This is a genomic window from Myxococcus sp. XM-1-1-1 (assembly GCF_020037095.1).
GTDB classification, from domain to species: Bacteria; Myxococcota; Myxococcia; order Myxococcales; family Myxococcaceae; genus Myxococcus; species Myxococcus fulvus.
The window spans coordinates 114,389-229,731 of record NZ_JAIQDH010000005.1 but is presented as its reverse complement, the minus strand read 5'-3'; the positions used below and the strand labels follow the sequence as shown (position 1 = coordinate 229,731).

Genomic DNA, 115,343 nt, shown 5'->3' with positions numbered 1-115,343 from the left:
TCCTTGTGTGGGAGGTACACCTGTCTGCCTATTCCTGGGCGGCCGCCTGCGGCGCGGGCTTGGGGCCGTTCTTGGCCGCCTCGAGGATCTTGCGCAGGCGCGTCTGTGCGTCGTCCTCGGGGAGGATGCCGGCCTGCTCCTCGATGGTGGCCACCTTCTTCTGCATCCGCGCCTTCTGCAGCCCGGCCACGGCCTCGCGTGAAGGCAGGTTGGGCCCGAGCTGGTCGAGGACCACGGAGCGGGTCTTCGCCGCCGTGCTCTTCACGACCTGTTCGTTCTGGAAGAGGGTGCCCTTGTCCTCGGCCTGCGACGTACCGGTGCCGTATGCGGAGATGACCTCGCCGCGCACGGTGAAGGCCTTCATGGTGACGAGCTTGCCGCCGCTCGTGCCCACCGCGTCGGAGAGGAAGACCGCCGGGAAGACCCACACGTCCGGGGAGATTCCCTTCCCACGGGCCGCGTCGATGCGCTCCTCGGCGGAGGCCCCCGGGCGCAGGCTCGTCGAGGACAGGCCCTTCACGGGGACGATGCGCAGCCGCGAGTCATGGGACAGCTCGCCCAGGAGCATGGCCTCCAGCTTCTTGCGGTCCACCGACTGGGAGAGCTCCTCGGAGACGGAGGTCTCGAACACGGCGACCTCGATGACGTCCTGGGGCGCGCGAAGACATGTCAGCTCCGGGGGATGTGGCCGGGGGGACTCGTGGCCAGTGAGTGCGCTGAAGACGCGCTCTCCCTGGAAATATTCAGGGGCGCTTGTCTGCCTCGCTCAGGGCGGTGGTACCGTGGACCGTCGCGCCCACGAAGCGCTCGGAGGTCCGCGTCATGCGAGGACGAGGTAGATGGATTGCCGTCACCGGGCTGGCGGTCTCGCTCTGCGCGGCGGCGTTGGTGCGACAGGAGTTGACCCGCGCCTCGCCTCCGCCCGTGTCCACCACCACCCCGGCGCCGCTCCCCGAGCCGGTAAAGCCCGCCGTCCCCAGAGAGTCCCCACCCCGCCTTCCTCCCTCCCTGGACGGCAGGGGAAGGGCGCAGGTCCGGGTGGTCTCGGCGAAGGATCAGCGGCCGCTCCCAGGCGCCACGGTGGCGCTGCTGAGAGATCCCATCGACGTCTCAATGCCAATGGAGACGGCCGTCACCGACGCCCAGGGCGTCGCGCTCTTCTCCGAGGCGCCGACGGGTGTTGTCCATCTCTGCGCCCGGGGTGTCGGACACGGCGAGGCCTGTGAGCACGACCTCGGGCTCGTCGCGGGCGGGAGCATCTCCACGGTGCTGGCCTTGCCTCCTGGGGCGACGTTCAGCGGACAGGTGCGCAACCTGGATGGCACGCCCGCGGTGGGCGTGAGGCTGATGGCGCTCAGCGTTCCATCCCACCCCCGGCAGATGCCCACCCAGGCGGTGACGGATGCGAATGGCCGCTACATCCTGGACGGCGTCACTCCAGGCATGGTGCGAATCCATCCATTCACGGCCGAGGCCCAGGCCCATCCGCGTGAGGCGGAGGTCCAGGCCGAGGCGTGGGCGACGCTGGACATCCAGCTCGCGGGCTTCACCCCGGTGACGGTGAAGCCCCGGCGCAGCCGCAGCGCCAGGTGGCGCCACTTCCAGCCGGCCGCTGACGACGCCATCGATGCCGTGTCGGTGGGCGTTCCCCTGCGACGACAGGACGACGGCACGTGGACAGGCCTGGTCGAGGCCGGGAACCACACCGTCGCCGTCACGGGCTACCACGGGTGGCGCGACTTCCACGGCGGGAAGGAGGTGGCGCTGAAACCCGGAGAGCCCGCGGTCGTGCAGGTTCCCTACGACCCGAGTTCATTCCACGTCATCGGCCCACCGCATGCGCCCACGCCCCGGTACTTCGAATTCGCCGGACACGTCCTCTTGCCCGACGGCACGCCGGCGCAGGGAGCGCGCATCGCGGTCGCGCAGCCGCCGACGTACTGGCTCCGCTGCGGGAACACGACTCCGACCTACCATCACGTCCGGTTCGAGGGCTCCGGCTTCGCGGTGAAGCCCGCCGCCGGACATCGGACCGTCCATGCGTGGCTCGACGATGGTCGCTCCGGAAGCGTGACGGTGGAGGGCAAGGAGGGCGAGCGCATCGTCGCCGACATCCGCCTGGAGGACACGGGCGCCGTCGTGGGCAGCCTCGACCCGCCGGCCGAACCCTACTTCGCACAGTGGCCCTCCATTCGTGTCTGGGATGACGACGACCGCCCGCTCAAGCGCATCACCGGGGACGGACGCTTCATCATCGCGGGGCTTCCGCCGGGCGACCACGCGTTGAGCCTGGAGCAGGACCCCAAGCGGCATGCCTTCGTCATCCATCCCGGGCAGCGAACGGACCTGGGACACCTGCGGTACGAGGTCTCCCAGTAGGGGCCGTCGCGTTACTTCGACTTCGTCAGGACCCCGTGCGTCGCATGGGCGGTGGCCACGTGCTCGGTGCATTGGTAGCCGAGGGCCACCGTGTCGATGCCGAGGAGCACGGGGAGATGGCCAGGTACTCCGGGCCTCACGCGGCGCGCTCCAGCACCCAGACGCCATAGGTCACCTTCCCGAGCAACAGGAAGATGTTCCACTCGTCATAGGCACACAGCACATCGAGCGCGTCGGCCCCCAGCCGGGACTCCATCTGCTTGCGCGCCCGCCGCACCTTCGCCAGCCGGAGCGCGTGGCGAGCCATCCCCTCGTCGAGTTCCTCCAGGTACGGCGAGCCCTCGTCCGTCGTCGTGCCGAACTCCACGATACGCAGCCCGGCGGCAGCGCAGGCCGCCGACATCCGCTCACGTGACAGCGTCGCGGGGTTCAAACCCAACCGCCAGGTGACGCGCTCCGCCTCGCGAGGCTCCAGCAGCTCCGTGGCCAGCGCGCTGCAATTCATCATCGAACCACCCGGGCGAAGGACACGCGCGCACTCCTTCATCGCGCCCTCCAGGTCCTCGGCGTGGTTGAGCATGTCCAGACACCAGACGAAGTCGACCGAAGACGTCTCCAGCGGCAGCCGCTCGATTCCGCCCCGCGCGAAGCTCACCCGCCCCTCCACCCCTTCCCGTCGGGCCCGCTCCGCCGCGAGCGACAGGTTCTGCTCCAACGGGTCCACCCCGACGACGTGCCCCTCCAGCCGTCGCGCCAGCGCCACCACCTGACGCCCCTTGCCACACCCGACGTCCACCACGCGCGAGCCCTTCCCCACGCCCCGCCGCGAGGGAATCGCATCGAGGAGCTCCGACATCGGCCGTCCACCGGGCGACGCGTCCAGATACGCATACCGCGTCCCCTCCTCCTCCAGGAATGGCCAGAGGAAGTCATAGAACGCGGCGATCCGCTCTTGCAGGGTCGACATAAGACAGACACCCCAGCAGACCTCCGCCACACAGACAAGCCCCATCCCCAAAGACATCGCGGGAACAACAACAGCCCCGCGCGTCAAGAGGTGAAGCCTGTCCCGGAAAGATGCCCCACGCCGTGATGACCATGTGGCTCGCACCTAGGAACCCCATCCCATCCACCGCGCGGCTCGGCGACACTGGCCGGGGGCCACGTGAGGTCGTACGTGCAACCGAAGGACGAGGACGTCGAACGGACCGAAGGCTACTACCACCGCTATGGCGAGGCCGTGTACCGGCGCTGCCAGCGATTGCTCGGGGACGACGCGCAAGCCTGGGACGTGACACAGGAGGTCTTCCTGCGGGTCCACGTCCACCTGAAACAGGTGCGCGAGGCCACCTCCGCGCTCTCGTGGCTGCTCACCGTGGCGGACCGCCAGTGCTTCTCGCTGCTGCGCCGTCGTCGCACCGAGCGCACCTCCGCCATCACCCTGCGCGCCCTCGTGGACGACGAGCTGGACACCTCGATGGAGCGGTTCGTCACTGACGCGGACCTCCTGAGACACGTGCTCGCCCACTGTCCCGAGGACGTCCAGCGCATCGTCGCGCACCGGTTCCTCGATGAGCTGGAACAGGAGCAGATCGCCGCCCTGCTCGACGTCTCACGCAAGACCGTGCAACGAAAGCTCCAGACCTTCTTCGAGACCGCCCGGCGCCTCCTCGAGGTCTCTGAGAGCGCCGTCTCGTGGAAAGGACCCGCCTCCGCATGAGCCCCTCACCCCTGCCCCGCTTCCCGGGCGTCCCGGATCTCCTGATTGAACGCTACCTCTGCGGTGAAGTGACCCCCGAGGAGGCCCGGTCCATGGAGGAGGCCGCGCGCGAGATGCCCCTGCTCGCGGCCCACCTGGAGGAGCGTCGCGCCGCCCAGAGTGCCTTCGTGCGGCGGCGCCCCTTCACCGTCATCGCGGCACGCCTGCATGAGCTCGAGCCCGCCCCCGTCCACCCCTGGGCAAGGCCGCTGCGCTGGGCCCAGCCAGCGCTCGCGCTCTGTGCGCTGCTCGCCCTGGGCCTGCCGCTCCTGCGCCCCGCGCCGGACGTCGAGGAGCGGATCCGCGTGCGCGGAGGACTGACCACGCGCCTGCATGTCAAACGCGGCGACGCCGTCTTCGAGCAGGCCCTGGATGTGGCGCTGCGCCCCGGAGACCGCGTGCGCCTGGAGGTCGAGGACCCGGTGGGCGGCGCGCTGTACGTGCTCGCCGTCGACAGCCGGGGCCAGGTCACTCCGCTGCATGGCTTCGCGGAGACCGGCGGCGCGCTCCGGCTGGAGCCTGGACGGATGGCGCTCCCCGGGAGCCTGGAGCTGGATGCGGGCCCGGAGCGCGAGGCGCTCGTCTTCGTGCTGACGGCACCCTCCCCCGAGGCCCCCTCACCGACAGCCGTGCGGCGGTGGCTGGAGCAGGCGGCCCGGACCACCCGCTTCCCTCCCACCCTCGAGCCACTCCCGTCCCTGCGCCACGTGGTGCGTGAGCTGCGCCGGGAGCAGCCCTGACCTCTCGTCGCTTCGACATGTCCCACGCCACACCCGTGCCGCGTCTTCCGGGATGAACCCACCACGGGAGCGAAGCATGACGAGACGATGGCGACACGGAGTGTTGTGCCTGGGACTGCTGGCCGGCGCATCGATGGGCTGCGGCGGCCTCCTCGGAGAAGAGGGCGAGGACGACGCCTTGTTCAGTGTGGAGGGCACGCTGGTCTCGGCCGAGTCACTCGACGACGCGCGCCGCGAGAAGCTGCGCGTCGCCCTCCATTGGGAGCACTGGCCCGAGGCCACGGCCGAATGCATGAAGACCATCACCACCCTGAAGGACTACAACAAGTGCCTGCGCCTCAGCCCGTCCTCCGCCTACTCGCGGCAAGGCGTGGACGTGAAGGTGAAGGGCCGCTTCCCCAACACCTTCGACATGCCCGTGCGCAAGCTGCCCGAACCGGGCCTCCTCAACGGAGACGAAGGCGCGAAGTTCGGGCTCGCCTACGTGCTGGCCTACGTCGACGGCAATGGCAACGGCAGGCTGGACCCCGTGAGCCGGACCGCGACGAGCAGTCCGGACGAGGTCATCGGACACCAGGAGGGCTACACCCTCGACGCGCTCGTCTACCACTACGTGGTGTATCGCGAGGGCGCGCTCCACCCCTTCTACAACGCCATGTTCCCGCAGTGCCCCGAGCCGCCGCAGGGCTACTCCCTGGTCTCGTATCGATACAAGGAAGACCCGGCGCTGCCACCGGGTCAGACCTACTTCGACGGCTGCGACGTCGACAGCGGCCGCGTGAAGATGGACCTCTTCATCGAACTGGACGGGAGATTCCGCGGGTACGTCTGCGAGCACAACACGAGCGCCCTGCGCACACAGGTGCGCGCCGCCACCGCGACGCCGCCTCCGTCGGGCAGCGAGACGTATTGCAGGAACTTCAGCTTCAACATCCAGGAGCCGGCCCTCTACGTGAACAGGCATCCGGAGCGCTATTGCGTCTCCGCGAACACGGAGGTCTACACGCTGCGTGATGACTGGGACGGAACCTGGGATGACCGCGCCACGCCGCCCGCCTGGTGGCCCTGCGCGACCTCGACCGTCCCCTGATACCCGCCCTGCGTCCCCGTGCAACGCGCCTGCGTCCCGGGGGCAAGCAGCGGGCCTCCACCAGGGTCCTCCTCGCTCCAGAAGCCCGCGGGCTCCCACTGGTACGTGCCTTGCTCAGTGGGAGCCCGCCTCGTGACTCATCCCTGACGAAGTCCCTCCGCGAGAGGTCTCCGGGAAAGCCCCCCCGGAAGCGCCGTCCTGTCACCCGCCGTTCTCCGCGGCCATGTCCTCGTCAGGGCTCGGTCTCGAGGTCCCCCTCGAGGAAGGTCCATGCCCCCGACCCAGAACAACACGGCCGTGTTCCTGATGGACGGCGAAGAGTACTTCGACATGTTCCGCGACTGCCTCTACGAGGTGCGGGACGCGCAGCCCCACGCGAAGACCTATGTGCGCCTGGGCTGGTGGTGCCTCCAGCACGACACCCTGCTCGACCGCCACGCGAACCGGAACTTCGGAGAGGTCCTCAAGGAGGTCGCGGACGCGGGCCACCCCATCGACATCTGCCTCTGGCAACCCGACGACCTCACCGTCAAGGGGCTCGAGCTCGCGAAGATGTCGGACCACTTCTCCCTGCAGACGCTGGCCAAGAACAAGGCCACCCAGGCCCTGCTGCACAACCACAACCAGCGCATCCAGGTGTACCTGGAGAAGCACAGCGGCGCCGGCGTGGGCTACTCGCTCCACCAGAAGATCGCCATCTTCTCCATCGCCGGCACGCTGAAGGTGCTCGTGGGCGGCTTCAACATCGAGCATGAGTACTGGGACAACATCGCGCACTCCCGGCCCTACGGACACTCCTGCCACGACACCGGCGTGCTGCTCCAGGGCCCCGTCACGCTCGACATCGAGTCGGAGTGGCTGCGCCGCTGGAGGAAGCAGCTCCCCACGCTCAGCCTGTTCGGCAAGCCGCACCCCGCCGCCGCCCGCTCCACCCTCCAGGCCACCGCGAATGACCAGGTCATCCAGGGCGGCAACCTCACCATCACCGCGCTGACCACCAACAGCGAGTCGTTCTCGAACCAGACACACATCCGAGACAAGCTGGTGGAGCTCATCTCACACGCGAACAAATACATCTACATCGAGAACTTCCAGTTCTTCAATCCGGAGCTGGTGAAGGCGGTGCGCACGCGCATCAAGCAGATGGGCGCCAAGCAGCTCAAGGTGGTGCTGGTCATCCCGGATCCCCTCCATGACTCCGACAAGGGCGTCACGTACCTGACGCGCATCACGTACGCGATGATGGCCATCGAGAGCGGCTACCTGGACGAGAACTGCCTGGCCGTGGAGGTCATCGACGGCGAGATCACGACACACGTCGACCCGCGAACCCAGGGGACGAAGACGTACTCCAAGGACGACTACGTCTGGGAGGTGTACGAGCCCTCCATCAACCTGCATGACTGGCCCCAGCAGGACTACCGCCTGCGGCTGACGCACAAGAAGACCCAGGCGAGGACGGAGGTGCGGCTCGACGCCGTCCTGAGGTTCATCCACAAGGGGACGGGCCAGAAGAGCAAGGCCCAGCCCAAGCACGACGACGTGGCGCCCAAGATCCAGGTCTACTTCCCCTACCGCTACGGGGGCATCAACCAGGCACCGGAGACCGTCTACCTGCACACCAAGCTGATGATCATCGACAGCCAGCACGTGGTGCTGGGGAGCGCGAACTTCGACTGCCGGGCCATGGACTACGACGGTGAGCTGGACGTGCACATCGACGACGCCGCCTTCGCGACCACCGTCAAGGCGAGGCTCGTCAACCACTACGGCATCCACGGGATGTATGAAGTCCCGCGCGCGTGCTGGAATGACTCGGCCGAGGAGCGCCACCAGGCGAACTGCGTGGGGCTCGCGCGCAGGGACCCCAAGGACCTCTGGGCCATGTTCGAGAACGTGGGCAGTTCGAAGAAGTTGAAGTTCACCTGGCTCTGAAGCCAGTCACGCCAGGAGCCACACATGACCCTCATCGGACAGTTCAACAACAACGGCACGCGGCTGAACCTCCTCCAGAAGAAGCCGCTGTTCCTCCACCACACCCACCGGCCCGCGCCCGGCTGGTACAACCGCACCAAGCCCCTGGCCGGGAACGCCCCGTTCGTGCACCTGCTCGCGACCGACGTCGCGGCGATGGTCGTCGGGGGCGTCGTCGGGGCGCCCAACAACGCCGTCATCGAACAGAACAACATCGACATCTACCTGGACATCACGGCGGGGAAACAGGCCTTCTTCAGCAACGCGCCAGCCAACGAGCTCCACGCCTATCAAGTCAATCCAGGAGGGGCGCTGGCCTGCCAGTACTTGAGCTGGGAGGACTCCTGCATCGTCTCGATGGACCTCTCCAACGTGGGGCCGCCCCTGATGATGTCGGGCCCGTTCAACGGCTGTCATTTCTATGTGACGCAGGACACCGTCACGAACCAGGTCCGGGTTCATCACGCGAACGCCAACAAGATTGGCATGTCGACCGACCACAATCGGCCGGACCTGGCCGAGGCCTACATGGACGGGTTGATGGCGGCGGCGCAGGGCCCCAACGAGGTCATCACCCACCAGATGCGCAAGGACGACTACCTGGCCAGGGTCTGGGACCCCATCGCGGGCGCGAAGGTCGAATCCCCGGTGACGCTGGCCTACCGCAACTACAAGCAGGGACAGGGCCGCACGAACGTCGCGCTCCATGAGACGATGTGCCTGGTCTTCGGCATCCGCACCGCCGTGAACACCTGGGACTTCTTCTTCCACGTCGCGGGCGTCACCGACTACAACCGCTCCGGGCTGCGCTCGAACCGTCAGGGCTACCTGAAGACCGTCATACCGTGGCAGGCGATTTGAGCGGGGCCCCGCCTCCTCCGTCATCCGCCCGAGGCGCGAGGCCCGGCTCGAGCAGTGCCAGCGCCCGGGCGCGCGTCCGCTGGATGCACTCGCGGGTCCAGTGCCCCAGCTCCGCCTGGGATAGCAGGCCGTGCCGCGCCAGGAAGTCCTCGTCCACGCCCGGGATGGGCGGGAGCGAAGGCGTGCTCCGCGCGTCCAGCTCCGACAGGGCCCGCCGCAGGCCGGCCTCCGCGCTCCCGGCGCCTCGCTCCAGCGCGAAGTCGAGGACTTCCCAGCCCAGCTCGGCGTGCCGCGCCTCGTCCTCGGCGATGACCGACAGCGTCTCGCGCACCACGGGGTCCGCGGCACGCCGCGCGCCCTCCGCGGCCACCAGGGAGGCCACGCCCTCCGCGAGGCACCCGTCCAGCAACGAGCCGCGCGCCAGCCGCGCCCAGGCCTCCTCGGAGCCCGTCGCCATGGGCTTCACGCCCTCCTGCTCCAGCTCCGGAATGGGCCCCGCCGTCCAGTCCACTCCCGAGAAGGCCCGGGCGAGCGCGAAACACCTGCGTGCGTGGCGGACCTCGTCCAGCGCCGCCAGGTGGCAGTCCTCCAGCAGCGCCGACGGCGCCCCCATCGCGGAGAGCCGGAGCGACAGCTTCGCGAAGGCTGGCACCGACGCATGCTCCATCCGCGCCGAGGTCATCCACGCCTCCCCGAGCACCGTCCGCTGCCACGTCGTGAGCCCCGAGACCTCCGGCACGGCGTCATCCGCCCAGCCCGCCCCCAGCGCCCGGCGAGCCACGCGGGCACGCCCGCGCAGGCGCAGCACCCGCCCCTTGGAGAAGTTGGTGTTGGAGAAGAAGTCGACGACGCTCCAGACGAGCCACGCCATCCCGCCAGCCGACAACACCCCGCCCGCGATCAGCAGCCCGGCTCCGAGCCGACGCGTCTTCTTCGAGTGGGTCCTGGGGAGCGCGAAGACAATCCCCAGGATGAAGGACACGGCAATCGCACAACCGAGGATTACCGCCAGCTCCAAGGCCATCACATCCCCTTTCCTGGAAGTCAGCCCAGGATGTCATGCACTCCGGATGCCCACCAGGGTGTCAGGGCGTCCGCGCGTGAAGCAGGGGCACCACCGTGCAGGGGACGGCACGCCGGACGGGCGAAGCTGTGCAACCGGCTGCACGGTGGAAGGGGCGGCTCAGTCCTCCACTTCCGCCTCGTCCCACTGCTGGTGGTTGAGGTGGGGGTCGCGGTTCGGGTCGTAGTTGGGGTCGTTCGACGGGACGTATTGGCCGTTGCCGTTCATCCAGTACTGATTGGCGCCCGTCTGGACTTGGTGGCGCGTGCCGGTGGCGGTGTTGCGCACCGTCTCCTCGTCCTTGATGTAGTTCACGAAGCGGTGGTGCATGCGGTCCGACGCGGCGTCGCGGCTGGCGTAGGTCTCCGCGATGGACCTGTTGATGGCGTCGTTCTTCTCGTGGAAGGCACGCTGCTGCGCCTCGAAGGCGGCCTTGTTGGCCTGCATGCGCTGGTGGTGCGCCGCCCAGCTCGCGCGCTCCCGGGCCATCTCGCCCTGGTTGTAGGCCTGGACGTACTGCGGATTGTAGCGCGTGCCCGCGAGCGCCTGGAGGACGACCTTCTTGCTCTCCTCGTAGCGCTCCTTGGGCGCGTCGAGCGCGTGCGTGTAGTAGTTCCAGGACACCATGTTGCCCAGGTCCGTGGCGCTCAGGTGGACGACCATCATGTACGGCTCACCGCGCTTGTCGGTCCACTCCGTCACCTTCGCCAGGAAGAGCTGGCGCATGGGGGCGACCTTGTAGAGCAGGTCCGAGAAGCCCTTGTCGGACGCGGCGATGTCCGGCGCGTCGTATTGCTTCACCAGCTTCGCGCCCTCCTTGCGTGCAATGGGAACCAGGTCCTGCTGGATGACCTGGTCGATGGACTCGAAGCGCCGCATCGGCTGGCCGCTGCGCGCCGCCACCTGCTGCATCATCGGGTCGCCCGAGAACATGAACGTCTTCATGGGGACCATGTAGACATTCACGTTGCCCGGTCCGCTGATGACCGCCTTGCCGTTGTTGACGATCCAGTTGTCCGGCAGCGGCATCGCCGCCATCTCCATGAACTTGTCGTCGAACACCCGGTGCATGACGACCTTGCCGTTGGGTGGCACCTCGAGTCGCTTCTCGACTTCGGGTGCCCCAGGACCCGATGTGTCACCCTCGACCTTGTTCTCGCGACAGCCGCCCACCACGACACACGACGTCACGAGCGGAATCATCAGCGCCTTCATCGGAGTTCCCCCTCCTGGACTGCATTGCCATCCAGGCTACCAGAGGCCCGGTGCGGGGGACACCCGGGCCCCTGGCGGGCTCACAGCTCCGGGAAGACGAGCAGGCCTCGCTGCGAGTCGACCGCGTAGACATAGCCGTCCCCTGGGACGCGGATGCCGACGGCGCCCTCCCAGGAGGAGACGTTGAGGAACACGGGGTCGTGCTCCCGCCAGGTGTGGTGATAGGCGATCTCCCGGGGACGGCTCGGAACGGTGACATCCAGGACGCGCACGCCCTGCTGGAAGTGCGCCAGATAGAGCCGGTTGCCGACGAGCTCCATGTTGTGGATGGAGACCTCCGGCGACAGCTTGTACTCGCCGATGAGGGTGGGGTTCGCCGGGTCGTTCAGGTTGAGCACCCGCAGGTGGGCGCCCCACCCCTCGCCGCCCTCGAACGCGATGAGGTTGTTCTGGAAGTACGCCACGCGCGAGTAGTGGCTCATCGCGTTGGGATACTCGTACGCGCCCAGCTTCTTCACGTTCGCGGGGTCGCGCGCGTCGAGGATGAGCAGGCCCGCGCCCCAATGGTTGACGAAGAGCAGGTGGTTCAGGGAGGTGGCGTCGTGGGGATAGGAGTTGCGCCCCGGCATCCGGGAGCTCTCGTCCCGGTAGCTACCCAGCAACACGGGCTCGCGCGCGTGGGTGACGTCGAAGATGAGGACGTCCCCGTTGTCCATGGCATACAGCCGATTGCCATTCACGAAGAGGGTATGGGTGCTGCGCCGCATGCCGCCCGACAGGTCCTGGATGAGCCTGGGGGACGCGGGGTCGGAGATGTCGAACACCAGGACGCCCCGGGCCGCGCTGGCGACATAGAGCGCGTCGTCCTTCGCCCAGACCCCGTTCCAATAGGCATCATCGGGGTGCGTGATGGACGCCACCAGACGCGGCGCGGTGCGGTCCGCGAGGTCGAAGACGAACAGACCTCCCTCGCCCGGGAAGCCCGCCTCGATGTTCACCACGTAGGCGTGCCCCTTGGTGACGTAGACATCCACCCCCATGCCCGTGTTCGCCCCCGTGGAGGCCTCGCCGATGAGTCGCAGCCCGCCCGAGGACTCTGCTTCCCCGGGCCGGCGGCGGGTCCGGACGCTCTCGAAGCTGAGCACCCGGGGCGGCTTCCCCGCCTCGCAGTAGACGTCACAGCCCAGCACGCGGTCCGTCCCCACCGCCCGGCACCCCAGCTCCGCCGTCACGCTGTAGGGACGGCCGGGAATATTGGCGGTCGACACCAGGAACATCGGGTGGGCCGCCTCCGGTTCGAGGAAGTAGTACCGGCCCAGCAGCTGATCGGTGGCGCGCCCCGGCCCCGTCGAGGTGTCGTGGAAGCGCGCGTTGAAGGGGCCCGAGGTGTCCACGCCCTTCAGGCTCTCCAGATCACAGCCCGTCAGGTCGTAGGACTCCAGCTTGCCGCAGTCATCCGGGGTGCTGACGGAGACCCGGAGCGCGCAGCTCACGGCCGGCGGTGGCCCCAGGTCTCCCGGGTCCGGCAGCGGCGTGCCGGGAGACAGATCCACCGGCACCTCGATGACCTCACGGTCCGGGCTGTCGCACCCGCCCGCGCCAGCGAGCCACCACACCATTGCGACGACGACCCACGTCCACTTCACCATGTCTGCCCCCGGGGATGGGGCCGGCGCGAGCGGGATGGACGTGCACGGAGGAAGGCCGACCCGGAATCCCTCGAACGAACAGGGGCCCTCCCCATATCGCGGGTCCGCGGACGCCGTTCAATCCCTGACATCCGCGCGGGCCCTTGGGCGTCAGAAGATGGTCCGCACGCTCCGGTCCCCGGCGATGTACTGGTTCAGCGTGTAGCCGAAGTCGGACGTGCACGCGTGGTTGAGCTTCCGGACCAGGCCATACAACACCCGCCCCAGAGGCGAGGAGTCGAGCACGGAGCGGACGCTGCAGATCTCCTCGTGCTCGGTGACCTTCAGGTCCTGGTCGAGCACGACCTTGTGCACGGCGTGGTACGTGAAGGTATCCCCCACCAGCGCCTGCCAGGGCCGCAGGGCGAGGAAGTGCTTGAAGACGAGCGAGGTCTTCACCTCGGCCATCACGACGTGGGAGCCATCCGGACGCCGCGACTCGGTGACGTCGCCGAAGGCCATGCGACAATCCGAGAGGAAGGTCCTGTTGACATACACGAGCCGCCGGGCGCGCTCCAGCCCCTGCACCGTGACGAGTGGGTCATGGAACGTGGTGTCCGGGTGATAGTGCCTCGACGCGGCGGCGCGGGGACGGTGCTCATCACAACCATAGAGGATGGGCAGGAAGCTGCGGACGAGCTCGGCGGGCCCCCGGGGCTCCGAATGCAGCGGGGTGGTGTGCGCGACTTCCCTCATGTGGAACTCCTCCAACGACGATGTGAAACCAGACGGCCCGCGGCCGCTCAGCAGGCGCGAGCCAGCGGGCCGCTTCGCGGCGAGAGTCCCGCTCCACCTCGTGCCCCGCCCGCTGGCACTCGGCCGCGGACACGACGCCGCCGACTCCCGCGCCAAGGACAGCCACTCGGAATCGCCGGTCGAAAGCGCGGCCTCTGGGAATGACTCTCATGGGGGTGGCCGATGGTGTCCGCTCGGGCCGGGGCTCGTAATCGCCTGCCGGTCCCGGATGGCTGTCGCCTGCACGACCAAGGCGCGTCCCCGTCCTCCCACGAAGAAGGCCCCGGCGCGCTGGACGCACCGGGGCCCTTGGACTTCAGGGTGTCAGGGACTTCACGGCAGCGGCGGCAGCGTCAGCACGCCGTTGCACTGGCCGGGCGTCGAGGGCACGCCGGTGCCGCCCCAGGGCGCGCCGGTGTTCACCACCACGCTGCCCCCAGGAGGCGGCGGGCAGCCGTAGCCCTGGGCCTGGCGCACGACGATGTTGGCGTTGGCCGGCAGGTTGTAGAGGACGTCCGTGCCCGCGCCCACGCAGATGTTGCGCGTCTGGCTGCCACCGGTGGGGAGCGGAATCTCCAGCTCCAGGCAGATGGGCAGCGTGGTGCCCGGCGGCAGTGAGGCCGCGTTCACGTCGATGCGCAGACAGGCGGGGTTGGTCTTCTCGATGTCGGCGTTGATGAAGCCGACCTCATTGGTGTTGGCCGTGAAGCCGCTGTTGGAGATGCGCGCGCAGTCATCCGCGTTGCAGCTCACCGTCTCGCGGTTGTTGCACTGCACGGGGTTGCTCGTGCGGGTGCCGCTGGTGGGCTGCTGCCGCCACTGGTTGGAGCCCACGGGCATGGACCAGAAGGCGATGTTCGCCGGGGCCGTGGGGGCCAGGTCATTCGTCAGCGGGATGAAGACACGCGCGGTGGCGCCCGGGGCCAGCTTGAGCAGCTGCCCCCTGCCGTCGCGGACCTCCGTGTAGATGGCGCCGCGCGACTCCAGGAACACCTGCTGGCCCGACAGGTTGACGGCGCCGTCGGTGCCCGGCATCGACAACAGGCCCGTGTCGATGTGACGCACGCCCACCGTGAACGGGCCCTGCACCTGCTCACCCGAGGGGCCGCGCAGCGCGGACAGGTTCACCTGGATGGAGGCGCCGTTGCGCGGGTCCGTCACCACGACGGTGCCCGACGCGCTGAACGTCTGCCGGTGCAGCGAGTGCAACACGAAGCGCGCCCCGAGCACGTTGCGTGTGACGGCGCCCACGTAGGGCATGTAGCCCGGAACATCGATGGTCACCGGCGTGCCCATGGGCACCGCCGCCGTCACCGAGAACGAGCCGTCCGAGGCCGACGTCCCCGCGGCGCTGCCGACGCTCACCCTCGCCCCGGCGAGCGGGGCTCCGGCCGCGTTGGTGACGACGCCACAGATGGTGGTGCCGGAGCTGGCGGGCGTACACGTCACCAGCGGCTGTACGTGCTCCACCGCCGCGGGAGCCTCCGCCTCACCCTCGGGCGCACCACAGGCCGCGCCCAGCAGCATCGTGCCGCTCAGCGCGCCACACAGCCACATCCACCGCTTGCTGACCATTGCCGACAGAGACATCACATACCTCCCCGTTGAAGAAAGGCGACACCCCGAGAGCGTCACCTCCTCGCATGGTATGTGATTCATCTGACATTGACACGGCAGCGCCGGATGTTTCAATCCCAGCACCAATGTTCATCAAACACAGACACGTCACGAAAGACCCGAGGCGACGGCGACCACACGTGTGACACCCCGCGCTACAAATCAAAGGCTCTCGACCCACCCATGTAGCCTGGAATGTCACAGGAGGGTGCGAAACACATACGGGGTTCCCGCATGGCCCGGTGTGCCATGGCGTCGACACACGAGGATTTCAGAGCGCGAGCGGCTCCTCGGCCGGTGCGGGCGTGGCGGGCTTCTCCGACACGGACTCGGCGCAGAGGGTGGAGCCGTTCATGGCGCACCGGCCTCCGTCCTCCAGGTCGAACTGCCAGCGGTGGCGCGGGCAGACCAGGTACCTGCCCTCCTCCACCCACCCCTCGGACAGGTCCGCGCCCTGATGCGGACAGAAGCGCTGCACGGAGAAGCGCCGGTGGCCCACCGTCACCACGGTGCGCTCGCGCTGGGACTCGGTGGAGCGCACGCCCTCGCAGAAGGCCCGCATGTCCTCGATTTCGACGCCCAGGAAGCCGTGGAGGATGGGCTCGTAGACGTCCGGGAAGCGGCTGAGCCGCAGGCGGAACGACAAGAGGAAGTCCTCCCACGTCAGCTTCCGGTCCAGCACGCGCACCATGTCCGCGGCGCTCACCTTCATGGTGTAGCGCGTCGTCTCGCGAATCTCCGCCACCTCGTCCACGCGCCGGCCCTTGAAGTCCACGCGCAAGAGGCGCTCGGGCAGCTCCGTCAGCTCCACGTACAGCGGCATCCCCACCCGCTCGTGCAGGTCCAACAGGTCCAGCTTGCGCTGCAGCTCCACGCGCAGCCGGGCGTGGATCTCATCCACCTCCGCGCGCAGCATGTTGCGCCGCCGCTCCCGGAACAGGTGCGCCATGTCCGCCGCGTAGGTGCGCAGGTAGGACTCGAAGCCCTCCTCCGTCAGCCGCGCGCCGTCCAGCGAGACGTACTCCAGCGAGGCCGCGTCCAGCACGTCCCCCGGCATGGGCTCCAGGAAGCGGGTGTCGGCGCCGGGCAGCCGCTGCTCGAGGAAGCGGAACAGCGTGGTGGCGTTGGGGAAGATGTTCACCTTCTCCAGGTTGAGCGCGAACAGGGCCGGGTCCAGGAAGCACGCGGGGCCGGCCGAGGCCAGGTAGGCCCGCGGCTTCACCACCTCCAGCGCGCGCGCCACCGCCTCGAACTTGCTCTCGCGCTTCTTCAGCGAGATGGCCGCGTACGTCTCCGGCGTGTACTCGTAGCAGGTGGGGTGCCAGATGGCGCCGGAGAACTGGGCGGTGAAGAGGTCGATGGGCCCCTCCTCCTCGCTGATGCGCGCCAGCCGGTCATGCAGCTTGCAGTCGTTGAGGTTGACGAAGCACTGGCCGTCGCCGCGCACCATGATGGCGGAGTCGCGGTTGGTGCCCTGCTCGGACACGAAGAGCTTGAGGTAGCCGCCCTTGATGGGCACCTCGCGTCCGTCCTCGCAGGCGATGACGCGCTTGCAGCCGTAGCGGGCGAAGATGTCCTGCAGCTCCGAGCGCTGGAAGCGGGGAATCACCACCGTGAAGTCCCGGGTGCGGAGGCTGGCCAGGAACTCCGGGTCGAAGTGGTCCTTGTGCTCGTGGCTGACGTACAGGTAGCGCTCGCGGCCGGGCGTCTCCAACAGCTCGCGCACGCGCGGGGCCAGGTGGTGGTTGCGGGGCAGCTGCATCCACGCCGAGTCGAACGCCCCGCGCGGGGACAGCCACGGGTCCATGACGACGACGCTCCCCGCGCACTCCACGGCGAAGCCTGCATGGCCCAGGAAAGTGATTCGCATGTCCCCGCCCCCCACCGAAGCGGCCCGACGACGCGCCGAGGCCGCACACACCCGAGTCGCCGCCCGCTCTCACGGCCGGCGTGAAGTAGGCTGCGAACGGGGTGTCACCTGGACCAGGGGCCTTCCAGTCCCGGCTCGCGTCCGCGTCCCGACACGGCCCCGGGCGGGAGACACGAAGGGCGCGGAAGGAGGACCTCCCGCGCCCCGGTGTCGTCGTCGGTGGAGACGGCTCAGCGACTACGGCTGGATTTCACGGACGGACAGCCACTTGAAGTCGACGTCCTCCGCGTTGTCCCAGCGGAACGTGGCGATGGGGCCACCCCAGGTGATCGGCATGGCGCCCACGGAGCCGCCGCAGTGCCCGGCGTCCCCGCCCCAGTCCCCAGCGTCCACCCAGTCGTAGACCTTCTTCCACGTCACCTTGTCGGCGTTCTCGTTGACGTACATCTCCAGCCGCACGGCCTCCTTGCCGCTGACGGTGGTGTTGCGCATCACCGCCTTGAAGCCCACCCAGCGCCCCTTGAGCGCGGAGGTGGCGGGCTTGTACGGCGCCTGGTCGTAGGAGACATGCCACGTCTCCTTCTGCCAGCGGGCGCGGCCGTCGTAGTGCAGGCCGCCCTTGTAGCTGCTGCCCTCGCAGCCGGAGTTGTTGTTGTTGTGCTTGCCGCCGCGCGCGTACCAGTCGAAGTTGTCCGAGCCGTCCGACGCGGCGTTGAGCTTCACGAAGCCCGTCATCTCGACGTTCTTCCAGTCGTTGGGCGCCTGCATGTAGCCCCGGCTGGCCAGCACATCCCGGTCATACGTCGGAATCTTCGCGGCGGAGTAGCCGGTGGAGGTGGTGACGCCCATGCGCACCTGGCTGTGCTTCATCTTCCACGAGCCGTCCGCGTTGCGGGTGATGGCGCGCTGCGGGTCGAACCGGGGGTCCGACGTGGGGTCGTCCGCCAGCGCCCAGGACTCGCCGCCCGCCTTGGACGGGTACAGCCGCGTCACGCCGAACTTGTCCACGGAGGGCTGCTCGGGAGTCGGCTCCGGGGTGGGCTCGGGCGTCGGCTCGGGCGTCGGCTCAGGTGTCGGAGTCACCCCGGGCGTGGGCTCCGGCGCGGGGTTGCCCGGCGTGGGGTCGGGGCTCGGGACCTGGGGTTGCTCGGACGGCGACTCGGTGCCGCCGGGCGTCTGGGCTCCGGGAGCGCCCGGGTCGGCGCCGCACGCGGAGGCGGACAGGAGGAACAAGGCGCCACACAGGGATGAGAGAACACGGTTCCGGATCAAATGGCGGTCCTTCTGCGAGGGGCCGCGAGAGTGGCGGAGGAGCCGCGGACGCCTATCGCCCTGCGGGCCCTCGCCGCGCCGCTCCCCCGAGGCCAGGATTGCCTCGGGGCGTCGACGCCTGGCTGGTCTCAGCGGCCCGGTGACTGTCGTTTTTCCAACCGGACGGCCCGAAACCCACCACGTCCCGCAACCCTTCCCCAGCCAGTGACGCCCGCTCCGGCCCTCCCCGGGCCGCCCCCTCCCGGGACAGCCCTGGAGCGCTTGCGGGAGCCATCCTTCGGTTTTTCCGAAGGAGTGAGTCTGTAATCCCTATTTGTCGAAGAGAACGGCGGCTCTTATCTGAACCCCACCTATGGAACCTCTACAAACCGTCGGCAGTCCCGTCCTGTGGGGCGGCTTCATTGCCTTCGTCATCGCGATGCTCGCCCTGGACCTCGGCGTCTTCCACCGGAAGGCCCACACGGTCAGCTTCAAGGAAGCGCTGGGCTGGAGCACGGTGTGGATCAGCCTGGCGCTGCTGTTCAACGCGGGGCTCTGGTGGAAGTTCGGAGGCAAGCCCGGGCTGGAGTTCCTCACCGGCTACCTCATCGAGAAGTCGCTCTCCGTCGACAACATCTTCGTCTTCGTCGTCATCTTCTCGGCGATGCGCATCCCCGCGCTGTACCAGCACCGGGTGCTCTTCTGGGGCATCCTGAGCGCGCTCGTGCTCCGGGCCATCATGATCTTCGCCGGCGTGGCCATGCTGGAGCGCTTCCACTGGCTCATCTACGTCTTCGGCGGCTTCCTCATCATCACCGGCCTGAAGCTGTTCGTGCAGCGCAACAAGGAGGACCACCCGGAGGACGGGTGGATGATGCGGATGCTGCGCAAGAGCATCCCGTCCACCACGCGCTTCGACGGGCACCACTTCTTCACCATGGAGAACGGCCGCCGGCTGGCCACGCCGCTGCTGATGGCGCTCATCCTGGTGGAGGCGTCGGACATCCTCTTCGCCCTGGACTCCATCCCCGCCATCTTCGCGGTGACGCGAGATCCGTTCATCGTCTTCACGTCCAACATCTTCGCCATCCTGGGCCTGCGCTCGCTGTTCTTCCTGCTGGCCGGCGCGGTGGAGAAGTTCAGCTACCTGAAGGTGGGCCTGTCGGGCGTGCTGGTGTTCGTGGGCGCGAAGATGGCGCTCATCGACTTCGTGAAGATCCACCCGGCCGTCTCGCTGGGCGTCATCGCCACGCTGCTGGGCGCCAGCATCGTCGCCTCGCTCATCAAGGCGAAGAACCTGCCGCCGCACACGCCGGAGACGGGCGCCGACACGCTCGTCAAACCGTCGGAGAGCTGAAGCAGCCCGCAGCACATCCCCCGAAGCCAGGGCGCGTCCGGACCTCATGCCGGGCGCGCCGGAGCCGGGCGCCGCCAAAGTCATGCGCCGGAAAGCGAAGAGGCCGTGAACCCTTGGGTTTCCCCTTGGATTCACGGCCTCTTCTTGTTGGGCGCAGCAGGGTTTGAACCTGCGACCCCTGCCGTGTGAAGGCAGTGCTCTACCGCTGAGCTATACGCCCGCGCTGCGTGTTGCCACCGCGTCGCGACGGGGAGCTAGATGCCATCTGCTCCCTCGGGTGTCAACGCAATTTCTACGAGAGCCCATCCAGCTTCTCTTCCAGCTCACGCAGCCGACGCTTGAGGCCGGACAGCTGCTTGCCCACGGCCTTGAACTCGCTCTTCGGCGCGAAGTGGAACGCCTTGAGCAGCTCCTCCTGGCCGCGGTCCAGGGCCTGCTTGCCCCGCTGGGCCTTGCCGATGGCGTTGGCGATGGCCATGGCGCGCTTCTCGTCGGCCATGAGCTTCTCCACGGCCTTGCTGGAGAGCTCCAGCGCCTGCTTCTTCAAGTCGTCACGGATACCCATGGCTCGTTGCCCCCCGGCCTACGGCTCGTCGATGTACTGCGTCTGCAGCTTCGCGAAGACGCGGTCCGCGATGCCCTTGTACTTCATGCGCTCGATGAGCGGCTGCAGGTCACCCTTCATGGAGATGCGGCGCTTGAGCACCGCCTCCACGGGGTCCAGCGTCCCCTGCAGCAGCTGCTTCCAGACGGTGTACGGGGCGCGGGCCAGGTAGACGGGCTCGAGCTCGTCCAGGTCATCCGGGTCCGCGAGCACGCGGGCCTTCTCGATGCGGCAGTCGCCCGGGACGACATGCACCACGAAGGACTTCGCCAGCTTGCCGGGCTCGGCCTCGATGATGGCCCCGAAGTCGCCCTTCCATCCCTTGCCGGCGACGGCGCACTCGGGGTCCTCGTTCGTGAGCCGGACCGCTTCGTCCAGCCACTCCTTCGACGGGAACTTCGCCATGAGCTGCTACCTATCCTCTTCGGAAGACTCTCTTGATGCTGGAGAGCAGGCCCCGCTCGTCATCGCTGGCGCCGTTGGAGCCGCTCGCCACGGGCTGATGGTCGACGTTGTTGCGCAGGACATCCGAGAGCGCCCGCTTGAGCTGCTCCGGGGTATCGCGCGTGGCCAGGTCCACCCGGCGCGGAGTACCACTGGCCTCCTCCACCGTCACCTGGAGCAGACACTCCTCGGTGAGGCGGAAGTCGATCTTCCTGCCGGCCGCGGCGGACGGGACCCGGACGGTGCCCAGGTACTCGTTGTCCACCATCAGGTCGCTGTCCCCCTGGAAGATGTCCAGCTCGATGTAGGCCGAGCCCGGCTCCTTCGGCGGAGGCAGGCGGAAGCTCTTCACCATGGGGATGAGCGAGTTCTTCTCGATGATGCGCTTCACGCGGCCGTTGGGCAGCGCGTAGCCGATGGGCATGGACACCGCGTCCAGCAGCGTCACCGCGTCGATGCTGCCCAGCGAGTCGCCCAGCAGCGCCGCGCCCAGGGCCACGCACTCGTCGGGGTGCACGCCCTTCCTGGGCGGCTTGCCGAAGTGCGCTTGGATCTTCTGCTGCACGAGCGGCATGCGGCTCTGGCCGCCGACGAGGATGATCTCGTCGATGTCCGAGCGGGCGATGCCCTTCTCCTCGAGCACGCGGTCGCAGATCTCGAAGGTGCGGTCCACCAGGTCGCCGGTGAGGCTGTTGAGGAACTCGCGCGTCAGGGGGATGCGCAGGTCCACCGGCTTGCCCTTGCGCTCGTCGATGAAGGGCAGGTCGATGACGACGTTGGGGATGAGCGTCAGGTCGATCTTCGCCGCCTCGGCGGCGTTCTTGATGCGCTGCAGGGCGATGGGGTTCTCGGTGAGGTCGACCTTGGTCTCCTCCCGGAAGCGCTCCAGCACGTACTCCATGATGCGCGTGTCGAAGTCCGCGCCGCCCAGGAAGGTGTCGCCGCCCGTGGCCAGGACCTCGAAGACGTTGCCGGCCAGGTGCAGCACGGAGACGTCGAAGGTGCCGCCGCCCAGGTCGTAGACGAGGACCTTCTGGTCCAGGCCCCGGTTGAAGCCGTACGCGAGCGCCGCCGCGGTGGGCTCGTTGACGATGCGCTTGACGTCGAAGCCGGCGAGCCGGCCCGCCTCCTTCACCGCCTGGCGCTGGTTGTCGTTGTAGTAGGCCGGGACGGAGATGACGGCCGCGTCGATGGGGCCGCCCAGGAACTGCTCCGCGATGGTCTTCAGCTGCGAGAGCACGAAGCTGGAGACCTGGGGCAGCGTGTAGAGCTTGCCGCCCATCATCACCGCGGCGTCCCCGTTGGGGCCCTCGACGATGTCGTACGGGAAGGAGCCGCGCAGGTCCTCCACCGACTTGGAGTGGTACTTGCGGCCGATGAGGCGCTTGGTCCCCCACAGCGTGTTGCGGGGGTTGGTGACCATCTGGTCCTTGGCCACCCCGCCCACCAGGAGGTCTCCCTTGGCCGACAGGGCGACGACGGTGGGGAGGATGAGGTTGCCGCGATCCGTGGGGACGATCTTCGGGATGCGGTTGCGCACGGACGCCACCAGCGTGTTGGTGGTGCCCAGGTCAATCCCGACGATGCGAGGTCTGTCCGCCATGAAGTTCACGGGCGCGGGCCACCAGACGCGCGCCCCCGTCCCACTCTGTATCACGTCGCGACTTCGCGCGCGCGTTTCTGGGCGAAGCCCTCAGTCCTCCACCTCGGAGCCCTCCGGACCCGGCTCGTTCCACCCCAGGGGGGGTGGGAGCACCCCTCGGACCGCCTCGGTGGAGGGCAGGACCAGGCGATCATACGGCCCCCCCTCCCCCGTCGGCAGCTCGTCCAGGAAGCGGGACGGGCGCAGGACGATGCGCTCGCCCTCCCGGGGCAGCACCGACAGGGGGTACACCAGCGCCAGGAGGTCCCGGGCCCGGGTGGTGGCCACGTAGAACAGGCGCCGCTCCTCCTCTTCCTCCTCGGCCGAGCGAGTCGCCTGGGACATGGGGAAGCGCCCGTCCACCAGCCAGAGGACGAAGACGCTCCGCCACTCCAGCCCCTTGGCCTGATGGACGGAGCTGAGCGTCAGGACGTCCCCGGGGGCATCGCCCTCCAGGGCCTCCTTGGCGGCGAACTCCGCCACCAGCGCCAGCTCCGACAGGAAGCGCGGCAGGTCCTCGAACCGCCGGGCCAGATCCGCCAGCCGCCGCAGGTCGTCCTCCCGGCTGTCCTCGGGCGTGGCCTCCAGGGCGAGCCGGGCGGCGTACCCACCCGCCAGCACGTCCTCGATGAGCCCCCCCGGGTCGCGCGTGGCCTCCGGGCGTCCCAGCCGCCCCATCAGCGCCGTGAGCCGCTCGAAGGCCGGAAGCGACTTCTTCGACACGTGGCGCCGCACGTCCTCGTGGACCAGCCGCTCCCCCAGGGGCAGGCCCTCCGGCAGGGCGCGCAGCGAGGTCCACAGGCGCTCCGCCGTGGTGGGTCCCACGCCCGGCACCGCGCGCACCACCCGGCGGAACGCCAGCTCGTCCCGGGGGTTGTTCACCCAGCGCAGGTGGGCCAGCACGTCCTTGACGTGGGGCTGCTCGAAGAAGCGCACCCCGGAGCGCACCCGGAACGGCAGGCCCCGGCGCGTCAGCTCCAGTTGGAGCTCCAGGCCGTGGTTGTGGGCGCGGTAGAGGACGGCCATCGACTCCAGGGGTTCGCCCCGCGCGCGGAGCGTCTGGATGTGCTCGGCCACCCAGGTCGCCTGTTCGGCCGCGTCCAGCGTGGGGACGACGAGGGGTCGGGGCCCGGAGGCGCGCTCGGAGATGAGCGCCTTGGGGAACTGCCGCGTGTTCTGGGCGATGGCGGCGTTGGCGAGCTGGAGGACCTCCGGGGTCGAGCGGTAGTTGCGCGTCAGGGTGAAGACGGCGCAGCCGGGGTGCCGCTCCGGGAAGCCCATGATGTTGGAGAAGTCCGCGCCCCGGAAGCTGTAGATGGACTGGCAGTCGTCCCCCACGACGGTGAGGTCCTGACGCTCCCTGGCGAGCAGATCCACCAGCTCGCCCTGGAGGCTGTTGGTGTCCTGGTACTCGTCCACGAGCACGGCGTGGAAGCGCTCGGCGAGCAGGGCGCGGACGCGGGGGTGTTCGACGAGCAGCCGCTTCAGGTTGAGGAGCAGATCATCGAAGTCCATCAGGTGCAGCCGCGTCTTGCGCTGGCGGTAGAGCGCCGCCGTGGCGAGCACCTCCGGCGCCAGCGGGACGAACTGCGGCCGGCGGTCCACCAGCACCTCCGACACGGCCTGCTGCAGGTTGGTGGCGAGCGACACCAGCTCCAGCACCAGCTCCGGCCGGGGGAAGCGCTTGTCGCTCTTGAGCTTGCGCTCGGCCAGACAGCTCACCATGAGGTCCCGCGCGTCCTGCCGGTCCAGCACGGTGAAGCGCTCCGAGTAGCCCAGCGCCGTCGCGTGCTCGCGCAGGAGCGCATGCGCCACGTGGTGGAACGTGCCGCCCGTCACGCGCCCCACGTCCACGAAGCCGCCCACCAGCTCCGCCAGGCGGCGGGTCATCTCGCGCGCGGCCTTGTTGGTGAACGTCAAGAGCAGGAGGTGGTCGGGCGAGAGGCCCAGCTCCAGCCTGCGCGCCGCGCGGAAGGTGAGCGTGCGCGTCTTGCCGGAGCCCGCGCCGGCGATGACCAGCACCGGCCCCGCGTCCGCCTCCACCGCGCGCAGCTGCTCCTCGTTGAGGAGCCGGGCGTAGTCGATGCGCGACGGGCCACTCGGCGGACCGAGCGGCCTGGGGGTGGGCGGGGAGACCATGGGGCGCGGAACTCTAACCGCCCCGCCCGCCCGGGACGAACGGATCAGCCGGACTTCACGGCACGGGCTTGTGCGCCGTCAGCCGCGCCGAGGCCGCCTCGCGGACCTGGGCGGACGGGTCCCGCTCCCGGGCCAGCTCCAGCAGCACCCGGCCCACCTGGGGCAGCTTCGTGCTCACCGTGGCGAGGGCGGCGGTGCGCTCCTTCACCCCGCCCTCCAGCCGCTCGGTGACGCCGCGGTCCGCGCAGGTGCGCACCCCGGGCGACTGCTCGCGGAGGATCAGCTCCGCGTCCGCCAGCCGGGCCTCGGTGAGGCGGCGGGCCTCCTCGGCGCGGCGCTCGAACTCAGCCAGGTCCTCGGGGAACTCGGTGGAGACGGCGCGCGCGCGGGCGATGGCCTCCTGGGCGAATCTCGCGTTGACGGCCGCCGCGCACAGCTGCCGCGCCGAGGCCAGGGGCACGCGGCCCTCTGTCGTCACCGTCTCGTCGCGGGCCACGTTCAGCGCCCACACCGCGAGCTGGCGCGCGGCCACCGCGGCGGAGAAGGGCTGCTTGCGCCCCTCGCGGATGTCCACCCAGCGGCGCAGCACCACGGGGTCCGGCACGCCGGAGTCGAAGGCGCGCTGGTACTCGGTGGAGGCCTGCGGCAGCTGCCCGGAGAGGTCCAGGAGGACGGCCACGGTGAGGTACATCTCCGCGCTGCTGGCCCGCTCGCGCAGGGCGTCCAGCCGGGAGGCCACCTCGTACTCCGCCACCGGGCGCGGCAGCGACGTGAGCACCGTGCGCAGCGACTCCAGCGCGTTCTGGCGGATCAACGGGTTGCGCGCCGAGCGCAGCGCGTCCAGGAGCGGATCCACCGCGCGCACGGAGACGTGCTGGCCCAGCTCCTCCGCCGCCTGCCAGCGGTCCAGCGCGTCCGGCGCCAGCAGCGAGCGCTTCAGGTCCTCCAGGTCGCGCAGGTAGTGGCCCACGTGCGCGGCGCGCACGAGCGGATCCGGATGCGCCAGCGCGGCCTGCTCGGCGCGGGCGCGCGTCAGTCGCGCCGGGAAGTCCGTGAGCTTGGGCCCCAGCGGATGCGCCTTCACCCGCGCCTCGGCCTCGTCCACCAGCCCCGAGACGAGCAGCCCCTCCACCTCCAGCCCCAGCAGCAGGACGCGCGCCTCCTCGCGGTGCACGCCGGCCGGGAAGTCCTTGAGGTAGGCGAACAGCTTCGTCGCGCCGGAGCCCCTGGCCTGCTCGAAGGCCTGCGCGTCCAGCCGCGACTCGACCTGGAGTCGGCGTGGATCATCCGGCTTCTCGCGCAGGTACTCGGCCAGCCGCTTCGGGTCCTCCGTCGTCGCCAGCTCGCGCGACTCCGCCTCCAGCATCAGCCGCTTCGCCTCGTCGCGCTGGGCGCCGTCCGGGTGCTCCTGGAGGAACTGCTTCCAGGCGGCCACGGAGTCGGCCTCCTTCGCGGCGTTGAAGCGCAGGCCCTCCAGCAGCGTCCTCGCGGTGCGCGTGTGCGGCGCCTCCGGGTACGCCTCCAGGAAGCGCTTGTAGGCGAGCACCGTGTGCAGCCGCTTCGCCTCCTCGAACTCCAGCTCCTCCAGCCGGGCCTCGGCGGCGTCACCATCCGGGTGCGTCGGGTTCTCCCGCAGGAAGGCGCGATAGCCCTCCACGGTGTCCGTGCTGGCGGCGCGGTCATACGGATTGGGCAGGCACCCGGTGGCCAGCAGGAGGACGGGGAAGGCTCGGCGGAGTGAAAACATTCTCCTGGAGCAATACCGCACCCCGCTCCCCCCGGAAACACGCGCCGCCACGGACGGTTGCCTGGGTAGGTTTTTTGACGACACACGAAGCCGGGGCCAGCATGGTGCCCCAGGACGCTACAGGGAGGTCGCGCATGCGGTGGCTCACGCTGATGGGAATGCTCTCGATGCTCGCGACGGGCTGCGCCACCCCGTCCGGCCGGCTGGAGCCCTGGCTGGACTCGTACGCGGTCCGCTACCACTCGGCCTCGCCGCCGGCCTTCCCGCGCGAGTCGCTCTCCACGCCCGTGGCGACGGCGCAAGCGGAGAAGAAGCCCGCGCCGGACAGGGCGAAGACGCCCGCGCGCGCCGCCGCGTCCCGGCCCGCGAAGGGCAAGCCGGCCACCACGAAGGTGAGCACCCAGGGCGCGCGCCCCGTCTCGGCCGATGCGCGCGAGAAGGTCCTGGCCGCGGCGCGCTCGGTGGTGGGCAAGCCGCAGGTGACCTTCGACGGCCGCAAATACCCGTCCGACTGCACGGGCCTCATCGAGGGCGTCTACGCGCAGGCGGGCCTGTCCTTCCGCGGGACGCTCAAGCCTGGGGACAACGGCGTCACCGCGCTGTACCGCTACGCCCGCGCCCATGGCCGCGTGTACGAGGACGGCCGGCCCGTGCCCGGGGACCTGGTGTTCTTCCACGAGACGTACGACCAGAACCGGGACGGCCGCCGCAACGATGGCCTCACCCACGTGGGCATCGTCGACAGCGTGGACGCGCAGGGCACCGTCACCGTCATCCACCGGGTCAACCGGGGCGTGGTGCGCTACCGGATGAACCTGGCACGCCCCCACCTGCCGAGGGATCCGAAGACGGGCGAGGTGCTCAACGACCTCTTGCGCCACCCCGGCCCGAACAAGGCCCCGGTGCTCACCGGGCAGCTCTTCGCGGCCTACGGCAGCGTGCTCCCCGCGAGCGCCCCGGCGAAGAAGAAGCCCGCGCCCATCCCCGTGGCCCTGCGCTGAAACGAACGGCGCCCGACTCCAGGAAGAGCCGGGCGCCGGTGAAGCGGCGAGGACTTCGTCTCAGGACGCGCGCGCGGTGCGGTCCCACGCGGCGCGCTGCGAGTTGCGCAGGAAGCGCCAGAAGCCCACGACGATGGCCAGGTTCATGGTGACGAAGTAGTAGGCCACCGAGGCCACCCGCTTCGCCGCGCCGCGCTTGAGCACGCCCACCTTCCCCAGGTACGCCAGCGCGTAGAACAGGCCCTGGGCGAAGAGCGTGGCGCGGTAGAACATGCTGTCGAGCAGGAACAGGTTCGCCAGCAGCGCCACGCCCATCAGCGCGGGCGCGCACCAGCGCAAGAGCTTGTGCGACCAGAACGCGAACGCGGGGAAGCCCGCGGTGGGCAGCAGGAGGCCCGGCACCATGCGCAGGCTCTGGAAGTTGCCGGCGGCGATGCGCGCGCGGCGGCCGAACTCCTTGCCGTAGTCCTCCGTCGTCTCCTCGTGCGCGACGGCCTTCTCCTCGTACGCGACCTTGTAGCCCTTCTCGAGGATGCGCAGCGGGATGACGAAGTCATCCACGATGGTGGACGGCGGCAGCTGCGTGTAGAGCGTGCGGCGGATGGCGTACAGGCCCCCGTTGGCCCCCACCACCGCGCCCCGGCGCCCCTCGTACATCTTGATGAGGGACTCGTAGCTCCAGTACGCGCTCTCCTCGTAGTCCTTCTTCGTCGGGTTGTAGAGGCGCAGCTTGCCGCAGACCGCCCCCACCTCCGGGTCATCGAAGTGGCGCACCAGCTTCTCGATGGCGTCGGGCTCGATCATCGTGTTCGCGTCCGAGAGGACCACGATGTCGCCCTTGGCCATGGGGATGCAGCGGTTGAGCACCGTCGTCTTGCCCGCGCGGGGCGCGGGGGACAGGCGCACGCGCTCGTCCCGGCACTCCAGCACGCGCTCGTTGGTGCCGTCGGTGGAGCCGTCCGAGCCGATGAGCACCTCGAAGCGGTCGGCCGGGTAGTCGAGCGCGAGGCTGTTCTCGAGCTTCTGCCCGATGCAGGACGCCTCGTTGTACGCCGCGACCACCAGGCTCACCGATGGAGCCGCCCCACGCCTGCCCGGCAGCTCACGGCGCGCGTCCCCGCCTCGCATCGCCCGGATGTTCTGCGCCACCTGCGCCGCCCCATCCAGCACGAACAGGCTCAATGGGTAGAGAAAATACGTGTGCGCCAGCAGCAGCGCGGCACACCAGAAGAAGACCTCCGCCATCGACCATGCCTCCCAAGACCCAGTCCTCGAATCGGCCCTGGGTTCAGCAAGAGGCATGCCCCGCGCGAGCACCCCGCTCCGCTCGGAGCGCGGAGGCAGGCGTGGGGATCAGCGCCGGGTGGGACTGGACTTTCTCCAGTCCTCCGCCCGGGTGGGACGCACGTCGTTTCAGGGCCGCGGGGCGCTCGTGGAGACCTGCTCGAGCAGCTTTCGCGCCAGCTCGTGGTTCTTGTTGAGCGCCAGCACGTCGTCCAGCAGTGAACGCGCCGCCGCCGGGTCCTTCTGGCGCAGGGCCAGCCGGGCACCCAGGACGTAGGGGCGCAGCAGGGTGCCATCCGCCTGACGGAGCGCCTCCAGCTCCGACACGGACTGGGCCACCGACTCCGGCGGAGAGCCGGAGCTGAGCACGTACTCGGCGCGGGCCACGGTGCTCCACGCCTTCGGGGCGCCCTCCACGTTGCGCAGGCGCTCGGCCAGCGCGAGGGCATCCGGCGCCGCCGTCACCCCCGCGTGGAGGGCCCGGGCCTTCACCCGCGCGGCCAGGGCCGGCGTGGGCTCCACCTCGGGCGCGGCCTCGAGGGCCTCGGCCAGGACGTCCACTTCCTTGCGCAGGCGGTCGATCTCGATGCGCAGCGGTCCGCCGAGCTTGATGACGTCCTCGCGCTGCGCCTTCAGCGCGTTGACGCGGCTCTCCCAGTCGACGGTGGCCTGGGCGGCGGCGCGCTCGTCGATGTCTCGCTGGAGGAGTTCGCCCTGGGTTCGCAGCCGCTCGGCCTCGGCCTGGAGCTCGCCCAGGCGCAGCGAGAGCGCCACGACGAGCTCGGCCTGGGCCTCGGTGTATTTGGGATACGTGGCCGTGAGGGCCTTGAGGCTCTGGATGGCCTGGTCCCTGGAGACGGAGTCGTCCCTGCGCAGCAGGACCGAGGCCCGTTCCTTCTCCGTCACCGCGGTGGCCGGCATGTCCGCGTCACGGTTCTTCCACGCGGGATAGGCGAGCACTCCGGCCAGCAGCACCCCGGCCGCCACGACCAGGCCCAGCCAGAGCCGCGAGGAAGAGCTCGAAGGGGTCGAGGCCACGAGGTCCGCGGACTCGCGGTTCGCGGACAGCAGCTCCGGTGGGAGGGAGACGGCGCCTCGGCGGTAGGCGGGCTCCGAGGTGCTGGGTCCCTGGCCACCGGCGGCGCCCAGGGCGCCGAGTCCCGGCAGCTCCATGGGCGGCAGGTTCACGCCGTGCGACCCGGCGTCGGTGGCCGCGCCGTACGCGGAGGTCTTGCGATTGACCGGAGACCCGGGCGCGTTGGCGGCACCGAAGAGCTCGGTGGACGACGAGGCCTCGCCGTAGAGGCTCGTGGACCTCTCGGCAGGGAGCTCGGGGACGGCTCCCGCATCGGCCGGGGCAGACACGGCTCCGTACGTGAGCGTGCGCCCGATGTGGCCGGGAGCCCCGCTCGCGGGAGTGGACGGGCTCGCGCCCGACGTGCCCGAAGCTCCGAGCGTCACGGGGGCAATCGAGGGAGGCGACGGAGGGGGGCCTGACGTGGCCGCACCGAAGACCTGCGTGGTCTGGCGAGGACTTCCGCCCGTGTGGCTGGGGAATATCGGGCTTCCTGAAGTGGGGGCCGGGCCCGACGGAGGGACAGCGCCGAAGGTCTGCGTCGAGCCGTGAGCCCCCGCCGAGGCCTGCGTCGGGCCGTGAGCCCCCGCCGAGGCCTGCGTCATTCCAGACGTGCCCACCGCGCCGAAGGTCTGCGTTGAGCCGTGAGTGCCCGCCACCGAAGGCTGCGTCATGCCAGGGGCACCCACAGCTCCGAACGTCTGCGTCGAACCCTGAGCCCCCACGCCGGAGGCCTGCGTCATTCCGGGAGCGCCGACTGCGCCGAAGGTCTGCGTCGCCCCGTAGGCGCCCGCACCCTCGGTCGATGGCGCGCCCTGGGAGCCGACCGCGCCGAAGGTCTGCGTGGCCCCATGAGCACCCGCGGCCTGCGTCCCGCCCTGCTCGCTCACCGCATCGTGCGCCCCGCCCACCGCGCCGAAGCGCTGTGTCGTCCCCTGCACGCCCGAGGCACCCGCGACCTGCGCACCGCCAGCGCCTTCCGACGCCTTCCCGGAGCCGAAGATCTGCGTGCGCATCAAGCTGGGATTGCCACCGGGCGCCGTACCCCACGAGCCACTCGGCGTCTTGGGGCCAGCGCCCTCCGCAGCGACGGGGCGCGGAGTCTGCGCCTGCGGCGAGGCCAGGAACACATGGCTGCAGCGAGTACACTGGACCGACGCCCCTCCCGGCGGAAGCAGGCGGGGATCCAAGGCATACTGCATCGAGCACTGAGGGCAGGCGATCTGCACGCCGCGTGCTTACCACACGGGCCCGGCATCCGGAGGCGAGCCCAACACCGTGGCCGCCTGGAGGGTCTTCAACCGGGCTTCACCCACCCCGGGGACCTCGTCCACCGCCTCCCAGCTCCGGAAACCGCCCGCCAGGTCCCGAGCCTCCACCAGCGCCCGCGCCAGCGAAGCCCCCACGCCCGGCAACAACGCCAGCTCCTCCGCCGTGGCGACGTTCAGGTCCAGCCTGCGCCCCAACGCCAGCGCCGCCGCCCCCGTGGGCTCCTCGCCCCCACCACACGTCGCCACGCCGTCCTCCCGGATGCGCACCGCCTCCGGAGGACAATCCAACGCTGACCGGGAATCCGGCCAGCGCCAGCGGGCCACCGCCCCGACGCCCATCACCGCCAACGCGACGACGGCGAGCGCGGCCGTCCGCCCCGCCACCGGCTCAGACCTTCTCGCCCTTGAGCGCCGCCGTCTCCGACACCGTCGTCGCGCCCTCGGGCGGCAGCGGCTGATCCAACCCGAACGCCGTGTGCAGCGCCCGCACCGCCAGCTCCGTGTACTTGGAGTGGACCACGCACGACACCTTGATCTCCGACGTGGAGATCATCTGGATGTTGATGCCCTCGGCCGACAGCGCCGTGAACATCCGCGCCGCCACGCCCGAGTGGTTGCGCATGCCCACGCCGACGATGGACACCTTGGCCACGTTGTCGTCCGTCTCGATGCCGGAGACGGGAATGTCCTTCACCGCCTCGCGCACCACCTCCTGCGCCTTGAGGAAGTCCGACTTGCCCACCGTGAAGGTCAGGTCCGTGCGCCCCTCGCGGGACTGGTTCTGGACGATGAGGTCCACCACGATGTGCTTCTCGTCGAGCGGGCCGAAGATCTTCGCCGCCACGCCCGGCACGTCCGGCACGCCGCAGATGGTGATCTTCGCCTCGTTGCGGTCATACGCCACGCCGCGGACCAGCACGTCCTCCATGGACTTGTCCTCCTCACACACGAGTGTGCCCGGGTCCTGGGTGAACGACGACTTCACCCAGAGCGGCACCTTGTACTTCATGGCGAATTCGACGGAGCGGATCTGCAACACCTTCGCGCCCACGCTCGCCAGCTCCAGCATCTCCTCGTAGGCGATGCGCTCCAGCTTGCGCGCGGCGGGGACCATGTTCGGGTCCGTGGTGTAGACGCCGTCGACGTCCGTATAGATTTCACACGCATCCGCGCTCAGCGCCGCGGCCACCGCCACCGCCGTGGTGTCCGAGCCTCCGCGCCCCAGCGTCGTGACGCTCCCCTCCTCGTCCACGCCCTGGAAGCCCGCCACCACCACGATGTGCCCCTTGGACAGGGCCTGTCGGATGGGCTGCGCGTCGATGCTCTTGATGCGCGCTTTCGAGAAGGTGCTGTCGGTGACGATGCGCACCTGGTGCCCCAGGAAGCTCGTCGCCTTGCCACCCTGGGCCTGGATGGCCATCGCCACCAACCCGATGGAGACCTGCTCCCCGGTGGCCACGACGACGTCCTGCTCACGCTCGTCCGGCCGGTCGGTGATCTGCGCCACCAGCTTGAGCAGCCGGTTCGTCTCACCCGACATCGCCGAGACCACCACCACCACGTCATGGCCCGCCTGCTGGGCGGCCAGACAGCGGCGGGCGACGTTCTTCATCCGCTCGGTGTCACCAACGGAGGTACCGCCGTACTTCTGGACGATCAGCGCCACGAGGACCGTGACCTCCCTCTTCAGTCGCGCGGACCTATACGAGCCCCACTCCCCGGTGTAAAGCCCCGCTGCCGCTGTCTCGCATTCCACCACCCCTTGGAGCCCCCAATGTCGCGCCCCCGTATCCTCATCGACGGTGACACCCTGACGCTGGAGCAGATCCTCCAGGTCGCCCGCAACGAGGTGACCGTGGAGCTGGCCCCCGAGGCCGCCGCCCGGGTCCGCGCCTCGCGAGCCCTGGTGGACCGGGTCGCCGCGGGCGACACCCCGTCCTACGGCATCAACACCGGCTTCGGCACCCTGGCCGAGGTCCGCATCGACAAGAAGGACCTGCGCGACCTGCAGCGCAACCTCATCCTCTCCCACGCCTGTGGTGTCGGCACGCCCCTGCCCCACGGTGAAGCGCGCGCGCTGCTGCTGCTGCGCTGCAACGTGCTCGCCAAGGGCTACTCGGGCATCCGTCCGGAGACGCTGACGCTGGCGCTGGACATGCTCAACCGCGACGTCGTCCCCGTCGTCCCCGAGCGCGGCAGCGTGGGCGCGTCCGGTGACCTGGCCCCCCTGGCGCACCTGGCGCTCGTGTTCATCGGCGAGGGCGAGGCGTTCCACCAGGGCCAGCGGCTGCCGGCGCGCAAGGCGCTGGAGATGGCGGGCCTGCAGCCGGTCATCCTCGAGGCCAAGGAGGGCCTGGCGCTGGTCAACGGCACCCAGGCGATGTGCGCGGTGGGCACCCTGCTCCAGCTGCGCGCCGAGTCCCTGGCGGAGCTGGCCGACGTCGCCGGCGCGATGACGCTGGAAGGTCTGCTCGGCAGCCACAAGCCGTTCATCCCGGAGATTCACGACGTCCGAGCCCATCCGGGCCAGAAGGCGTGCGCGGCGCACCTGCGGCGCATCCTGGTGAACAGCGAGCTGGTGGAGACACACGTCAACTGCAGCAAGGTGCAGGACCCCTACTCGCTGCGCTGCATGCCGCAGGTGCACGGCGCGGCGCGCGAGGGCCTGTCCTTCGCGCGGCGAATCCTCGAGGTGGAGGTCAACAGCGCCACGGACAACCCGCTGGTCTTCACGGAGACCGAGCGCATCGTGTCGGGCGGCAACTTCCACGGCCAGCCCATCTCCCTGGCGATGGACGTGGTGGCGATGGCGCTCACGCAGCTGTCCTCCATCAGCGAGCGGCGGGTGGAGCAGCTGGTGAACCCGGCGCTGTCGGGGCTGCCGGCGTTCCTGGCGAAGAACTCCGGGCTCAACTCGGGCTTCATGATCGCGCAGGTGACGAGCGCGGCGCTGGTGGCCGAGTCGCGCGTGCTCAGCCACCCCGCGTCGGTGGACTCGATTCCGTCGTCCGCGGGCCGTGAGGACCATGTGTCCATGGGCATGACGGCGGCGCTCAAGGGCCGGCAGGTGGGGGACTTCGCCCGCTCGTGTCTGGCCATCGAGATGCTGGTGGCGGCGCAGGCGCTGGACTTCCGGCTGCCCGTCAAGCCCGGCAAGGGCGCGCTGGCGGCCTACGAGCTCATCCGCTCCAAGGTGCCGCACATGGAGAAGGACCGCGAGCTGCACAAGGACATCCAGGCCGTGAGCGACATGGTCGACTCCGGCGAGCTGCTCGCGGCGGTGCGCGCGGCCACGGCCTGAGCCTGTCATTCACAGACACCGCGGCCCGCTCCGGAAGCACTCCGGGGCGGGCCGTCGTCGTTTCAGCAAGACGTGCTAACGACACGTCCCGTAGTAGGACTCGACGAACGCCGAGGTCCGGCCGTAGTTCAACCAGAAAGCACAGTCACAGCCACGGAAGCCCACGACCGTCGAGTAGGTGGCGTCGCTGTAGTACGTGTGCTCGTAGAACACCCCATTGCAATTGGGGGCGGCATCCTCGCGCGACGCGAGATCCTGCGCCTCGGCGTCCTCCACCACGGGACCACCGCAGCCCACCAGCATCAACCCCACCGCAAGCAACGCACCGCTGACGAACCTTCCAGCCTGCATTTGTGCCTCCAGGGAACTTCCACGGGTTGTACGGCCCTCCCAGGCTACCAGCCTGAGAGGGATTTGCCCATGGACACCCCTGAGAGGGAATGCCACCAGCGTCAGGGGCGAGGCAGTCCGCTGTCCTCCCGGTATGACAGCGAAAAGACGGAGGCGCCCAGCTGGGCCAGGCCAGCGGGGGCATCCAGCGGCGCCAGCCGGACCTCCACGAACACCAGACGTCCCTCGTGCTGGGCACGCACGGCCTCCGCCAGCACCGGCGCCAGTTGCTCGGGCTTCTCGATGAGCAGGGTCAGCGCTTGCCCCGGCGTCCCCAGCGCATCGCAGATGGCCGGGTAGTTCCACTTCGGGATGTCATTGTAGACGGACCGCGGACCGACGATGAGGCGCTCCACGGTGTAGCCCGCGTTGTTGAGGAGGAACACCAGCGGCTTGAGCTTCAGGTGCAGCAACGTGGACAGCTCTTGCGCCGTCATCAGGAACGAGCCGTCCCCGATGAAGAGCAGCTGACGCCGCTCCGGGGCCGCCAGGCTGGTGCCCAGCACCGCCGGCAGCGTGTAACCGATGGAGCACCACAGCGGCTGGGCCACCCAGCTCGCTCCCCGTGGCAGCTGCGCGGAGGCGAAGCCCACCATGGGGCTGCCCGCCTCGACGACGAGCACATCCTCCGGCTCCAGCAGCGCGGACAGCGCGGGCCACAGCTGCGCGTGCGTCAGGGGCCCCTCGCTCCTCGCCGCCGGGGCCGCTGCTTTGGCGGCCGCCTGGGACTGGAGTCGCAGCGAGCGGGGCACGAAGTCCTGCCGCTTCCGGCTGCCCACCGCCTCGCGCAACGCCTCCAGCACCTCGCCCAGCACCAGCCCGCTGTACAGCGAGGGCAGCCACGGAGACTCCGCCCGCCCCAACGCCGCCGTGGTGGGCTGAAGGTCCACGAACCGCGAGGGCTCCAGCCGCTGGGTGAAGGAGTGCGTGTTGAGGTCCATGAAGCGCGTGGACAGGCCCACCACGCAGTCGGCCCCGTCCACCCACTCCCGCACGTACGGGTCCGACAGCCGCCCCCCGTAGAAGCCCAGGAAGGCCCCGTGAGCTTCGTCGAGGAGGCCTCGCCCCGAACCCAGCGACGCGATGGGCATCCCCGCGGACTCCGCCAGCGCCGCCACCTGGGGCTCCAGCCCGAAGCGCTGGGCGTCGCTGTCCACCAGCAGCACGCTGCGCCGTGCCCCTCGCAGCCGGGGCACCAGCTCCTCCAGCAGCGCGCGCAGGCTGGCCCTGTCACTGACAGCCGCCTCCCGCTCGAGCGGCGCCTCTGGCGCGGGCACCTGCTGGAAGCACACGTCGGTGGGGAGCTGGAGGTACACGGGCCGCCGCTCACGCAGGCACGTGCGCAGCACCCGGTCGATCTCCATCGCCGCGTTGGCCTGTGTCAGCACCGCCCGCGCCGCGGTGAACGGCGCGATGCTGGCGAGCGTATTGCCATACTCACCGTCCCCCAGCGTGTGGTGTATCCAGCTGCGCCGCTGCATATGGGACAACGGTGGTGCCCCGGTGATGGCCACCACCGGCACCCGCTCCGCATATGCGCCCGCCAGCCCGTTGACGGCGCTCAGTTCGCCCACGCCATACGCCGTCGCGAGCGCGGCAATGCCTTTCAATCGCGCATACCCATCCGCGGCATAGGCGGCGTTGAGCTCGTTGCAGCACCCCACCCAGGTCAGCCCGGGTTGTTTCAACAGCTGCTCCAGCATCCCCAGGTTGAAGTCTCCGGGCACGCCGAAGACATGACGGACTCCCAGCTCCTGGAGACGGAGCCACAGATAATCCCCCACGGAAACCGTCTTCTCCTGGACCTTGGCACAAGTAAGGCTCACGGCGACTCCCCCGCATGCGGACCTCTCCGGGCGGCGACAACCGCCCCGGGCCGGCACGCAAGCAATTACACCGAATGCCTCACAGCACAATCCAAACACAACCAGTCCCCCTCGCCCGTCGGCTTCCCCTCAGTCCGAGCGGCGACTCACGGGAGGTTGGCATGTCTGTCCAGGGTTCGAACAACTCGCGGGCCACCGGAATCCCCGCAGACGCGAGACGCCTGCGGGGCCCGCGAGCCCCGTCCTGCGGGGCACGTCAGGGATAGCGGGGCACGCTCGGCTCGGGCTCCGGCAGCGGAATGAACTCCGACTCACCGGGGACCTGACCGATGCGCTGGGCCATCCAGTCCTCCTTCGCCTGCTCGATGCGCTCCTTCGAGCTGGAGACGAAGTTCCACCAGATGTGCCGGGGCCCATCCATCGGCTCGCCGCCGAAGAGCAGCAGCCTGGAGCGCGTGGTCCCGCCGCCCCGCGCCACCACCTCCTTGCCCGGACGCAGCACCAGGAGCTGACCGGGGCCGAAGCTCTCGCCGCCCACCTCCACCTGTCCCTCGGCGACGAAGAGGCCGCGCTCCTCGTGCACCGCGGGCACGGGAATCCGCGCCCCCGCGTCCAGCTTCACGTCCGCGTAGAAGAGCGCCGACTGCGTCGTCACCGGCGAGCGCGCACCGGCCAGCTCCCCCGCGATGAGCTTGAGCTCGACGCCACCATCCTGCACGACGGGCAGCGCCTCCGACGGCGTATGGACGAACGACGGCGCGTCCTCCTCGTGCTTGCCGGGCAGCGCCACCCAGAACTGGATGCCGAACATGCGGTTGGACGCGACTCGCAGCTCCGGAGGCGTACGCTCCGAGTGGACGATTCCGCGCCCGGCCACCATCCAGTTCACCGCGCCGGGGCGGATGCGCTGCACCACGCCCAGCGAGTCGCGGTGGAGCACCTCGCCCTCGAACAGGTACGTCACCGTGGCCAGGCCGATGTGCGGATGGGGCCGCACGTCCAGCCCCTTGCCGGCCTGGAGCACCGCGGGGCCCATCTGGTCCATGAAGATGAACGGGCCCACCATCCGCCGCCGCGACGACGGCAGCGCGCGGCGCACCTCGAAGCCGTCTCCCAGATCCCGGGTGCGTGGGACGATGACGGTCTCCAGCAGGGAGTCAGGCTCCGCGTCGACAAAGGGTTCCTCGGGCATCTTCCAGGCCATCCGCTCACACTCCTGTCAAGGTCCTGCGCGTCCACACATGCCATGGGTCGGTCCGGACGCTCCAGTCCCAACCACCCGCCCCCTTCGCGACTCAACGAATGGCGTCTGTCAAGCGCGGCCCGCCCGCGTGTCAAACCTTCACGCGTCGTGATGTCAGCATTTACGTCACGGTGCGGAACCACGGAAGATTGCCCATTCCCACCCGGCCGTCACTCCCCTGTCGGAGGGAGGGAAGCGTCACCCATCCCCTGGAGCGCATCATCGTGAAAGCCTCGTGTACGGCTGTTCGAGCTGGTGCCGTAAGAAGCGTCGTCGCGCTGTTGTTGGTGGCGGGAGTCGTGGTGGGCCCCCGAGCCCAGGCCTCGTCCTTCACGCTGTTCGAGAGCGGGCAGGTGCGGCCGCTCGCGCTGTCCCCCGATGGCAAGCTGCTCTTCGCCGTCAACACGCCGGACAACCGGCTGGAGATCTTCCGCGTCGCGAACAACGGCCTCACCCACCGAGGCTCAGTGCCCGTGGGCCTGGAGCCCGTGGCGGTGGCCGCGCGGACGAACGACGAGGTCTGGGTCGTCAACCACCTGTCGGACAGCGTGAGCGTGGTGCGCGTGGACGCGGACGGACAGGGCGGCGTGGTGACGCGCACGCTGCTCGTGGGCGACGAGCCCCGGGACCTGGTCTTCGCCGGTCCTGGGCGTCGGCGCGCGTTCATCACCGCGGCGCACCGCGGCCAGAACGCGCCGTTCGACCCGAAGCTCACCACGCCGGGCATCGGCCGCGCGGACGTGTGGGTGTTCGACTCGGAGCAGCTGGGGTCCACGCTGGGTGGCACGCCGCTCACCATCGTCTCCCTGTTCGCGGACACGCCCCGGGCGCTGGCGGTGACGCCGGACGGCTCGCGGGTGTACGCGGCGGCCTTCCACTCCGGCAACCGCACCACGGTGATGCATGAGCTGGCGGTGCCGGACGGCGGCGAGGCCGTGGGCGGAGTCCCCGGCCCCAACACCAACTTCGCGGGCGTCCGCGCCCCGGAGGTCGGGGTCCTGCTCAAGCACAACGGCCAGGACTGGGTGGACGTGCTGAACCGCTCCTGGACGTCGTCGGTGCGCTTCTCGCTGCCGGACAAGGACGTCTTCACCCTCAACGCCAACGCCAACCCTCCCGCGCCCATCCACGGCCCCGGGAGCGTGTACTCGGGCGTGGGCACCATCCTGTTCAACATGGCCGTCAACCCGGTCAACGGGAAGGTGTACGTCAGCAACACCGAGGCGCGGAACGACCTGCGCTTCGAGGGCCCGGGCACCTTCGCGGGCAGCTCGCTGCGCGGCCACCTGCACGAGAGCCGCATCACCGTGCTCGGAAACTCGAGCGTGACGCCGCGCCACCTCAACAAGCACATTGACTACGACGTGTGCTGCGCGCCCACGCCCAACGCGGAGAGTGAGAAGAGCCTGGCGCAGCCGCTGGGCATGGCGGTGACGGCGGACGGCTCGACGCTGTTCGTGGCGGCGTTCGGCTCGTCGAAGCTGGGCGTCTACTCCACGGCCGCGCTGGAGAACGGGACGTTCGTGCCGAGCACGGCGAATCAAATCCTCCTCTCCGGCGGCGGGCCCACGGGCATGGTGCTGGACGAGGCCCGGCGGCGCATCTACGTGCTGACGCGCTTCGACAACGCCATCTCCGTCATCAACACGACGACGCGCCAGGAGATCGCGCACCTGCCCATGTACAACCCGGAGCCCGCGAGCGTCGTCGAAGGCCGGCCCTTCCTCTACGACGCGCGGCTGAGCTCCAGCCATGGTGACTCGTCGTGCGGCAGCTGCCACATCTTCGGCGACTTCGACAGCCTGGCGTGGGACCTGGGCAACCCGGACGGTGCGGTGAAGGCCAACCCGAGCCCCATCGTCCCCATCCTCCCGGAGTTCGGCGACGACCCGACGTTCGGCCAGTCCACCGCGTTCCATCCGCTCAAGGGCCCCATGGCGACGCAGAGCCTGCGCGGCATGGCGAACCAGGGCCCCATGCACTGGCGAGGCGACCGCAACGGCGGCTTCGACGCGGCCACCGCGCAACCCAACTCGGGCTCCCATGACGAGGCGGCGGCCTTCAAGCAGTTCAACCCGGCCTTCGTGGACCTGCTGGGCCGCGACACGACGCTCACGCCGGCGCAGATGCAGAAGTTCACCGACTTCGTGCTCCAGGTCGTCTATCCGCCCAACCCCATCCGCCACCTGGACAACTCGCTGACGCCCGCGCAGGCGGCGGGGCGGGACTTCTTCCTGAACACGACGACGTTCTTCCACGGCTCCTGCGGCGCGTGCCACGTCATCGACCCGGAGGCGAACCCGTCCGAGGGTGCGTTCAAGGGCTTCTTCGGCACGGCGGGCCAGTCCTCCTTCGACGTGGAGCCGCAGTTCCCGAAGGTGCCGCACCTGCGCAACGCGTACCAGAAGGTGGGCATGTTCGGCGCGCCGTTCGTCAGCGGCAACGCTCCCATCGACCCCTTCCTGGGAGACCAGGTCCGGGGCTTCGGCTTCCTGAGCGACGGCAGCGTCCCCACGCTGCTCACCTTCAACAGCGGCTTCGACTTCCACCCCATCTTCAACTCCGTGGGCATCCCGAACACGCCCGAGGGCCACACGGCGAAGCTGAACATGGAGCAGTTCATGCTCGCGTTCGACACGAACCTGGCGCCCATCGTCGGGCAGCAGGTGACGCTGACGGCCGCGCGCGCGGCCGTGGCGGGGCCGCGCATCGACCTGCTGCTGGCGCGCGCCAACGCGGGCGAGTGTGACCTGGTGGCCAAGGGCCGGGTGGGCTCGCACGAGGTGGGCCTGCTCTACGTGGGAGGTGGGAAGTTCACGTCGGACCGGCAGGCCCTGCCGGCGGTGACGGATGCGACGGTGCGTACGGCCACCACCGCGAGCGGCGGCGTGTTGACGTACACCTGCGTGCCACTCGGCTCGGGCACGCGCATCGGCATCGACCGGGACCTCGACGGCGCGCGGGACGGGGACGAGCGCGCGGCCGGGACGAATCCAGCGGACCCGACGAGTCACCCGTGAGAACAACGGCCTGAAACACAACTCAGTTTCAGATCCGCCTCACCAGGGCGGGGAGGGCCAGCCAATCTTGCGTCTGTCTGGCCAGGCCTCCTAGATATGTCTCACGCGTGACGCCCTGTCCCATCGGCTGCCGTGTCGCACGCGGCAGCCACCGTCTCTCATCTCCTGGGGGCGACGCGTTGACATGCTCGACGCCCCCTCCTTGTCGACCCTCCCGCAGGATTCCTCTCCGACCAGCATCGCGGAGGCCTTCGAAGCCCAGGTCGCCCTGCGGCCCCAGTCCCTGGCGCTCACCAGTGACGGCGAGAGCCTGACGTACGCGGAGCTGGAGCGGCGGGCCAACCAGCTCGCGTGGCGGCTGCGCGCGGAGGGTGTCGGACGCGAGAACCCCCGGGTGGGCGTCTGCCTGCCGCGCTCGGCGGAGCTGCTCGTCACGCTCCTGGCCATCCTCAAGGCCGGTGGTGCCTACGTGCCGCTCGACCCGGACTATCCCTCCGAGCGACTGGCGCTGATGGCCCTGGACGCGGACGTGCGGGTCATCATCACGCGCACGTCGCTGCTGCCACGACTGCCCTCGGAGGGCGTGCGCCTGTGTCTGGATGTCCTCGGCGACGCGCTGGCCGTGCTCCCCCACCATCCTCCCGCGCGAGACGTGTGCCCGGATGATCTGGCGTATGTCGTCTTCACCTCGGGCTCCACGGGCAGGCCCAAGGGCGTCTGCGTGCCGCATCGCGGAGTGCTGCGGTTGGTGTTGGGGACCAATCATGTCGACGTGACGCCCGAGGACGTGCTGCTGCAACTCGCGCCCGTCGCCTTCGATGCGTCGACGTTCGAAATCTGGGGTTCGCTGCTCAACGGGGCGCGGCTGGCGGTGTTCACCCAGGGCGCCGCGGGCCTGGATGAGCTGGGGCCGTTCCTCGAAGCGCAGGGGGTGACGATTGTCTGGATGACCACGGGCTTGTTCCATCAGCTCGTGGAGCTGGGGTTGCCCGGCACGGCGAAGGTGCGCGAGCTGCTCACCGGCGGCGAGGTCCTCTCCGTGCCCCATGCGCGCAAGGCCCTGGCGCAGCTTCCCCACGTGCGACTGGTCAACTTCTACGGCCCCACGGAGAACACGACCTTCACCAGCTTCCACCCCATGCGGGGCGCGCTGGCGGAGGAGGACTCGACGGCCGTGGCCATCGGCCGGTCCATCTCGGGGACTCGGATGTACGTGCTGGACGAGTCGCTCCGCGCCGTCCCGGATGGAGAGGTGGGCGAGCTGTACACGGGAGGACTGGGGCTCGCGTGGGGCTACTGGCGGCGCGCGGACCTGACGGGTGAGCGATTCCTGCCGGACCCGTGGAGCGACACGCCTGGAGGCCGCATGTACCGCACGGGGGACCTCGCCCGCGTGCGACCCGATGGCGCGGTGGAGTTCATCGGACGGCGCGACCATCAGGTGAAGCTGCGAGGCTTCCGCATCGAGCTGGGTGAGGTGGAGAGCGCGCTGCGCCAGCACGCACGTGTGACGGAGGCGCTCGCGTTCGTTCGTGAGGACTCGCCCGGAGACCGCCGACTGGTCGCGTATGTCGTCGCGAGGGCTTCGTCGTCGGAGCTGCGGGAGCACGTCCAGCGCCAGCTCCCCGGTCACATGGTCCCATCCGCCATCGTGGTGATGGAGGAGCTGCCGCTCACGCCCAATGGCAAGGTGGACCGCGCGCGGCTGCCCGCGCCCCAGGCGGCCTCGGAGCTCGTCGCGCCGGAGACAGGGCTCGAGCAGACCGTCGCGCGCATCTGGGCGGAGGTGCTGGGGATGGACGCGGTGAGCGCCACCGCGAACTTCTTCGACCTGGGAGGCCACTCGCTGCTCGCGACCCAGGCGGTCACCCGCATGCGCGAGGCGACGCGGCGGCACATCCCGCTGCGTGCCCTCTTCGACCAGCCCGTCCTGCGCGAGCTGTGCGCGGGACTCGAGGAGGCCCAGGCGGGCACCGAGGACGAAGGCCTCATCCCACGTGCCGTGGGTGCCGAGCGTCGAGTCCCTTCGTTCGCCCAGCAGCGACTGTGGTTCCTCGACCGATGGATGCCGGGCAGCGCGGTCTACTCGCTCCCGATGGCGTTCCAGGTGGACGGGCCACTCGAGGCCTCCCTGCTGGAGCAGAGCCTGCGGGCCCTGGTGGCCCGGCACGAATCCCTGCGCACGTGCTTCCCCGGCGAAGGAGCGCCCGAGCAAGTGGTCCTGGAGTCATGGTCCATCACATTGGAGCGGCGGTCCGCTGCGTCCCTGGAGGAGGCGCGAGGACGGGTGCAGGCGGAGGCGGAACGACCCTTCGACCTGGCCCGGGGTCCGCTCTTTCGAGCGATGCTCGTGACGTGGGCCGAGCAGCGACACCTGTTGTTGCTCAACCTGCACCACATCATCTCCGACGGTTGGTCCTTCGGAGTGCTCTTCCGGGAGCTGTCCACCGAGTACGCCGCGCGAGTCGGGGGCACGCCCCCGGTGCTGCCTCCGCTCTCCATCCAGTACGCCGACTACTCATCGTGGCAGCGGGTGCGGCTCGCGGGTGAGGCCCTCGCGACGCGGCAGACGTTCTGGAAGCGACTGCTGGACGGTGTGCCTCACGTCCTCGCGCTGCCCACCGATTTCCCTCGCCCGCCACGTCAACGCATCGAGGGCGCGCTCCACCGCTTCTCGCTTCCGCTGCCGCTGGTCGAGGCCCTCGAAGGACTCGCGCAGGATGAAGGCGCCACGCTCTTCATGGCCTTGCTGGCCACCTTCCAGGTTCTCCTCTCCCGTTACTCCGGCCAGCTCGAGTTCCTCGTCGGCTCGCCCATCGCCAATCGCACGCGGCCCCAGCTCGAATCGCTCATCGGCTTCTTCGTCAACACCCTTCCCCTCCCCGCCCGTCTCTCCGGCAACCCGTCCTTCCGCGACGTCCTCCATCGCACCCGTGACGCGTGCCTCGGCGCCTACGCACATCAGGAGCATCCCTTCGAGCGGCTCGTCGACGAGCTCCAAGTCGAACGGGAGCCGGGACGCAGCCCGCTGGTCCAGGTGCTGTTCGCGCTCCAGAACGCACCGGGGGGACAGCTTCGCCTTCCAGGTGTCCAGGTCGCGCCGCTGGAGGTGGACACCGGCACGGCGCGCTTCGAGCTCTTCCTCTCGGTGGAGCCCTCGTCCAACGGATGGCGAGGCACCCTCGAGTACTCCACCGCGTTGTTCTCCGAGCCCACCGTCGCGCGGATGGCGGAGCACTTCGTCCGGCTCGCCGAGACCTTCGTCCGTGCGCCGGAACATGCCTGCGCCCGGGCTTCGTTGCTCTCCGAGGATGAGCAGCAACGGTGGTTGGTCGAGTGGAACGACACGACGCGCGCGTACCCGTCGCAGACACCGCTCGGAGCGCTCTTCGACGCGCAGGTGGCGCGCAACCCCGACGCCGTGGCCGTGCGGCACGGAGTGTCCGAGCTGACATATGCCCAGCTCGATGCCCGCGCCAATGCGCTCGCCCGGGTGCTGCGCGCGCGAGGCGTCGACCGTCGGAGTCCGCAGGTCGGCGTGTGCCTGCCCCGGTCCGCGGACCTCATCGTCGCGTTCCTGGCGACCATCAAGGCGGGCGGGGCCTACGTCCCGCTCGACCCGGAGCACCCCACCGAACGGCTGGCCTTCATGGCCCACGACGCACGCCTCACGGCCCTCGTCTCCCATGGCGCGTTGAGTGAGCGGCTGCCCGAGGGTCCGTGGCGCACGGTGAAGCTCGACACGTTGGAGTGCACCGAGGCCACGCCGCTGCCGACCGACAGCACCGCGGAGGACCTGGCCCACATCATCTACACCTCGGGCTCCACGGGGCGCCCCAAGGGCGTCTGCATTCCACATCGAGGCGTCGTGCGCATGGCGCTGGACCCGGACCAGGTCCGCCTGGGGCCCGACGACCGGGTGGCCCAGGTCACCACCGTGACGTTCGACCTCTCCACGTTGGAGATCTGGGGCGCGCTGCTCAACGGGGCCACGCTGGTCATCATCGACAAGGACGAGCTCATCCAGCCCTCGGTCTTCGCTCGCCGGCTGAGGGAGGAGCGCATCTCCGCGCTCGTCGTGGCCACCGCCATCTTCCACCACACTGCGCGCGTGCACCCGGATGCGTTCTCCGGCCTGCGCTGGATCATCTTCGGTGGCGAGGCCGCGGATGCCACGTGTCTCCAGAGCGTGCTGACGCATGGCGCCCCTGGTGCGCTCGTGAACGGGTATGGCCCCACCGAGAACAGCACCTACAGCACGTGGTATCGGGCGCGGCCATCCTCGGAGCTCTCGGTGCCCATCGGGCGACCTGTGTCCAACAGCACGGCCTATGTCCTGGACGCCAACGGGCAACCCGTCCCCGTCGGTGTCACCGGTGAGCTGCATGTCGGTGGTGACGGCCTCGCGTGGGGTTACTGGGACAGGCCCGACCTCACCGCGGAGCGCTTCGTTCCCCATCCGTTCTCCTCGGTGCCGGGGGCTCGGCTCTATCGCACGGGAGACCTCGTCCGACTCCGCCAGGATGGAGAGCTGGAGTTCATCGGCCGCGCCGACAACCAGGTGAAGCTGCGCGGCTTCCGCATCGAGCTGGGCGAGATTGAAGCCGCGCTGCGTGCGCATCCCGAGGTCCGTGACGCCGCCGTCCTCGTCCGGGAGGACACTCCGGGGGACAGACGCCTCGTGGCCTATGCCGTGACGCAGGTGGCGGGGACCCGGCTTCGCGAGGAGCTGGGACGCCGACTCCCCAGCTACATGGTCCCCTCGACGGTCGTCGTCCTCGACTCGCTTCCGCTGACGCCCAACGGGAAGGTGGACCGACGCGCGCTTCCGCCTCCGATCCTCGGCCTGCTCGACGCCGAGGACTTCGTCGCGCCTCGCACGGAGCTGGAGTCGCGACTCGTCGACATCTGGAGCACGGTGCTGTCCTTGGAGCGCGTCAGTGTCACCGCGAGCTTCTTCGACCTCGGTGGGCATTCACTGCTCGCGACCCAGGTCGTCTCGCGCATCCAGGACACGCTCGGTGTCCACGTCCCCGTCCGAGCCCTCTTCGAGTCACCCACCATCGAGTCCCTGGCGCGCGTGCTGGAGCAACTCCTCGGCGAACCCCAGCCCACCGGGTCCACGCTCATTCCCACGGTGAGCCGGGACTCGGCGCTGCCCCTGTCGTTCGCGCAAGAGCGACTCTGGTTCTTCAGCCAGCTCCATGACCAGAAGGGCGTCTACAACATGCCCTTCGGGCTGAGACTCGAAGGTGAGCTCGATGTCCCTGCGCTACGTGAGCGTCTTCGAGCCGTCGTCCTTCGTCACGAGTCTCTGCGCACGCGCTTTCCTGGGGGCAGCACTCCCACGCAGGTCATCTCCGACGACATGGAGCTCGACTGGCGGGTCGTCGACCTGACCTCGTCTCCTGACGACCTCCAGGAGTGCCTCCAACGCGAGGCCGCGGCGCCGTTCGACCTCGAGAAGGGTCCGCTCTTCCGCGCTCGCCTCTTCCGCCTGGCTCCCCAGCGCCACGTCCTCCTCCTCAACCTCCACCACATCATCTCCGACGGCTGGTCCTTCGGCGTCCTCTACCGCGAGCTCTCATCCCCCTCGCTGCCTCCCCTCTCCCTCCAGTACGCCGACTTCTCCTCCTGGCAGCGCTCTCTCCTCTCCGGCCACCTCCTCTCCTCCCAGCTCTCCTTCTGGACTCGCCTCCTCGACGGCGTCCCCCACCTCCTCTCGCTGCCCACCGACTTCCCTCGCCCCTCCCTCCAGCGCTTCGACGGCGCCCTCCACCGCTTCTCCCTCCCCCTCTCCCTCCGCTCCTCTCTCGACTCCCTCGCTCGTCACCACGGCGCCTCCCTCTTCATGGCGCTCCTCTCCTCCTTCCAGCTCCTCCTCTCCCGCTACTCCGGCCAGCTCGACTTCCTCGTCGGCTCTCCCATCGCCAATCGCACTCGCCCCCAGCTCGAATCCCTCATCGGCTTCTTCGTCAACACGCTCCCCCTCCCCGCTCGCCTCTCCGGCAACCCTTCCTTCCTCGACGTCCTCCTCCGCACCCGCGACGTCTGCCTCTCCGCCTACTCCCACCAGGAGCTTCCCTTCGAGAAGCTCGTCGATGAGCTCCGCGTCGAGCGCTCCCTCTCTCATGGCCCTCTCCTTCAGGTCATGTTCGCTCTCCAGAACGCGCCCGGTGTCCCGCCCACCTTGCCGGGCGTCACGGTCGAGCACCTCGAGCTGCATCCCGGGACGTCGAAGTTCGACCTCACGCTCTTCGTCGAGGAGACGCCGCACGGACTGAACGGCGTCTTCGAGTACGCCACGGCGCTGTTCTCGCCGGACACCGTGGCGCGGATGGCCGAGCATCTCCGGAACCTGATGGAGCAGGTCGCGCGAAACCCTCACGCGCCCATCCACTCTCTCGACGTGCTCTCCGCGAAGGAGCGCGCTCGGTGGCTCGTCGAGTGGAATGACACGGCCCGCGCCTTCCCGGCCGGTGCGTCCATCATCGACCTGTTCGCGGAGCAGGTGTCCCTGCGTCCCCACGCCATCGCCGTGCGGCACGGGTCGACGAGCCTCACCTATGGAGAACTCGACGCTCGCGCCAATCGTCTCGCGCGACGCCTGCGTGGCCAGGGGGTGAGCCGTGCGCGTCCTCAGGTCGGCGTCTGCCTGCCTCGCACGCCCGAACTGGTCGTCACGCTGCTCGCCATCCTCAAGGCCGGTGGCGCCTACGTGCCGCTCGACCCGGACTATCCCTCCGAGCGACTCGACTTCATGGTCCGTGACGCTCGGGTCGTCGCCATCGTGAGCCTCGACGCGCTCCGCTCGACGTTCTCCTCGGACATCACGGTGCTGAGTCTCGAGTCACCTGCCGAGGAACCGACGAGGTCCGATGAGAGCGCGCTTCCTCGTGAGAGCACGTCAGAGGACCTGGCGCACATCATCTACACCTCGGGCTCCACGGGCCTTCCCAAGGGCGTCTGCATTCCCCATCGCGGCGTGGTGCGCATGGTCCGCGAGGCCGACCACATCCGGCTCGGCCCTGACGACCGCGTTGGACAGGCCGCGACCATCGCCTTCGATGCCTCCACCTTCGAGGTATGGGCTCCGCTGCTCAATGGCTCGACGCTCGTCATCCTGGACAAGGACGAGGTCCTCGACCCGGTGCTGCTCAACCGCCGCCTCCAGGACGAGCGAATCACCACCCTCTTCCTCACCACCGCGCTGTTCAACCTCGTCGCGCGCTCCCAGCCGGAAGTCTTCAAGGGTCTGCGATGGCTGGGGTTCGGCGGAGAGGCCGCGGACCCGTCCTGTGTGAACGACGTGCTCACCCATGGCGCCCCCGGGCAGCTCGCAAACTTCTACGGCCCGACGGAGAACAGCACCTACAGCACCTGGTATCCGGTGCGTCAGCGACAGGAGCACGCGGTTCCCATCGGTCGCCCCGTGTCCAACAGCACGGCCTACGTCCTGGATGCCCACGGGCAACCCGTTCCCCTGGGCGTCACCGGCGAGCTGCATGTCGGTGGCGAGGGGCTCGCGTGGGGCTATTGGAACAGACCCGACCTCACCGCCGAGCGCTTCGTTCCGCATCCGGACTCCTCGGTTCCAGGGGCTCGGCTCTATCGAACCGGGGACCTCGTCCGACTCCGCCAGGACGGTGAGCTGGAGTTCGTCGGCCGCGCCGACAACCAGGTGAAGCTGCGCGGCTTCCGCATCGAGCTGGGTGAGATTGAAGCCGCGCTGCGTGCACATCCCGAGGTCCGCGACGCCGCGGTCCTCGTCCGCGAGGACTCTCCTGGAGACAGACGCCTCGTGGCCTACGCCGCGACCTCCACGACCGCGACAGCACTTCGTGAGCACCTGCGGAGCCAGCTCCCGGCTCACATGGTGCCGTCGGCCTTCGTTGTGCTCGATGCGCTGCCCCTGACACCGAACGGCAAGGTCGACCGACGCGCACTCCCGGCCCCGGAGGGAGGCACCGTCGAGGACTTCGTGGCGCCTCGCACCGGGCTGGAGGTGGCGTTGGCGGCCATCTGGTCCTCGGTCCTCCAGCTCGAACAGCTCAGTGTCACGGCGAACTTCTTCGAGCTGGGCGGGCACTCCCTGCTCGCCACACAGGTCGTCTCCCGTGCGCGGGAATCGCTCGGTGTCACCGTTCCCGTGAAGCTGCTCTTCGAGGCGCCGACGCTCGAACGGTTCGCGCGTGCCGTGGAGAAGCTCCTCGGAACCTCGCCCTCGGTACAAGACGCCGGGCTCATTCCCCGGAGGACTCGGGACACGGCGCCTCCGCTCTCCTTCGCGCAGGAGCGACTCTGGTTTCTCAGCCAGCTCCACGAGCAACAGGGCGTCTACAACATGCCCTTCGCGCTCCGACTGGACGGCGAGCTCGATGCCGAGGCGCTCCGCGCGCGCCTCCAGCGCCTCGTGGACCGACACGAGTCTCTTCGCACGACCTTCCCAGGCCACGGTGCTCCCCTCCAGCACATCCAGGAATCAGCACAGCTGTCCTGGGAGCGATTCGACCTCTCCGCCCTGGAGTCGCCCGATGAGGAGGCCACGCGACGCGTGCGACTCGAAGCCGCGGCGCCGTTCGACCTCGAGAAGGGTCCGCTCTTCCGCGCTCGCCTCTTCCGCCTGGCTCCCCAGCGCCACGTCCTCCTCCTCAACCTCCACCACATCATCTCCGACGGCTGGTCCTTCGGCGTCCTCTACCGCGAGCTCTCATCCCCCTCGCTGCCTCCCCTCTCCCTCCAGTACGCCGACTTCTCCTCCTGGCAGCGCTCTCTCCTCTCCGGCCACCTCCTCTCCTCCCAGCTCTCCTTCTGGACTCGCCTCCTCGACGGCGTCCCCCACCTCCTCTCGCTGCCCACCGACTTCCCTCGCCCCTCCCTCCAGCGCTTCGACGGCGCCCTCCACCGCTTCTCCCTCCCCCTCTCCCTCCGCTCCTCTCTCGACTCCCTCGCTCGTCACCACGGCGCCTCCCTCTTCATGGCGCTCCTCTCCTCCTTCCAGCTCCTCCTCTCCCGCTACTCCGGCCAGCTCGACTTCCTCGTCGGCTCTCCCATCGCCAATCGCACTCGCCCCCAGCTCGAATCCCTCATCGGCTTCTTCGTCAACACGCTCCCCCTCCCCGCTCGCCTCTCCGGCAACCCTTCCTTCCTCGACGTCCTCCTCCGCACCCGCGACGTCTGCCTCTCCGCCTACTCCCACCAGGAGCTTCCCTTCGAGAAGCTCGTCGATGAGCTCCGCGTCGAGCGCTCCCTCTCTCATGGCCCTCTCCTCCAGGTCATGTTCGCTCTCCAGAACGCGCCCACCGGTCAGCTTCAACTCCCGGGCCTCACGGTGGACGCGGTGGAGCTGCATCCCGGGACGTCGAAGTTCGACCTCACGCTCTCCCTGGAGGAGTCCGCGGATGGGCTCGTGGGCGTCTTCGAGTACGCCACGGCCCTGTTCTCACCCGCGACCATCGAGCGCATGGCGCGGCATCTCCGCGCGCTGATGGAGCATGTGGTCCGGCATCCCCATGCCTCCATCCACGCGTTCGACCTGCTCTCCGCACAAGAGAGACAGCAATGGCTCGTCGAGTGGAACGACACCGCTCGCGACTACCCGGCTGAGCGTTCCATCGTCGACCTGTTCGAGGCCCAGGCCACCCGACGGCCCGAGGCCATCGCCCTCCAGCATGGCACCACGGTGCTCACGTACGCGGCGCTGGAACGACAGGCCAACCAGCTCGCGCACCTGCTTCGTGCCCAGGGCGTGATCCGTGCACTGCCTCGGGTCGGCGTGTGCCTGCCCCGCTCGCCTCGGCTGGTGGTCACGCTGCTCGCCATCCTCAAGGCCGGTGGTGCCTACGTGCCGCTCGACCCGGACTATCCCTCCGAACGGCTGGAGTTGATGGCCCGGGACGCGCAGGTCCAGTGCATCGTCACGCAGACCTCGCTCGTGTCCCGCGTGCCGAAGGGCATCGCCGCACCGCTGTGCATCGACGCCCTCTCCCTCACCGACGAGGAAGCGACGGACCGACCCACACGCGACACCGGACCGGACGACCTGGCCTACGTCACGTACACCTCGGGCTCCACGGGCCGGCCCAAAGGAGTCTGCATCCCCCACCGCGCCGTCCTCCGGCTCGTCCTGGGCTCCGACTACGTCCAGCTCGGACCGGACGACCGCGTCGGCCAGGCCGCCACCATCGCCTTCGACGCCTCCACCTTCGAGCTCTGGGGCGCGCTGCTCAATGGCGCGACGCTCGTCATCCTGGACAAGGACGACGTCATCGACCCGGCCATGCTCTCCCGCCGGCTGCGCGAGGAGCGCATCACCGCGCTGTTCCTCACCACCGCGCTCTTCAACCTCGTCGCACGCACGGAGCCCTCGGCCTTCTCCGACCTGCGCTTCCTCCTCTTCGGTGGGGAGAACGCCGACCTCGCGTGCGTCAACCGGGTCCTCTCCGCCGGCGCGCCTCAAAGGCTCCTCCACGTCTACGGTCCCACGGAGAACACCACGTTCAGCTCCTGGCATCCCGTGAGCACGCCGCAGGAACACTCCGTTCCCATCGGGCGGCCCATCGCCAACAGCACCGCCTACGTCCTCGATGCCCACCTGAGGCCCGTGCCCACGGGCATCACGGGCGAGCTGTATGTCGGCGGCGACGGGCTCGCGTGGGGCTATTGGGACAGAGCCGACCTCACCGCCGAGCGCTTCGTCCCGCATCCGTTCTCGACGACGCCCGGCGCGCGGCTGTACCGCACCGGAGACCTCGTCCGGCTTCGCCATGACGGCGCGCTGGACTTCATCGGCCGGACCGACAACCAGGTGAAGCTGCGCGGCTTCCGCATCGAGCTGGGCGAAGTCGAGGCCGCGCTGCGCGCCCATCCCGAAGTCCGTGACGCCATCGCCCTCGTCCGCGAGGACATCCCCGGCGACCGGCGCCTCGTCGGCTACGTCGCGAGTGAGCCGGAGCTGGCGCCTCGCGCGCTCCGCGACTTCCTCCAGGGCTGCTTGCCACCGCACATGGTCCCCTCGGACTTCGTGGTGCTGCCCGCGCTGCCACTCACCGCCAATGGCAAGGTCGACCATCGCGCCCTGCCTCGTCCCACCGCGTCCGCCGACGACTCGACGCGCGTGGCGCCGGGCACGCCCCTCGAGGAAGCGCTCACAGCGCTGTGGGCTCAGGTGCTGGGCCGCGAGGTCCGCGACGTGACGGCGAGCTTCTTCGACCTGGGTGGGCACTCATTGCTCGCCGCGCAGCTCGTCGCGAAGCTGTCCGAGCGCTTCGGCTTCAAGGTCCCGCTGCAGGTCCTCTTCCAGAGCCCCACGGTGGCGGCGCTCGCCGCGTGGCTCGAGGAGCAACGCGCGCCCGTGGCCTCCACCACGAAGGCGCCGTCACTGCCCGACGGCGTCGTCCTCCTCCAACGAGGACGTGACGACCGCCTGCCGCCGCTGCTGTGCATGCACCCGATTGGCGGCACGGTGTTCTGCTATCAGGAGCTGGTCCGGGCACTCGGTCCCGAGCGCTCCGTCTACGGCTTCCAGGCGCCCGGCGTGAACGGAGAATGCGAGCCCCTCCAGACCGTCGAGCAGCTCGCCTCCGTCCACCTGAACGCGCTGCTCCAGCTGCGCCCCGAGCCGCCCTACTACCTGGTGGGCCTCTCCATGGGCGGCACCATCGTCTACGAGATGGCGCAGCGGCTGCGGCGGCTCGGCGTCCCTCCCGAGCTGCTCGTCTTCCTCGACACGCCGGGCCCGGGGCAGCTCCCCACGCGCTTCGAGGATGACGCGGAGCTGCTCGCGGCCATCTTCGGGGACTCGTCACCCGCGCTCATCACCTTGCTGCGCGGACTGGAGCCGCAGGCACAGATGCTCGAGGTGCTGCGTCGCGCGCGGGATGGCGCCACGGTGCCGGAGTCGTTCTCCCTGGTGGACCTGCAGATCTTCCTCTCCGTCTGGAAGGCGCACATGCGCGCGCTGTTCAGCTACGAGCCCGGCCCCACCGAGGGCCGCGCCATCTATCTGCGCGCCCAGGAGTACACCCCGCCCCATCCGCTCCATCCCGAGCGCCCATGGCAGGAGCTGGTGCGCGGCGGGCTGGAGCTCATCGGCGTCCCCGGAAACCACCAGACGATGATCGAACCGCCGCACGTCACGACGATGGCGCGACACCTGAATGACCTCATGCGCCGACTCGAGCAGCGCGAGGATTCCAGGCAAACAGGGAGCGGATGCCCGAGGCATTGACGTCCTCCAGGCCCCGGGCGAGAACCCATCCATGGCTGATCCTGATTGGAAGCGACTCCAGGAGCTCAATGGCGGTGACGCCATCTGGTACTCGGACCCGCAGCTCGATGTGAAGGATGAGCTCTGGCTCTACTCGGAGGGCGGTGAGCTGCGCGTCTCGAGCGCCGGGAGGCTCTACAAGCGGGACCCGAAGGCGGAGAAGTTCTCCGCGCCCGTGACGGCGCGGCACGTGTTGTATCGGGGAGGCTGGCTCCTCTACGTCGATATCTCGGTGCGCGGGGACAAGGCCCAGGTTCGCCGTGGCACGTTGAACGGGCACCACCACGTCGCGCTCGTCGACGCCTCCGAGGTCGAGGACCTGCTGGCTCGCTACCGCAAGCTGGGCTTCCGTGACGGCAACGCCTGGAACCCGAACTCGAAGAAGGTGCTCGAGCGCCAGTACCTCAAGGGTGGGAAGCAGTACTGGTCCATCCATGTCGATGGGAACCACACGCTCGAGGATCGCCAGGAGAAGGCGCACGAGAACTGGGAGGCGGCCGTCGCCTACGCGGAGAAGCGCGTCCGCGCGAAGGAGAAGGAGGGCTTCGTGCAGTACAACCAGGAGCTCTGGAAAGCGAAGTACCCCAATCCGGAGCCCAAGCCCGTGAAGGGCGCGCCCAGGAAGCCCTCGCGGCCCAAGGGCACGAAGTTCCCGAAGCCCCAGGACGCCTTCGAGGCCGTGGACCTCGCCGTGGCGATGCTCAAGGACCTCCATGAGCGAATCCCCTCGGGGCACTTCATCGCGGAGCTGGTCGACGCGAAGAAGGACAAGCAGCGCATCGCGTCCGCCGAGGAACATGTGTCGTTCTTCGTGCGCTTCCACAAGCCGCGCATCGGGCAGTGGTTGAAGGCCAGGCCGCTCAAGCCCAGGAAGAAGGAGTCGAGCTGGGATTACTTCCTGCGCGTCTACGGCTCCATCACGTGGATCATCTCCGCGAACGCCGACGAGGACCTGCCGTGCTTCCACGCCGGCAACGTCACCGGTGGTGGCTGGAGCTGCATGGAGATCGCCGACGACGTCTACGACATCAACGATCTGGTGGAGGCCTCGGGCAATGAGGCGCTGGAGGACCTCCAGCCCTTCCATGGCGGCTGGCATGTCGACCGGTCCTTCGCCTTCGACAACCGCTCCGTGAACGCCGCCGGGGAGCGGGCCATCGTCGCGTTCGACGAGAGCATCACCGACCTGCCGAAGAAGACGCCCGTCGGCCGCATCCAGCCGTTCGGGTCGTGGCTGCACAAGCGCGTCTCCCTGCTGACGAGCATCGCGGAGAGCAACCTGAGCGAGCTGCTGTAGGGCCAGTCCGGTTCGGCGGAGCCTCGCTCCGCCCACCGCTCAGCCCGCGCGTTTCCGGGCCGCCACCTTCTTCGGCGCGCGCTTCTGGCTCGCCGGAGCTGGCGTCTTCGACGCGCTCTTCCTGCTCGCGGGTGCCGCCTTCTTCGTCGAGGGCTTCTCACGCGCCGGGGCGGGCTTCTTCTTCCCGGCCGCGGCCTCCATCTTCTTGCGCGCCTCGGTCTTCTCGCCCTTGCGCAGCGCGAGGACCGCGGCGATCCACTCCGGCGCGTAGCTGGACGTGCAGCCCTTCGGGATGGGCCTCGGGTCCCAGCGCCCCAACCGCTCACCGATGGCGATGACCTCGGCGCGGTGCTCCGGCAGATGGAGGCCGATCCACACGAGGCAATGGTTGAGGCCCTCCTTCACGCGGTACGGCGCACCCGGAAGCTCCCTCTCGATGCGAGCGAGCGTCGCCCCGACATCGAGGTCCTTCGCCAGTCCCGCCGGAATCCGTCCGGCGAGGAGCTTCCAGCCGGCGCGGCGCGGCAGTTCCTGATCGCCGTCTCGCCAGCGCTTCTCCAGGGCCTCGGCGACCGGCGCCTTCACGAGCACCCGGCCCACCAGCTCGTCCGCCAGGAGCGGCAGGGTGAGCGGCTCGACCAGCTCGCGGGCCGCCTTCTCCGTGAGAGCCTCCGGGTCCAGCAGCATGCAGGCGAGGAGGCGGGCCTCGTGGTTCCCCGTGGCCCAGAGCTCCAGGCCCAGCGCGTGGTCCTGCCCCACCTGGCCGGCGAGCGCGCGAACCTTCCCCATCAAGACGCCGAACACGTTCTCCCCGGCGCCGTCGCGCACATAGCGCTCTCGCACCCTCGGGTCGCCGGCCGCCTCGAGCGCCTTCATCACCTGGGACCGCGTCATCTGGGTCGGCACCTGTGTCTCTCCTTCGTGGGAACCCCTGCTCACCACGAACTCCACCACAACGCCGCGGCGGTTCCATCGCCTGGCCGGTTCGTGGGCGTGTCACCACCGCCTCCCCCCGGATTCCCGAGCAGGCGCACGGCTGCTCCCCGGGTATCCGGACACCCAAATCGCCTGGAAAGTCGGGAAGTTGAGGGACCGGGCAAGCGCGTGTTACGACCGCTCCCGGCCATTCTCCCCTCATCATCCCTGGCCCCCGGAGCCGGCCTTTCATGAGCGAGCGCAACGACATCCCGCGACCCCCTGTCACGGCCGCCCCTCCTCCGTCCGCCGTCGTGTCTGGCAAGACGGGCCCCTCCGCCACGGAAGTGCTCACGCAGTCCGTCCAGGCCGCGCCCCAGGCGGCGCCCACGCCCAGCATGGAGGACGAGGCCCGCGAGCGCATCGCCTCGCTCGAGCGCGAGGCCCGGACGCTCAGCGCGACGGACGCCACCACCGCCGCGCAGCTCTTCCACGAGGTCGGCCTGCTCTGGGAGGAGCCGCTCAAGAATCCGCGCAACGCGGCCGTCGCGTTCCAGAACGCGTACAAGCTCGCGCCGCGCTACCTGGTCAACATCCGCGCCGCGCGCCGGCTCTTCGCGGACGTGGGCAACTGGCAGATGGTCATCCAGCTGCTCGACGCGGAGCTGGCCGCCACCGACGACGCGCGCCACCAGGCCGCGCTCCTGTTCGAGAAGGGCATCGTCCTCCAGGAGCGCCTGTCCCGCGACGAGGAGTCCGCCGCGTGCCTGCGCCAGTGCCTGGAGCGCCGCCCCACCGACGTGGTGGTCCTCACGCAGCTCGAGTCCGTCTACGCCGCGCGCAATGACGCCGCCGCGCTGGTGGAGGTCTACCGGCTGCTGGCCGCCACCATGCAGCAGCCGTCGCTGCGCGCGCACTACCTGACGTCCGCGGGCCTGCTGCTCGAGGAGCGCCTCAAGCAGCGCGAGCCCGCCGCGTCGCTCCTGCGCGAGGCCTTCGCCCTGGACCGCGCGGACCCGCTGCTGCTCGCCGCGCTCAAGCGCGCCGCCGAGCGCGAGGGCCGCACCGAGGAGCTGCTGGAGGCGCTCACGGCGGAGGCCTCCCTGCTGGGGCCCCAGGCCGCGCCGGCCTACCTGCAGATCGCCAAGGTGCACGAGCGCCTGGGCCAGAAGGGCGAGGCCCTGGCGGCGCTCCTGGACGGCCGCCACGCGGCGCCCAATGACCCGCTCATCCTCAGCGAGCTGGCCGGCATCTACGAGACGCAGGGCCGCTTCGAGGAGCTGGCGGACGTGCTGCTCGCGCGCGTGGGGTCGCTCAACGACGAGAGCGAGCTGGTGGCCACCAACCTGCGGCTGGCCGCGCTGTACGAGGAGGTCCTCAAGCGCGAGGCCGACGCGGCGGCGCGCTATCAGGCCATCGTCGCGCGCATCCCCGGCCACGCCGCGGCGCTCGCGGGCCTGGGCAAGCTCTACTACCGGATGCAGAACTGGGAGGGGCTGGTCTCCGTCTTCGACGCGGAGGTCGCCGCCGCCGAGGACGCCAAGCAGAAGGCCGCGCGCATGTACAAGGCCGCGGAGATTCTCGAGGAGCGGCTGGGACGGCAGGAGGACGCCATCTCCCGCTACAACGCCTGCCTCCAGCTGCAACCCGGTTACCTGCCCGCGCAGAAGGCCCTCACCCGCCTCTACGAGCGCCAGGGCCGCTTCGCGGAGCTGGTGGCGATGTTCGAGCAGGACCTGCTCCAGACGTCGGACCGGGATCAGCTCATCACCACGCTCAACAAGATGGCCGGGGTGTACGAGGACCGGCTGGGAGACCTGGACCACGCCATCGAGTGCATGAAGCGCATCCTCGACCTGGCGTCGGACCACCTGCCCACCATCCGCAACCTGGCGCGGCTGTACGAGCGCGCGCAGCGCTTCCGGGAGCTGCTGGAGACGCACGACCTGGAGGCGTCGCTCGCGGGCGACACCAAGCAGGTGCTGTCGCTGCTCCACCGCAACGCCGAGATTCTCGACGAGAACCTGAAGGACCGCGCGGGCGCCATCACCGCGTACGAGCGCGTGCTGGCGCTGTCGCCGTCGTACCTCCCCGCGCTCAAGGCCCTGGGCCGGCTGTACGCCCAGGACGGCCGCTGGGAGAAGCTGGTGGACATGTACCGGGCGGAGTCGGAGAGCTCGCAGTCCACGGAGCAGGCCGCCGCGCTCATCTACAAGATTGGTGAGCTGTACGAGCAGCGCCTGTCCCGCGAGGACGACGCCATCGCCTCGTACCAGGAGGCGCTGATGCTGGCGCCCAGCTACTTCCCCGCGCTGCGCGCGCTGGCCCGCATCTACCGCGCCCAGGGCGCGTGGGAGAGCCTGGTCGCGATGCTGCGAGAGGAGGCCGCCAACCGCACGGACCCGCTGGAGCGCGCCAACGCGCTGTTCCAGGCCGCGGTCATCTGGGAGGACGCGCTGCGCCGCCCGGACCTGGCCATCGAGACCTACCAGGAGGTGCTGCGGCTGACGCCGGGGCACGCCGCCACGCTGCGCGCGCTGGAGCGGCTGTTCCTGGCGCAGGACAACGTGAAGGAGCTGGTCGCCATCCTGGACCGCGAGACGCAGGTGGGGAACACGCCCGCGGCCAAGGTGACGGCGTACCTGAAACTGGCGCGGCTGTACCTGGACCGCTTCCAGGAGCCCTCGCGCGCGGCGCTGTGCTGCGAGGCCGTGCTGGGCCTGGACGCGGGCAACCTCACCGCCCTCACCCTGCTGGAGCGCATCCGCGCTTCGGACCGGCCGCGCCGCGCGGAATTGCGTCAGCGCATCGCCGAGCGGGTGAATGATCCGCGCCTGGCCACCGCGCTGCGGCTGTCCGCCGTGGTGGACCTGGACAAGGGCCCCGCGGAGGGCACGCTGGAGGCGTACAAGCGCGCCTTCGAGGCGGACCCGGGTGACGCGCGGCTCGCGTTCGCGCTGGAGCGCTCGCTCAAGCTGGCCGGGGACGTGTCGGGCCTGGCCCGGCTGTACACGCTGCGGCTGGCGCACGCGCGCGACGCGGACGAGGCGCTGGAGATGCTGCTGCGCACGGCCGAGCTCGCGGAGACGCGCTTCGGGGACCTGGAGCGCGCGGCGGCCCTCTACAAGCAGGCGCTGGAGCTGCAACCGCAGTGCATCCCGGCGCTGCAGGGGACGCGGCGCGTGGCGATGCGGCGCGGAGACGCGGCCGAGGCGCGCTCGGCGCTGGAGGCCGAGGCGCGGCTGAGCAAGGACCCGCGCGGTGCCATCGACGCGTTCATCGGCGCGGCGCGGCTGGCGTCGCTCATCCAGAAGGACACGGACGGCGCGGCGGCGCTCTACAAGCAGGCGCTGGAGAGAGACCCGCTGCACCCGGCGGCGCAGGCGGGACTGGAGGAGCTGCTGGCGCACCGGGGCGGCTCGGCGGACCTGGCCGCGCTGCACGAGCGGCGCGCCGAGGCGAAGCTGGCGCAGAAGGACCACGTCGCCGCGGCCACGGGCTTCGTGAGCGCGGCGCGGCTGCACCACGGGGCGCTGGGGGATAAGCCGCGCGCGGTGGCGCTGCTGGAGAAGGCGCTGTCGGCGCAGCCGGGCCACATCGAGGCGCTGGAGCTGCGCGCCGCCCTGCTGCTGGAGGCCCAGCAGTACGCGGAGGCCGCGGCCATGCTGACCCAGCGCGTGCAGCTGGGCGGAGACGTGCGCACGCTCGCGCCCTTCCACCTCACGCTGGGCACGCTGTACCAGACGCACCTGAACGACGCGACGCGCGCCATCGCGTATCTGATGACGGTGCTCGCCTCGCAGCCCCGGCACCAGGAGGCGCTGGAGCGGCTGGCCACGCTGCACACGCAGGCGCGCAACTACGCGGGCGCGGTGGACTGCCTGCACAAGCTGTTGCAGCAGGAGCTGCCTGCGGACGCCCGCGCGCGCTTCACGCTGGAGCTGGCGCGCACATACGACGAGGGCCTGGGTGACGCGGCCGCGGCCACGCCGCTGTACCGCCGCGCGCTGGAGCTGTCGCCCGGCGACACCACGCTCATCGACAAGCTGGTGACGCTGTACGAGCGCGCGAGGAACCTGCCGGAGCTGGCGCAGCTCCTGGAGGCCCAGGCCTCGGCGTCCACGGACCCACGCCGCGCGAGCGCCCTGCGGGTGCGGGTGGCGGAGCTGTACGCGGGCGCCCTGTCCGAGCCCGCCCGCGCCACCGGGCTGTACCGCCAGGTGGTGGACGCGGATGGCACGAACCTCACGGCCCGCTTCGCGCTGGCCGGCCTGTACGCGCGCGACACGTCGTCCGTGCCGATGGCCATCGAGGAGCACAAGCAGATCCTCCGCCAGGACCCGACGCGGGTGGACAGCCTGCACGCGCTGTTCAAGCTGTGGGAGGGCCTCAAGCAGCTGGACAAGGCGTTCTGCGTGGCGTCGGTGCTCCAGTTCCTGCGCTCGACGAACGAGGTGGAGCTGGCCTTCTACACGGAGGGCCGCGCGCGGCTGGCGCAGGAGGCTCGCGAGGCGCTGACGTCGACGGACGTGGACACGGTGCTGCTGCACCCGGGCGTCCGTGGCCCGCTGCTGGAGGTGCTGCGGGCGATGGGCGACCAGTTGGAGAAGGTCTACCCGCCGAGCTTCGACATCGTCGGCGTCAACCCGAAGACGGACAAGCTCAAGCCGGACAGCGCGGTGTACAAGGCCGTGCGCGCGGTGGCGCAGGTGTTCGGCGTCGAGGAGTTCGACGCGTACCAGGCGCGGCGCGGGCTCACGGTGCTGGAGACGACCGAGCCCATGTCGGTGTGCATCGGCCAGGACGTGGTGCGACGCTTCAACGCGCGCGAGCAGAAGTTCCTGCTGGGCCGCGCGGCGCTGGGCCTGCTCAACAAGGCGGCCGTGCTGGAGAAGCTGTCGCAGGGCGAGACGGCGGACCTGTTCGGCAACGCCATCCGCATCCACGCGCAGAACTTCTCCGCGCTGGGCCGGCGCAACGACGAGGCGGTGAAGCAGCTGCGCAAGGCGTTCTCCCGCAAGGCCATCAAGGCGCTGGAGGGCCCCGCGATGTCGCTGGGCGACGTGCAGAAGCTGGAGCTGGCGCCGTGGCTGGACGCGCTGGACTACTCGGCGGACCGCGCGGGCCTGCTGATGGCGGGCGACGTGTCCGTGGGCCTGGGCATGGTGCTGCGCGAGGACCCGAACTTCGCGGGCGCGAAGCTGGACTCGGCCGAGCCCGTGATCCAGGCCGTGCGCGAGGGGGAGCGGCTGCGCACCCTGGTGTCCTGGTCCTTCACCGACGACTTCTTCCGGCTGCGCCAGCGGCTGGGGCTGTCGCTGTAGTCGCCGGTCGCGGCGGGAGGCGTCGTCACTCCCGCCGCAGCACCGCGCCGTCGGGCAGGCCGCCGATGATGCGCGCGACGGCCTCCTCCACGGGGCCCCGTTCGCCGGCCTCGACGGTGATCTTCACCCGGTAGTCCTTGGCCGGGTCGAACTCCGGATACGAGCCGATGGCCACGTGAGGCATGTTCAGCGCCACGCTGTCCAACACGGCGGCGATTTCACTCTCGCCCAGCCGCAGGAACAGGTTCTGGAGCACCACGGGGCTGCCGCTCAGGCGCGCGAGCACCGTCTCCAACTGCATCCGGAAGAGCTGCGGCACGCCGGGCAGCAGGTAGACGTCCCCGACGGTGAGCACCGGGTACCACGTGCCCGCCTGGGGCAGCAGCACGGCGCCCTCGGGTGCGTCGGCCAGGCGCATGCCCTCCGGCGTCACCTTGCCCTCGGGCGCGCGCGCCTCGATGAGCGACACCATCTCCGGCAGGCGCACCACGGATTTGCCCAGCGCCATCGCCACCGCGCGCACGGTGACGTCGTCGTGCGTGGGGCCGATGCCGCCGCTGGTGAACACGTAGCGCGCGCGCTGTCGCGCCCGGTTCATCGCGTCCACGATGGCGTCCACGTCGTCGAGGATGGTCTCCACCGAACGCAGCGGGATGCCCACCTCGCGCAGCCTCTTGATGAGGTGCGGACCGTTCTGGTCCTGGACCTTCGCCGTCAGGACCTCGTTGCCGATGATGATCGCCGCCGCGCCCGTGCGCTCCATGGAGCGGCGGACTCTAGCGCAACGGCTCGGATTTCCGTGGCGCGAGTCGGGGGGACTGTCCGCGATGTCCGAATTCCAAGGGCCGGGCCCCGCCCCTCGGGGCTGGGGCGCACCCGACCACGGGGGGCTGCAGGCCCCCTTTAGCGCTTGCGTCCGAGCAGCTTGCGAATCTGGACCAGCGAGGCCTGCGTCACCGCCTCGATGCCCTGCTCACCGTCGATGTGGACGATGCGCTCCTTCTTCGCGCGGCGGCGGATGGCGGCCAGGTACTGCTTCGCGATGCGCCGCTGCGCCTCGTCCGCCTCGAACAGCTCCGCCGCCCCACCCCGCGCCGCCCGTCGCTTCGCGGCGACTTCCGGCGCCACGCCCACGAACAGCGTCAGGTCCGGCGACACGGCGTAATCGTTCACCTGCTCCACCCAGCCCATGGGCAGGGACGCCCCCTGGTAGGCCAGCGAGGACAGCACGTACCTGTCACACAGCACGAGCTTGCCCTCCTCCAGCGCGGGCAACACGCGCGCCGCCAGGTGGTCCGTGCGGTCCGCCGCGAACAGCAGCGCCAGCGTCTGGGGCGTCAGGGGCCCCGCGCCCTGGGGCAGGCCCAGGCGGCCCGTGAGGGCCTGGCGAATCAGCGTGCCCACCGGCCCGTCCGAGGGCTCACGCGTGGTGAGCACCCCATGCCCCTCCGCCCGCAGCGCGGCCGCCAGCCGCTCCGCCTGCGTGGTGGTGCCCGCGCCGTCCAGTCCCTCCAGGACGATGAACCGGCCCCGACGGGAGACCTTGCGCGCCCCGCTCACTGGGGCAGCAGCGCCGAGGGCTCGTCCAGCCGGAGCTGGCTGCGCAGCTCCAGCATCGTCTGGTAGCGCTGGAGCTCGTCCGCCAGCACCCGGCGTCCCAGCACGTAGCGGCGGAAGGCGTACCCCAGCAGCACCACGGCCAGCAGGGCCACGCCCCAGGCCAGCAGCGGGGTGCGCAGGGAGTCGTAGAACAGCTTGCCCGCCGCCCCACCGAACATGAGGGCCACCATGGTGGCGACCCCGGTGTGGGCGAAGTGGGTGGTGCTCTGGCGGACGGACAGGCTCTCCTGGAGCTGGTCGAGCCGCGTCCTCAAGTCCTGGGTGTTGGCGCTCATCTCGGAACCGGGCACCCTACAGCAGCCCGTCCCACGCGTCGAGTCATCGTCCCTGGGGACTCCAACCTTCCAGGTCGCACACGATTCCGCCCACACCGAAACGGGCAGTCGGAGGAGCGCCCCTGGAGGACCTACTCCGGCCCATCATCCGGGCGCACGCCGGGAGGCGGGTTGGCTTGCCAGCCCCGGACCTAGACGCTACATGCGCCTGCACATGCAGACCCGCGAGCGGACCGAAGCCACCATGAGCCACGACGCCAAGCTCTCCTCCATCGAGGATGCCATCCAGGACATCCGCGACGGCAAGTTCGTCATCGTCGCGGACGACGAGGACCGCGAGAACGAGGGCGACCTCATCATGGCCGCGGAGAAGGTGACGCCCGAGCACCTGGCCTTCATGGTGCGCCACACCAGCGGCATCGTCTGCATGCCCATGCTGGCGGACCGGCTGGACGCGCTGCGGCTGCCGCAGATGGTGTCGGACAACACCGAGTCCCACCGCACGGCCTTCACGGTGTCCGTGGACTACCGGCACGGGACGACCACGGGCGTGTCCGCGGCGGACCGCGCGAAGACCATCCTGGCCCTGGCGGACCCGGAGAGCCAGGCCAACGACTTCCTGCGCCCCGGGCACATCTTCCCGCTGCGCTACCGCGAGGGCGGCGTGCTGCGCCGCGCGGGCCACACCGAGGCCACCGTGGACCTGTCCCGGCTGGCGGGCCTGGGCCCCTCCGGCATCCTGTGCGAGCTGGTGAAGGACGACGGCACCATGATGCGGATGCCGGACCTCCAGGCCTTCGCGCTGGAGCACAAGCTGCGCGTCATCACCATCGCGGACCTCATCGAGTACCGCCGCCGCAAGGACCGGCTGGTGCGCCGCGAGCCGGGCCAGCACACCGTCACCACCCGCTACGGCGACTTCACGGCGCTCACGTACACGTGGCTGCCGGACGGCGCCAAGTCGCTGGTGCTGGTGAAGGGAGACCCCGCCGCCCGCCCGAGCGCCCTGGTGCGCCTGCACGCGGCCTGCACGATGGGCGACGTGTTCGGCTCGCCCACGTGCAACTGCAACGCGCTGCTGGACCAGTCGCTCGCCCGCATCGCGCGTGAGGGCACTGGCGTCCTGGTGTACCTGCCCGGCATGCACGGGGACGACTTCGGCATCCACCACAAGCGCAACGCGGACGGCAGCGCCGACCTGCGCAGCGGCCCGCATGAGACGCGGGACCTGGGCATGGGCTGCCAGATCCTCAATGACCTGAACGTGCGCACGCTGCAGGTGATGACCAACACGGACATCACCTACCGGGGCCTCGCGGGCTTCGGCCTCACCATCGACAAGCGCGTCCCGCTGCTCGCGGACTGACGCGGGCCTCGCCGTCTCCGGGGGCGGCGGCTCCCCTCGAGGTGAGCCCCGCCCTTCCCTCGCGACGTCAGCCCAGGTCCGACAGGGCCGAGCGCACCGCCTCGAGGTTCGCGGGCAGCTGCACCGGAGGATTCGCGTAGCGGCTGGTGACGTCCGCCAGCGTGCCCCGGTGGTAGCCCACCTTGAAGTCGGCGAACTTCAGCCCGTGCGCGGTGGACACCACCGCCACGCGCGAGCCCTTCTCGATGACGCCCTGGGCGACGAGCTTCTCCAGCGCCGCGAGCGCCACGCCCGTCTGGGGACAGGTGAACGTCCCCTCGCGGTCCGCGCGCGCGGCGGCGTTGGCCAGCTCCGACTCCGTCGCCTCCTCCACCACGCCGTCGAAGGCCTTGAGGATTCGCACCGCGCGGCGGAAGGACACCGGGTTGCCAATCTGGATGGCGGACGCCAGCGTGCTCTCGGCCTGCATGGGCCGCAGCTCCTGGAAGCCACCCCGGAAGGCGCGGGCCAGGGGGTTGGCGCGCTGGGCCTGCGCCACGGCGATGCGCGGCCTGCGGGTGATGAGGCCCAGCTCGAGCATCAGCTCGAAGCCCTTGCCCAGGGCGCTGGCGTTGCCCAGGTTGCCGCCCGGAATCACCACCCAGTCCGGTGGCTCCCAGCCCAGGTCCTGGCACAGCTCCACGGCGACCATCTTCTGGCCCTCGATGCGCAGCGAGTTCATCGAGTTGGCCAGGTACAGGCCCGTGTCCGCCGTCACCGCCTGCACCAGGCGCATGCAGCCGTCGAAGTCCGTGTCGAGCGACAGCACACGCGCGCCATTGGCGATGGGCTGCACCAGCTGCGCGAGGGAGACCTTGTCGCGCGGCAGGAAGACCACCGCGGGAATCCCCGCCGCCGCGCAGTAGGCGGACAGCGCCGCGGAGGTATCTCCCGTGGACGCGCACGCCACGGCGCGCAGGGGCACGCCCCGGGCCCGCATGTGCTTCACGGCGGACACGAGCACCGTCATGCCCCAGTCCTTGAAGCTGCCCGTGGGCGAGACGCCGCACTCCTTCAGGTCCAACGCGGACAGCCCCAGCTCGGACGCCATGCGCGGCAGGGGCTTGAGCGGGACGCGGCCCTCGCCCAGCGAGACGATGTCCTCCACGGGGAGCTGTGGGTAGGCCCACTCGCGCTTGCCCCACACGCCGGAGCCCTCCGGCAGGCGCGATGAACCGAAGCGCGACTCGAAGCGCCGCTTCCACTCCGCCGCGGGCACCGCGCGCAGGGCGTCCACGTCGTGACGCACCTCCAGCAGGCCTTCGCAGCGCGGGCAGCGATAGACGACGTCCAGGAGCGAGGCCCGGAAGTCGCAGCCCTCGCTGCACGCATACTCCGCCTTGAAGCCGGACTCAGAGGCGCTCATGTCTGCTCCACCAGCCGCGTGCCACACTCGGAGCAGGCCCGACCCGGGCGGCCCCGGGTGTGGCACGAGGGGCAGGCCATCCAGTCGTTGTCCGCGTCCGGCTTTCCGGCCACCACGACAGGCGCCACGCGGGCGCGAGGCAGCCGCATGCCGCAGTTGTCGCAGAGCAGCCCCTGCGCCTGCACGTTGCGGCAGTAGCGGCAGACCACGGCGCCCAGCGGGGCCGCGGTGCGCACGCCGTCATCCGGCGCGCGGCCCGTGTCCAGCTCGGGGAGCACCGCCACCGGCAGGTCCCCCGTGGGCGCCGAGCGCGTGAGCTCCAGGTCCTGCACCACCTGCGGCGGCAGGTCCGGCCCGCTGCGCAGGCGCGTGATGTCCAGCTCCGGCAATGGCTGCGCGTTCACCGCGTCGCGGCCCCCGGCGTGCGGCGTCAGCTCCAGCTCCGGCAGCGGGGCCACCGGGGGCGTCGCGCCCGCGGCGTCCACCGGGAAGCGCTTCCCGCAGACATCGCACTCGGTGCCCTCGGGCTGTACGTGGTCGCAGACCGGACAGATGATCATGATGCCGGGACGTTAGCGGGCGGCCACGTTCGGGGGCAACGCGACTTCTCGGCCCGTGGTGGCTTCCAGCCATCCGGGCGGACCGCTCCCCTCTCGGGTCCGTCAGGGCCGGGGGACTCCCGTCGGCCCCGTCAAGGGGACGAAGCGCACGGGCAGCAGGGACTCCACCCGGGGGAGATGACCCACCTCCTTGGCCCGATGGATGAGCAGCAACTGCTGGGCGCCCTCCAGCGGTCCGACGGGGACCACCATCCGGCCTCCGCGCCGGAGCTGGGAGAGCAGCGAGGAGGGCACCTCGACCGGCGCGGCGGTGACCATGATGGCGTCGAACGGCGCCTGCTCCGGCCAGCCCTCCGCGCCGTCGCCCTGGCGGAAGTACACGTTCTGGAAGCCCAGCCGGTGGAGCCGCTCGCGCGCCGAGCGGGCGAGCTCCGGGACGATCTCCACCGTGAACACCTCGCGGCACAAGAGCGACAGCAGCGCCGTCTGGTAGCCGGAGCCCGTGCCGATCTCCAGCACCCGCTCATGCCCCTCCAGGCGCAGGGCCTGCGTCATGAACGCCACGACATAGGGCTGGCTGATGGTCTGTCCATGGCCGATGGGCAGCGGCGCGTCGACGCCCGCCTCCGAGCGCGAGTGCTCCGCCACGAACTCCGCCCGGCTCAAGCGGCCGATGCCCTCCAGCACCCGAGGATCATGGATGCCCTGTCGGGACAGATACTCGGCGCGCTCCAGATCTCCCATGCCCGAAGCCTAACCACGCGAGGCGCTCGCAGCAGCGGGCGGGTCCGACAAGCCTCGCGGGAATTTCCCCGGCGGCACGCTATCCAAGACAAGGCCCCCCCCTACGCTCGCGCGATGGCCGAGCCGGCGTACATCTTCGGGCGAGTCGAATCCCCAGGCGGTATCCAACCTCCGCCCACGCGTCTCCCGTTCGTCCAGGGAATCATCCCGCTGCTGCTGGCGCTCGTCGGCGGGTATCAGCTCCTCGGCCTCCGGACGACCACGCTCGAGCCGGTCAGCCTCCAGGGCGCGTTGCTCGTGGGGACGTTGGTGTGTGGCGTCTGGGGCGCGGTCCGCATGCGGCGCTCGCTGCGGCTGCGAGCCTTCGCGAAGGCGCACCGCGCCGAGCCCTGGCTGTGGGACCACCCCTGGACCCAGGAGACGGTGGCCCCCCAGCTCGCGACCGGGCCGCTCCTGCGTCCCCTCCTCGGGGGCCTCGCCATCGTGGGGCTGCTCGGCGGTGGGTTCATGATGCTCGCGCTGACGACCTTGGGGCTCTACGTGACCTGGCGCTTCCTGCTGCGGGCCTTCTATCGCCGCTGGAAGGCACGCCGCGTCTTCGGACGCTATCACCGACGCGCGCTCCTCCACCTGGCGACAGCTGGGCGAGGAGGTCTCCTGGGAGCTCGAGGTTTGGGGCGTCACCGAGCAGGAGAAGACCTTGGAAGTGAATTTCCGCCTCCCGGTGTACGTCACGGCCGCCACCCGCCTCTGACGCGGACGCCCTCCATGATGACACCCCTGCTCCTGCTGCTCACGGCCGCGCCCCCGGACGCCGCCACCCTGCGTGCCCAGGCCCAGAAGGCCTATGACGCGAAGCAGTTCGCCAAGGCCTGTCCCCTGTTCGAGAAGCTCACCCAGCTGTCACCCCAGGACGGCGCCGCGTGGGCGGACCTGTCCTTGTGCCTGTTCCGCGCGAAGAAGAAGTCCGCGGCCCTCGACGCCGCGCGCCACGCCGTGCGCTGGGGCGATGAGAAGACCCGCAAGAGCACCTACTTCAACCTGGACAAGTTCGGCGGGGAGGATGGGGTGTTCACCCGCGATGGGGACGACGCCCCCTGCAAGAAGGCCCACCTGCCGGCGTGCGCCGAGACCGCCTGGCTCTGCGCCGACCCGTACTCGGACCTCTACCGAACGTCCGGGGAGACCTCGGGCGGATCCTACAGCGCGGTCTTCCTGTGCTCCGAGCCCCAGTCCTCGGAGGGTGGGGGCTGTACGACCATCGACCTGGGTGGAAGCCAGGACACCTTCGCCGGGACCTCGGACGACAGCCCCGGCATCTACTCGTTCAAGGGCTGCACGGTCGTCGCGGTGGACCCGTGCGAGCGGAGGTTGGGCCTTGCCTGCACCGAGGGCGAGGGCGTCCTCGCCGGACCGGAGGGGAGGACAGCCACGCGCAAGCGTGCCTGGGTGGAGGAGCGCGGCTACGAGCCGCTCCCGAAGCCCAAGAGCCCCGACGCGGAGCCCTGACGCGCGCTACCCCACCCGCGCGAGCGCGAGCCGGCCTTCCCACCGCTCCTCGAGCGCCTTCACCAGTCCCTGGTGCTCGGGAGACTTCATGTCCGGATCCCTGGCGAGGATGCGCCGGGCCTCGGCCTGCGCCATGGAGAGCAGGTCCCCATCCCGCGCGAGGTTCGCCACCGCCAGCTCCGGCAGGCCGCTCTGCCGCGTGCCGAGGAACTCGCCCGGCCCGCGAATCTCCAGGTCCTTCTCCGCGATGACGAAGCCGTCGCTGCTGGCCTCCATCACCGACAGCCGCTCGGTGGACTCCCACGAGCGCGCGCTGCTCGCCACCAGGTAGCAGTAGCTGGCCGCGGCGCCACGTCCCACGCGCCCACGGAGCTGGTGGAGCTGGGACAGGCCGAAGCGCTCCGCCGCCTCCACCACCATCACCGAGGCGTTGGGCACGTCCACGCCCACCTCCACCACGGTGGTGCACACGAGGACGTCCAGCCGCTTCTCGCGGAAGTCCTCCATGACCGCGTCCTTCTCCTCCGCCTTCATCCGCCCGTGCAGGAGGCCCACCTTCGCCTGGGGGAAGGCCGCCCGCAGCTTCTCCACGCCGCGCGTCGCGTCCTCCAGGTCCAGCTTCTCCGACTCCTCCACCAGCGGATACACGACGTAGGCCTGGTGGCCCTTGGCGAGCTCCGAGGCGATGGACTCGTAGACGCGCGCGCGCTGCTTGTCGTTGAACACGCGCGTGTTGATGGGCGTGCGGCCAGGCGGGAGCTGGTCGATGATGGAGAGGTCCAGATCTCCATAGAGCGTCATGGCCAGCGTGCGCGGGATGGGCGTGGCCGTCATCACCAGCACGTCCGGCTTGGGGCCCTTGCTCATCAGGGAGTGACGCTGGAGCACACCGAAGCGGTGCTGCTCGTCGATGACCACCAGCCCCAGCTTGTCGAAGGACATGTCCTGCTGGATGAGGGCGTGCGTGCCCACGGCCAGGTGGATGTCTCCCCGGGCGACGGCGTCGCGCACCTGGCGCTTGGCCTTCGCCGTGCCGGACGCGCTCACCAGCCCCACCTGGAAGCCGAGCGGACCGAGCACCTTGCGGAAGTTGCGCTCGTGCTGCTCCGCCAGGATTTCGGTGGGGGCCATCACCGCGACCTGGTAGCCGGCCTGCAGCGCCACCATCGCGGCGACCATGGCCACCGCCGTCTTGCCGCTGCCCACGTCGCCCTGCACCAGCCGGTTCATCGGCTCCTCGCGAGCCATGTCCCGGGCGAGCTCCTCCACCACGCGCGCCTGGGCCCCCGTGAGCTGGAAGGGCAGCGCCGCGCGCGCCTTGTCCATCCGCGTGGGGGACACGTCGAACGCGATGCCCAGCTCCGCCTTGACGCCCTGGCGCTTGAGCGCCATGCCGAGCTGGAGGAAGAACAGCTCGTCGAACGCGAGCCGACGGTGCGCCGGGCTCTGGTGGACGTCGAGCGCCTCCAGGTCGGCCGAGTCCGGCGGGAAGTGGATGAAGCGCAGCGCCTCCGGCAGCGGCATCAGCTCCAGGCGACGGCGCAGCTCCGGGGGCAGCGGGTCCTCGAGCTCGTGCGCGTACTGCTCACCGACGCGCGAGGCCAGCTCTCGGAACGAGCGCTGCTCGCCGCGCTCGAAGCCCGGGTACACGGGGACGATGCGGTTGAAGTGCACGGAGCCGGCGGAGTCCAGGTCCTCGGCGGGCTCGATCTCCGGGTGCGCCATCTCGCGCCCGCTCATCGTCGCGCGCACCTCGCCGGAGAGCACGATGCGCTTGCCCACGGTGAAGCGGCTCTTGAGCCACGGGCCGGCGTTGAAATACGTGGCCGCGATGCTGCCCGAGCGGTCCCCCACCACCGCGCGGAACATCCGCCGTCCCTGCTTGCCGGGCACGAAGTCGGCGACCTTGACGATGCCCACCGTGACGCCGCGCGCGCCGGGCTCCAGCTCGGCGATGGTGAGCAGCCGCCTGCGGTCCTCGTAGCAGCGAGGCAGGAGGAAGAGGATGTCGCCCATCCGCCGCAGGCCCTTCTTGTCCAACGCGGAGATGAGCCGGGGCCCCAGTCGCTTGCCCAGCGTCTTCAGCGGCGAGGACAACGGCCCCGAGCGCGGCGCGATGGACAAGAGCTTCGCCTCGGAGCGGGAGGCCTCCGCCGCCACGGCGCGCTTCTTCTTGCGCTGCTCCTTCTCCTTGCGCGCCTTGGCCGGGGACGTGCTCGCGGGGCCCGTGTCGATGGAGGTCTGTCGGCCCGGACGTCCGTCGGCGCGCGGGGCTGGGGGCGTACCAGGACGCGCGAGTCCCGCCTGCGCGCCGTATGAAGCGCGGGGCGCGTTCCCCATCTCCGCGCCCCCGGTGCGGGGCGCCGCGGTCTTCGCCCGGGCAGAGGTCGGCACGGGCTCGTTCGACCTCCACGGTGGAATCTGGACGTAGCCCGGAGGCGGCCCACCCTGTCCGCCGTCCACCGAGGCGCGTCCGCTCGCCCCCCGGACCACCGGGCCCAACTGCCCCTCCTGGACCCGTCCCGCGTTCGGATGGGGGCGAGGCGTCCGCGCCGTGTCGGCCCCTCCACGCGCCTGGTCTCCCGACGCCGGAGGACGTGCTCCGGACGCGGCCTGGCGAGGCGCCAAACCCGGCATCCCTCGCGGAGGGTTCGGCTCGCCCGAAGGTGTACGCCGCGCGCTGGCCGAATGACCGCGAGGCTCCGACTCCGACGTCCCTCGCGGAGGGTTCGGCTCGCCAGAAGGAGCGCGCCGCGCGCCTGACGCCTCACCGCGCGGCTCCGATGCCAGCGTCCCACGCGACTCGTGCCCCGCGTCCTCGGTCCCCTCCCCGCTCGCGAGCCCCTCCAGCTCCGCCGGCAGCGCGACGCCGCTGAGCTTCAGGCCCGCGACGACCCGCCGCAGCGCGGCCTTGCGGCGCTCGGGCGTGGGGTGGTCCACGTACGGCAGCGCCGCGCGCAGGTGTCCCAGCGCCTCGGCGTTCACGCCGCTGGCTCCGGCCAGCGCGCGCTCCAGGACGGGCGTCAGCCCCTTCACCGTCGCGAGCATGGCGAAGTCGCGCTGACACGCGTAGCGCAGGGGCCCTACAAGACTGGCGAGCGGATGGTTCACGCGTGAGTCACGTCCATCCATCCTACGGAACGGGGGTGACGTCTCCCAGAAAACGCGACCGGGGAAGCGAGCCAAGGCCCGCTCCCCCGTCGGCTGTCCTCAGCTGTTCCCGTCGGACGGCGGACTCAGCCCTCGCCAGCCGGGGCTTCGTCCTGGGGATCCTCGAAGCGGATCTCCTGGATCTCCAGCTCGCGCGTGCCACCGGGGCTCTGCACCGTGGCGATGTCGCCCACGCGCTTGCCGATGAGCGCCCGCGCCACCGGCGACGTCACGGCGAGCCAGCGCTTCTTCAGGTCCGCCTCCATCTCCCCGACGATGCGGTAGGTGACGGGCTTGTCCGTCTCCGTGTCCAGCAGGTCCACCGTCGCCCCGAAGATGACCTTGTCACCGCCCAGCTTGCTGGGGTCGATGACCTCCGCGCGCGCAATCCAGTCATTGAGGGTCAGGATGCGGCCCTCGATGTGGGACTGCTTCTCCTTCGCCGCGTGGTACTCCGCGTTCTCGCGCAGGTCCCCGTGGGCGCGGGCGACCTCGATCTCTCGCGAGATCTTGCCTCGCTCGACGGACTGCAGGTGCTTGAGCTCCGACTTGAGCTTGCGCAGCCCGGAGGGGGTCATCGGGATGTTGTCGCTCCCGCTAGCCATCGACACAGCTCCTTCCACCACTCCCAGGTTCACGAAAAAGTCGAGGGCCGGCGCTCCTCCCGGAGCCCGGCCCCCTCCATGAAGGTCCCAATGTAGGGAACCCGTGACATGCAGGTCAATGAAAGCCGTACAGGGACCCTCGCGGACGCTGGGCGCACGCGGGGTGAGCCGCTAGGCTGCCTTCCGTGCTGTCCGTCCAGGAATTGCGCGCGCTCGCCGCGTCACTGCCCGCCAGGGATTTCGAGCGCCAGCTGGGGCCCTTCGCCCTCATCCAGCGTCCCCCCTCGGAGGCCTCGGCCGCCGTGCTCGCGCCCACCCGCATGGCCGCGCCCGAGGACATCAGCCTGGGCATGATGACCCTCCTGTTCGAATTCGAACACCTGCGCGTCGCCACGCTCCCGCCGCTGCACGCCACGGACCGGCTGCGCATCGGCCGGCGCATGGACTGCGACGTGGTCATCGACGACGCGTCCGTCTCCAAGCTGCACGCCGAGCTGCGCTGGAACGAATCCCAGCACCGCTGCACGGTGCAGGACCTGGGCTCCACCAACGGCACGTTCCTCAACGCGGGCACCCTGGGCCTGCGCGAGGCGACGCTGCGCGACGGCGACATCCTCAGCTTCGGCAACGTGCAGTTCTGGTACCTGGAGGCCCGCACGCTGCACGAGCGCCTGAAGGCGGGCGAAGCCACGGGCCTGGGCTCGCGCAGCGGCTGAAGGCCCCACAGGGTGACAGTGTCCTCGACAGGAGCAACGCCCCCATGACGCAGCCCGCGCGCGACGAGCGCGACTACTTCGAGCGCATCTACACCGTCGTCCAGGCCGTCCCCTCCGGCAAGGTGGCCACCTACGGCGACATCGCGACCATCGTCGGTGACGGCTGCGACGCGAGGGTGGTCGGCCATGCGTTGGGCGCGCTGGGCGCACGCTCGGCCACGGTGCCCTGGCAGCGCATCATCAACCGCACGGGCGGCATCAGCCTGACGGGCCACGGACAGAGGGAGCTGCTCGAGGCCGAGGGCGTCGGGTTCGACGAGCGAGGCCAGGCGCGCATGGACCTGCACCACTGGTCCGGCCCGAGCGAGGACTGGGCGCGCGCCCGCGGCTTCCAACCATTGCCCGCGCCGACGGCCAAGCCCGCCGCCGCGCAGCTCTCGTTGTTCTGACGACGCGAAACCGTCCGTCGAGGGCTCGGCTCCCCGGCTGCTTGCCTGCGGGAATGGACGCGCGAAAGTCAGGCCCCAACCCCCCGGGCCGGATTCCGCCATGTCGCTCGCGCTATTCCGCTGGAGTGCCGTTCTCCTCGTGTGCCTCTTCACGACCGCCGTCCTCGCGGCCGAGGCCCGTCCTCGTCGCAAGGCGAAGGCCGCGAAGCTGGTCCACATCGATGGCGGCCACCGTCTCCACCGCGACGCGGCCTCCGCGCTCCAACGCATGACGTTGGACGCGGCGAAGCACGACATCGCCCTCCGGGTCACCAGCGGCTACCGCTCCCTGCCCGAGCAACGCCTCCTGTACGAGCAGTACCGCCGGGGTCGGGGCAACAAGGCGGCGCGGCCCGGACGCTCCAACCATCAGCGCGGGCTCGCGGTGGACCTGGTCATCGGCAAGCGCACGTCGAAGCGCTATCAATGGCTCCAGGCCAATGCCTGTCGCTTCGGCTTCCGCCGCACGGTGCCCTCCGAGCCGTGGCATTGGGAGTACCGCCCCAGCAGCACCTTCCCTCCCGTCGCCGGACACGACTGCACGGGCAAGGAGGTGAAGCGTCCCAAGCCCACGCCCGAGCCCGTCGCACGTCAGGACGCGAGCTGACCCTGGGTCGCGCAGGCCGCACCTCCCCAGCGAAAAGGCTTCCACGCTAGGCTGGCCGACAGGTCCCGACACATGGCGCCCCGGTGACACCCGGACGTCACGAAGACGTCACGGGACCGGGCTGTCACGTGCGCCCGGCAGCGTTTCATCAAGGGGCGAACCCACCGTGGGAGGGCGCAATGATGGACCCCTTGAACCTGTCGGGCCCGGATTTCCTCGCGCTGTATGTCCTGCTGGCCATGGGCGCCGTGGCGCTCGGACTGCTGCTGCGCTGGATGCTGCGCACACCGGGAGGCGGCCCGGACGTGTTGCCGCAGAAGCTGGACCCGTACGAGCTCGCGATGCTCTCCGGCCCCAAGGCCGTGGCGCACACGGCCCTGGCGAGGCTGCTCCACGACAAGGCCCTGGTCATGGACGGCACGACCCTGACGACGACGGGCAAGCGGTCCGACTTCGCGTCCCCTTTCGAGCGGCTCGTCTACGCCGCGGTCCATGAGTCGAAGAAGAGCAACGCGGAGCTGGTCGCCAGCATCGAGCCCGCGCTGGAGCGGCTCAAGCATCCCCTGCAACAGCGCGGCTGGTTGGTCGACGAAGGACAGGCCACGCGGGCCCGGTGGCTGCCGCTGCTGCCGCTGCTCGGCGTCCTCCTGCTGGGGCTCGCCAAGATCAACGTGGGCCTGGAGCGCGAGAAGCCCGTGTCCTTCCTGGTCTTCCTCTGCTTCGTCACGGCGGTCACCCTCTTCTTCCTCTCGAGGCCCGTGTGGACCAGCCGCCGGGGCTCGGCGCTGCTCCACGCGCTGCGCTGGAATCAGCAGCCGCTGAAGACGTCCGTCATGAGCACGGAGAACTCCCAGGTGATGAACAGTCAGGACCTGGGGGTGGCGGTGGCCCTCTTCGGCCTGGGCGCGGTGGCGATGAGCGACTTCGAGCTGATGCGCCGGCACATCGACCCCTCGGGCTCCTCCTTCGGCGGCGTGAGCAGCTCGAGCGGCTGCAGCGGCTCCAGCAGTTGCAGCAGCGGCGGCGACGGAGGCGGCGGTGGTGGTTGCGGCGGCTGCGGTGGAGGTGGCGATTGACGGTGCCCGGTCTTCGGGGAGTCGGCATCGGGTGGCGACGCGAGCTGGCGCTCTTCATCGACCGGCGCCCCGGGCTCGGCTTCGTGGAGGTGCTCGCCGAGCACCTCTCGCCGAAGGGCCCCGTCCCCGAGCCGCTCTCACGGCTGCGCGAGCGCGGTGTCCCCGTGGTGCTGCACGCGGTCTCGCTGGGTCTGGGCTCCGCGGAGCCGCCCGACCCGCGGCGGTTGGCGTGGCTGGCGGGACTGGCGGAGCGGCTGGGCGCGGTGTGCGTCAGCGAGCACCTCGCGTTCGTCCGCGCGGGAGGGCTCGAGTCGGGGCACCTGCTGCCGGTGCAGCGCTCCGAGGAGGCGCTGGAGGTGCTGACCGAGAACATCCGGATGGCCGAGGCCGCGCTGCCCGTGCCGCTCGCGCTGGAGAACGTGGCCTCGCTGTTCGAGTGGCCCGACGCGGCCTTCTCGGAAGAGGACCTGCTGCGCGGCGTGCTGGAGCGGACCGGGGCCTCGCTGCTCCTGGACGTGGCCAACCTCCACGCCCACGTGCTGAATCACGGCACGGATGCGGACGCGCTGCTCGCGGCCGTGCCTCGTGAGCGCTTGGCCTACGTCCACGTGGCCGGCGGCGTCCAGCGCGGCGGGCTGTATCACGACACGCATGCGCATCCGCTCCCCCCGGGGCCACTCACCTTGCTGGAGCGACTGGCCGCGCGACTGGGGCCCGTTCCGGTGATGCTCGAGCGCGATGACCGCTTCCCGCCCGAGGCGGAGCTCACCGCGGAGCTGTCCGCGATGGAGCAGGCGCTCCTGCGCGGCACGGAGCGACATGGCCGAGAGGCCCACCGAAGCACGCCCGAGCGAGATGTCCCCCGCGGGGTCCATGAGCAGCGGGATACGCGGAGTGCCACGCAGGAGCGCGGCGCCACCGACGCGAATCGGGAGGGCATGGCATGAGCGCCCGTGAGCGACAGGCCCGCGCCCAGGCGGAGCTCGTGCGCGCGCTCGGAGTCGGCGCGCCTGTTCCACCAGGGTTCGACGAGGCCCGCGTGCTCGCGGCCGCGCAGTCCCTGATGAGCAAGCGCCGCCGGGGCGTGGAGCGTGCGTGGCCCTTGCTGGCCTCCGCGCTCGGTCCCGACTTCGCGCCGCGCTTCGAGCAATGGGCCCGGTCCAACCCCATGTCCGTGGAGCCCGACTCGCGCGTGGAGGGACGGCGCTTCGCCCAGGCCCTGCGCGACGAGGGACGACTGCCGGGCGCCCTGTCCAGGGACCTGCTCGACTTCGACGCGAGCTGGCGCGTGACCCCCTCGGGCGAGCTGGTGCGGCGCTGGGGCATCGTGCTCGTTGGCCAGCGTCACGACACGACGCGCCGGCGCCAGTGGGCCCTGCGACTGCCCGGTGGACGCGTGCTGCGGTGGGCCCCGGAACCCCACCCCCAGGGCCCCACGGCCCCACCCGGGGTGGACGTCCCCAGGGGGACATGATTCCGGAGCCCATCTCGACTACCCTTGCGCCCTCACCTGAGCCGAGGGGGCGCATGCTCGTCGTGCCATCCATGTTGGATGCGGTCACCGTTCACGCGGAGGGGGCGCTCTGCACGCGCATCGCCACCCTCCAGCTGGTGGAGGACCGCGTCCCCAATGAAATCCAGCTCAACGGACTTCCCCTCTCGCTGCGAACCGGGACGCTCCGGGCCGCGGTGCGACAGGGCCCGCCCGGCCTCACCATCCGCGCCATCCGGCCCACCTTCGATGTCCAGCTCCCTCCCGAGGTCGACGTCCCCCAGGAGCACCGCGCCCTGGAGGAAGCCCTCTCGCGCGTCTCGGACGTGACGGCGCGCCTGGAGGTCACCCGGCGCGAGCTGCAGGCCGTGGGCAAGCTCAAGCCCACCTTCCCGCCGCAGAAGAAGGCCCGCTACACGCCCCACCAGACGCCCCTCGACGCACTGCTGGCGCTCACGTCCTTCGTGGACACGGAGCTGGCCACGCTGAACGCGCGGCAGCTCGACCTGGAGCGGGAGCTGCGCGACGCGGAGAGCGACGTCCGCCTGCGACGCCAGCGCCTGCACGAGGCCTCCTCGTCCGTCCGCGGCGAGCGCGCCCGCGTGTACCGCGCCGCGGTGCTCACGCTGTCCGGCACCCCCTGGCCCCGCGAGACGCCCGCGCTCATCGCGCTGGAGTACGCGGTGCCCGGCGCGCTCTGGGTGCCCACCTACGACTTGCGGCTGCCTCGCACGCTGGAGGAAGGCTCGCTGCGCATGAGGGCCACCGTCAGCCAGAACACCGGCGAGGACTGGACCGGCGTGAAGCTGTCCGTGTCCACCGCCGCCCTGGACCGCCGGGCCGAGGTCCCCGAGCTCAAGGCGCTGCGCATCGGTCGTCGCCAGCCGCCACCGCCGCGCTCGGGCTGGCGTGAGCCACCGCCGGGGCTCGACGAGCTGTTCGCGGGCTACGACGCCCGGCGCGCTCCGGCGCTCACCAAGCCGAGGCCGCCGCCGATGGAGCCACCTCCGCCCCCCGCGCCCGCGCCGTACGTCGCGGACCACGAGAGCACTGACTCGGGAATGGAGAGGCTCCGCAGCGCGCCCGGTGGCGCCGTGGGCTCCGCGCCACCGTCGGCGAGGGCCAAGCGTCTCGCCGCTCCGTCCGTACCGCCCCGTCCCTCCATGGCGCCCCAGCGGGAGCTGTCGCGCTCGCGAGGCGGCTTCGCCAGGAACCAGGCGCCCCTGGAGGAAGAGGTCCTGGCCGAAGCGCCGGGCGACGACGACGACATGCCGATGGCCTCCATGGACCTCGCCGACTTCGACGGGGCCAGGGGAGGTGGAGGCGCCAGCGTGGACCGACTCTCCGCCGCCGCGCCGCGCCTGGAGCCCTCCGACAGCCTGCTGGACTACGACCGGCTCACGCTGGCCGCCGCCGATGACCTGGAGGGCCGGGGCCGACTGCGCTCACGTCCCACCCACGTCACGCGGGAGCTCATCGCGCTGCAGGCCATGCAGATCCAGGTGAACGTCCTCTCGTTCATCGCCGTGAGCGAGCAGCAGGTGTCGAGCCTCCGCCAGTTGCCCCTTCCGACGTGGTCCGTGCCGCCGCGCGAGTCGGCGATGCACTTCGACGCGAAGTTCGATCTGGAGTCGAGGGTCGACGTGCCCTCGGACTCGGCCTGGCACACGTTGCCGGTGTTGTCGGTGCCGGTGGGCCTGTCCGCCGAGTACGTCATCGTCCCCTCCGTGGAGCCGAGGGCCTTCCGCACGGTGCGCGTGGAGAACCGGACGCCCTACCCGCTGCTCGCCGGCCCCGTGGACGTCACGCTCGGCGACGAGTTCCTGATGACCTCCCCGCTACCCACCATGCCCCCGGGAGCCACGCAGCGCCTGGGCCTGGGCGTGGAGGAGTCCATCAAGGTCGCGCGCAACACGCGGTTCGACGAGGCCACCGGCGGCATCTTCGGTGGCGCGACGATGCTCACGCACCACGTGTCGGTGGAGCTGGCCAACCGGCTCTCCAACCGCATCCTCGTGGAGGTCTGCGAGCGCGTGCCCGCCGTGCCCACCGGCTACGAGAAGGACATCAAGGTGGAGGAGATGGAGACGGCGCCCCCCTGGCAGAAGCGCACGCCGCTTCCGGGCGAGGCCCCCGTGGAAGGCGAGCGTGCCTGGCGCGTGGTGCTCCAGCCCGGTGAGGCGCAGACCCTGAAGGCGACGTGGACCGTGAAGATTCCCGCCAGCAAGATGCTGGGCGGCGGAAACCGGAGGACCTGATGAGCACGCCCCTCACCCTGCCGGTGGTCAAGGTCACCGTCCTGGAAGATCGCGCGCTCGTCGAGCGTCGCGGAGAAGTCCCGTTGGTCCCCGGAGCGCAGCGGCTGGTCATCGCCGGCCTGTCGCCGCTGGCGGTGGACCGCTCGCTCCAGGCGAAGCTCGCCGGAGGCACCGTGTCCCAGGCCCGCGTGCGCCGCGTGACGCGCGCCCAGCCTCCGGAGGCGCTGCGCGAGCACGCCACGGAGCTGAGCCGTCGCGTCGCGGACCTGGAGCGCCTGGAGCGACAGGCCCGCGCGGACCGGGAGCGGCTGAACACGCGCCACGGCCTGCTCACCGCGGCCCACGCGGACGTGTACCGCGCCATCTCCGAGCAGTCCGGCGGAGGCGTCGCGCAGCCCGACACGTGGAAGCAGCAGCTCGACAACGTGCGCGAGGCGCTGGAGGCCGTGGACTCGGCCCGGCGACTGGCGGCCGTGGAGGAGCAGCGCCTGCAACAGCAGCTCGCGCAGGCGCGCGGCGCGCTGTCGAACACGCAGAAGCCCGAGACGAAGCTGGACGTGCACGCCGAGCTCGAGGTCGGCCATCCCGCGGGCGGCACGGCGCTGCTGTCCATCACCTACCTGGTGCCCTGCGCCGCGTGGCGTCCAGCGTACCGCGCGACGCTGGAGCCGGCCCAGGGCACCCAGGGTCCGACGGTGCGCCTGGAGTGCGAGGCCGTGGTGTGGCAGCGCACCGAGGAGGAATGGAAGGACGTGGAGCTGGCGCTGTCCACGGCGCGTCCCACGCTGGGCGCGGCGCCGCCCCGGCTGGAGTCGGACTGGCTCTTCCTGCGCGACAAGACGGAGCGCGAGAAGCAGGTGGTGGACGTCTCGGTGCGCGAGGAGGTCATCCAGAACACGGGCGAGGGCGCCGGTGCCCGACGCGACGAGGGCCTTCCCGGCATGGATGACGGCGGCGAGGCGCTGTCCCTCACCGCGCCCCACCGCGCCCACATCCCCGCGGACGGAGAGCCGCACCGCATCCCCCTGTTCCACTTCACCGCGCCTGCCGCGTCGGAGCTGGTGGTGTGCCCGGAGCTGTCGCCGCTGGTGCACCGCGTGGCGAGGTTCGACAACGTGGGCCCGTCCGTGTTGCTGGCGGGGCCGGTGGACCTGGTGCGGACCAGCGGCTACGTGGGGCGCTCGCAGCTGCGCTTCACCGGCAAGGGCGAGCGCGTGCGCCTGGGCTTCGGCAGCGAGGACTCGCTGCGCGTCGCCCGGATGACGGACATCCAGGAGGAGACGAGCCGGCTGTCGGGGCGCAAGCAGAAGACGCACCACGTGAAGATGTTCCTCTCCAACATGAGCGCCCAGCCCGCGGCGGTGGCGCTGGAGGAGCGCATCCCCGTCTCGGAGGTGGAGTCGGTGGAGGTGACGCTCCAGAAGGACACCACCCGCCCGGCGCCCACGAAGGTGAGCGCGGAGGGCATCGCCCGCTTCGAGCTGACGGCGCCGCCGCGCTCTCAGCAGGAGTTGACGTTGGTCTACACGGTGAGCAGCGCCGCGAAGGTGGCGGGGCTCTAGAGGTCCCTCATGCGCACGTCCCTGTATGGACTCGGGTTGCTCATGGCGTGGGGGCCGGTGTCCCCGGCCTTCGCCGACACGCCGCCTCCTCCACCGGAGCCCGAGCAGGAGCGGCGCATCCCCCAGGTCGCCGTGGACGTGGGCGGCGGCTGGGGGCGGATGCAGCACCCGACCACGGACATCCCCGGGCTGAGGAACGAGGTGCGCACCGTGGGCGCCCGGGCCAACGCGGTGCGACTGGCCGGAGGAATCCACTTCAACATGGTGCGCGGCTCCGGTCGGACGGACTGGTGGTGGACCAATGGCGTGGACTGGTACCTGCTGGGTGACGACGTCCAGGTCCTGGCGCTGCGGCCGGGCCTGGAGAAGCGCCTGGCGCTCACGGACTCGCTGAGCCTGGGCGTGAGCCTCTTCGGCGCCGCGTCGGAGGTGTCGCTCGCCACCGGCCGCATCTCCGCGAACATCCCCGGGACGGGCGGCGGAGACCCGGTCATCGACGGCCGGTACTTCCAGGCGCGCTCGCGCAAGTGGATCTTCGGCGGAGGCGCGGGCGCGGCGCTGCAGTACCAGCTCAACCGCTGGTTCCACACGCGGATGCAGGTCGGCTACACGCAGTTCGTGTCGCAGGCGAAGAACTTCCAGGTGAGCCCGGTGAAGGGCCCGGACAGCTTCTCCGTCTCGCTCAGCGGCCCGTGGGCCGCGGCCTACGTGGGCGTGGGACTGTGACTCCGTCCCGTGCCCGTCAGTGCTGGACGACGGACACGTAGGCGCCGTAGCGCGTCTGGATTTCGGAGACGTACTTCACGGGCTCCGAGCCCCGGCAGTAGCCATGCCGCGCGCGGCGGTAGTGCTTGGGCTTCTCCAGGAGGAGCATGGCCTTCTCCACGTTGCCGAACCAGCGGTTGGGGTCCAGGCCCTGCTCCTGCGCGAGCCGGCGCGCGTCCAGCACGTGGCCCAGGCCCGCGTTGTAGGAGGCCAGGGCGAAGCGCAGGCGCTGCTTGAAGGGAATCTCCGGGGCGATGCGGCCGAGGAGCTGGTGCATGTACTTCACGCCCGCGTGGATGCCCTGCTCAGGGTCTTCGAGCTTGCGGAAGCCCAGCTCGCGGCCCGTGGCGGGCATGACCTGGAAGAGGCCCTGCGCGCCCACCCAGCTGCGCGCCGTGGGGTCGAAGCGGCTCTCCTGGAACATCTGCGCAACCATCAGCCGCCAGTCCATTCCGTAGCGCGAGGAGTACGAGCGCACCAGCAGGTCGTAGGGGGAGATGGTGCCCGCGGCCACGGCCGCCTCGGTGGTCGCCGGGGCCTCGGCGCGGCGGCCCTCGAAGTAGCGGCGGCGAGCCAGGTTGTATTCGGTCCCGCGGTAGGTCTTCTGCACGAAGCCGTCGAGGAAGGCGCGCAGCTTCACGCTCCCCGGGCGCACGGCGAAGGCGATGCCGTGGTGTCCGTCCTTGCCCGCGGGCGCGCCCTGCCCCGGTACCGTCAAAGCGGCCTCCACGTCCTCGCGATAGACGCGCTCGGCGGCGAGGATGTGGCTGTCCGTGACGGTGAAGGGAATCTCGCCGCGCGCCACGCGGTCGATGAGCGTCTCGGTGTCCTGGTCCTCGGGCTCCTCGACGACGGTGAACCCGTGCTGGGTCGCGAGGGTGCTCAGATTGGAGAAGTGACTGGACGTGCGACGCACGTGGATGGACTGGCCCTTCAGGTCCGCGAGGAAGGCGGGACGCGGCGAGCCGACCCGCTGCACGAGGACCTCCTCCACGAAGAGATACGGGCGACTGAAGGCGACCTCGCGCTGGCGCTCGGGCGTGACGGTGAGCGCGGCGGCGATGACGTCGCCACGGCCCTCCTTGAGCCACGTGAGCAGCTCCTCATACGTGTCCGGAACGACGACCTCCAGGCGCACCTTGAGCGCATCCGCGGCGAGCTTCGCCATCTGGTAGTCGAAGCCCGCCTGTTCGCCGCGGTGGAGGAAGTACGTGACGGGGCTGTTGCGCGTGAGGACGCGGAGCACGCCGCGCTTGCGGATGCCGTCGAGGTCTCCGGTGAAGCGCTGCTCGCGGTGGTCGGTGAGGGCGCGCTCGACGAGGAAGGCGTCCAGCGCGGTGCGCAGCAGGGGGTTCTCCAGCCGCACGGCCCAGGCGAGGGCGCGCTTCTCCGCGACGGGAAAGAGCGCCTCGACGTCCGGGTTGTAGGTCTGGATGGCCGCGAGCAGGTGGCTGTCGACCACGGTAAGGGGCAGCTCGCCGCGGGAGACCTTCCACACGAGCTCCTCGGAGTCGAGGCTCTCGGGCTCGGGATGGACGGTGAGGCCCGGGGCCTGGGCTTTCGCGAGCGCGGCGAGGGACGTGGCGAAGGTGGAGCTGGCGCGCACGTGCACGGCGCGGCCCGCGAGGTCCTGAGGCTTGCGCGGCAGGTCCGTGGCGCCCTTCTTGCCGACGAGCACCTCGTTGACCAGGGCGATGGGGCGGGTGAAGGACAGCTCGCGGGAGCGCTCCGGGGTGACGGTGAGGTCGGCGGCGATGATGTCCCCGCGCCCCTCTTTCAGCAGGGGGATGAGCTGGTCGAAGCGCTCCACGGCGATGAGCTCGACGGACACGCCGTGCTTCTCGGCGAAGCTCTCCAGCAGCTCGCGGTCCTGCGAGCGGGGCGTGCCCTGGCGAGGCAGGGAGCTCTCATCGGTGGTCTCCACGAGGATGCGCAGCACGCCGCGCTTGCGCAGGGCCGGGAGGTCACCGGTGAACGGGGGCTCGGGAGGCTTCGCGGGCTCGGCGTCGGGCGGCGCGGCTTCGGCGACGAGCGGCAGGGGTGTCTCGGGGAACGGCAGGTCTTCGGGCTCCGTGACAACGGGCGCGGCCACGGGCGCCGGCGGGGGCGCGGGAGGCTCCTGCTTGCAGGCGACGACACACACGAGCAGCGCGGCGACGAACCAACGAGACGACTCCATGGGTGCTTCCCCCTCCTCGGAGCCATGTCCGGATGCGTGGACACGCTCCCCTCGCCTCCCCTCTACCCGAGGTGACGGGGTGAACGCACGTGGGCCCAGCGAAGACGCACACGGAGGGTTCCCGGACCTGGGACGGCGACCCACCCGGAGTACGGACGCGGGCCGGTGTACCGTGGAGGGCGACATGAAGACGAAGAGCTCGCCGCCCGTGGCCCTGTTGCGAGGACGCAAGACGCTCCCGCTCATCGAGACGTACTTCGAGCTGAACCACTTGAAGCAGCTCTTCCGTCAGGGCTGGCTGCGGGTGGGCATTCCGGTCGAGCGCTGCGAGAGCGTGGCGGAGCACTCGCTCTTTGTGGCGCTGCTGTGCCTGTTCATCGCGGACAGTCACTTCCCGGAGGCGGACGCGAGCCGCGCGGTGCGCATCGCGCTGCTGCATGACCTGGGTGAGGCGTACGTGGGAGACCTGACGCCGCACGACGGCGTGGGGCGTGAGGACAAGCACGCGCTGGAGCGGCGGGCCATGGAGCAGCTCGTGGGCAAGCTGCCGCGCGGCGCGGAGTACCTGGCGCTCTGGGACGAGTACGAGCAGGGCACGTCGTTCGAGGCGCGGCTCGTGCGGCAGGTGGACCGACTGGAGATGGGGCTGCAGGCCTGCGTCTACGAGCACCAGGGCGAGGGAGACCTGTCCGAATTCTTCGCGTCGGTGGAGAAGGTGCTGGAGGCGCCCGAGCTGCGCGCCGTGCTCGAGGAACTGGAGGCGCTGCGTCCGGACTGAAGGCGCTCAGGTCGACGGTCCAGTGCTCAACCGAACCAGCGGCCCGACTCGGGCGCGAAGATGCGGACGCGCTCCGCGAGCGTGGGCGGCAACCGCTCACGAACGAGGGCGTGCACCTCCTGCGGCCCGAGCGCCTGGCTGAAGTGCATGAGCACGAGGGCCTCGTTGCGGAAGCGGTCAGCCTGGGCGAGGAGTTCGTCGAGGTGGAGGTGCGCGCGATCTCGCGCGTCCTGCACGGAGCGCTTCGGGTCGACGAAGGTGCACTCGATGACGAGCACGCGCGAGTCGAACAAGGTCGGCTCGGTCTCCAGGATGCGCGAGAGCGTGTCCGTCGCGTACGCGAGCTCCAGGTGGTCCACCTGCGTGAAGAGGTCCTCACCGGCCTTGCGGCGCTGGGCGATCTCCTGAGGCGGCAGCGCGAGGAACTCGGGGCGGAGCTTCGTCGCGCGGCGGAAGAACTGATAGCCGAGCGAAGGCACGGGGTGATGCGTGCGGAAGGCGCGCACGTGGAGCCCCTGCCCCAGGGGCTGCGCATCTCCGTGCCGCATGGGGACGGTGGTCACCTCCATCGACGTGTGATGGAGCCGGGAGAGGACCTGGAGGGCCTCGTGGACGTGCGCCTCGATTTCGGCGGGGATGAAGAGCTGCGGAGCGCCCTTCCCCATCAACCGGCGGATGCCGAGCAGCGCCCCGAGCGCGCTGGCGTGGTCCGGGTGCGCATGGCTGAGGAAGATGCGATCGCACCCGGCGAACGAGCGGATGGGGATGCCGACGTCGAGCACCACGTCGAGCTCGGGCACCTGGAGGGAGGTGTAGACACCGCCGACGGAGATGCCTCGGACGGTATAGGGACCTGCCTGGACCTCGGTGATCATCGCCGTCGCTTATCGCGCGACTCGTGTCACGTCGCAACCCGGGGCACGGCAGGCCCCGGGCATGACGCGAGTGCTCAGGTGTCGAAGCGGAAGGTCGTCTCGACGCACGAGGCGCGCTGGCCGAATCGCTGACAGAACGCGGTGAGCGCCGCGTAGGGAGTGGTGTCCAGCACCTCGCGGAACGACAGGTGCATCACGAGGCAATAGAGGGAGACCTCGAGGAAGCTCACACTTCGCTCCGAGGGGAGCTCGGCGAGCGCGGCGTCCACGTTCTGCTCCAGCCACGCCATCATGTTGAGCAGGCTCGTGCGCAGCTTGTCGTGGTGAGCCCCGGACTGGGCCCCGCCCCCCACCTTGGACATGACGATCGTCACCTCCGTGGCCATGGTCTGGAGGACCAGCTCCTGCATGTTGGCGGACAGGGACTCGGTCAGGTCCTCGGGCCACAGCACGCGTGCTTTGTGGGTGGAGTGGCGCCGCAGCTCGCGACAGACATTGAGCGTACCGAACCACGAGCCTCGGGCCGTGCGCAGCACGGGAATCTTGAGCGCGGGATTGCCGCCGTAATCCTGGAGATTGGGCGACATGATGTCGCGCAGGATGTGGAAGTCGTAGGCGACGCCCAGCTCCGCCGCGAAGATGCGCGCGATGCGGGTGAAGTGAGAACTCGAGCGGCCAATCAGGATGGGCCGGGTGAGGTCTTCGTTCGCGACAGTCATCGGTGTACCCCCGTCAGGGTTTGACGGAGGTCACCGTAGGCGCTCCCCTCCCCGGGTACAACGCGCGGAGGACTCGACTTCGCGCTGTACCGCTGGGGGACTGTCGAAGCTGTGCTCCTCAGGCCGAGGACGCGTCGGTGTCGGAGGCAATCCGGAGCGCGGACCGCACCTCGGCGGTGGAGCGCCCGGCCCAGTGGCGACGATGGTTCTCCCCCGTCGTGAAGCTGCGAGTGGCCATCCGGTCGACGTAGAGCGTACCGTCGAGGTGGTCCAGTTCGTGCTGGAGGATGCGGGCGTACCAGCCCGAGGCGCGAATCGTCACGGGGCGGCCCTGCTCGTCCAGCGCCTCCACGCGCACGCCACGTGCTCGGGCCACGAGCGCCGCGAAGCCCGTCACGCTGAGGCAGCCCTCGTGGAACTCGGCGGGGGTCGCGTCCTCCACCGTCAGCTTCGGGTTGATGAGCACATGGAAGGGCACCGGCTGCCGCTCGCGCGCCGCGAGGTCCGCGGGTGCCACGCCGGCCTGGTACTCCGCGCGGTCCTCGATGACGACCAGCCGAAGGCCCACGCCGACCTGGGGCGCCGCGAGCCCCACGCCCGGGGCGTCTCGCATCGTGTCGCGCATCAACACGATGAGCCGCTGAATCTCCGGACTGCCAATCTCCTCGGGCGTCAGGTCTCGCGCCTGTTGACGCAGCACCGGCTCTCCCGCCTGGACGATCTTGAGCACCATGCGACGAGCGTAGCAGGCGAACTGGAGTCCCCTGCCGCCGAAAAACGGCGGCCCGCGATTCGTATGTCAGGCCACGCTGTTCGCCCCCCATTGGCCTGGCTTGTGAGCAGAGGTTAGGCTGCGGTCCCATGGCTCGTCGCAAGAAGGCCGATGAGATCGCCGCGCGTGTCCGCAACCTGATTGCGATGGACGCGGCTGGAATCATGCGCCGGTTGGAAGCAAGGCGCGACGAGATGTTCGCGCTCTTCTCGCGTTTGCGCAGCCGGGAGCCGCTACTGGAGACCATCGCCTCGCGGTACGCGGAGGGGGCCTTCGAGCAGCTCATCCACCTGCCCGAGCAGGAGCAGGCGGTGGTGGACCGGTACTACACGCACCTGGACGAGCTGCGCTGGTACTTCACGTACACCGAGGACATGCCGGGCACGGCGCAGGTGAACTTCATCAAGCTGCACAAGCGGCTGGAGGAGTCCTACCGGGTGCTCGTGGTGACGCTCGGGCCGCCGGTCTCCGCCGATGGTGCGCGGGTGGTGGATGCGGAGGTCCTGCGCCGTGAGGACAACGGTGGCACGGCGGAGAAGACGCTGACGCGGGCCATGCCGCCCCGCCAGCGTCGCGCGTCGCCGAGCTGAGCTGGAGTCACGCCACGTGAGCCTGGAGTGACTCGGGGGCGACCGGAGCGGTCTCCGCGCTCTCGCGCGGGGTGAGCTTGCGCATGGAGCGCTTGCCCACGACGACGTCCACCATCTTCCGGACGCGGGTCCAGACGCTCTCCTGGACGTAGGGGATGCCGTACTTCTGGCAGAGCGCGAGGACCTTGGGCTGGGCCTCGCGGTACTTGAGCATCGGCAGGTCGGGCCAGATGTGGTGTTCGATCTGGTAGTTCAGCCAGAGGTGGGCGAAGTCGTTGAGGTCTCCGCCGGTGCGGTAGTTCGCGCTGCCGATGACCTGCTGGACGTAGCGCTCGCCCTTGTTCGCGGGGGACGTGTCGAAGCGGTACAGGTCCTCGCCGGTGTGGTTGGGGCCGACGACGAGGAACGTGTGGACGCTGGTGAGCACGTCCGCCATCAGCGAGTTGCAGAACGCGCTGAACGCCGCCCAGGGACCGATGATGAGGAACAGGGCCGGGAAGAGGACGAACTGGACGGCGGCGTACGGGAGGTAGCAGCGCAGCAGCAGTTCCTTCCACTCGGCGCCGGAGAGCGAGCCACCATCGCGACGGCCCTTGCGGCGCAGGGCGCTGAGCGTCTCGGGGGCGTAGTACGAGGCGCGCCAGGTGAGGGCCAGGAGCGTGAGCTGGACGTAGCGCAGGAACAGGGGCCGGGCCGGGTTGCGCAGCGTGCCCTCCGCGTTGCGCTCGAGGAGGTCGGGGTCCGACTCCTCACCGGTGTACGAGTGGTGGAGGACGTTGTGCTCGAACACCCAGGCATCCGGGAGCATCCAGTCGAGCCAATCGAGATAGCGACGTGCGCCCTTGGCGAAGCCCTTGCCGGTACGGGACGCGGGGAGCCCGGGGACGCGGTCATAGCCGCGGTGTCCCACGTGATGCATGAGGAGCCAGCGCGTCGAGCGGCCCACACTGAGCGCGGCGGCGCTGAACGGGTTCGGGGCGATCCAGCAGGTGGCGATGCCCAGCAGCGTGCCGATGCGGCCCCAGCGCTCGATCTTGCGGAGATGCTTCGCATCCGCTTCGCCCAGATTGGCGTCGAGCTCCGCGCGCAGTGCCTTCAGGTCCCGGTGGAAGCCCTCCACGTCCACGGAGGCGATGTTGAAGGCGGGGGGCAGAGACGACGACATGCGTGAAGCTCCTCGGGGGAGGATGTAGGTCCAGGGGCGGAAGCAGCGCGTCAAGGGTAGCCGCCCAAGCGTGGGACGGGAAGCGCTTCCGTCCGGCGACGAAGGCAGAGCACACCGCGAGCGAACCCAATGCCAGATGCAATACCACCACGGTAGTAGGGTCAAAGCGTGACACAGGGTCTGCCTTGACCTTGCTCAAACAGCCGATACCGAGAGGTGTTTGAGTGATTCGCGCCATGCGTTAGCGTGTAAGGGATGCGGCGGTGCGCCGTGCACGAAGTGGGGGAACGACATGGGCCTTGGCGAAGATTTGCGACTGCTGTCCGAGCAGGTTCGTAAGCGGCAGGCGTTCATCAAGGGGGAGGAGGCCACGAAGCAGGCTCTCATCCTCCCGTTCATCCAAGCGCTGGGTTACGACATCTACGATCCCACGGAGACGCAGCCGGAGTACGTCGCGGACTTCGCCAAGAAGCGCGGCGGCGTCATGGAGAAGGTGGACTATGCGCTGCACCTGAAGGGGCAACCCGCGCTCTTCATCGAGTGCAAGGCCGCGGACGCAACTCCCGAGGACCACGACGGACAACTGGCGCGCTACTTCAACGCCACGCCGTCCGTGCGCATCGGAGTCGTGACGAATGGCACGCGCTACCGGTTCTTCACCGACCTCCAGTCCTCCAACATGATGGATGCGACTCCGTTCATGGAGTTCAACGTCCTCAACTTCACCGATCGGGATGTCGACCTGCTTCGCCCCTTCACGAAGGAGTTCTTCGATGCGACGTCCATCCAGGGACACGCAGAGGAGATCATCTTCGTCGGCAAGGTCACGGCGCTCATCAACGAGCTGCTGCGCAACCCCTCCGAGAGCTTCGTTCGGTTCCTGCTGGCGGAGGTCGAGCTGGTTTCCGGGCGCGTCACACGCAACGTGGTCGAGCGCTTCGTCCCCATCGTGAAGAAGTCCATCCAGACCACGCTCCTGGACATGATGACGAAGTCGATCCAGCAGGAGATCGCCCAGCCCAACGCCCCCAGTGCCGCCGCGCCGAGCCCCGCGGAGGCCCTGCAGCGAACGGCAGAGGTCGCGGAGGGGCCAGTGGTGCCACAGATCGAGACCACGGAGCTCGAACTGGAGATCTTTCGAATCGTCCAGAAGCAGTGCGCCGAATCCGCGCTCAGGCAGTCCATCAGTTACAAGGACTCGACCACCTACTTCGGCATCAACCTGGGCAAGGTGACGTCCTGGTTCATCCGGGCCTTCACCAATGGGAAGAAGAAATCGCTCGTCACCCGGCTACCCGCGGAACAGGCGGCGATGCTCGCCCCGGGGTTCGAGGTGGAGGCGGCGCCGGACGGCATCGGTAGGAGCCGCATCTACTTCAACGCGTCTGGCGACATCGAGAAGCTCCGGACGCTGGTGCTCGTCGCCTACGAGGAGGAAGCCAGGAGGCAGAGCAGCGGTAACGCCGATGGTGGCTCCTCCGAGAACGCGACGTCAGTTTGACCTACTCAGGAACCCGCCCCACTCATGCCCGTTGAAGCCCTTGAACGACTCGCGTCACCCAACTCCCTGCTCAACTCGCTGAGCAACAGCGACAAGAAGATTGCCTTTCTTGTGGGTTCTCCGTTGTCGATGCCGGACACACCCGGATCCCCCGGTGTCCCAGGCACCGCGGAGATGGTCAGGCGCGCCAGGGCGGCAGCAGGCGCGAAGGCAGAGGCCGAGTTCGATGCCACTCTTGCGACGGCGGACAGCACACGGCAGTACCAACTCGCGATGCAGCTCCTTCGGAGCTGGAGCAATCAGGAGGCGGTCAATCGGGTCATTCGCGAAGCCGTGTTGCAAGCCAGGCTGACTGCATCCTCCGCCGAGACCGCTGACGTCCAGCGCTTCGACGAAGACCACCACGGTTGGTACCTGCCTGCCGCGACGCGAGATCTCGGAAAGCTGGTCGTATCGTTCCCCGAGCGATTCGGTCCCATCCTGACGACCAATTTCGACCCCCTCATCTCCGTTGCCATTCGGCAAGCGGGGGGCCGGGTGTCGCAGGTCATTCTTCACGCAGACGGACGACTGGATGCCGTGCGGCCCGAGCGGGGCGACCATCGCGTCGTCCATCTGCATGGGTACTGGACCCGCTCGGATACGCTTCACACCCCGATACAGTTGACCCAGGAACGCCCGAATCTTGACGCATCACTCCAGTCACTTCTGCGTGAGTACATCCTGGTGGTGGTTGGCTACGGCGGATGGGACGATATCGTCACGCAGGCCCTGGCGAAGTGTGGCCATGACACTCACGCCAATGTGGACATCGTCTGGGCCTTCTATGAGTCGGATAGTGCCCTGGTCCACTTTCGATACAAGTCTCTCATCTCGAGCATTGGCTCCATTTCCGGACGCGGCCGGTTCCGCATGTACGGAGGCATCAACTGTCACACGATGTTCAAGGACCTCCATAGGGAAATTGAACGTCTGGCAACACCTACGTCCATTGCTCCGCCCCCCTCCGTGCCCAAGGAGGTCCTCGTTCCGGTCGCAGCCCCACCTCGCCCGAGTCCGGCCGACGTCGTGAAGGCCGTGCCTCCAGCGCCCCCTGCGACCACCGCCGGGCGAGTCGATCCACCCGTGGCTCCGACAGCGAGCCTCCCCCCGACGAAAGTCGAACCTTCAAGAACGCGCTTCGGGCCACGACTGCTGGTCCCTCTGCTACTGGTCGCAGTGGGATTCCTGTACCTGCGCGAGTCCGAGTCGACGCCCCACCGCCCCGAGCCCACCACGCCCTCTCCAGAGCGCGGAAGGTCCCAGCGCCAGCGGGAGTCGAGAGGGAGCAACCCCGACCTGCCGATCGTTCCAGTCGCGCAGCAGCCCGCACCACCGCGAGCCGTTCCCATCAGCGGCCTTGTCGGTGCTTCAACGCACCCCTCCACCATCGAGGGGCTCCGCAGCAAGAACCAGGTCAGTCTCATCCCTCGAAGCAACAGACCTCAACGTGCGAACGACATGCCCGAGGGTTCCTACGGTTTCGCGCCAACAGAGACGGTCTATCAGTTGAGAGCAGCCACCGTCGTCGCCACCCCTACGGGCGAATCCTTCGAATTCCACCGCCTTCGAAACGACACCTTCACCCTGGTCGGCTACGTCCAGCCTGCGAGCCGAACGGCCTTCGACCAAGGGCGAGCCATGAACCTCGTGCTCGCTCCGCGTCCTGACTCGGAACGACAGCAGCTCCTCGGTGTCCCCTTTCAGCGGATTTCCTCCTTGGGGCTGCGTTCGGACGGAGGAAGCAGAGTCCTCCTGGTGTCGCTGAGCGAAGCACCTCGCTGACTTTCACATCCGAGGCGCAGCCCACCGCGCCTCGTTGAATCCTTCACGTCGCATCACCTGAAAAGCTCATGCACAAATCCCTGTTTCTGGCTGTACTCGCCGTTGTGTTGATGGGAGCGGATGAAGGTGGCTGCGGAGATACCTCCGAGCCGCTACCGCCCCCGCTGGTGGAATGCACCCCGGAGTCGTGTTCGGGCTGCTGCCAGGGAACCACCTGTATCGCGGGGAACACGACGAACGCCTGTGGGAACAGTGGCCTCTACTGTTCCGCGTGCGTGGGTTTGAACTCCTGCAATGTCGAGCGACGAGAGTGCGTGCTGGATGTCTCCTCCTTGGTGGCCATCCAGCCCTCTCAGGCCACCATCTCCGCGCAGGATCCCAACGACAACCTTGACTGGGACGTCGATGGCTCGGCGCCGGATGTGGTCGTCGAGCTGCGGTGCCCGACTTCCGTCGCTGGCGAGCCGCTGGTGACGCGGACACCCGAGATCTCCAGCTGGACGCCCCAGTGGAGCACGGGTGGCTGCTCCACCTCCGCGGAGGTGCTGCTCGCCCAGCCCATCGAGTTCAAGGTCCTCGATATCGACACGCTCCTCGACGACGAGATTGGAACCATCAAGCACCAGCTCACCCAGGATGAGCTCAAGGCAGGCACTGTCTCCCTCTCCCTGCCGCCGGCAATCACCTCGCTGACAGTGACGCTGTCTCGGGCTCGGTAACCATTCAACCGAGGCATTCCTCCCCCGGAAGCACCACGGCCCCGCTCCCAACTCAGGGGAACGGGGCCGCGATTCATCTCAGGACCGAGCGCCCTGAACCCTACCGGCGAGCCTTGCCCGGCACCGTGCTCGTAACGCCCAGGTACTCCTGCAGCGGCTTGACCTCCAGGTCCGCCCGCTTGAGCGACTCCAGCGCACCCACCGCCATGCGCGCCGCCTGCACCGTCGTGTAGTACGGCACCGAGTGCATCAACGACTCACGGCGAATGGAGAAGCTGTCCGCGATCTCCTGCTTGCCGAAGGTGGTGTTGATGACCAGCACGATCTCCCCGTCGACGATCTTGTCGACGATGTTCGGCCGGCCCTCCTTCACCTTCTGCACCACCTGCGCCTCGATGCCCTTCGTCGCCAGGTACTTGTGCGTCCCCGCCGTCACGATGAGCGTGAACCCCATCGCCCGCAGACGCCGCGCCAGGTCCACCACCGCCGGCTTGTCATCGTCCTTCACGGAGATGAACACCTTGCCGCTCTTCGGCAGCTTCACCCCCGCCGCCAGCTGGCTCTTCGCGAAGGCCGACGCGTAGTCCTGCGCCAGCCCCATCACCTCGCCCGTCGACTTCATCTCGGGCCCGAGGATGACGTCCACGCCCGCGAAGCGCGCGAAGGGGAACACGCTCTCCTTCACCGCGACGTGGTTCATCTGGGGCTCCTGCGTCGCCCCCAGCTCCGCCAGCGTCTTGCCCACCATGCACAGCGCGGCGATCTTCGCCATCGCCACACCCGTGGCCTTCGAGATGAACGGCACCGTGCGGCTCGCACGCGGGTTCACCTCCAGGATGTAGATGGTCTTCCCCTGGATGGCGAACTGCACGTTCATCAGCCCCACCACGCCCAGCTCCTGCGCCAGCGCAATCGCCTGGTCCTTCATCCGCTCCACCAGGTCCGGCGACAGCGAGTGCGGAGGCAGCGTCGCCGCCGCGTCACCCGAGTGCACCCCGGCCTCCTGGATGTGCTCCAGCACCCCGCCAATCATCACCGCGCCCGTCCGGTCCGCCACCAGGTCCAGGTCCACCTCGATGGCGTCCTTCAGGAACCGGTCGATGAGCACCGGGTGCTCCGGCGACGCGCTCACCGCCTCACGCATGTACCGCTCCAGGCTGGCCGCGTCGTACACCGTCTCCATCGCCCGCCCGCCCAGCACGTACGAGGGCCGCACCATCACCGGGTAGCCGATGCGCTCGGCCACCTTGAACGCCTCCGCGTGGCTGCGCGCCACCCCGTTCTCCGGCTGCGTCAGCCCCAGCTTCTCGATGAGCGCGCTGAACCGCTCGCGGTCCTCCGCCCGGTCAATCGCGTCCGGCGGCGTCCCGAGAATCGGCAGGCCCGCCTTCTCCAGCGGCACCGAGATGCGCAGCGGCGTCTGCCCACCGAACTGGACAATCGCCCCCACCGGCTTCTCGCGCTGCGACACCTCGAGCACGTCTTCAATCGTCAGCGGCTCGAAGTACAGCCGGTCCGACGTGTCGTAGTCCGTCGACACCGTCTCCGGGTTGCAGTTGACCATCACCGTCTCGTACCCGGCCTCGCGCAGCGCGAACGCCGCGTGCACGCACGCGTAGTCGAACTCGATGCCCTGTCCAATCCGGATGGGACCGCTGCCCAGGATGAGCACCTTCTGCCGGTCCGTCGGAGGCGCCTCGTCCTCCTCCTCGTACGTCGAGTACAGGTAGGGCGTGAACGCCTCGAACTCCGCCGCGCACGTGTCCACCCGCTTGAACACCGGACGGATGTTGCGCGAGTGCCGGTGCGCCCGCACCTCCTCCTCCGGGTAGCCGAGCAGCTTGCCCAGGTACTTGTCGGAGAAGCCGTGCGCCTTCGCCTGCCGCAGCACCTCGTCCGGCAGCTGATCCAACCGGCCGTACTCCTGGATGGACTGCGCCTCGCGCACCAGCATCTCGATGTAGCGCAGGAACCACGGGTCGATGGCGGACAGCTGGTGCACGTCCGCCACCGTCAGGCCCTCGCGGAAGGCCTGGGCCACGAACCACGGCCGCTCGGGGCGCGGGATGCGCAGGGCCTCGCGCAGCACCTTCTCGCGCTCCTCCTTCTCCTGCGGCAGCTCGGGCGGCTCCAGCCCCACGCGCCCCAGCTCCATCGAGCGCAGCGCCTTCATGTACGCCTCGGGGAAGGTCCGGCCGATGGCCATCACCTCGCCCACCGAGCGCATGCTCGTGGTCAGCGTCCGGTCCGCGTGCGGGAACTTCTCGAAGTTGAAGCGCGGCACCTTCACCACCACGTAGTCCAGCGTCGGCTCGAACGAGGCCGGCGTGTCGCGGGTGATGTCGTTGCGCAGCTCGTCCAGCGTGTAGCCCAGCGCCAGCTTCGCGGCGATCTTCGCGATGGGATACCCCGTCGCCTTCGACGCCAGCGCGCTGGAGCGCGACACGCGCGGGTTCATCTCGATGACCACCATCCGGCCATCCTTCGGGTGGATGCCGAACTGGATGTTGCTGCCACCCGTGTCGACGCCAATCTCCCGGATGATGGCCAAGGACGCCTGACGCATCCGCTGGTACTCGCGGTCCGTCAGCGTCTGCGCGGGCGCCACCGTGATCGAGTCACCCGTGTGCACCCCCATGGGGTCCAGGTTCTCGATGGAGCAGACGATGATGACGTTGTCCGCCGTGTCGCGGACCACCTCCAGCTCGTACTCCTTCCACCCCAGCACGCTCTCCTCGACGAGGATGGTAGACGTGGGCGAGGCCTTCAGGCCCGAGCGGCAGATGGTCTCGAACTCCTCGCGGTTGTACGCGATGCCGCCGCCGGTGCCGCCGAGCGTGAAGGAGGGCCGGATGATGGCCGGGAAGCCGATCTCCTCCACCAGCGCCATGGCCTGGTCGAGCGTCGTCGCGTAGCCGCTCTTGGGCAGCGCCACGCCGATCTTCTGCATCGCCGCCTTGAAGAGCTGCCGGTCCTCGGCCTTGTTGATGGCCTCCAGCGACGCGCCAATCAGTCGCACCCCGTACTTCTCCAGGATGCCCTGCTCGGCGAGCGCCTTGGCCAGGTTGAGGGCCGTCTGGCCACCCATCGTCGGCAGCAGCGAGTCCGGCCGCTCGGCGGCGAGGATGCGCTCCGCCGCGTCGACGGTGATGGGCTCGATATAGGTGCGAAAGGCGAATTCGGGGTCCGTCATCACCGTGGCGGGGTTGCTGTTGAGCAGCACCACCTCCACGCCTTCATCCCGGAGAGCCTTGATGGCTTGAGTACCGGAGTAGTCGAACTCGACGGCCTGCCCGATGACAATCGGGCCCGAGCCAATCACCAGAACCTTGCGGATATCGGTACGCTTGGGCATCGGGGCGCCCCCATACCAACCTCTGCCCCGGCATGCACGGATGTTATGTGGCCGTGTCCTGCCGGCCGCCCAGCCGCCCGGTGCGCCGGGTCCACACCCGGCACGCGCCAGGGCGCCCCGCTCTGCTACGCTCCGCCCCTTCTCGGAGGTCGCATGCGTCGCTGGTCCCTGGCCCTCATCCTCTCCCTCACCTCGCCCGCGCTCGCCCTGGCGCAGGAGACGCCCGAGCCCACCGCCGCGCCCCCCGCCCCCCAGGAGCCCGCCGCCCAGGCCCCCGCCGCCTCGCCTCCCGTGAAGGCCGAGCCGCCCCCCGCCCCCGTCCCCAAGCCGGCCGAAGCCGCCGCCGCGGAGAAGCCCGCCGCCGCGGAGAAGCCCGCCGCCGCGCCAGAGAAGCCCGCTGCGGACGCGAAGCCTCCGCCGCCCAGGCGCGCCGAGCCCGTCGCCCCCGCGCCCGCACAGAAGCCCACCCCGGCGCCCACGACGGCTGCGGCGCCCGTGCCCGCCATGCCGATGAACCTGCCGGCGGGGCTCGACACGGCGCCCCCGCCGCCCACCTCCGCGGAGGAGCTCAAGAGGCAGGACATCCAGACGAGCGCGCGCGTGCTCTTCCAGTTCCTGCTCACCGGCGACGTGCGCAGCACCGCCAACGAGCTGTTCTACCCGTTCCAGCTCGAGGACAAGCGCTACGCCACGCCCGAGGAGCTCGTCGCCGCGTGGGTGAAGCAGCTGCGCGTGAAGCGCACGGACCTCATCTCGCTCTACGACGTGGAGGTGCTCACGCTCGAGGCGATGGAGAAGAAGTACGGCAAGGCCCCCGCCCGGCTGGGCCTGGACCTGCGCAACGCGAAGGACATCTGGGTGGCCGTGGGCAACCTCTCCGGCCGCGCCGCGGTGCTCGTCTATCGCCCCTATGGCGAGGAGCACCGCGCCTTCGCCTACACGGACTGAGCTTCCCCTCCGCTCCGGCGTCGCGCGTATGGACGACACCGGAGCGCTCGAGGGACTTCAGCGCAGCGCCTGGACCAGCTCGCCCAGCCGCTCCAGCCCCTTGCCGAGCACCTGGCGCGAGGTCGCGAAGCTCATGCGGATGTAGCCCTCGGCGCCGAACGGATCTCCCGGCACCGCGGCGACGCGGAAGTCGTCCAGCAGGATTTCGGAGAGCTGCACCGAGCCCGCCACGGCCTTGCCCTTGTAGGGCCGCCCGTAGAGGCCGCGCACGTCCGCGAGCGCGTAGAAGGCGCCCTCGGGCATCCGGCACTTCACGCCGTCGAGCGCGTTGAGGCCGCCCACGAAGAAGTCCCGGCGCTCCTTGTACTCCTTCACCATGGTGGCGATGGTGTCCGGCGGGCCCTTGAGCGCCGCCAGCGCCGCCTTCTGGCCGATGGACGAGGCGTTGGACGTGGACTGGTCCTGCACCAGCTGCATCGCGGACAGCACGGGCCGGGGCCCCGCCGCGTAGCCCAGGCGCCAGCCCGTCATGGAGTACGCCTTGCTCATGCCGTTGACGACGACGAGCCGGGGCACCAGGTCCGGGGCCACGTCGCTGATGCCCAGCCGCTCGCCCGTGTAGAGGAGCTTCTCGTAGATGTCGTCGGTGACGATGAGGCAGTCGTGGCCGCGCACGGCGTCGGCGATGCCCTCCAGCGCGGCGCGCGAGTACACGGCGCCGGTGGGGTTGCCCGGGCTGTTGATGATGATGGCGCGCGTGCGCGGGGTGAGCACCCGGCGGATGGCGTCCGGATCCGGCGCGAAGCCGTCCTCCTCGCGCGTGTTGACGATGACGGGCGTCGCGCCGGCCAGCCGCACCATGTCCGGGTAGCTGACCCAGTAGGGCGCGAAGATGATGACCTCGTCACCCTCGTCCAGCACCGCCTGGCAGAAGTTGTAGAGCGCCTGCTTGCCGCCGGAGGTGACGAGCACCTGCTCGGGGGTGAAGCGCAGCCCGTTGTCGCGCTCCAGCTTGTGGCAGATGGCCTCGCGCAGCTCGGGGATGCCCGCGGTGGCGGTGTACTTGGTGAAGCCCGCGTTGAGCGCGTCGATTGCGGCCTGCTTGACGTAGTCGGGCGTGTCGAAGTCGGGCTCGCCCGCCGCCAGGACCACGACGTCCACGCCTTGGGCCGCGAGCGCCTTGGCGCGGGAGTTGAGAGCGAGCGTCGGGGAGGGCTTGATGGCCTGGAGCCGGCGGGCGAGTTTCATGGCCCGGATGCGTAGCGCGCCAGGGCCGGCCCGACAAGGGCTGTCGGGCCGCTACGTCTTCCGCGCGAATTTCGCCTGCAGCCCCGCGTGGACATTGGGCGGGACCAGCCCCGTGACGTCCCCTCCGAACGAGGCGACTTCACGCACGAGCTGGGAGGAGATGTAGAAGTAGTCCTCACCTGTCATCATGAAGACCGTCTCGACGGTGGGCGCCAGCTTGCGGTTCATGTTCGCGAGCTGGAACTCGTATTCGAAGTCCGACACCGCGCGCAGCCCGCGGACGATGACGTTCACCCCGCGGCGCTTGACGTAGTCGACCAGCAGACCATGGAAGGCGTCCACCTCCACACGGTCGTCCTTCACGGCGTCGCGGATGAGGTCGCGGCGCTCGTCCTCGGTGAACAGGGGGGTCTTCTTGGGGTTCACCGCGATGGCGACGATGACTTTGTCGAACATCTTCAGGCTGCGCTGGATGAGGCTCAGGTGCCCGTTGGTGAGCGGATCGAACGAACCTGGGTAGATGGCGACAGGCATGCGACGGGGAGTCTCGGACGGGGCCGAGGGCCGGTCAAGGAATGCTCACGGCGCCCGGTAGAACGAGACCAGCGTGTCCCCGAAGCGGCGCTGGTCCTCCCGGGTGAGTCCAGCGTGGGACTCGGGGGCCTCCTCGCGCTTGTCGTGCTCGACGACGAGCATCCCGCCGGGCGCGAGCACCTTCGCCGCCATGACGGCCTCCAGCACCGTCTCCACCACGCGCGCCGCGTAGGGCGGGTCCGCGAAGATGAGCTCGAAGCGGTCGCCCCGGCGGCCCAGGGTGTCGAGCCCCCGCGCCACGGGCTGGGAGAGCAGCTCCACCTGGGCCGAGAAGCCGAGCGCCTGGGTGTTCTGCTTGCACAGGGCCTGGGCCTCGCGGTCCTGGTCGACGAGGACCACGGCGCCCGCGCCGCGGGACAGGGCCTCGAGGCCCAGGGCGCCGGTGCCTGCGTAGAGGTCGAGGACGCGCTGGCCGTCGAGGAACTGGCCGAGGACGTTGAAGACGGTCTCCCGCACACGGTCCGCGGTGGGGCGGATGTGTTGCGACGTGGGCTTGGGGCCGGCCAGCGCCCTGCCCTTCGCGGAGCCTGAGACGATTCGCATGGGGCCTTCTACACCGCGCGGGGGCTACTCGCCCTGGTTCTGCGCGAGGAAGCGCATCACGGAGTGGCCCGTGCCGGCGGCGCCCAGGGCGGCGAGGACCTCGGCGGCTTCGGCGAAGGACAGGGCCTCGAGCCGCTCGCGGGCCTGGGGGTCGAGGGGAGGCAGGGAGTCCTCGACGACGCTCAGGAGCTCTCCGGCGGCGACACCGGAGGCGGTGGATTTGGACTCGAGACTCTCGCGGACCTCGGGGGGCCAGGAGGTCAGCGCGAGCCGCTCGAAGGGGCCCACGCAGTCGACCTTCTTCGCGCCCGCGGCGACGTAGGTGGGGAGCATGCGGGGGAAGCCCTCGCGGACGTCGCCGACGCAGACGGAGGCGTTGTAGTCCGTGGCCAGGTCGACGATGGAGCGCAGCGTGCCCACGTCGGGTTCGGCGCCGCCGAGGTCACGTTCGGAGACGCGGACGAAGCGGAGGGGGACCTTCCACTGGGACAGGCCCTCGAGGAGCGTGCGGTAGGCGTCGATGAGGCCGCCCGAGGCGGGCGTCGGGGCGCTCAGTTCGAGGGCGAGCTCGCGCTCCGTCACGGGACCGACGAGGGCGTTCACGGCCTCCACGGCGGCGTAGGAGTCCAGGCGGGACAGGTCGAGGGAGACCAGGGTGAAGCCCGCGTCGACGACGCGAAAGAGGCCCTCTCGCAGGGGGGCGAGGGAGTCCTCGTCGGAGCCGGTGACGCGGATGGGACCGGCCTGGAGGAACAGGGGGCGCGCGTGGTCGGCCTCGGCGGCGGCCTCGTGCACGGCCGCGACGAAGCGCTCGGCGGCACCACGATCGGCGGTGGGGTGCGGACAGGCGAGTCCGAGGACCGCGTCCTCGGAGCGCGCGGCGCGGAGCAGGCCCGGCAGCGCGGCCTTCGACTGGACGGGGAGACAGGCCAGCGCCACCGGGAGGCGCTCGAGGGCGCGCAGGGGCTCACGCGGGTTGAGCAGCGGCACGCGCGAGTTCGCGCCCACCCGGGCCACCGTGTTGCCGGGCCGCAATGACAGCACCTTGTCGAGCACGCTCATGGGGCGCGGAGAATCGTCCGCCCGTGGGGCCCGTGGCAAGGTGCAGCGTGGGGGGAGCGTCGGTTGGAGTACGGGGTCGAGTCCCGTACGCCGCGCCCCTGGAAGGACCTGGAGTCGAGAGGGAAACCTCAAGGATTCCAGGCCCTTTGTCTCCGTCCTGTGCTTCAGCCCCTCGCGCGGTGGAGTTGACGGAGGTTCGCTCCGCGGCGGCTCGTTACCGTGCGTCACAGGTATAGTCTTCCCCCGTGGACTGGAACGATCTCCGCTACTTCCTCGCCCTGGCTCGGCTCGGCTCGGTGCGCGCCGCCGGCGCTGCACTCGGCGTGAGCCACAGCACGGTGGTCCGGCGGGTCGACGCGCTCGAGTTCGAGCTGAGGACCCGGCTGTTCGACCGGCATCGCGACGGGTTCGTGCTCACCGATGCCGGCGAGCGAATGATGCCGGCGGCCGTGCGCGTCGAAGACGAGGTCTGCGCGCTGACGCGCGGCGCTGCCGGACATGACGAGAGCCTGTCGGGGACGGTCCATCTCACGTGCTGCGACGAGTACGTCGCAGGGCAGATCCTCGAGGACCTGCGGCCCTGGTGCGAGCAGCACCCAAGCGTGGAGATCGCGGTCACGACTGACAGCCGGCCCTTCAACCTCGCCAAAGGCGAAGCCGACCTCGCCGTGCGGGCACTCCCCAGAGACACCACGCCACCGGAGTACCTGGCCGGGCGGCGGCTTGCCCCCATCGTGTGCGTCAACTTCGTTGGAGCGGCGCATGTGGAGCGGCTTGATCCACGCGGGGGCGCGGCGCGGTGGCTCACCATCGAAGATCGTCGTCAACTCGAGCCCCTCGTCCGCGAGGGCAGCTATCCGGGGCTGCCGATGTGGGGCGCGTTCTCCACCTTGCATCTGCTGGTGCGCGCGGCGATCGAGGGGCTCGGCCTCGTGATCCTCCCCGCCTATGTCGGAGACGCGGAGCCCGGGCTGGTACGGCTTCCAGAGGCAGACGCCCGGCACGTCGCCGATATCTGGCTCCTGTACCACCCGGACCTGCGCGACAACGCGCGCGTGCAGGCGGTCCGCGGCGTCATCCGCGAGGGGTTCGAGCGTCGCATCGCGCGGTACGCCGGGCGGCGCACGGACGCACCACAGCGTTCCGCCGACGCACCAGCCTGACCGAACGCCTCCGGTGTATCCACCAGCGGACCAGGAGGCCGACATGACGACGCACCCGAACGCTCGATTCTGGGACGGAATCGCCGAGAGGTACGCGAAGAAACCGCTCCCGAACCCCGCCGCGACCGCTCGCAAGCTCGCACTGAGCAGGGACCGGCTCCGCCCGACGGACCGACTGCTCGACGTGGGGTGTGGCACCGGCAGCATCGTCCTCGAGCTCGCGCCCCACGTGGCGGAGGCACATGGGGTCGACATCTCGCGGAACATGATCGCCATCGCCCACCGCAAGGCCTCGGCTGCGGGCACCGCGAACGTCGTCTTCCACGCGCAGCCTGCCGGCACGCTGGACGCGTTCACGGACGCGCAGTTCGACTGCGTATGCGCCTACAACCTCCTGCACCTGCTTGACGATCCAGCGGCGCTCCTGCACGCGATGTATCGCGTGACCGTGCCGGGGGGCACGCTCGTCACCTCCACTGCGTGCCTCGGCGGCCCCCTGGGGCCAATATTCGGGGGCCTCCTCGCGGTGATGCGTTGGCTTGGCAAGGCGCCACGGGTAACGGTGCTCCGCCGAGACGAGCTTCGGGCCGCTGTCGCCGATGCGGGGTTCGTCGATATCGAGACGCCCGACGTCGGCGACAGCGCGCAGAACGTATTCCTGATGGCGCGCAAGCCGCGATGAGCTGGCGGTTCCCGTCCCCTGGCCGAGCAGAACGGACGTCACCGTCCGGCGAGCGACGTGGCGGGAGGCACTGCCCGGCCAGCAGTTGTGGAGGGCCCTGGCCGGAATATCGAAGCCGGTTGAGAAGCAGGAGGGGTTCCAGGTCGCCGAAGCCTTCGATGCGAGCGGCCTGACGCAGAAGGAGTTCTCCGCGCAGCGAGGGTTGAGGCTGAGCACGCCCCTCTACCCCGTCGACTTCTCGACCGGGACAGGGCTTGGACGCGGGGGCGTGACAGGGGGAGGTCGTGTCTCGGTATTCGCCAGCCGCGCGAGGGGGCGGAAGAGCGACATGACGCCATGGCCCAAGACGGGCAAGGCCACGGAGGGCTGGAGAACCGCCTCCAGCCCCGCGTGCAGGTGCAGCATCCGGTAGAACTGGCGATGGACGTGTGCGTCCGTCGACGTGCGCTCCATCAGCCGCAGGATGTACCAGTGCAGCAAGCCCAGCCCGAAGGGCCGCTTCCCGACGGCCTGCCGATACAGCAGGTCCATGCCCGTGCCCAACAGCCACGGGAGCCGGATGACTTCAGGCAGCCGCTCGCGGAAGCGCTGCGCCAGGCCCGACAGCTCGCCTCGTCCGGTCTGCTCGCGAAGGCAGGTGTCCAGCAGCTCGGCGCCAAGCCCCGCCACCGACATGCCTTGCCCGTAGAGGGGGTTGAAGGCACACGCGGCGTCTCCCAGGATGACCAGCCCCTCGGGAAAGCGGGGCAGCTTCTCGTAGTGCCGCCACCGGCAGTCCTTCACCTTGTGCTGGGAGATGGGCCCTATCGGCGTGGCCTCTTTCAGGAAGTCGTACAGGTCCGGACGCGTCAGTGAGCGCGCGTACTCGAGGAACCCCGCGTACTCGGTGGGCGCGTGCTCCCCGAAGTAGCCATTGAGGGTGACGATCCACCGGCCTCCCTCGACGTGGGAGATGAAGCCCGCGCGCCAGGCCTTGGGAGGATTTGGATAGAGGAAGAGCGCCTTCCATTCCTTCTGGAAGTGGGGCGGCGGCTCGTGCAGGCACGTCGTGTAGGAAAGGTCCACGACGACCTGCTCTTCCTCCGGGCGCGCGTAGCCGATGGCTTCCAACCACTGAGGCATCCGCGAGCCCCGGCCGCTGGCATCCACGACGAGGTCCGCCGACCACGACTCCTCGCCCTGGGGTGTCTTGACCCGGACGCCCGTGATGCGTCCCGTGCCCTTCTCGTCGTGGATGAGCCCTTCGATGGAGCAGCCCTCGCGCACCACGACGTTGGGCCGCGCCTTCACCCGGCGCAAGACGTTCCACTCGAGCAGGGGCCGGGTGCACAGCAACCCGGGGATGCCGCTGGTGCGGCGCAGCTTCCACACCCCGAAGTGGTGCCAGGCGAGGTCCCCGCTCGAGTCGATGAGCTCGGCGCCCTGGACCTGGAGTTGCTCGAACAGGTCTGGGAAGTACTTGTCGAGGATGCGCCGGCCCGCGTCCAGCAGCACGTGGATGTGCGGTCCTTGCGGAACACCCTTGCGCGCGGCGGGCCCTTCCCCCCGGACATCCCGCTCCACCAGCGTCACCGTGTCGAAGTGGTCCGCGAGCACCCGGGCGCTCAGGAGTCCCGCCATGCTGCCGCCAATGACCACGGCGCTTCCGAATCTGCGTCCAGAGGGTTCCAAGTCCCAAGCCTCCACGGTGTCATGTCGTGGCGCCGCTGATCAGAGGGGTCCGCCTTCCCCTGGGCCGCGCGCGCCCGCCGAGGAGATTGCACATCACCGGTCTGACATGCCCTCTCGGGTCCGGGGCTCGAATGCCAGGCCCGCTGCCTGGAGCCTGGGGCAGCGATGGTCGCGTTCCGCATCGAGTGTATCCTGCGCGCTCACGCAGGCTCATGAAGAGGCCCATATGCTCGCTGGACGTCTGGGTTCACGCCGCTGGCTCGTGCTGTCGTCGCTGGGAGTGAGCGCGTTGGGATGTGGAGGTCCGCTGGAGGCCGTGGAAGACACCGTGCTCCGCGACACGGAGGCGTCCCTCGCGGGACTCCAGGGCAACACGGTGTATGGGCGCTGGCTCGGCTCGGGTGGCAGGAATCCCACGCATCCCGGCAATCGCACCTTCATCGTCGACCATGCGGGCCCCTCGGCGACGGTGACCTTCTCGCTCACCTCGTCCGTGGACGCCTACCTCTATCTCCTCGACGCCAGCGGCAACGTGCTCGCCGAGGACGACAACAGCGCGGGCAACCTGGGCGCGCGGATCTCCGCCTCCCTTTCCCTCGGCACGTACAAGCTCGTCGCGGCGACGGCCTCTCCGGGCCAGAGCGCGGACCTCACCCTCACCTCCGACAGGGCGCCGCTGCGCTTCAGCCAGCGACTCCTCCTCAAGCCCGTCTCCGCCTTCCAGTGGATCTACGACGACAGCGGCACGGGCTCGAACAACGACGTCTCCATCTGGCGGCCCAACCTCGCCCAGGCTCCGGGCTACTACTCCCTGGGCGATGTCGCGATGCCCAACGGCGGCGGCGGTCCCGCCCCCTCGACAGCGCTCGTGGTGCAAGGCGAGGGAGACCTGCTCGCGCGGCCCGTGGACTACGTCTGGGTCTGGAACGACAAGGGCTCCGGCGGCACCCATGACGGCTCGTTCTGGGAGCCCGTGGCGCCCGCTGGCTACACCTGCCTGGGCGCGGTCGGGGTGCTGGGCTACGGCAAGCCCTCCACGGACCTCATCCGCTGCCTCAAGAGCGAGTACGTGGTGGCCGCCGATCCGGTCGCCCTGTGGAATGACAGCGGCTCCGGCGCGGACGATGACGTGGGACTCTGGCAGCCGAACGCCAGGGATCACCGGGGACTGCCCGCCTCAACCTTCGTCGCGCGTCCCAGTCACTCGGACACAGGGGGCAGCCGCTACTGGGCCATCAACAAGAGCGCGACGGCGCACCCGGAGCTCCAGGGGCTGCCCGTGAGCGCGGCCACCGCGGCGGCCTTCGCCCCTCGCGTGTGGCTGCACCCGAGCGAGGCCTACTTCCCCTCCTCCACCGAGTTCCACCTCGCCAACGTGCACGTGGAGGGCGGTCATCAGGTGACGAACCAGGCGCTGGGCTGCGACTCCTGCACGGACCCACAGTTCCTGGACGGGCAGCGCCCAAACCAGACGCCGGTGCCTGTCTATGCGGAGGTCATCACCCGCACCGTGAATGGCCAGCCCACGTCCACCACCGACGTGGTGTATTGGATGTTCTATCCCTACAACAATGGCAAGCGTGTCTGCATCGGCTGGTACTCTCCCTGGGGCTGCGTGGGCGGCTACTCCACCTTCGGCAACCACGTGGGGGATTGGGAGCACGCCACGGTGAGATTCGTGGACGGCCGCCCGTCGCAGGTCTACCTGAGCCAGCACGCCAGCGGGCAGACCTTTACGTATGGCGACAAGGGCCTGGGCCTGTTGGGCTGGCGACCGGAGCTCTTCTCCGCGCACGGCTCGCATGGCCTCTACGCGGATGCCGCGCGGCACATCTACCGGAACCTGCCCAACGGCGACTTCCTGGCGGACGACACCGGCCGCGGCATCGCCTGGGACACGTGGAGCGCGCTGGTGCCCTTCGACTGGCGCACGCCGGGCACCTTCGAGGGGAGCCTGTCCTGGCTGAACCGCACCGAGCGCTGGGGCAACCCGAAGTCGGGCTGCGAAGTGTCCGAGCCCATCGCCGGCGAGTGCATCCTCAACGACGGGCCCACCGGGCCCATGTCCAAGAGCGCGTCCCGGCCGGACTTCCTGCCACTCGACTGAGCTGGGGATGCACTGTCTTCGGTAGCGAGGCAAGGCGCGCACTTCCGAACCCGAAGCCCCAATCAGCATGGGTTCACCGAACAATCGCATTGCAATTGTAAAACACGCTCCACAACAAGTCCGCTCCGCCTTCCGGGTGTCCTATCGGGCAACACATGCGCGGTTTACACTCCCGTGCGCCACACCCCTCCTCGGCCCGAATCCCTGACCGGGGCAAGCCTGATTCAGGAGCATTCAATGAACAGATGTCTCAGCATCCTCTGCGCGATCCTCGTCCTCTCCAGCGCGCTGGGGCCAGACGTCGCGACAGCCAGCCCGACGTTTCCGTATCCCTGGCCGGACTACTCGGTGGTGCCAGTCTTGTTCGTGCCCACCGACTGGAGCGTGAGCAGCGCCGAAGTGCAGGCAGAGGCCACCGCCATCAACAACGCGATGGCCGACATCCAGCGCTTCTATGCGACCTACAACAACGGCGCGACCTTCGTGCTCAACCCGGTGCAGGTGGTTCAGGCCAACGGCAACAAGGAGTCGTACGGCATCTCCTGGGGGCCGGGAAACATCTACGACGACGGGGTCATCACCATCACGGGCAACATGGAAGGGGCCGTCATGGCGGAGCTGCACTCCCGCGGCTACCCCACCCCTCCGGCTCAAAATCAGAGCGGCTACGTCACGATGATCTTCTTCAAGGGCGCCGGCGGCTTCGCGGGAGGCCGTGGGTACACCGGCGGCAACGGCGGACAGGCCATCGTCGGCGACTGGGCCATCGACAGCCTCCAGGGCCACGTGTCGGAGGGCGCCTACTGGTGGTCCGGCCAGCGAAAGCAGACCGGCGCCGTCGCTCACGAGCTCGGCCACGGCTTCGGCCTTCCCCACCCCGATAGCGTGGGCTGGGCGATGGAGACCTCCGTGATGGGCTTCTGGTGGGACTACCCCACCATCGGACTGAACGACTACGACCGGAACTCCCTCGCCACGAACAAGAGCGCATTCTTCACCGTTCCGGCGGCGCCCACCGGACAGACGGCAACCGCGCTCAATGGCACCAGCATCCGGGTGAACTGGACCGACAGGTCCAGCAATGAAACCGGATTCCAGCTCACCACCGGTGTCACCACCGTCAGCCTGGGCGCCAACACCACCACGTACACGTGGGCGGGCCTGTCGCCCAACACCTATATGTGCTTCGCCATCCGCTCCTACAGCGCCACGGGCACCTCCCCCTGGACGCCGTGGGCATGCACCACCACGCCCACGGTGCCCGCCATGCCGACGAACCCGACAGCCACCGCCCTCAACAGCTCCAGCATCCGGGTGAACTGGACGGACACCTCCGGCAACGAGACCGGATTCCAGCTCACCAACGGTGTCACCACGCTGAACCTCGGCGCCAACACCACCACGTATACCTGGAGTGGCCTCGCGTCCGGCACGTACATGTGCTTCGCCATCCGCTCCCAGAACGCGGCGGGCGCCTCCGCCTGGACACCGTACGCCTGTACGACGACCCCGTAGCCACGTGAAGCGTCGCCGATAGAGGGACAGCCGCGCAGCGGCATGTCACACTGCGCGGCCTGCCCCATGAAAATCATCCGCAACATCCTCGCGGTCATCGTCGGCTTCGCGGTGGGCTCGGTCGTCAACATGGCGCTCGTGATGCTCGGCCCACGGGTGATTCCCGCCCCCTCCGGTGTCGATACCTCCAACGCCGAGAGTCTCGCCGCCGCGATTCACCTGTTCGAGCCGAAGCACTTCGTGTTCCCGTTCCTGGCCCACGCGCTCGGCACGTTCGCTGGAGCGCTGGTCGCGTTCCTCGTCGCTGGGAGTCATCGCACGGTCTTCGCGTTCGCGGTGGGCGCGCTCTTCCTGGCCGGCGGCATCGCCGCGAGCTTCATGATTCCCGCGCCGAAGTGGTTCATCGTGCTCGACATCGTGGTCGCGTACCTGCCGATGGCGTGGCTCGCCACGCGGGTGAGGCACTGACACCACCGCGACAGGACACTGGAGGCAGCCGCGCTCCTCGCTGAGAGCACCCACGAAGAAGGGACGAGCTTTATCGAGCACAACGCGGACATCGCCACCGCGTAGCGCGGGTGCTCCTCCGCGAGGGTGGTGGCGAACCCCTCGAGCTCCTGGCGCACCGTCATGGGCACCGCGTCCTGCAATTGGGTGCGCCCCACCTTGAGCAGGCCCGTGAGCTCCCTCCCCTTGGCGCGAAAGGCGTGCTCCAGCCGGCTCAACTCCCCGAGCAGGAGCTCCACGGCGAGCAACAACCCCTACCGCAGCCGCGCGCGCGCTCACAAAGGCAACCCAGGCGGGTGTCATCGTGGCACGCCTGTCCAGCCTTCCCCGATCAAGAGCGCGGCTGGGCCCGGCGTGCGATGGCCTCGATGCGCGCCATGTTCTTCTCGCCCCACTCCCCCAGCGGAAGGAGCGCGGTGATGAGCGAGTGGCCCAGCTCCGTCAGCGAGTACTCCACCTTCGGGGGCACCTGGTGGAACACCTCGCGATGCACCAGCCCGCTGGCTTCCATCTCCTTGAGCTGAGCAATCAAGACCCGCTCGCTGAGCCCCGGCACCGAGCGCTTGAGCTCACCGAAGCGCATCGCTCCGGTTTGCAACGCCCACAGGATGAGGGCCTTCCATTTTCCGCCCATCACGTCGATGGCCGCATCCAATCCACATGTGTACTTGCGTCGCTTCATTCCGGCTCCATCCGAACAAAAACATCAGTACCCGATAAAAATGCCGGTACTTGTCAAATCGTCAGCATCCCACCAGATAAGGACCGTCCTCCGCGAGCGCGAGGGCCACCTTCTCCTTCGGATGAGCTGACCATGCACAGGAACAAGACTTCACAGGACGACCACCGCATCGCGGTGAGCGTCATCGGGCTCGGCTCGATGGGGGCCGCGCTGGCTGGGGCCTTCCTCGACGCCGGGCACCCGACCACGGTGTGGAACCGCACCGCTGAGAAGGCCGCACCCCTGGTGGCGAGGGGCGCCACGCAGGTCCGCGACATCGAAGCCGCGGTCGCCGCGAGCCCGCTCGTCATCGCCTGCCTGACGACCTACGACGCCACGCTCCAGGTGCTGGCCCCCGCCGCGTCCGCCCTGGCGGGCCGCACCCTCGTCACGCTGAACTCCGGAACACCCGCCAGCGCTCGCGGACTGGCCAAGTGGGCCACGCGCCATGACCTCCGCTTCCTGGACGGCGCGGTGAAGAACGTCCCGGACGCGGTGGGCAAACCGGACACCCTCCTCCTCTACAGCGGCGACAAGGCGGTCTTCGACGAGCACCAGGTCGTGCTGAAGGTACTCGGCGGAGACACCGTCCACCTCGGCACCGAACCCGACCTCGCCAAGCTGTGCGAGATGGCCGTGGGTGGCACCCTCCTCCCCGCGCTCCTGGGCTTCTTCCAGGGAGCAGCCCTCGTCACGAGTCGAGGCAAGAGCGCGAGCACGCTGGTGCCCTACACCGTCAAATGGCTGCAGATGATCTGCGCTGTGCTGCCCTCGCTGGCGGAGGAGATCGACACGGGTGACTACAGCAAGCCCGCTTCATCGCTGGGGCTGTTCCACGAGGGCATCCCCTACGACCACGAGATAGGAGCCGAGGGGAACCTCGACGTCTCGTGGCACGAGCCCATGCACGACCTGCTTCGCGAGGCCGTCGCGAGGGGCCACGGGGAACACAGCATCTCCGCCCTCGTCGAGCTGCTCAGGAAGCCGGCGACGGCGGCCTGAGGCCCCCACGTCCCAACGGCCCTGGACGCCGAGGCGGCGGCCCTGTCCGGCGCGGGATGGCGGTCAACGTCTCGCGGTCGGCCGCAGGCCGTCGAAGAGGAGGTTGAGCGCGCGCTTGCGGAATGATTCGCTCCACTCATCCGCGAGCGCTTCCTGGCAGATGGCCGCGAGCAGGGCGATCAGCTCGGCGGGGCGCAGGTCGTCGCGGACGGTGCGCGCTTTCTGGGCGCGTTCGAGCAGCAGATCGACGCCGGGCCGGAGGCGGGCCAGCGCATCGCCGACGCGGACCCGGACGCCGGTTTCGGCGAGTCGGGCGAACACCGCCCTGTTGCGGGCGCTGATGGCCATGACGCGGGCGCAGAACTCGAACAGGGCGGTGCCTGCGTCCTGCTTGTCGACCATCGCATCGACTTCCGTGATGAGTCGGTCCAGCAGGTGCATCACCACGGCCTGGAGCAGCTCGGGTTTGGTTGGGAAGTGCCGGAACACGGTGCCAATCGCGACGCCGGCGCGCGCGGCCACGGCCTCGGTCGAGGCTGACGCGCCCTGCTCGGCGAACACGGCCTCGGCCGCATCCAGGATGCGCGCACGATTGCGGCGGGCATCCGCACGAACGGGTTGTTCACCCGCACCACCGCCCGCGGGCGGCCCACCTTTTCTCTCCATCCGCCGTTCCTCCTTGAAAAAGTGAGTCGGACTCACTATCAATCCTGAGTCGCACTCACTTTATCTCAGGAGGCACGACCATGTCACAGACGGCGACGGGGGCCGCGGGTCCGCTCACCCTCTACCGGCGCATGCAGGAAGCCCTCCTCGGTGACGAGGCGACGCTGCTCCCAGCGGAGCTGTTGGCCGAGGATGTCGTGGTCGAAACTCCGTTCTCTCCTCCAGGCATGCGACGGCATGAGGGCCGCGAGGCATGGCTGGCGTTCTACCGAGCCCGAAGCGCGGTCCTGCCAGTGCGTTTCGAGCAGTTCCGCGAGCTGGCGACGCATCAGACCCGCGACCCCGAGGTCATCGTCGTCGAATACGAGCTGGCTGGGACGGTCACCACCACCGGCCGGCGCGCCTCGGCGGTCCTCATCGCCGTGCTGCGGGTCCGCGACGGACTGATCCAGCACTGGCGTGAGTACCAGGACGTCCTGGCGATCAGCGAGGCGCTGAAACTCACCCCCGAGGACCTTGGCGGAGCCGGCACGCCCCCTTGAGCGGACACGCGCAGCGCTCGACAGCGAGGGCGTCGAGCGCGCGGCCGACTGCCGGGGTGCGGAGAAGGCGCATTCTCCGCTCCGTCCCACCGCCGTCGGAGGGTATGAAGAACCGCATGAGTGAAGAGCGTACGCCCGCCGAACCCGAAGTGATGGAGCCCACGTTCTGGCGGAAGAATGGTTGGTCGGCCCGCGTCATCAAGAACGAGGAGGATGACGGCTGGGCCGTGGAGATCCGCAAGCAGGGCATCCCCGAGCCCGTCCTCATCAGCCCGTGGGTCATGGGCCGCGACAAGAAGAACCCCAAGCCCTTCGATGCGCCCGCGTTCGCGACCTTCGTGAAGACGGCCTCGGAGGTCCTCGACCGCTCCGCCCGACAGCGCGACCAGGCCATGACCCGCAAGCTCTCCATCGCCTGGGAGGGGCGCTGGTACGAGGTCCGCATGGAGCTGGTGGCCGACGAGTATGAGCCCCACGCCCTGCTCTCGGCCATCGACGACGCGGGCACCACGGTCGCCAAGCATCGCGTGCCGATGAACTTCAAGTTCAACAGAGACACCGCCAACGCATGGGTGCGCGGCGGCTTCTCCGAGCCCTGAGCTGGCGGCCCTCCCTTGGGTTAGGCTTCTGGCCTCCGACCAATCTTCGAGGGAGGGCAGCACGCATGTTCAAGGACAGCGCCGCGTCAGGACTCGGGTCCGAGTACCGCCCGCTCGAATCTCCCCAACTCGAGAACCCCCACCCGTTCCTCGCGCGTGCGCGGCGGGAGGCGCCGGTGTTCTTCAGCCCGGCGCTGGGGGCGTGGGTGGTGACCCGTCATGCGGACATCAGCGCCGTGGTCGCCGATACCGAGCGCTTCTCCTCCGCTGAATCCATCACCGTGGGCGCCGCGACGACGCCTCCCGAAGTCGTCGCCGCGCTGATGGACGGCTACCCCCTGGTCCCCAGCCTCGTCGACAATGATCCGCCCGCGCATTCGCGCTTCCGCGGCCTCGTCAGCAAGGCCTTCACCGGACGGCGCCTCGCGCAGAAGGAGCCCTTCATCCGCGCCCTCGTGGACGAGCTCATCGACTCCTTCCGGAACGAGGGCAAGGCGGACCTGTTCCTCCGGTTTGCCCATCCGCTGTCGGCCAGCATCATCGCGGAGATCCTCGGCATCCCCCGCGCGGACATCCACCGGTTCCGGCGCTGGTCCGACGAACTGACCACGGTCCTCGCGGCCCATGGCCCCATCGAGCATCAGGTCGCCTGCGCCCGAGGCGTGGTCGAATTCCAGCGCTACCTCGCCCAGGCGCTCGAGGAACGCAAGACAGCGCCCCGGGAGGACCTGCTGAGCGACATCGTCACCGGCTCGCGGGAGCTGACACCGCCCATGAGCATGGCGGAGCTCGTCAGCATGCTGATGCAGGTCCACTTCGCGGGGCACGAGACGACCGCGGGCCTCATCGTGGGCGCGGTCGAGCTCCTGCTCGAACATCCGGAGCAGCTCCAGGCCCTTCGGGAGGACCCGGCCCTCATCGCGGGCGCCGTCGAGGAGGCCGTGCGGATGACCTCCCCCGTGCATGCCATGTTCCGGACCGCGCTGGAGCCCGTGGAGCTCGGGGGCGTCCCCATCCCCAAGGGCGCCCACATCCGCATCGTCTACGCGTCCGCCAACCGCGACGAGGCCCGGTTCCACGAGCCGGAGCGCTTCGACGTCCGACGGCCTGACGTCAAGAAGCACCTCGCCTTCGGACAGGGGCTGCATTTCTGCATCGGCGCCCCGCTCGCGCGGCTCGAGGCGCGCCTGGCGCTGGAGGCCCTGCTCCGGAGCCTCCCGGGGCTCCGGCTCGGGCCAGGGCAGACGCCGGGCTTCTTGAAGAGCGTCACCGTCCGGCGGCACGAGAGCCTGGAGGTCGCGTGGGAGGTCCACGCGACACAGCCTCGCTGACGACCGCGCTGATGCCGCGAGGAACCTGGGACCGCCAGCCCCCCGGTATCAGGGGGCGCGCCACTGGTTGTAGTTGGAGCGATGCATGTTCGTGTGCCCGCGCTGCTCCTGCTGCGCCAGGTACTTCTCGAAGGTGTCCCAGACTCCACCCTCCTGCAGCTTCGGCCCGTAGGTGTCGAGCGCGGCGGGCCATCCCAGGTTCTGGATGCCATGCGCCATCATCTGGTGGTGCATGGACAGGCCGTCGTACTCGGAGCGCTCCGCCTCGTGGGCATAGCGTGTCTCTCCCGCGTTCACATCGGACGGGTCCTCGAACTCGCCCGCCAGCGCCCGCGCCTTCAACGCGTCCGTCCGCGGCGTCTGCAAGGCATTGGTCATCTCGAACGCCATCATGCTGGCGCGCCGGGGCGACGGCGTCACCCGCTCCTGGATGAGAATCTGCCGGGCCAGCGGGCGCCAGGCCGCGAGCGGGGCATATGGGTCCGTGTTCCCGGTGCTGACATTGACCGAGCCTTGTTCGAGGATCGACTGCACCCATTGCTGATAGATGGGGTTGCGCAGGAACTCCTCATGCGCCCTCCGATCGAAGTCCGCGTACTTCGACGGGTCCGCGTCCACCACGTCCTCGCTGTCGCTGTCACCCTCGCGCTGGACGACGCCGCTCCCGCCCCACGACATCCGCTGCACCGGCGCCGCGCGAGGCCCTCCGTCGTACGCGCGCTGACGCTGGAGCTGCGCCTGGACCGAGGGGCGCTGATTGAGGCGCTCCGCCAGCATCCCCAACGCGCTCCCTCCCGCGGAGAAGCGCTGCGCGACCGGCCTCGCCGCATGCGACTCCAAAGCCCGTGCTGACTCGACCCGTTGAATGACGGTGTGCATCGCTGGATGACCTCGTGAGGGTTCACGGCGCCCGCGCGGAGGTGCATGGGCTCACGAGATGATCTCCAACCGCCACGCGGCTGTCACGCCACGCACGTCCGCGACGAGGCGAGGCAGCGAGAGCTTCGCCATGGCGACCCCACCTCCCCGATGCGGTGGAGCATGAAGCGGGAGCCTCCCGCGACGTGGGCCGGGGCGCTCGCGGATGAGAGGAATCATCGAACCGCGCATCCTCGCAACCCGGCGCTCGCGGCTTCCTTCTTCACGCGTAGGCGGCGCCGGGAGAATTCGGCACCAGCCAGGTCGCGTGAGGCAGGACGACGACGCGGCGATTCAGGGCGCGACAGGACTCGGCGCGGGCGGGGACCCACCCGGGCAGTCCCGCTGGTAGTCCGCGAGGGTGCGCTCGAACCGCTCCCGCTCCTCTCGCGGCCACTGCTCCTGGAGCCTCGCCACGGCTTGCCGCTGGTCCGCCAGCGCCTCCTCGCACCGCCCCATCCCCCGAAGGACCGCGGCGGAGGTCTCCAGCACATAGGCGTTGCGCGGCGCCAGTTGCCGGGCCACCCGCACCCTCGGCTCCGCCTCCGCGTGGCGCCCCGCCTGGACGTAGTGCCATGACAGCTCGTTCGCGGCCCACCAGTACGTCGGTGCCAACGCGTTCAACCGCTCGAGCGCTTCGACATAGCCAGGGGCCTCGGGAGTCTGTGAGCCCAGCAACTTCGCCAGGTGCGACCAGGCGTCGGCGCTCCCGGGGAAGCGGGCGACGCGCATCCGGACCCACTCCAGCTCCGCCTCGGGAGTCCGGTTCTCGAGGGGCATCTGGAACTGGATCCGGAAGAGGCGCGAGGTCGCGATGGGATGCCCCGCGAGCATGGCCGGTTGATACCGGGTCGCGGCGAAGACCTTCACCAGCTCCTCGCCGAACTTCGGGAAGAGAGACTCCACGACCTGGAGTTCCCGCGCGCGTCCGTCCGTGTCCACCCGGCCCCGGAGGACGACCACCTGCGGCTTGCGGAGGAGGAAAGCCTCCCTCGGGATGTCCGGCATCGACGGCCCCTCCACCCGCTTCACGGGCTGGAAGTTCGTGAGCAGGAACTCACAGGCGTCGAACAGGTCGACGGCGCAAGCGGCCGACAGCGTCGCGGAGGCCTGCCGCACCTGCGCCTCCGTGGGCGCGCCCTTCAACAGCGCCACGGCCTCGGCGAAGGCCTCACGCGCCCTCTCCGGCGCGACGCCTCCCTTCGCCCCCGGGTTGAACAACGACGCGGGTGGCAGCTCCGAGGCCTCGCGCGGATTGCCTTCCGGGTCCAGTTGGTACGCCATCGCGAGGGAGAGCTGTCCATGACTCGCGGGGAGTGACGGAGCCCCCGAATGGGCACAGCCCGTCGCCCACAGCACGACCGACAAGGACACGATGAGAGTGTGACGCATGGACGGTCACGCTACCCTCAGCCCGCCCCTGGGGCCACCGCCCACGCGGCTTCGTCAGCCCTCCGTCCTCCACTCGCGCTCGAACCCGTCATGGAGTTCGTGGACCTGACAAGGTCAGCGGTGGTGCATCCCACCGCCCCAGCGAGTCCTGGGACAGGGCCGAACGTCCCCGCTCCTTCCTTCGCCCCGGGGGGCCCTCCACAATCCCTGGCCTCCACGTGGCATGGACAGGAGCCCCGCATGCGGACCCAGATGGCCCGGTCAACCCACGAGCGCGCCAGGCAGCCCGTGATGCGCGCGGGGCACACGACGGACTCCCCCCACGTCAGCCAGTTGAGAGCGCGTCAGGGAGAGCTCGACCAGAGTCCTCGCGTGCGGGCGCTGTCGCGCGTCGGCACCTCGCTCAACCCGGGCGCACCGAGCTCCGCCGCGCCCATCCAGCGGATGCAATGGCGAAGGCAGGGAGCGGGCGTCGTCCCGGAGGACACCGCCTACGCCGGCCCGGCGCCCGACCTCGCACTGATTCCTCCGGGACTGCTGGAGCACCAGATCTGGGATGACGCCACGAACAACATCTACGACGGCGCCACCGGGCTGCTTCGCGCCAACCATCACGTGCCCCAGCCGGGAGACGCATTGGTTCCAGGGGACCTGCAAGCGCAGTTCGACATGCTGAGCGAGGGTCCGCCCGCCGCGAGCAAGAACGTTCTCAAGAACTATCTCCCCAAGCTCAACACCCTGTCCAAGAACATCGGGGCGTGGATGGCCAAAGAGGCGCCTCCGGGTAGCGAGGAGGAGATGGCGGGCCTCAGGCTCAAGGCGCGAATCGAAGCCATCAAGAGCCGCCCCGTGCTCCGTGAACAGCCGACCCTCCCCCCAGACAACGAGAGCGCCAGGGCCTCGTTGGCGCTGGGCGGCGCGACCAACAGGCTCCATGACCACGTCAAGCCTGGAACCGACACTCCCGGGGCCCCCATTGACGTGAACGTCATCGACTCCGCGATATCCGAAGATCCCACCGGCCGGACCCGCTCCGTCAGTACTGGCGAGCTGACGCCCAGTGGTGA

Annotated in this window: 85 protein-coding genes, 1 tRNA gene and 2 pseudogenes (1 of these 88 cut by a window edge); 40 read left to right on the top strand and 48 right to left on the bottom strand. The window is 69.7% G+C overall.

Annotation, left to right across the window (positions count from 1 at the left end; genetic code table 11):
* Nucleotides 1-28 precede the first annotated feature (28 nt).
* Nucleotides 29-631, bottom strand: coding sequence for a hypothetical protein (locus tag K8640_RS13345; RefSeq protein ID WP_223747387.1), 603 nt, complete (start codon nt 629-631; stop codon nt 29-31).
* A gap of 482 nt (nt 632-1,113) precedes the next feature.
* Between K8640_RS13345 and K8640_RS13340 the strand changes: the two genes are divergently transcribed.
* Nucleotides 1,114-2,379: a carboxypeptidase-like regulatory domain-containing protein gene (locus K8640_RS13340; protein ID WP_223747386.1), complete on the top strand. Its 1,266-nt coding sequence runs from the start codon at nt 1,114-1,116 to the stop codon at nt 2,377-2,379.
* 136 nt (nt 2,380-2,515) lie between these two features.
* Here K8640_RS13340 and K8640_RS13335 read toward each other — a convergent pair whose 3' ends face one another.
* Entirely contained in the window at nt 2,516-3,346 is an 831-nt protein-coding gene (locus K8640_RS13335) for a class I SAM-dependent methyltransferase (RefSeq protein WP_223747385.1), read from the bottom strand.
* A gap of 210 nt (nt 3,347-3,556) precedes the next feature.
* Here K8640_RS13335 and K8640_RS13330 point away from each other — a divergent pair, with 210 nt between their 5' ends.
* The 5 genes from K8640_RS13330 to K8640_RS13310 all read left to right on the top strand — a co-directional run bounded on the left by K8640_RS13330 (nt 3,557) and on the right by K8640_RS13310 (nt 8,803).
* Nucleotides 3,557-4,099: a sigma-70 family RNA polymerase sigma factor gene (locus tag K8640_RS13330; protein WP_223747384.1), complete on the top strand. Its 543-nt coding sequence runs from the start codon at nt 3,557-3,559 to the stop codon at nt 4,097-4,099.
* On the top strand, nt 4,096-4,878 hold the full coding sequence (locus K8640_RS13325; protein ID WP_223747383.1) for a DUF4384 domain-containing protein: 783 nt from the start codon (nt 4,096-4,098) through the stop codon (nt 4,876-4,878). Before K8640_RS13330 ends, K8640_RS13325 begins: the two co-directional genes overlap by 4 nt.
* A 76-nt stretch (nt 4,879-4,954) precedes the next feature.
* Nucleotides 4,955-5,968 (top strand): hypothetical protein, encoded by a 1,014-nt coding sequence (locus K8640_RS13320; protein WP_223747382.1) that lies wholly within the window; start codon nt 4,955-4,957, stop codon nt 5,966-5,968.
* Nucleotides 5,969-6,238: 270 nt separating this feature from the next.
* The gene (locus K8640_RS13315) at nt 6,239-7,903 is read left to right on the top strand and encodes a phosphatidylserine/phosphatidylglycerophosphate/cardiolipin synthase family protein (RefSeq protein ID WP_223747381.1); all 1,665 of its coding nucleotides are present in this window, start codon (nt 6,239-6,241) and stop codon (nt 7,901-7,903) included.
* Nucleotides 7,904-7,927: 24 nt separating this feature from the next.
* Entirely contained in the window at nt 7,928-8,803 is an 876-nt protein-coding gene (locus K8640_RS13310; RefSeq protein WP_223747380.1) for a hypothetical protein, read from the top strand.
* Here the strand turns inward: K8640_RS13310 and K8640_RS13305 are convergent.
* From K8640_RS13305 to K8640_RS13275, 7 genes are all read right to left on the bottom strand, one after another.
* A complete protein-coding gene (locus K8640_RS13305) occupies nt 8,781-9,827 on the bottom strand; it encodes a ferritin-like domain-containing protein (protein WP_223747379.1) in 1,047 nt (348 codons plus the stop codon). The genes K8640_RS13310 and K8640_RS13305 overlap by 23 nt on opposite strands.
* Nucleotides 9,828-9,986: 159 nt before the next feature.
* On the bottom strand, nt 9,987-11,081 hold the full coding sequence (locus K8640_RS13300) for a hypothetical protein (RefSeq protein WP_223747378.1): 1,095 nt from the start codon (nt 11,079-11,081) through the stop codon (nt 9,987-9,989).
* An 80-nt stretch (nt 11,082-11,161) separates the two neighbouring features.
* On the bottom strand, nt 11,162-12,730 hold the full coding sequence (locus K8640_RS13295; protein WP_223747377.1) for a hypothetical protein: 1,569 nt from the start codon (nt 12,728-12,730) through the stop codon (nt 11,162-11,164).
* Between the two features lie 150 nt (nt 12,731-12,880).
* Nucleotides 12,881-13,465, bottom strand: coding sequence for a hypothetical protein (locus tag K8640_RS13290; protein ID WP_223747376.1), 585 nt, complete (start codon nt 13,463-13,465; stop codon nt 12,881-12,883).
* Nucleotides 13,466-13,837: 372 nt separating this feature from the next.
* On the bottom strand, nt 13,838-15,094 hold the full coding sequence (locus K8640_RS13285; protein ID WP_223747375.1) for a carboxypeptidase-like regulatory domain-containing protein: 1,257 nt from the start codon (nt 15,092-15,094) through the stop codon (nt 13,838-13,840).
* A 298-nt stretch (nt 15,095-15,392) separates the two neighbouring features.
* Nucleotides 15,393-16,991, bottom strand: a complete 1,599-nt coding sequence (locus K8640_RS13280; protein ID WP_223747374.1) for a Rieske 2Fe-2S domain-containing protein — start codon at nt 16,989-16,991, stop codon at nt 15,393-15,395.
* A gap of 237 nt (nt 16,992-17,228) precedes the next feature.
* Nucleotides 17,229-18,263: a carbohydrate-binding protein gene (locus tag K8640_RS13275; RefSeq protein ID WP_223747373.1), complete on the bottom strand. Its 1,035-nt coding sequence runs from the start codon at nt 18,261-18,263 to the stop codon at nt 17,229-17,231.
* A gap of 352 nt (nt 18,264-18,615) precedes the next feature.
* Between K8640_RS13275 and K8640_RS13270 the strand changes: the two genes are divergently transcribed.
* Nucleotides 18,616-19,599: a TerC family protein gene (locus tag K8640_RS13270; RefSeq protein ID WP_223747372.1), complete on the top strand. Its 984-nt coding sequence runs from the start codon at nt 18,616-18,618 to the stop codon at nt 19,597-19,599.
* Between the two features lie 148 nt (nt 19,600-19,747).
* Here K8640_RS13270 and K8640_RS13265 read toward each other — a convergent pair.
* The 6 genes from K8640_RS13265 to K8640_RS13240 all read right to left on the bottom strand — a co-directional run bounded on the left by K8640_RS13265 (nt 19,748) and on the right by K8640_RS13240 (nt 26,175).
* Nucleotides 19,748-19,819 (bottom strand) — tRNA-Val (locus K8640_RS13265).
* A gap of 72 nt (nt 19,820-19,891) precedes the next feature.
* Nucleotides 19,892-20,164 (bottom strand): hypothetical protein, encoded by a 273-nt coding sequence (locus tag K8640_RS13260; RefSeq protein WP_141332022.1) that lies wholly within the window; start codon nt 20,162-20,164, stop codon nt 19,892-19,894.
* An 18-nt stretch (nt 20,165-20,182) separates the two neighbouring features.
* Nucleotides 20,183-20,608 (bottom strand): hypothetical protein, encoded by a 426-nt coding sequence (locus tag K8640_RS13255; RefSeq protein WP_046714145.1) that lies wholly within the window; start codon nt 20,606-20,608, stop codon nt 20,183-20,185.
* Nucleotides 20,609-20,618: 10 nt separating this feature from the next.
* A complete protein-coding gene (locus K8640_RS13250; RefSeq protein ID WP_223747371.1) occupies nt 20,619-22,250 on the bottom strand; it encodes an Hsp70 family protein in 1,632 nt (543 codons plus the stop codon).
* Between the two features lie 90 nt (nt 22,251-22,340).
* The gene (locus K8640_RS13245) at nt 22,341-24,428 is read right to left on the bottom strand and encodes an ATP-dependent helicase (protein ID WP_223747370.1); all 2,088 of its coding nucleotides are present in this window, start codon (nt 24,426-24,428) and stop codon (nt 22,341-22,343) included.
* A gap of 55 nt (nt 24,429-24,483) precedes the next feature.
* Nucleotides 24,484-26,175 carry a HEAT repeat domain-containing protein gene (locus K8640_RS13240; protein ID WP_223747369.1) on the bottom strand — a complete coding sequence of 564 codons (1,692 nt, stop codon included), beginning with the start codon at nt 26,173-26,175 and terminating at the stop codon, nt 24,484-24,486.
* Nucleotides 26,176-26,309: 134 nt separating this feature from the next.
* On the opposite strand from K8640_RS13240, the gene K8640_RS13235 reads away from it, so the two are divergent.
* Complete coding sequence (locus K8640_RS13235; protein ID WP_223747368.1) at nt 26,310-27,176, top strand: CHAP domain-containing protein; 867 nt, start codon at nt 26,310-26,312, stop codon at nt 27,174-27,176.
* Nucleotides 27,177-27,236: 60 nt separating this feature from the next.
* On the opposite strand, the gene K8640_RS13230 is transcribed toward K8640_RS13235, so the two are convergent.
* From K8640_RS13230 to K8640_RS13210, 5 genes and pseudogenes are all read right to left on the bottom strand, one after another.
* On the bottom strand, nt 27,237-28,421 hold the full coding sequence (locus K8640_RS13230) for a glycosyltransferase family 2 protein (protein WP_223747367.1): 1,185 nt from the start codon (nt 28,419-28,421) through the stop codon (nt 27,237-27,239).
* Nucleotides 28,422-28,589: 168 nt separating this feature from the next.
* Nucleotides 28,590-29,921 (bottom strand): hypothetical protein, encoded by a 1,332-nt coding sequence (locus K8640_RS13225; protein ID WP_223747483.1) that lies wholly within the window; start codon nt 29,919-29,921, stop codon nt 28,590-28,592.
* 744 nt (nt 29,922-30,665) lie between these two features.
* Nucleotides 30,666-30,764: pseudogene (locus tag K8640_RS43105) on the bottom strand (zinc-ribbon domain-containing protein); the annotation flags it as partial.
* Between the two features lie 9 nt (nt 30,765-30,773).
* The gene (locus K8640_RS13215; RefSeq protein WP_223747366.1) at nt 30,774-31,190 is read right to left on the bottom strand and encodes a helix-hairpin-helix domain-containing protein; all 417 of its coding nucleotides are present in this window, start codon (nt 31,188-31,190) and stop codon (nt 30,774-30,776) included.
* 4 nt (nt 31,191-31,194) lie between these two features.
* A complete protein-coding gene (locus K8640_RS13210; protein ID WP_141323427.1) occupies nt 31,195-32,472 on the bottom strand; it encodes an aspartate kinase in 1,278 nt (425 codons plus the stop codon).
* A 108-nt stretch (nt 32,473-32,580) separates the two neighbouring features.
* Between K8640_RS13210 and hutH the strand changes: the two genes are divergently transcribed.
* Nucleotides 32,581-34,107 (top strand): histidine ammonia-lyase, encoded by a 1,527-nt coding sequence (gene hutH / locus K8640_RS13205; RefSeq protein WP_223747365.1) that lies wholly within the window; start codon nt 32,581-32,583, stop codon nt 34,105-34,107.
* Between the two features lie 75 nt (nt 34,108-34,182).
* On the opposite strand, the gene K8640_RS13200 is transcribed toward hutH, so the two are convergent.
* The 3 genes from K8640_RS13200 to K8640_RS13190 all read right to left on the bottom strand — a co-directional run bounded on the left by K8640_RS13200 (nt 34,183) and on the right by K8640_RS13190 (nt 37,527).
* Nucleotides 34,183-34,458 (bottom strand): hypothetical protein, encoded by a 276-nt coding sequence (locus K8640_RS13200; protein WP_223747364.1) that lies wholly within the window; start codon nt 34,456-34,458, stop codon nt 34,183-34,185.
* A 101-nt stretch (nt 34,459-34,559) separates the two neighbouring features.
* Complete coding sequence (locus tag K8640_RS13195) at nt 34,560-36,323, bottom strand: thiamine pyrophosphate-binding protein (protein WP_223747363.1); 1,764 nt, start codon at nt 36,321-36,323, stop codon at nt 34,560-34,562.
* Nucleotides 36,324-36,579: 256 nt separating this feature from the next.
* On the bottom strand, nt 36,580-37,527 hold the full coding sequence (locus tag K8640_RS13190) for a pirin family protein (RefSeq protein WP_223747362.1): 948 nt from the start codon (nt 37,525-37,527) through the stop codon (nt 36,580-36,582).
* 338 nt (nt 37,528-37,865) lie between these two features.
* On the opposite strand from K8640_RS13190, the gene K8640_RS13185 reads away from it, so the two are divergent.
* The 3 genes from K8640_RS13185 to K8640_RS13175 all read left to right on the top strand — a co-directional run bounded on the left by K8640_RS13185 (nt 37,866) and on the right by K8640_RS13175 (nt 54,151).
* The gene (locus K8640_RS13185) at nt 37,866-40,586 is read left to right on the top strand and encodes a beta-propeller fold lactonase family protein (protein ID WP_223747361.1); all 2,721 of its coding nucleotides are present in this window, start codon (nt 37,866-37,868) and stop codon (nt 40,584-40,586) included.
* Between the two features lie 202 nt (nt 40,587-40,788).
* Nucleotides 40,789-52,815: a non-ribosomal peptide synthetase gene (locus K8640_RS13180; RefSeq protein WP_223747360.1), complete on the top strand. Its 12,027-nt coding sequence runs from the start codon at nt 40,789-40,791 to the stop codon at nt 52,813-52,815.
* A 31-nt stretch (nt 52,816-52,846) separates the two neighbouring features.
* Nucleotides 52,847-54,151: a hypothetical protein gene (locus K8640_RS13175; RefSeq protein ID WP_223747359.1), complete on the top strand. Its 1,305-nt coding sequence runs from the start codon at nt 52,847-52,849 to the stop codon at nt 54,149-54,151.
* A gap of 39 nt (nt 54,152-54,190) precedes the next feature.
* Here the strand turns inward: K8640_RS13175 and K8640_RS13170 are convergent, their stop codons facing one another.
* Entirely contained in the window at nt 54,191-55,057 is an 867-nt protein-coding gene (locus K8640_RS13170) for a DNA alkylation repair protein (RefSeq protein WP_223747358.1), read from the bottom strand.
* A gap of 260 nt (nt 55,058-55,317) precedes the next feature.
* Between K8640_RS13170 and K8640_RS13165 the strand changes: the two genes are divergently transcribed.
* Nucleotides 55,318-60,390: an Adventurous gliding motility protein K gene (locus K8640_RS13165; protein ID WP_223747357.1), complete on the top strand. Its 5,073-nt coding sequence runs from the start codon at nt 55,318-55,320 to the stop codon at nt 60,388-60,390.
* Between the two features lie 25 nt (nt 60,391-60,415).
* Here K8640_RS13165 and K8640_RS13160 read toward each other — a convergent pair whose 3' ends face one another.
* From K8640_RS13160 to K8640_RS13150, 3 genes are all read right to left on the bottom strand, one after another.
* Nucleotides 60,416-61,153, bottom strand: coding sequence for a molybdopterin-binding protein (locus K8640_RS13160; RefSeq protein WP_223747356.1), 738 nt, complete (start codon nt 61,151-61,153; stop codon nt 60,416-60,418).
* A gap of 140 nt (nt 61,154-61,293) precedes the next feature.
* Entirely contained in the window at nt 61,294-61,950 is a 657-nt protein-coding gene (tmk, locus tag K8640_RS13155) for a dTMP kinase (protein WP_223747355.1), read from the bottom strand.
* On the bottom strand, nt 61,947-62,285 hold the full coding sequence (locus K8640_RS13150) for a hypothetical protein (RefSeq protein WP_223747354.1): 339 nt from the start codon (nt 62,283-62,285) through the stop codon (nt 61,947-61,949). Before K8640_RS13150 ends, tmk begins: the two co-directional genes overlap by 4 nt.
* 214 nt (nt 62,286-62,499) lie before the next feature.
* On the opposite strand from K8640_RS13150, the gene ribB reads away from it, so the two are divergent.
* Nucleotides 62,500-63,651, top strand: coding sequence for a 3,4-dihydroxy-2-butanone-4-phosphate synthase (gene ribB / locus K8640_RS13145; protein WP_324289193.1), 1,152 nt, complete (start codon nt 62,500-62,502; stop codon nt 63,649-63,651).
* A gap of 67 nt (nt 63,652-63,718) precedes the next feature.
* Here ribB and thrC read toward each other — a convergent pair whose 3' ends face one another.
* From thrC to K8640_RS13130, 3 genes are all read right to left on the bottom strand, one after another.
* A complete protein-coding gene (thrC, locus tag K8640_RS13140; protein ID WP_223747352.1) occupies nt 63,719-65,056 on the bottom strand; it encodes a threonine synthase in 1,338 nt (445 codons plus the stop codon).
* Nucleotides 65,053-65,616: a hypothetical protein gene (locus K8640_RS13135; RefSeq protein WP_223747351.1), complete on the bottom strand. Its 564-nt coding sequence runs from the start codon at nt 65,614-65,616 to the stop codon at nt 65,053-65,055. Before K8640_RS13135 ends, thrC begins: the two co-directional genes overlap by 4 nt.
* Before the next feature lie 102 nt (nt 65,617-65,718).
* A complete protein-coding gene (locus tag K8640_RS13130) occupies nt 65,719-66,360 on the bottom strand; it encodes a protein-L-isoaspartate(D-aspartate) O-methyltransferase (protein WP_223747350.1) in 642 nt (213 codons plus the stop codon).
* A gap of 114 nt (nt 66,361-66,474) precedes the next feature.
* On the opposite strand from K8640_RS13130, the gene K8640_RS13125 reads away from it, so the two are divergent.
* Entirely contained in the window at nt 66,475-67,869 is a 1,395-nt protein-coding gene (locus tag K8640_RS13125; protein ID WP_223747349.1) for a M48 family metallopeptidase, read from the top strand.
* A gap of 6 nt (nt 67,870-67,875) precedes the next feature.
* Here the strand turns inward: K8640_RS13125 and recG are convergent, their stop codons facing one another.
* Both recG and greA read right to left on the bottom strand, forming a co-directional pair.
* Nucleotides 67,876-70,980 carry an ATP-dependent DNA helicase RecG gene (gene recG, locus K8640_RS13120; protein ID WP_223747348.1) on the bottom strand — a complete coding sequence of 1,035 codons (3,105 nt, stop codon included), beginning with the start codon at nt 70,978-70,980 and terminating at the stop codon, nt 67,876-67,878.
* A 125-nt stretch (nt 70,981-71,105) separates the two neighbouring features.
* Nucleotides 71,106-71,624, bottom strand: coding sequence for a transcription elongation factor GreA (gene greA, locus K8640_RS13115; RefSeq protein ID WP_141323442.1), 519 nt, complete (start codon nt 71,622-71,624; stop codon nt 71,106-71,108).
* Between the two features lie 185 nt (nt 71,625-71,809).
* On the opposite strand from greA, the gene K8640_RS13110 reads away from it, so the two are divergent.
* The 9 genes from K8640_RS13110 (at nt 71,810) to K8640_RS13070 (ending at nt 80,549) form a co-directional block, all read left to right on the top strand.
* The gene (locus K8640_RS13110) at nt 71,810-72,340 is read left to right on the top strand and encodes an FHA domain-containing protein (protein WP_141323443.1); all 531 of its coding nucleotides are present in this window, start codon (nt 71,810-71,812) and stop codon (nt 72,338-72,340) included.
* Nucleotides 72,341-72,384: 44 nt separating this feature from the next.
* The gene (locus K8640_RS13105; RefSeq protein WP_223747347.1) at nt 72,385-72,789 is read left to right on the top strand and encodes an MGMT family protein; all 405 of its coding nucleotides are present in this window, start codon (nt 72,385-72,387) and stop codon (nt 72,787-72,789) included.
* Nucleotides 72,790-72,928: 139 nt separating this feature from the next.
* Nucleotides 72,929-73,435 (top strand): M15 family metallopeptidase, encoded by a 507-nt coding sequence (locus tag K8640_RS13100; protein ID WP_223747346.1) that lies wholly within the window; start codon nt 72,929-72,931, stop codon nt 73,433-73,435.
* Nucleotides 73,436-73,614: 179 nt separating this feature from the next.
* The gene (locus K8640_RS13095) at nt 73,615-74,511 is read left to right on the top strand and encodes a TIGR04222 domain-containing membrane protein (RefSeq protein WP_223747345.1); all 897 of its coding nucleotides are present in this window, start codon (nt 73,615-73,617) and stop codon (nt 74,509-74,511) included.
* Between the two features lie 2 nt (nt 74,512-74,513).
* Nucleotides 74,514-75,458: a DUF692 domain-containing protein gene (locus K8640_RS13090; protein ID WP_223747478.1), complete on the top strand. Its 945-nt coding sequence runs from the start codon at nt 74,514-74,516 to the stop codon at nt 75,456-75,458.
* Nucleotides 75,455-75,985, top strand: coding sequence for a hypothetical protein (locus K8640_RS13085; RefSeq protein WP_223747344.1), 531 nt, complete (start codon nt 75,455-75,457; stop codon nt 75,983-75,985). Before K8640_RS13090 ends, K8640_RS13085 begins: the two co-directional genes overlap by 4 nt.
* Before the next feature lie 53 nt (nt 75,986-76,038).
* Nucleotides 76,039-78,261 carry a DUF4139 domain-containing protein gene (locus K8640_RS13080; protein ID WP_223747343.1) on the top strand — a complete coding sequence of 741 codons (2,223 nt, stop codon included), beginning with the start codon at nt 76,039-76,041 and terminating at the stop codon, nt 78,259-78,261.
* Nucleotides 78,261-79,823, top strand: a complete 1,563-nt coding sequence (locus tag K8640_RS13075; protein WP_223747342.1) for a DUF4139 domain-containing protein — start codon at nt 78,261-78,263, stop codon at nt 79,821-79,823. Before K8640_RS13080 ends, K8640_RS13075 begins: the two co-directional genes overlap by 1 nt.
* 9 nt (nt 79,824-79,832) lie before the next feature.
* Nucleotides 79,833-80,549, top strand: coding sequence for a hypothetical protein (locus tag K8640_RS13070; RefSeq protein ID WP_223747341.1), 717 nt, complete (start codon nt 79,833-79,835; stop codon nt 80,547-80,549).
* 16 nt (nt 80,550-80,565) lie between these two features.
* On the opposite strand, the gene K8640_RS13065 is transcribed toward K8640_RS13070, so the two are convergent.
* A complete protein-coding gene (locus K8640_RS13065; RefSeq protein ID WP_223747340.1) occupies nt 80,566-82,767 on the bottom strand; it encodes a transporter substrate-binding domain-containing protein in 2,202 nt (733 codons plus the stop codon).
* Between the two features lie 184 nt (nt 82,768-82,951).
* Between K8640_RS13065 and K8640_RS13060 the strand changes: the two genes are divergently transcribed.
* Nucleotides 82,952-83,545 carry an HD family hydrolase gene (locus K8640_RS13060; RefSeq protein WP_223747339.1) on the top strand — a complete coding sequence of 198 codons (594 nt, stop codon included), beginning with the start codon at nt 82,952-82,954 and terminating at the stop codon, nt 83,543-83,545.
* Between the two features lie 26 nt (nt 83,546-83,571).
* Here the strand turns inward: K8640_RS13060 and K8640_RS13055 are convergent, their stop codons facing one another.
* From K8640_RS13055 to def, 3 genes are all read right to left on the bottom strand, one after another.
* Entirely contained in the window at nt 83,572-84,420 is an 849-nt protein-coding gene (locus K8640_RS13055) for an MBL fold metallo-hydrolase (protein ID WP_223747338.1), read from the bottom strand.
* Between the two features lie 74 nt (nt 84,421-84,494).
* Nucleotides 84,495-85,139, bottom strand: coding sequence for a glutathione S-transferase domain-containing protein (locus K8640_RS13050; RefSeq protein WP_223747337.1), 645 nt, complete (start codon nt 85,137-85,139; stop codon nt 84,495-84,497).
* Nucleotides 85,140-85,257: 118 nt separating this feature from the next.
* Nucleotides 85,258-85,872, bottom strand: a complete 615-nt coding sequence (gene def, locus K8640_RS13045; protein WP_223747336.1) for a peptide deformylase — start codon at nt 85,870-85,872, stop codon at nt 85,258-85,260.
* Nucleotides 85,873-86,000: 128 nt separating this feature from the next.
* Between def and K8640_RS13040 the strand changes: the two genes are divergently transcribed.
* Entirely contained in the window at nt 86,001-86,501 is a 501-nt protein-coding gene (locus K8640_RS13040; protein WP_141323456.1) for a hypothetical protein, read from the top strand.
* Nucleotides 86,502-86,508: 7 nt separating this feature from the next.
* On the opposite strand, the gene K8640_RS13035 is transcribed toward K8640_RS13040, so the two are convergent.
* Complete coding sequence (locus K8640_RS13035; protein ID WP_223747335.1) at nt 86,509-87,666, bottom strand: fatty acid desaturase; 1,158 nt, start codon at nt 87,664-87,666, stop codon at nt 86,509-86,511.
* Between the two features lie 292 nt (nt 87,667-87,958).
* On the opposite strand from K8640_RS13035, the gene K8640_RS13030 reads away from it, so the two are divergent.
* The 3 genes from K8640_RS13030 to K8640_RS13020 all read left to right on the top strand — a co-directional run bounded on the left by K8640_RS13030 (nt 87,959) and on the right by K8640_RS13020 (nt 91,710).
* Complete coding sequence (locus K8640_RS13030) at nt 87,959-89,167, top strand: type I restriction endonuclease (protein WP_223747334.1); 1,209 nt, start codon at nt 87,959-87,961, stop codon at nt 89,165-89,167.
* Nucleotides 89,168-89,191: 24 nt separating this feature from the next.
* Entirely contained in the window at nt 89,192-90,991 is a 1,800-nt protein-coding gene (locus tag K8640_RS13025) for an SIR2 family protein (RefSeq protein WP_223747333.1), read from the top strand.
* Nucleotides 90,992-91,305: 314 nt separating this feature from the next.
* Nucleotides 91,306-91,710 (top strand): hypothetical protein, encoded by a 405-nt coding sequence (locus K8640_RS13020; RefSeq protein WP_141323460.1) that lies wholly within the window; start codon nt 91,306-91,308, stop codon nt 91,708-91,710.
* Nucleotides 91,711-91,810: 100 nt separating this feature from the next.
* Here K8640_RS13020 and carB read toward each other — a convergent pair whose 3' ends face one another.
* Nucleotides 91,811-95,065, bottom strand: a complete 3,255-nt coding sequence (gene carB, locus K8640_RS13015) for a carbamoyl-phosphate synthase large subunit (protein WP_141323461.1) — start codon at nt 95,063-95,065, stop codon at nt 91,811-91,813.
* Between the two features lie 153 nt (nt 95,066-95,218).
* On the opposite strand from carB, the gene K8640_RS13010 reads away from it, so the two are divergent.
* Nucleotides 95,219-96,013 carry a hypothetical protein gene (locus K8640_RS13010; protein ID WP_223747332.1) on the top strand — a complete coding sequence of 265 codons (795 nt, stop codon included), beginning with the start codon at nt 95,219-95,221 and terminating at the stop codon, nt 96,011-96,013.
* Nucleotides 96,014-96,070: 57 nt separating this feature from the next.
* On the opposite strand, the gene K8640_RS13005 is transcribed toward K8640_RS13010, so the two are convergent.
* Genes K8640_RS13005 through K8640_RS12990 form a run of 4 tightly spaced genes read right to left on the bottom strand, consistent with a single transcriptional unit; the run spans nt 96,071 to nt 99,460 of the window.
* Nucleotides 96,071-97,261, bottom strand: coding sequence for a pyridoxal phosphate-dependent aminotransferase (locus tag K8640_RS13005; RefSeq protein WP_223747331.1), 1,191 nt, complete (start codon nt 97,259-97,261; stop codon nt 96,071-96,073).
* 51 nt (nt 97,262-97,312) lie between these two features.
* Nucleotides 97,313-97,795, bottom strand: coding sequence for a pantetheine-phosphate adenylyltransferase (gene coaD, locus K8640_RS13000; protein WP_046714191.1), 483 nt, complete (start codon nt 97,793-97,795; stop codon nt 97,313-97,315).
* A gap of 45 nt (nt 97,796-97,840) precedes the next feature.
* Complete coding sequence (gene rsmD, locus K8640_RS12995) at nt 97,841-98,398, bottom strand: 16S rRNA (guanine(966)-N(2))-methyltransferase RsmD (protein ID WP_223747330.1); 558 nt, start codon at nt 98,396-98,398, stop codon at nt 97,841-97,843.
* 24 nt (nt 98,399-98,422) lie between these two features.
* Nucleotides 98,423-99,460 carry a hypothetical protein gene (locus K8640_RS12990; RefSeq protein ID WP_223747329.1) on the bottom strand — a complete coding sequence of 346 codons (1,038 nt, stop codon included), beginning with the start codon at nt 99,458-99,460 and terminating at the stop codon, nt 98,423-98,425.
* A 245-nt stretch (nt 99,461-99,705) separates the two neighbouring features.
* Between K8640_RS12990 and K8640_RS12985 the strand changes: the two genes are divergently transcribed.
* Both K8640_RS12985 and K8640_RS12980 read left to right on the top strand, forming a co-directional pair.
* Nucleotides 99,706-100,623, top strand: a complete 918-nt coding sequence (locus K8640_RS12985; protein WP_223747328.1) for a LysR family transcriptional regulator — start codon at nt 99,706-99,708, stop codon at nt 100,621-100,623.
* Between the two features lie 43 nt (nt 100,624-100,666).
* Nucleotides 100,667-101,305 (top strand): class I SAM-dependent methyltransferase, encoded by a 639-nt coding sequence (locus K8640_RS12980; RefSeq protein ID WP_223747327.1) that lies wholly within the window; start codon nt 100,667-100,669, stop codon nt 101,303-101,305.
* Nucleotides 101,306-101,527: 222 nt separating this feature from the next.
* Here the strand turns inward: K8640_RS12980 and K8640_RS12975 are convergent, their stop codons facing one another.
* Nucleotides 101,528-102,943 (bottom strand): hypothetical protein, encoded by a 1,416-nt coding sequence (locus tag K8640_RS12975; RefSeq protein WP_223747477.1) that lies wholly within the window; start codon nt 102,941-102,943, stop codon nt 101,528-101,530.
* Between the two features lie 259 nt (nt 102,944-103,202).
* Between K8640_RS12975 and K8640_RS12970 the strand changes: the two genes are divergently transcribed.
* The 3 genes from K8640_RS12970 (at nt 103,203) to K8640_RS12960 (ending at nt 107,066) form a co-directional block, all read left to right on the top strand.
* Nucleotides 103,203-105,083 carry a Vps62-related protein gene (locus K8640_RS12970; RefSeq protein WP_223747326.1) on the top strand — a complete coding sequence of 627 codons (1,881 nt, stop codon included), beginning with the start codon at nt 103,203-103,205 and terminating at the stop codon, nt 105,081-105,083.
* Between the two features lie 237 nt (nt 105,084-105,320).
* Complete coding sequence (locus K8640_RS12965) at nt 105,321-106,598, top strand: fibronectin type III domain-containing protein (protein WP_223747325.1); 1,278 nt, start codon at nt 105,321-105,323, stop codon at nt 106,596-106,598.
* 66 nt (nt 106,599-106,664) lie between these two features.
* The gene (locus tag K8640_RS12960; protein WP_223747482.1) at nt 106,665-107,066 is read left to right on the top strand and encodes a hypothetical protein; all 402 of its coding nucleotides are present in this window, start codon (nt 106,665-106,667) and stop codon (nt 107,064-107,066) included.
* Nucleotides 107,067-107,122: 56 nt separating this feature from the next.
* Here K8640_RS12960 and K8640_RS12955 read toward each other — a convergent pair.
* Nucleotides 107,123-107,344, bottom strand: a pseudogene (locus K8640_RS12955) (lyase family protein); the annotation flags it as partial.
* A 92-nt stretch (nt 107,345-107,436) separates the two neighbouring features.
* Nucleotides 107,437-107,787 (bottom strand): helix-turn-helix domain-containing protein, encoded by a 351-nt coding sequence (locus K8640_RS12950; protein WP_223747324.1) that lies wholly within the window; start codon nt 107,785-107,787, stop codon nt 107,437-107,439.
* Nucleotides 107,788-107,919: 132 nt separating this feature from the next.
* Here K8640_RS12950 and K8640_RS12945 point away from each other — a divergent pair, with 132 nt between their 5' ends.
* Entirely contained in the window at nt 107,920-108,828 is a 909-nt protein-coding gene (locus tag K8640_RS12945; RefSeq protein WP_223747323.1) for an NAD(P)-dependent oxidoreductase, read from the top strand.
* A 63-nt stretch (nt 108,829-108,891) separates the two neighbouring features.
* Here the strand turns inward: K8640_RS12945 and K8640_RS12940 are convergent, their stop codons facing one another.
* Nucleotides 108,892-109,494, bottom strand: a complete 603-nt coding sequence (locus tag K8640_RS12940; RefSeq protein ID WP_223747322.1) for a TetR/AcrR family transcriptional regulator — start codon at nt 109,492-109,494, stop codon at nt 108,892-108,894.
* Between the two features lie 80 nt (nt 109,495-109,574).
* On the opposite strand from K8640_RS12940, the gene K8640_RS12935 reads away from it, so the two are divergent.
* The 3 genes from K8640_RS12935 (at nt 109,575) to K8640_RS12925 (ending at nt 111,966) form a co-directional block, all read left to right on the top strand.
* Nucleotides 109,575-110,036 (top strand): nuclear transport factor 2 family protein, encoded by a 462-nt coding sequence (locus K8640_RS12935; protein WP_223747321.1) that lies wholly within the window; start codon nt 109,575-109,577, stop codon nt 110,034-110,036.
* A 116-nt stretch (nt 110,037-110,152) separates the two neighbouring features.
* Nucleotides 110,153-110,635: a hypothetical protein gene (locus K8640_RS12930; RefSeq protein WP_223747320.1), complete on the top strand. Its 483-nt coding sequence runs from the start codon at nt 110,153-110,155 to the stop codon at nt 110,633-110,635.
* 65 nt (nt 110,636-110,700) lie between these two features.
* Nucleotides 110,701-111,966, top strand: a complete 1,266-nt coding sequence (locus K8640_RS12925; protein WP_223747319.1) for a cytochrome P450 — start codon at nt 110,701-110,703, stop codon at nt 111,964-111,966.
* 48 nt (nt 111,967-112,014) lie between these two features.
* Here the strand turns inward: K8640_RS12925 and K8640_RS12920 are convergent, their stop codons facing one another.
* On the bottom strand, nt 112,015-112,845 hold the full coding sequence (locus K8640_RS12920; protein WP_223747318.1) for a hypothetical protein: 831 nt from the start codon (nt 112,843-112,845) through the stop codon (nt 112,015-112,017).
* Between the two features lie 333 nt (nt 112,846-113,178).
* A complete protein-coding gene (locus K8640_RS12915) occupies nt 113,179-114,276 on the bottom strand; it encodes an energy transducer TonB (protein WP_223747317.1) in 1,098 nt (365 codons plus the stop codon).
* 240 nt (nt 114,277-114,516) lie between these two features.
* On the opposite strand from K8640_RS12915, the gene K8640_RS12910 reads away from it, so the two are divergent.
* A protein-coding gene (locus tag K8640_RS12910; protein ID WP_223747316.1) for a hypothetical protein crosses the window boundary here: on the top strand, nt 114,517-115,343 show its 5' portion. 763 nt of this gene lie beyond the right edge of the window; the window shows 827 of its 1,590 coding nt (coding positions 1-827); it begins with the start codon at nt 114,517-114,519; its stop codon lies beyond the right edge, outside the window.

What these genes read in the sequence shown, in the direction of transcription:
- K8640_RS13340 (WP_223747386.1), top strand. Translation starts at nt 1,114, where the DNA reads ATGCCAATGGAGACGGCCGTCACCGACGCCCAGGGCGTCGCGCTCTTC.
- K8640_RS13335 (WP_223747385.1), bottom strand. Translation starts at nt 3,346, where the DNA reads ATGTCGACCCTGCAAGAGCGGATCGCCGCGTTCTATGACTTCCTCTGG.
- K8640_RS13325 (WP_223747383.1), top strand. Translation starts at nt 4,096, where the DNA reads ATGAGCCCCTCACCCCTGCCCCGCTTCCCGGGCGTCCCGGATCTCCTG.
- K8640_RS13320 (WP_223747382.1), top strand. Translation starts at nt 4,955, where the DNA reads ATGACGAGACGATGGCGACACGGAGTGTTGTGCCTGGGACTGCTGGCC.
- K8640_RS13315 (WP_223747381.1), top strand. Translation starts at nt 6,239, where the DNA reads ATGCCCCCGACCCAGAACAACACGGCCGTGTTCCTGATGGACGGCGAA.
- K8640_RS13310 (WP_223747380.1), top strand. Translation starts at nt 7,928, where the DNA reads ATGACCCTCATCGGACAGTTCAACAACAACGGCACGCGGCTGAACCTC.
- K8640_RS13305 (WP_223747379.1), bottom strand. Translation starts at nt 9,827, where the DNA reads ATGGCCTTGGAGCTGGCGGTAATCCTCGGTTGTGCGATTGCCGTGTCC.
- K8640_RS13300 (WP_223747378.1), bottom strand. Translation starts at nt 11,081, where the DNA reads ATGAAGGCGCTGATGATTCCGCTCGTGACGTCGTGTGTCGTGGTGGGC.
- K8640_RS13295 (WP_223747377.1), bottom strand. Translation starts at nt 12,730, where the DNA reads ATGGTGAAGTGGACGTGGGTCGTCGTCGCAATGGTGTGGTGGCTCGCT.
- K8640_RS13290 (WP_223747376.1), bottom strand. Translation starts at nt 13,465, where the DNA reads ATGAGGGAAGTCGCGCACACCACCCCGCTGCATTCGGAGCCCCGGGGG.
- K8640_RS13285 (WP_223747375.1), bottom strand. Translation starts at nt 15,094, where the DNA reads ATGTCTCTGTCGGCAATGGTCAGCAAGCGGTGGATGTGGCTGTGTGGC.
- K8640_RS13280 (WP_223747374.1), bottom strand. Translation starts at nt 16,991, where the DNA reads ATGCGAATCACTTTCCTGGGCCATGCAGGCTTCGCCGTGGAGTGCGCG.
- K8640_RS13270 (WP_223747372.1), top strand. Translation starts at nt 18,616, where the DNA reads ATGGAACCTCTACAAACCGTCGGCAGTCCCGTCCTGTGGGGCGGCTTC.
- K8640_RS13260 (WP_141332022.1), bottom strand. Translation starts at nt 20,164, where the DNA reads ATGGGTATCCGTGACGACTTGAAGAAGCAGGCGCTGGAGCTCTCCAGC.
- K8640_RS13255 (WP_046714145.1), bottom strand. Translation starts at nt 20,608, where the DNA reads ATGGCGAAGTTCCCGTCGAAGGAGTGGCTGGACGAAGCGGTCCGGCTC.
- K8640_RS13250 (WP_223747371.1), bottom strand. Translation starts at nt 22,250, where the DNA reads ATGGCGGACAGACCTCGCATCGTCGGGATTGACCTGGGCACCACCAAC.
- K8640_RS13245 (WP_223747370.1), bottom strand. Translation starts at nt 24,428, where the DNA reads ATGGTCTCCCCGCCCACCCCCAGGCCGCTCGGTCCGCCGAGTGGCCCG.
- K8640_RS13240 (WP_223747369.1), bottom strand. Translation starts at nt 26,175, where the DNA reads ATGTTTTCACTCCGCCGAGCCTTCCCCGTCCTCCTGCTGGCCACCGGG.
- K8640_RS13235 (WP_223747368.1), top strand. Translation starts at nt 26,310, where the DNA reads ATGCGGTGGCTCACGCTGATGGGAATGCTCTCGATGCTCGCGACGGGC.
- K8640_RS13230 (WP_223747367.1), bottom strand. Translation starts at nt 28,421, where the DNA reads ATGGCGGAGGTCTTCTTCTGGTGTGCCGCGCTGCTGCTGGCGCACACG.
- hutH (WP_223747365.1), top strand. Translation starts at nt 32,581, where the DNA reads ATGTCGCGCCCCCGTATCCTCATCGACGGTGACACCCTGACGCTGGAG.
- K8640_RS13200 (WP_223747364.1), bottom strand. Translation starts at nt 34,458, where the DNA reads ATGCAGGCTGGAAGGTTCGTCAGCGGTGCGTTGCTTGCGGTGGGGTTG.
- K8640_RS13190 (WP_223747362.1), bottom strand. Translation starts at nt 37,527, where the DNA reads ATGGCCTGGAAGATGCCCGAGGAACCCTTTGTCGACGCGGAGCCTGAC.
- K8640_RS13175 (WP_223747359.1), top strand. Translation starts at nt 52,847, where the DNA reads ATGGCTGATCCTGATTGGAAGCGACTCCAGGAGCTCAATGGCGGTGAC.
- K8640_RS13165 (WP_223747357.1), top strand. Translation starts at nt 55,318, where the DNA reads ATGAGCGAGCGCAACGACATCCCGCGACCCCCTGTCACGGCCGCCCCT.
- K8640_RS13160 (WP_223747356.1), bottom strand. Translation starts at nt 61,153, where the DNA reads ATGGAGCGCACGGGCGCGGCGGCGATCATCATCGGCAACGAGGTCCTG.
- K8640_RS13150 (WP_223747354.1), bottom strand. Translation starts at nt 62,285, where the DNA reads ATGAGCGCCAACACCCAGGACTTGAGGACGCGGCTCGACCAGCTCCAG.
- ribB (WP_324289193.1), top strand. Translation starts at nt 62,500, where the DNA reads ATGCAGACCCGCGAGCGGACCGAAGCCACCATGAGCCACGACGCCAAG.
- thrC (WP_223747352.1), bottom strand. Translation starts at nt 65,056, where the DNA reads ATGAGCGCCTCTGAGTCCGGCTTCAAGGCGGAGTATGCGTGCAGCGAG.
- K8640_RS13135 (WP_223747351.1), bottom strand. Translation starts at nt 65,616, where the DNA reads ATGATCATCTGTCCGGTCTGCGACCACGTACAGCCCGAGGGCACCGAG.
- K8640_RS13130 (WP_223747350.1), bottom strand. Translation starts at nt 66,360, where the DNA reads ATGGGAGATCTGGAGCGCGCCGAGTATCTGTCCCGACAGGGCATCCAT.
- K8640_RS13125 (WP_223747349.1), top strand. Translation starts at nt 66,475, where the DNA reads ATGGCCGAGCCGGCGTACATCTTCGGGCGAGTCGAATCCCCAGGCGGT.
- greA (WP_141323442.1), bottom strand. Translation starts at nt 71,624, where the DNA reads ATGGCTAGCGGGAGCGACAACATCCCGATGACCCCCTCCGGGCTGCGC.
- K8640_RS13105 (WP_223747347.1), top strand. Translation starts at nt 72,385, where the DNA reads ATGACGCAGCCCGCGCGCGACGAGCGCGACTACTTCGAGCGCATCTAC.
- K8640_RS13095 (WP_223747345.1), top strand. Translation starts at nt 73,615, where the DNA reads ATGATGGACCCCTTGAACCTGTCGGGCCCGGATTTCCTCGCGCTGTAT.
- K8640_RS13085 (WP_223747344.1), top strand. Translation starts at nt 75,455, where the DNA reads ATGAGCGCCCGTGAGCGACAGGCCCGCGCCCAGGCGGAGCTCGTGCGC.
- K8640_RS13080 (WP_223747343.1), top strand. Translation starts at nt 76,039, where the DNA reads ATGCTCGTCGTGCCATCCATGTTGGATGCGGTCACCGTTCACGCGGAG.
- K8640_RS13075 (WP_223747342.1), top strand. Translation starts at nt 78,261, where the DNA reads ATGAGCACGCCCCTCACCCTGCCGGTGGTCAAGGTCACCGTCCTGGAA.
- K8640_RS13070 (WP_223747341.1), top strand. Translation starts at nt 79,833, where the DNA reads ATGCGCACGTCCCTGTATGGACTCGGGTTGCTCATGGCGTGGGGGCCG.
- K8640_RS13065 (WP_223747340.1), bottom strand. Translation starts at nt 82,767, where the DNA reads ATGGAGTCGTCTCGTTGGTTCGTCGCCGCGCTGCTCGTGTGTGTCGTC.
- K8640_RS13060 (WP_223747339.1), top strand. Translation starts at nt 82,952, where the DNA reads ATGAAGACGAAGAGCTCGCCGCCCGTGGCCCTGTTGCGAGGACGCAAG.
- K8640_RS13055 (WP_223747338.1), bottom strand. Translation starts at nt 84,420, where the DNA reads ATGATCACCGAGGTCCAGGCAGGTCCCTATACCGTCCGAGGCATCTCC.
- K8640_RS13050 (WP_223747337.1), bottom strand. Translation starts at nt 85,139, where the DNA reads ATGACTGTCGCGAACGAAGACCTCACCCGGCCCATCCTGATTGGCCGC.
- def (WP_223747336.1), bottom strand. Translation starts at nt 85,872, where the DNA reads ATGGTGCTCAAGATCGTCCAGGCGGGAGAGCCGGTGCTGCGTCAACAG.
- K8640_RS13040 (WP_141323456.1), top strand. Translation starts at nt 86,001, where the DNA reads ATGGCTCGTCGCAAGAAGGCCGATGAGATCGCCGCGCGTGTCCGCAAC.
- K8640_RS13035 (WP_223747335.1), bottom strand. Translation starts at nt 87,666, where the DNA reads ATGTCGTCGTCTCTGCCCCCCGCCTTCAACATCGCCTCCGTGGACGTG.
- K8640_RS13030 (WP_223747334.1), top strand. Translation starts at nt 87,959, where the DNA reads ATGGGCCTTGGCGAAGATTTGCGACTGCTGTCCGAGCAGGTTCGTAAG.
- K8640_RS13025 (WP_223747333.1), top strand. Translation starts at nt 89,192, where the DNA reads ATGCCCGTTGAAGCCCTTGAACGACTCGCGTCACCCAACTCCCTGCTC.
- carB (WP_141323461.1), bottom strand. Translation starts at nt 95,065, where the DNA reads ATGCCCAAGCGTACCGATATCCGCAAGGTTCTGGTGATTGGCTCGGGC.
- K8640_RS13010 (WP_223747332.1), top strand. Translation starts at nt 95,219, where the DNA reads ATGCGTCGCTGGTCCCTGGCCCTCATCCTCTCCCTCACCTCGCCCGCG.
- K8640_RS13005 (WP_223747331.1), bottom strand. Translation starts at nt 97,261, where the DNA reads ATGAAACTCGCCCGCCGGCTCCAGGCCATCAAGCCCTCCCCGACGCTC.
- coaD (WP_046714191.1), bottom strand. Translation starts at nt 97,795, where the DNA reads ATGCCTGTCGCCATCTACCCAGGTTCGTTCGATCCGCTCACCAACGGG.
- rsmD (WP_223747330.1), bottom strand. Translation starts at nt 98,398, where the DNA reads ATGCGAATCGTCTCAGGCTCCGCGAAGGGCAGGGCGCTGGCCGGCCCC.
- K8640_RS12990 (WP_223747329.1), bottom strand. Translation starts at nt 99,460, where the DNA reads ATGAGCGTGCTCGACAAGGTGCTGTCATTGCGGCCCGGCAACACGGTG.
- K8640_RS12980 (WP_223747327.1), top strand. Translation starts at nt 100,667, where the DNA reads ATGACGACGCACCCGAACGCTCGATTCTGGGACGGAATCGCCGAGAGG.
- K8640_RS12970 (WP_223747326.1), top strand. Translation starts at nt 103,203, where the DNA reads ATGCTCGCTGGACGTCTGGGTTCACGCCGCTGGCTCGTGCTGTCGTCG.
- K8640_RS12965 (WP_223747325.1), top strand. Translation starts at nt 105,321, where the DNA reads ATGAACAGATGTCTCAGCATCCTCTGCGCGATCCTCGTCCTCTCCAGC.
- K8640_RS12960 (WP_223747482.1), top strand. Translation starts at nt 106,665, where the DNA reads ATGAAAATCATCCGCAACATCCTCGCGGTCATCGTCGGCTTCGCGGTG.
- K8640_RS12950 (WP_223747324.1), bottom strand. Translation starts at nt 107,787, where the DNA reads ATGAAGCGACGCAAGTACACATGTGGATTGGATGCGGCCATCGACGTG.
- K8640_RS12945 (WP_223747323.1), top strand. Translation starts at nt 107,920, where the DNA reads ATGCACAGGAACAAGACTTCACAGGACGACCACCGCATCGCGGTGAGC.
- K8640_RS12940 (WP_223747322.1), bottom strand. Translation starts at nt 109,494, where the DNA reads ATGGAGAGAAAAGGTGGGCCGCCCGCGGGCGGTGGTGCGGGTGAACAA.
- K8640_RS12935 (WP_223747321.1), top strand. Translation starts at nt 109,575, where the DNA reads ATGTCACAGACGGCGACGGGGGCCGCGGGTCCGCTCACCCTCTACCGG.
- K8640_RS12930 (WP_223747320.1), top strand. Translation starts at nt 110,153, where the DNA reads ATGAGTGAAGAGCGTACGCCCGCCGAACCCGAAGTGATGGAGCCCACG.
- K8640_RS12925 (WP_223747319.1), top strand. Translation starts at nt 110,701, where the DNA reads ATGTTCAAGGACAGCGCCGCGTCAGGACTCGGGTCCGAGTACCGCCCG.
- K8640_RS12920 (WP_223747318.1), bottom strand. Translation starts at nt 112,845, where the DNA reads ATGCACACCGTCATTCAACGGGTCGAGTCAGCACGGGCTTTGGAGTCG.
- K8640_RS12915 (WP_223747317.1), bottom strand. Translation starts at nt 114,276, where the DNA reads ATGCGTCACACTCTCATCGTGTCCTTGTCGGTCGTGCTGTGGGCGACG.